Source organism: Rhizobium sp. 01L410 (genome assembly GCF_056400165.1).
Genome location: NZ_JBFTST010000007.1, coordinates 109,166 through 219,769, shown reverse-complemented (window position 1 = coordinate 219,769; position 110,604 = coordinate 109,166). Strand labels below are relative to the sequence as shown.

At 61.7% G+C, this 110,604-nt stretch carries 108 protein-coding genes, 2 pseudogenes and 1 other annotated feature (1 of these 111 running past the window's edge); of the genes and pseudogenes, 48 read left to right on the top strand and 62 right to left on the bottom strand.

Translation table 11 applies throughout. The features are described from left to right. Positions 1–50 precede the first annotated feature (50 nt). On the top strand, positions 51–1,232 hold the full coding sequence (locus AC1DV9_RS17345) for an MFS transporter (protein ID WP_477949342.1): 1,182 nt from the start codon (positions 51–53) through the stop codon (positions 1,230–1,232). Positions 1,233–1,354: 122 nt separating this feature from the next. Continuing rightward, on the top strand, positions 1,355–2,623 hold the full coding sequence (gene bacA, locus AC1DV9_RS17340; protein WP_477949341.1) for a bacteroid development protein BacA: 1,269 nt from the start codon (positions 1,355–1,357) through the stop codon (positions 2,621–2,623). Positions 2,624–2,837: 214 nt separating this feature from the next. Here the strand turns inward: bacA and AC1DV9_RS17335 are convergent, their stop codons facing one another. Continuing rightward, positions 2,838–3,833, bottom strand: a complete 996-nt coding sequence (locus AC1DV9_RS17335) for a polysaccharide deacetylase family protein (RefSeq protein ID WP_477949339.1) — start codon at positions 3,831–3,833, stop codon at positions 2,838–2,840. 125 nt (positions 3,834–3,958) lie between these two features. Here AC1DV9_RS17335 and AC1DV9_RS17330 point away from each other — a divergent pair, with 125 nt between their 5' ends. The 3 genes from AC1DV9_RS17330 (at position 3,959) to der (ending at position 6,770) form a co-directional block, all read left to right on the top strand. Beyond that, positions 3,959–4,555 (top strand): NnrU family protein, encoded by a 597-nt coding sequence (locus tag AC1DV9_RS17330; RefSeq protein ID WP_477949338.1) that lies wholly within the window; start codon positions 3,959–3,961, stop codon positions 4,553–4,555. A gap of 100 nt (positions 4,556–4,655) precedes the next feature. Beyond that, positions 4,656–5,339 (top strand): tetratricopeptide repeat protein, encoded by a 684-nt coding sequence (locus tag AC1DV9_RS17325; RefSeq protein ID WP_477949337.1) that lies wholly within the window; start codon positions 4,656–4,658, stop codon positions 5,337–5,339. Positions 5,340–5,354: 15 nt separating this feature from the next. After that, positions 5,355–6,770, top strand: a complete 1,416-nt coding sequence (der, locus tag AC1DV9_RS17320; protein WP_477949335.1) for a ribosome biogenesis GTPase Der — start codon at positions 5,355–5,357, stop codon at positions 6,768–6,770. A gap of 212 nt (positions 6,771–6,982) precedes the next feature. Here the strand turns inward: der and AC1DV9_RS17315 are convergent, their stop codons facing one another. Continuing rightward, entirely contained in the window at positions 6,983–8,140 is a 1,158-nt protein-coding gene (locus AC1DV9_RS17315) for a glycosyltransferase family 4 protein (RefSeq protein WP_477949334.1), read from the bottom strand. A 222-nt stretch (positions 8,141–8,362) separates the two neighbouring features. On the opposite strand from AC1DV9_RS17315, the gene AC1DV9_RS17310 reads away from it, so the two are divergent. Both AC1DV9_RS17310 and AC1DV9_RS17305 read left to right on the top strand, forming a co-directional pair. Further along, a complete protein-coding gene (locus AC1DV9_RS17310; RefSeq protein WP_477949332.1) occupies positions 8,363–9,253 on the top strand; it encodes a hypothetical protein in 891 nt (296 codons plus the stop codon). Between the two features lies 1 nt (position 9,254). Next, entirely contained in the window at positions 9,255–9,572 is a 318-nt protein-coding gene (locus AC1DV9_RS17305) for a hypothetical protein (RefSeq protein WP_477949330.1), read from the top strand. Between the two features lie 6 nt (positions 9,573–9,578). Here the strand turns inward: AC1DV9_RS17305 and AC1DV9_RS17300 are convergent, their stop codons facing one another. From AC1DV9_RS17300 to AC1DV9_RS17270, 7 genes are all read right to left on the bottom strand, one after another. Further along, positions 9,579–10,490, bottom strand: a complete 912-nt coding sequence (locus AC1DV9_RS17300; RefSeq protein ID WP_477949328.1) for a sugar kinase — start codon at positions 10,488–10,490, stop codon at positions 9,579–9,581. 126 nt (positions 10,491–10,616) lie between these two features. Next, entirely contained in the window at positions 10,617–10,964 is a 348-nt protein-coding gene (locus tag AC1DV9_RS17295; protein ID WP_112386173.1) for a hypothetical protein, read from the bottom strand. A 151-nt stretch (positions 10,965–11,115) separates the two neighbouring features. Continuing rightward, a complete protein-coding gene (locus AC1DV9_RS17290; RefSeq protein ID WP_477949326.1) occupies positions 11,116–12,099 on the bottom strand; it encodes an ABC transporter ATP-binding protein in 984 nt (327 codons plus the stop codon). Further along, the gene (locus tag AC1DV9_RS17285) at positions 12,092–13,084 is read right to left on the bottom strand and encodes an ABC transporter ATP-binding protein (RefSeq protein ID WP_477949324.1); all 993 of its coding nucleotides are present in this window, start codon (positions 13,082–13,084) and stop codon (positions 12,092–12,094) included. The genes AC1DV9_RS17290 and AC1DV9_RS17285 overlap by 8 nt, the downstream gene beginning before the upstream one ends. A 1-nt stretch (position 13,085) precedes the next feature. Then, positions 13,086–14,003, bottom strand: coding sequence for an ABC transporter permease (locus AC1DV9_RS17280; RefSeq protein WP_112537918.1), 918 nt, complete (start codon positions 14,001–14,003; stop codon positions 13,086–13,088). Then, positions 14,000–14,923, bottom strand: coding sequence for an ABC transporter permease subunit (locus AC1DV9_RS17275; RefSeq protein WP_112515669.1), 924 nt, complete (start codon positions 14,921–14,923; stop codon positions 14,000–14,002). Before AC1DV9_RS17275 ends, AC1DV9_RS17280 begins: the two co-directional genes overlap by 4 nt. 48 nt (positions 14,924–14,971) lie before the next feature. Then, positions 14,972–16,552 (bottom strand): peptide ABC transporter substrate-binding protein, encoded by a 1,581-nt coding sequence (locus AC1DV9_RS17270; protein WP_112515670.1) that lies wholly within the window; start codon positions 16,550–16,552, stop codon positions 14,972–14,974. Between the two features lie 267 nt (positions 16,553–16,819). Here AC1DV9_RS17270 and bglA point away from each other — a divergent pair, with 267 nt between their 5' ends. Continuing rightward, the gene (bglA, locus tag AC1DV9_RS17265) at positions 16,820–18,460 is read left to right on the top strand and encodes a beta-galactosidase BglA (RefSeq protein WP_477949321.1); all 1,641 of its coding nucleotides are present in this window, start codon (positions 16,820–16,822) and stop codon (positions 18,458–18,460) included. Here the strand turns inward: bglA and AC1DV9_RS17260 are convergent, their stop codons facing one another. The 4 genes from AC1DV9_RS17260 to AC1DV9_RS17245 all read right to left on the bottom strand — a co-directional run bounded on the left by AC1DV9_RS17260 (position 18,461) and on the right by AC1DV9_RS17245 (position 21,873). After that, the gene (locus AC1DV9_RS17260; protein ID WP_477949319.1) at positions 18,461–18,709 is read right to left on the bottom strand and encodes a DUF2442 domain-containing protein; all 249 of its coding nucleotides are present in this window, start codon (positions 18,707–18,709) and stop codon (positions 18,461–18,463) included. It lies immediately after the preceding gene. Continuing rightward, entirely contained in the window at positions 18,690–18,935 is a 246-nt protein-coding gene (locus tag AC1DV9_RS17255) for a DUF4160 domain-containing protein (protein ID WP_310294264.1), read from the bottom strand. Before AC1DV9_RS17255 ends, AC1DV9_RS17260 begins: the two co-directional genes overlap by 20 nt. 3 nt (positions 18,936–18,938) lie before the next feature. Further along, a complete protein-coding gene (ade, locus tag AC1DV9_RS17250; protein WP_477949318.1) occupies positions 18,939–20,636 on the bottom strand; it encodes an adenine deaminase in 1,698 nt (565 codons plus the stop codon). A 130-nt stretch (positions 20,637–20,766) separates the two neighbouring features. Then, a complete protein-coding gene (locus AC1DV9_RS17245) occupies positions 20,767–21,873 on the bottom strand; it encodes a branched-chain amino acid ABC transporter substrate-binding protein (RefSeq protein WP_477949316.1) in 1,107 nt (368 codons plus the stop codon). A 517-nt stretch (positions 21,874–22,390) separates the two neighbouring features. Here AC1DV9_RS17245 and AC1DV9_RS17240 point away from each other — a divergent pair. Beyond that, positions 22,391–23,341 carry an HD-GYP domain-containing protein gene (locus tag AC1DV9_RS17240; protein WP_477949315.1) on the top strand — a complete coding sequence of 317 codons (951 nt, stop codon included), beginning with the start codon at positions 22,391–22,393 and terminating at the stop codon, positions 23,339–23,341. A gap of 79 nt (positions 23,342–23,420) precedes the next feature. Here the strand turns inward: AC1DV9_RS17240 and aptA are convergent, their stop codons facing one another. From aptA to AC1DV9_RS17210, 6 genes are all read right to left on the bottom strand, one after another. Next, entirely contained in the window at positions 23,421–24,746 is a 1,326-nt protein-coding gene (aptA, locus tag AC1DV9_RS17235; protein WP_112386187.1) for an omega-aminotransferase AptA, read from the bottom strand. A gap of 317 nt (positions 24,747–25,063) precedes the next feature. Next, positions 25,064–25,381 carry an ArsR/SmtB family transcription factor gene (locus AC1DV9_RS17230; RefSeq protein ID WP_112386188.1) on the bottom strand — a complete coding sequence of 106 codons (318 nt, stop codon included), beginning with the start codon at positions 25,379–25,381 and terminating at the stop codon, positions 25,064–25,066. Positions 25,382–25,487: 106 nt separating this feature from the next. Further along, a complete protein-coding gene (locus AC1DV9_RS17225; protein WP_112515684.1) occupies positions 25,488–26,243 on the bottom strand; it encodes a HugZ family pyridoxamine 5'-phosphate oxidase in 756 nt (251 codons plus the stop codon). A gap of 32 nt (positions 26,244–26,275) precedes the next feature. Next, a complete protein-coding gene (choV, locus tag AC1DV9_RS17220) occupies positions 26,276–27,328 on the bottom strand; it encodes a choline ABC transporter ATP-binding protein (RefSeq protein WP_112386190.1) in 1,053 nt (350 codons plus the stop codon). Then, positions 27,325–28,170, bottom strand: coding sequence for a choline ABC transporter permease subunit (gene choW / locus AC1DV9_RS17215; RefSeq protein ID WP_112386191.1), 846 nt, complete (start codon positions 28,168–28,170; stop codon positions 27,325–27,327). The genes choV and choW overlap by 4 nt, the downstream gene beginning before the upstream one ends. A gap of 81 nt (positions 28,171–28,251) precedes the next feature. Next, positions 28,252–29,208, bottom strand: a complete 957-nt coding sequence (locus AC1DV9_RS17210) for a choline ABC transporter substrate-binding protein (protein ID WP_112515686.1) — start codon at positions 29,206–29,208, stop codon at positions 28,252–28,254. Positions 29,209–29,444: 236 nt separating this feature from the next. Between AC1DV9_RS17210 and AC1DV9_RS17205 the strand changes: the two genes are divergently transcribed. The 3 genes from AC1DV9_RS17205 (at position 29,445) to AC1DV9_RS17195 (ending at position 31,912) form a co-directional block, all read left to right on the top strand. Further along, the gene (locus tag AC1DV9_RS17205) at positions 29,445–30,047 is read left to right on the top strand and encodes a thymidine kinase (RefSeq protein ID WP_112515688.1); all 603 of its coding nucleotides are present in this window, start codon (positions 29,445–29,447) and stop codon (positions 30,045–30,047) included. 65 nt (positions 30,048–30,112) lie between these two features. Then, positions 30,113–31,186 carry a hypothetical protein gene (locus tag AC1DV9_RS17200; RefSeq protein WP_477949313.1) on the top strand — a complete coding sequence of 358 codons (1,074 nt, stop codon included), beginning with the start codon at positions 30,113–30,115 and terminating at the stop codon, positions 31,184–31,186. Between the two features lie 96 nt (positions 31,187–31,282). Next, positions 31,283–31,912, top strand: coding sequence for a GNAT family N-acetyltransferase (locus AC1DV9_RS17195; protein ID WP_477949311.1), 630 nt, complete (start codon positions 31,283–31,285; stop codon positions 31,910–31,912). Positions 31,913–31,915: 3 nt separating this feature from the next. Here AC1DV9_RS17195 and AC1DV9_RS17190 read toward each other — a convergent pair whose 3' ends face one another. Then, on the bottom strand, positions 31,916–33,322 hold the full coding sequence (locus AC1DV9_RS17190; protein ID WP_477949309.1) for a DUF5939 domain-containing protein: 1,407 nt from the start codon (positions 33,320–33,322) through the stop codon (positions 31,916–31,918). Between the two features lie 207 nt (positions 33,323–33,529). On the opposite strand from AC1DV9_RS17190, the gene AC1DV9_RS17185 reads away from it, so the two are divergent. Continuing rightward, complete coding sequence (locus AC1DV9_RS17185; RefSeq protein ID WP_477949308.1) at positions 33,530–34,675, top strand: DUF2333 family protein; 1,146 nt, start codon at positions 33,530–33,532, stop codon at positions 34,673–34,675. Positions 34,676–34,685: 10 nt separating this feature from the next. Here AC1DV9_RS17185 and AC1DV9_RS17180 read toward each other — a convergent pair whose 3' ends face one another. Then, entirely contained in the window at positions 34,686–35,129 is a 444-nt protein-coding gene (locus AC1DV9_RS17180) for a PAS domain-containing protein (RefSeq protein WP_112386336.1), read from the bottom strand. 43 nt (positions 35,130–35,172) lie between these two features. Beyond that, positions 35,173–35,898 carry a helix-turn-helix transcriptional regulator gene (locus tag AC1DV9_RS17175; RefSeq protein WP_477949307.1) on the bottom strand — a complete coding sequence of 242 codons (726 nt, stop codon included), beginning with the start codon at positions 35,896–35,898 and terminating at the stop codon, positions 35,173–35,175. A gap of 382 nt (positions 35,899–36,280) precedes the next feature. Between AC1DV9_RS17175 and AC1DV9_RS17170 the strand changes: the two are divergent. After that, positions 36,281–37,234, top strand: a pseudogene (locus AC1DV9_RS17170) (COG3904 family protein); the annotation flags it as partial. An 8-nt stretch (positions 37,235–37,242) separates the two neighbouring features. On the opposite strand, the gene AC1DV9_RS17165 reads toward AC1DV9_RS17170, so the two are convergent. Continuing rightward, positions 37,243–37,776 carry a TIGR00645 family protein gene (locus AC1DV9_RS17165; RefSeq protein WP_112444202.1) on the bottom strand — a complete coding sequence of 178 codons (534 nt, stop codon included), beginning with the start codon at positions 37,774–37,776 and terminating at the stop codon, positions 37,243–37,245. Between the two features lie 157 nt (positions 37,777–37,933). Here AC1DV9_RS17165 and AC1DV9_RS17160 point away from each other — a divergent pair, with 157 nt between their 5' ends. Next, on the top strand, positions 37,934–39,655 hold the full coding sequence (locus AC1DV9_RS17160; RefSeq protein WP_477949517.1) for a formate--tetrahydrofolate ligase: 1,722 nt from the start codon (positions 37,934–37,936) through the stop codon (positions 39,653–39,655). Here AC1DV9_RS17160 and AC1DV9_RS17155 read toward each other — a convergent pair. From AC1DV9_RS17155 to AC1DV9_RS17145, 3 genes are all read right to left on the bottom strand, one after another. Continuing rightward, positions 39,591–39,830 (bottom strand): type II toxin-antitoxin system RelE/ParE family toxin, encoded by a 240-nt coding sequence (locus AC1DV9_RS17155; protein ID WP_477949515.1) that lies wholly within the window; start codon positions 39,828–39,830, stop codon positions 39,591–39,593. The two genes, AC1DV9_RS17160 and AC1DV9_RS17155, sit on opposite strands and share 65 nt — an antisense overlap. 112 nt (positions 39,831–39,942) lie before the next feature. Beyond that, positions 39,943–40,188 (bottom strand): CopG family ribbon-helix-helix protein, encoded by a 246-nt coding sequence (locus AC1DV9_RS17150; RefSeq protein WP_477949305.1) that lies wholly within the window; start codon positions 40,186–40,188, stop codon positions 39,943–39,945. A gap of 94 nt (positions 40,189–40,282) precedes the next feature. Next, complete coding sequence (locus tag AC1DV9_RS17145; protein WP_442207805.1) at positions 40,283–41,215, bottom strand: extensin-like domain-containing protein; 933 nt, start codon at positions 41,213–41,215, stop codon at positions 40,283–40,285. Between the two features lie 275 nt (positions 41,216–41,490). Between AC1DV9_RS17145 and AC1DV9_RS17140 the strand changes: the two genes are divergently transcribed. The 8 genes from AC1DV9_RS17140 (at position 41,491) to AC1DV9_RS17105 (ending at position 51,249) form a co-directional block, all read left to right on the top strand. Continuing rightward, complete coding sequence (locus AC1DV9_RS17140) at positions 41,491–43,602, top strand: TonB-dependent receptor domain-containing protein (RefSeq protein ID WP_477949303.1); 2,112 nt, start codon at positions 41,491–41,493, stop codon at positions 43,600–43,602. Between the two features lie 256 nt (positions 43,603–43,858). Then, entirely contained in the window at positions 43,859–46,048 is a 2,190-nt protein-coding gene (locus tag AC1DV9_RS17135; protein ID WP_477949301.1) for an anthranilate synthase, read from the top strand. Positions 46,049–46,117: 69 nt separating this feature from the next. Continuing rightward, positions 46,118–46,825, top strand: coding sequence for a TIGR02117 family protein (locus AC1DV9_RS17130; protein ID WP_477949299.1), 708 nt, complete (start codon positions 46,118–46,120; stop codon positions 46,823–46,825). Between the two features lie 51 nt (positions 46,826–46,876). Continuing rightward, positions 46,877–47,116, top strand: a complete 240-nt coding sequence (locus AC1DV9_RS17125; protein WP_112386207.1) for a hypothetical protein — start codon at positions 46,877–46,879, stop codon at positions 47,114–47,116. A 9-nt stretch (positions 47,117–47,125) separates the two neighbouring features. After that, positions 47,126–47,821: a DUF2161 domain-containing phosphodiesterase gene (locus AC1DV9_RS17120; protein WP_477949298.1), complete on the top strand. Its 696-nt coding sequence runs from the start codon at positions 47,126–47,128 to the stop codon at positions 47,819–47,821. 142 nt (positions 47,822–47,963) lie between these two features. Continuing rightward, complete coding sequence (locus tag AC1DV9_RS17115; RefSeq protein ID WP_112515704.1) at positions 47,964–48,422, top strand: (2Fe-2S)-binding protein; 459 nt, start codon at positions 47,964–47,966, stop codon at positions 48,420–48,422. Positions 48,423–48,425: 3 nt separating this feature from the next. Then, on the top strand, positions 48,426–50,585 hold the full coding sequence (locus AC1DV9_RS17110; RefSeq protein WP_477949296.1) for a xanthine dehydrogenase family protein molybdopterin-binding subunit: 2,160 nt from the start codon (positions 48,426–48,428) through the stop codon (positions 50,583–50,585). A gap of 10 nt (positions 50,586–50,595) precedes the next feature. Continuing rightward, positions 50,596–51,249, top strand: coding sequence for an Isoquinoline 1-oxidoreductase subunit (locus tag AC1DV9_RS17105; RefSeq protein WP_477949294.1), 654 nt, complete (start codon positions 50,596–50,598; stop codon positions 51,247–51,249). 20 nt (positions 51,250–51,269) lie between these two features. Here AC1DV9_RS17105 and AC1DV9_RS17100 read toward each other — a convergent pair whose 3' ends face one another. Beyond that, positions 51,270–51,950, bottom strand: coding sequence for a GNAT family N-acetyltransferase (locus tag AC1DV9_RS17100; RefSeq protein WP_477949292.1), 681 nt, complete (start codon positions 51,948–51,950; stop codon positions 51,270–51,272). Continuing rightward, positions 51,947–52,438 (bottom strand): MarR family winged helix-turn-helix transcriptional regulator, encoded by a 492-nt coding sequence (locus AC1DV9_RS17095; RefSeq protein WP_477949291.1) that lies wholly within the window; start codon positions 52,436–52,438, stop codon positions 51,947–51,949. The genes AC1DV9_RS17100 and AC1DV9_RS17095 overlap by 4 nt, the downstream gene beginning before the upstream one ends. Before the next feature lie 202 nt (positions 52,439–52,640). Here AC1DV9_RS17095 and emfA point away from each other — a divergent pair, with 202 nt between their 5' ends. From emfA to AC1DV9_RS17070, 5 genes and pseudogenes are all read left to right on the top strand, one after another. Continuing rightward, positions 52,641–53,555 carry a CDF family cation efflux transporter EmfA gene (emfA, locus tag AC1DV9_RS17090; protein ID WP_112386338.1) on the top strand — a complete coding sequence of 305 codons (915 nt, stop codon included), beginning with the start codon at positions 52,641–52,643 and terminating at the stop codon, positions 53,553–53,555. Between the two features lie 397 nt (positions 53,556–53,952). After that, positions 53,953–55,572 (top strand): annotated as a pseudogene (locus AC1DV9_RS17085) (autotransporter outer membrane beta-barrel domain-containing protein); the annotation flags it as partial. 143 nt (positions 55,573–55,715) lie between these two features. Then, positions 55,716–56,819, top strand: coding sequence for an autotransporter family protein (locus tag AC1DV9_RS17080; protein WP_477949289.1), 1,104 nt, complete (start codon positions 55,716–55,718; stop codon positions 56,817–56,819). A gap of 146 nt (positions 56,820–56,965) precedes the next feature. Beyond that, a complete protein-coding gene (gene queF, locus AC1DV9_RS17075; protein ID WP_477949287.1) occupies positions 56,966–57,430 on the top strand; it encodes a preQ(1) synthase in 465 nt (154 codons plus the stop codon). Between the two features lie 206 nt (positions 57,431–57,636). Then, entirely contained in the window at positions 57,637–58,209 is a 573-nt protein-coding gene (locus tag AC1DV9_RS17070) for a cytochrome b (protein ID WP_477949285.1), read from the top strand. Between the two features lie 44 nt (positions 58,210–58,253). Here AC1DV9_RS17070 and AC1DV9_RS17065 read toward each other — a convergent pair whose 3' ends face one another. Beyond that, positions 58,254–59,036: a DUF2076 domain-containing protein gene (locus AC1DV9_RS17065; protein ID WP_477949283.1), complete on the bottom strand. Its 783-nt coding sequence runs from the start codon at positions 59,034–59,036 to the stop codon at positions 58,254–58,256. Positions 59,037–59,135: 99 nt separating this feature from the next. Next, entirely contained in the window at positions 59,136–59,855 is a 720-nt protein-coding gene (locus AC1DV9_RS17060; RefSeq protein ID WP_477949281.1) for a hypothetical protein, read from the bottom strand. A gap of 160 nt (positions 59,856–60,015) precedes the next feature. Between AC1DV9_RS17060 and AC1DV9_RS17055 the strand changes: the two genes are divergently transcribed. Then, positions 60,016–60,600 (top strand): ATP-dependent Clp protease proteolytic subunit, encoded by a 585-nt coding sequence (locus AC1DV9_RS17055; RefSeq protein ID WP_112386219.1) that lies wholly within the window; start codon positions 60,016–60,018, stop codon positions 60,598–60,600. A gap of 45 nt (positions 60,601–60,645) precedes the next feature. Here AC1DV9_RS17055 and AC1DV9_RS17050 read toward each other — a convergent pair whose 3' ends face one another. Then, entirely contained in the window at positions 60,646–60,882 is a 237-nt protein-coding gene (locus AC1DV9_RS17050; protein WP_112386220.1) for a hypothetical protein, read from the bottom strand. Between the two features lie 187 nt (positions 60,883–61,069). On the opposite strand from AC1DV9_RS17050, the gene AC1DV9_RS17045 reads away from it, so the two are divergent. Further along, positions 61,070–62,254: a benzoate/H(+) symporter BenE family transporter gene (locus AC1DV9_RS17045; protein WP_477949280.1), complete on the top strand. Its 1,185-nt coding sequence runs from the start codon at positions 61,070–61,072 to the stop codon at positions 62,252–62,254. Between the two features lie 324 nt (positions 62,255–62,578). After that, positions 62,579–64,312, top strand: a complete 1,734-nt coding sequence (gene leuA / locus AC1DV9_RS17040) for a 2-isopropylmalate synthase (protein WP_477949278.1) — start codon at positions 62,579–62,581, stop codon at positions 64,310–64,312. A gap of 69 nt (positions 64,313–64,381) precedes the next feature. On the opposite strand, the gene AC1DV9_RS17035 is transcribed toward leuA, so the two are convergent. The 4 genes from AC1DV9_RS17035 to AC1DV9_RS17020 form a co-directional block, all read right to left on the bottom strand. Then, positions 64,382–65,227, bottom strand: coding sequence for an anti-sigma factor family protein (locus tag AC1DV9_RS17035; protein WP_477949276.1), 846 nt, complete (start codon positions 65,225–65,227; stop codon positions 64,382–64,384). Between the two features lie 3 nt (positions 65,228–65,230). Then, entirely contained in the window at positions 65,231–65,740 is a 510-nt protein-coding gene (locus AC1DV9_RS17030; protein ID WP_112386225.1) for an RNA polymerase sigma factor, read from the bottom strand. A gap of 165 nt (positions 65,741–65,905) precedes the next feature. Continuing rightward, complete coding sequence (locus AC1DV9_RS17025) at positions 65,906–66,466, bottom strand: tetratricopeptide repeat protein (RefSeq protein WP_477949274.1); 561 nt, start codon at positions 66,464–66,466, stop codon at positions 65,906–65,908. Between the two features lie 133 nt (positions 66,467–66,599). After that, positions 66,600–67,508 carry a metallophosphoesterase family protein gene (locus AC1DV9_RS17020; RefSeq protein WP_112386226.1) on the bottom strand — a complete coding sequence of 303 codons (909 nt, stop codon included), beginning with the start codon at positions 67,506–67,508 and terminating at the stop codon, positions 66,600–66,602. A gap of 71 nt (positions 67,509–67,579) precedes the next feature. Here AC1DV9_RS17020 and AC1DV9_RS17015 point away from each other — a divergent pair, with 71 nt between their 5' ends. Next, positions 67,580–68,059, top strand: coding sequence for an NUDIX domain-containing protein (locus AC1DV9_RS17015; protein WP_477949272.1), 480 nt, complete (start codon positions 67,580–67,582; stop codon positions 68,057–68,059). Between the two features lie 3 nt (positions 68,060–68,062). On the opposite strand, the gene AC1DV9_RS17010 is transcribed toward AC1DV9_RS17015, so the two are convergent. Next, the gene (locus tag AC1DV9_RS17010) at positions 68,063–69,049 is read right to left on the bottom strand and encodes a glutathione S-transferase family protein (RefSeq protein WP_477949270.1); all 987 of its coding nucleotides are present in this window, start codon (positions 69,047–69,049) and stop codon (positions 68,063–68,065) included. Between the two features lie 281 nt (positions 69,050–69,330). Between AC1DV9_RS17010 and AC1DV9_RS17005 the strand changes: the two genes are divergently transcribed. Next, on the top strand, positions 69,331–69,831 hold the full coding sequence (locus AC1DV9_RS17005) for a GNAT family N-acetyltransferase (protein ID WP_477949268.1): 501 nt from the start codon (positions 69,331–69,333) through the stop codon (positions 69,829–69,831). A gap of 67 nt (positions 69,832–69,898) precedes the next feature. Further along, positions 69,899–71,212, top strand: a complete 1,314-nt coding sequence (locus AC1DV9_RS17000) for an MFS transporter (RefSeq protein WP_477949267.1) — start codon at positions 69,899–69,901, stop codon at positions 71,210–71,212. On the opposite strand, the gene AC1DV9_RS16995 is transcribed toward AC1DV9_RS17000, so the two are convergent. The 5 genes from AC1DV9_RS16995 to AC1DV9_RS16975 form a co-directional block, all read right to left on the bottom strand. Next, complete coding sequence (locus AC1DV9_RS16995; protein ID WP_477949265.1) at positions 71,209–71,637, bottom strand: GNAT family N-acetyltransferase; 429 nt, start codon at positions 71,635–71,637, stop codon at positions 71,209–71,211. The two genes, AC1DV9_RS17000 and AC1DV9_RS16995, sit on opposite strands and share 4 nt — an antisense overlap. 68 nt (positions 71,638–71,705) lie before the next feature. Further along, complete coding sequence (locus AC1DV9_RS16990; RefSeq protein WP_477949263.1) at positions 71,706–73,775, bottom strand: hypothetical protein; 2,070 nt, start codon at positions 73,773–73,775, stop codon at positions 71,706–71,708. 1 nt (position 73,776) lies between these two features. Then, positions 73,777–76,590, bottom strand: coding sequence for a DUF4159 domain-containing protein (locus AC1DV9_RS16985; protein WP_477949261.1), 2,814 nt, complete (start codon positions 76,588–76,590; stop codon positions 73,777–73,779). Further along, positions 76,587–77,507: a DUF58 domain-containing protein gene (locus AC1DV9_RS16980; protein ID WP_477949260.1), complete on the bottom strand. Its 921-nt coding sequence runs from the start codon at positions 77,505–77,507 to the stop codon at positions 76,587–76,589. The genes AC1DV9_RS16985 and AC1DV9_RS16980 overlap by 4 nt, the downstream gene beginning before the upstream one ends. Before the next feature lie 19 nt (positions 77,508–77,526). Continuing rightward, on the bottom strand, positions 77,527–78,537 hold the full coding sequence (locus AC1DV9_RS16975) for an AAA family ATPase (RefSeq protein ID WP_477949258.1): 1,011 nt from the start codon (positions 78,535–78,537) through the stop codon (positions 77,527–77,529). Positions 78,538–78,694: 157 nt separating this feature from the next. On the opposite strand from AC1DV9_RS16975, the gene AC1DV9_RS16970 reads away from it, so the two are divergent. The 3 genes from AC1DV9_RS16970 to AC1DV9_RS16960 are packed head-to-tail and all read left to right on the top strand — an operon-like array spanning position 78,695 to position 81,215. Beyond that, on the top strand, positions 78,695–79,318 hold the full coding sequence (locus tag AC1DV9_RS16970; protein WP_477949256.1) for a DUF1285 domain-containing protein: 624 nt from the start codon (positions 78,695–78,697) through the stop codon (positions 79,316–79,318). Beyond that, a complete protein-coding gene (locus tag AC1DV9_RS16965) occupies positions 79,315–79,965 on the top strand; it encodes a CoA pyrophosphatase (RefSeq protein WP_477949254.1) in 651 nt (216 codons plus the stop codon). The genes AC1DV9_RS16970 and AC1DV9_RS16965 overlap by 4 nt, the downstream gene beginning before the upstream one ends. Continuing rightward, the gene (locus AC1DV9_RS16960) at positions 79,962–81,215 is read left to right on the top strand and encodes a CCA tRNA nucleotidyltransferase (protein ID WP_477949252.1); all 1,254 of its coding nucleotides are present in this window, start codon (positions 79,962–79,964) and stop codon (positions 81,213–81,215) included. Before AC1DV9_RS16965 ends, AC1DV9_RS16960 begins: the two co-directional genes overlap by 4 nt. On the opposite strand, the gene AC1DV9_RS16955 is transcribed toward AC1DV9_RS16960, so the two are convergent. From AC1DV9_RS16955 to hemF, 3 genes are all read right to left on the bottom strand, one after another. Next, positions 81,216–81,401 carry a DUF1059 domain-containing protein gene (locus AC1DV9_RS16955; protein WP_477949251.1) on the bottom strand — a complete coding sequence of 62 codons (186 nt, stop codon included), beginning with the start codon at positions 81,399–81,401 and terminating at the stop codon, positions 81,216–81,218. 114 nt (positions 81,402–81,515) lie between these two features. Then, positions 81,516–81,782, bottom strand: a complete 267-nt coding sequence (locus tag AC1DV9_RS16950; protein WP_112386240.1) for a hypothetical protein — start codon at positions 81,780–81,782, stop codon at positions 81,516–81,518. Between the two features lie 119 nt (positions 81,783–81,901). Next, a complete protein-coding gene (gene hemF / locus AC1DV9_RS16945) occupies positions 81,902–82,813 on the bottom strand; it encodes an oxygen-dependent coproporphyrinogen oxidase (RefSeq protein WP_477949250.1) in 912 nt (303 codons plus the stop codon). A 165-nt stretch (positions 82,814–82,978) separates the two neighbouring features. Here hemF and AC1DV9_RS16940 point away from each other — a divergent pair, with 165 nt between their 5' ends. Next, entirely contained in the window at positions 82,979–83,242 is a 264-nt protein-coding gene (locus AC1DV9_RS16940) for a hypothetical protein (RefSeq protein ID WP_112386242.1), read from the top strand. 9 nt (positions 83,243–83,251) lie between these two features. On the opposite strand, the gene AC1DV9_RS16935 is transcribed toward AC1DV9_RS16940, so the two are convergent. Both AC1DV9_RS16935 and AC1DV9_RS16930 read right to left on the bottom strand, forming a co-directional pair. Beyond that, positions 83,252–84,898: a Na/Pi cotransporter family protein gene (locus AC1DV9_RS16935; RefSeq protein ID WP_112386243.1), complete on the bottom strand. Its 1,647-nt coding sequence runs from the start codon at positions 84,896–84,898 to the stop codon at positions 83,252–83,254. Between the two features lie 265 nt (positions 84,899–85,163). Next, positions 85,164–85,814: a glutathione S-transferase family protein gene (locus AC1DV9_RS16930; protein WP_477949248.1), complete on the bottom strand. Its 651-nt coding sequence runs from the start codon at positions 85,812–85,814 to the stop codon at positions 85,164–85,166. 183 nt (positions 85,815–85,997) lie between these two features. Here AC1DV9_RS16930 and AC1DV9_RS16925 point away from each other — a divergent pair, with 183 nt between their 5' ends. Then, positions 85,998–86,978 (top strand): SDR family oxidoreductase, encoded by a 981-nt coding sequence (locus AC1DV9_RS16925; protein ID WP_477949246.1) that lies wholly within the window; start codon positions 85,998–86,000, stop codon positions 86,976–86,978. Positions 86,979–87,044: 66 nt separating this feature from the next. Here AC1DV9_RS16925 and AC1DV9_RS16920 read toward each other — a convergent pair whose 3' ends face one another. The 5 genes from AC1DV9_RS16920 to AC1DV9_RS16900 form a co-directional block, all read right to left on the bottom strand. Continuing rightward, the gene (locus AC1DV9_RS16920; protein WP_477949244.1) at positions 87,045–88,511 is read right to left on the bottom strand and encodes a SulP family inorganic anion transporter; all 1,467 of its coding nucleotides are present in this window, start codon (positions 88,509–88,511) and stop codon (positions 87,045–87,047) included. A gap of 70 nt (positions 88,512–88,581) precedes the next feature. After that, positions 88,582–88,637, bottom strand: a sequence feature (sul1 is cis-regulatory element that is thought to sense ions involved in sulfur or methionine metabolism; They are found in Alphaproteobacteria). A 74-nt stretch (positions 88,638–88,711) separates the two neighbouring features. After that, positions 88,712–90,655 carry an adenylate/guanylate cyclase domain-containing protein gene (locus AC1DV9_RS16915; protein WP_477949242.1) on the bottom strand — a complete coding sequence of 648 codons (1,944 nt, stop codon included), beginning with the start codon at positions 90,653–90,655 and terminating at the stop codon, positions 88,712–88,714. Positions 90,656–90,716: 61 nt separating this feature from the next. Further along, positions 90,717–91,253, bottom strand: coding sequence for an OmpA family protein (locus AC1DV9_RS16910; protein ID WP_477949240.1), 537 nt, complete (start codon positions 91,251–91,253; stop codon positions 90,717–90,719). Positions 91,254–91,265: 12 nt separating this feature from the next. Beyond that, entirely contained in the window at positions 91,266–91,940 is a 675-nt protein-coding gene (locus AC1DV9_RS16905) for a L,D-transpeptidase (protein WP_310294356.1), read from the bottom strand. A gap of 180 nt (positions 91,941–92,120) precedes the next feature. Beyond that, on the bottom strand, positions 92,121–92,582 hold the full coding sequence (locus AC1DV9_RS16900; RefSeq protein WP_112537871.1) for a tRNA (cytidine(34)-2'-O)-methyltransferase: 462 nt from the start codon (positions 92,580–92,582) through the stop codon (positions 92,121–92,123). Positions 92,583–92,956: 374 nt separating this feature from the next. Here AC1DV9_RS16900 and AC1DV9_RS16895 point away from each other — a divergent pair, with 374 nt between their 5' ends. Beyond that, entirely contained in the window at positions 92,957–94,813 is a 1,857-nt protein-coding gene (locus AC1DV9_RS16895) for an ABC transporter ATP-binding protein (protein ID WP_112386250.1), read from the top strand. 42 nt (positions 94,814–94,855) lie between these two features. Here AC1DV9_RS16895 and AC1DV9_RS16890 read toward each other — a convergent pair whose 3' ends face one another. The 3 genes from AC1DV9_RS16890 to AC1DV9_RS16880 are packed head-to-tail and all read right to left on the bottom strand — an operon-like array spanning position 94,856 to position 95,722. Then, the gene (locus AC1DV9_RS16890; protein WP_112386251.1) at positions 94,856–95,146 is read right to left on the bottom strand and encodes an addiction module antidote protein; all 291 of its coding nucleotides are present in this window, start codon (positions 95,144–95,146) and stop codon (positions 94,856–94,858) included. Further along, positions 95,139–95,444, bottom strand: coding sequence for a type II toxin-antitoxin system RelE/ParE family toxin (locus AC1DV9_RS16885; protein ID WP_477949238.1), 306 nt, complete (start codon positions 95,442–95,444; stop codon positions 95,139–95,141). Before AC1DV9_RS16885 ends, AC1DV9_RS16890 begins: the two co-directional genes overlap by 8 nt. 47 nt (positions 95,445–95,491) lie before the next feature. After that, positions 95,492–95,722: a CopG family transcriptional regulator gene (locus AC1DV9_RS16880; protein ID WP_477949236.1), complete on the bottom strand. Its 231-nt coding sequence runs from the start codon at positions 95,720–95,722 to the stop codon at positions 95,492–95,494. Positions 95,723–95,886: 164 nt separating this feature from the next. Between AC1DV9_RS16880 and AC1DV9_RS16875 the strand changes: the two genes are divergently transcribed. The 5 genes from AC1DV9_RS16875 to AC1DV9_RS16855 all read left to right on the top strand — a co-directional run bounded on the left by AC1DV9_RS16875 (position 95,887) and on the right by AC1DV9_RS16855 (position 101,454). Next, positions 95,887–97,788, top strand: coding sequence for an ABC transporter ATP-binding protein (locus AC1DV9_RS16875; RefSeq protein ID WP_477949234.1), 1,902 nt, complete (start codon positions 95,887–95,889; stop codon positions 97,786–97,788). Between the two features lie 240 nt (positions 97,789–98,028). Next, complete coding sequence (petA, locus tag AC1DV9_RS16870) at positions 98,029–98,607, top strand: ubiquinol-cytochrome c reductase iron-sulfur subunit (RefSeq protein WP_112515740.1); 579 nt, start codon at positions 98,029–98,031, stop codon at positions 98,605–98,607. 14 nt (positions 98,608–98,621) lie between these two features. After that, entirely contained in the window at positions 98,622–99,887 is a 1,266-nt protein-coding gene (locus AC1DV9_RS16865; RefSeq protein WP_112386256.1) for a cytochrome b, read from the top strand. A gap of 25 nt (positions 99,888–99,912) precedes the next feature. Continuing rightward, on the top strand, positions 99,913–100,794 hold the full coding sequence (locus AC1DV9_RS16860) for a cytochrome c1 (protein WP_477949232.1): 882 nt from the start codon (positions 99,913–99,915) through the stop codon (positions 100,792–100,794). Between the two features lie 117 nt (positions 100,795–100,911). Then, the gene (locus AC1DV9_RS16855) at positions 100,912–101,454 is read left to right on the top strand and encodes an adenine phosphoribosyltransferase (protein ID WP_112515742.1); all 543 of its coding nucleotides are present in this window, start codon (positions 100,912–100,914) and stop codon (positions 101,452–101,454) included. 13 nt (positions 101,455–101,467) lie between these two features. Here the strand turns inward: AC1DV9_RS16855 and AC1DV9_RS16850 are convergent, their stop codons facing one another. Then, the gene (locus AC1DV9_RS16850) at positions 101,468–101,935 is read right to left on the bottom strand and encodes a MaoC family dehydratase (protein WP_112515743.1); all 468 of its coding nucleotides are present in this window, start codon (positions 101,933–101,935) and stop codon (positions 101,468–101,470) included. Then, a complete protein-coding gene (locus AC1DV9_RS16845; protein ID WP_112515744.1) occupies positions 101,932–102,402 on the bottom strand; it encodes a MaoC family dehydratase in 471 nt (156 codons plus the stop codon). The genes AC1DV9_RS16850 and AC1DV9_RS16845 overlap by 4 nt, the downstream gene beginning before the upstream one ends. A 173-nt stretch (positions 102,403–102,575) precedes the next feature. Here AC1DV9_RS16845 and AC1DV9_RS16840 point away from each other — a divergent pair, with 173 nt between their 5' ends. Beyond that, positions 102,576–103,697 carry a hypothetical protein gene (locus tag AC1DV9_RS16840; protein ID WP_477949230.1) on the top strand — a complete coding sequence of 374 codons (1,122 nt, stop codon included), beginning with the start codon at positions 102,576–102,578 and terminating at the stop codon, positions 103,695–103,697. A 41-nt stretch (positions 103,698–103,738) separates the two neighbouring features. Here AC1DV9_RS16840 and ychF read toward each other — a convergent pair whose 3' ends face one another. Then, on the bottom strand, positions 103,739–104,842 hold the full coding sequence (gene ychF, locus AC1DV9_RS16835) for a redox-regulated ATPase YchF (protein ID WP_112386262.1): 1,104 nt from the start codon (positions 104,840–104,842) through the stop codon (positions 103,739–103,741). A gap of 183 nt (positions 104,843–105,025) precedes the next feature. Between ychF and clpS the strand changes: the two genes are divergently transcribed. Together clpS and AC1DV9_RS16825 are read left to right on the top strand one after the other, a co-directional pair. After that, positions 105,026–105,337 (top strand): ATP-dependent Clp protease adapter ClpS, encoded by a 312-nt coding sequence (gene clpS / locus AC1DV9_RS16830; protein WP_112515747.1) that lies wholly within the window; start codon positions 105,026–105,028, stop codon positions 105,335–105,337. A gap of 80 nt (positions 105,338–105,417) precedes the next feature. Next, positions 105,418–105,801, top strand: coding sequence for a hypothetical protein (locus AC1DV9_RS16825; protein WP_477949228.1), 384 nt, complete (start codon positions 105,418–105,420; stop codon positions 105,799–105,801). 2 nt (positions 105,802–105,803) lie between these two features. Here the strand turns inward: AC1DV9_RS16825 and AC1DV9_RS16820 are convergent, their stop codons facing one another. The 5 genes from AC1DV9_RS16820 to AC1DV9_RS16800 all read right to left on the bottom strand — a co-directional run. Next, positions 105,804–106,262 (bottom strand): GNAT family N-acetyltransferase, encoded by a 459-nt coding sequence (locus tag AC1DV9_RS16820; RefSeq protein WP_477949227.1) that lies wholly within the window; start codon positions 106,260–106,262, stop codon positions 105,804–105,806. Between the two features lie 4 nt (positions 106,263–106,266). Then, positions 106,267–106,986 (bottom strand): aminoacyl-tRNA hydrolase, encoded by a 720-nt coding sequence (pth, locus tag AC1DV9_RS16815; protein WP_477949225.1) that lies wholly within the window; start codon positions 106,984–106,986, stop codon positions 106,267–106,269. Positions 106,987–107,072: 86 nt separating this feature from the next. Continuing rightward, complete coding sequence (locus tag AC1DV9_RS16810) at positions 107,073–107,786, bottom strand: substrate-binding periplasmic protein (protein ID WP_477949223.1); 714 nt, start codon at positions 107,784–107,786, stop codon at positions 107,073–107,075. Positions 107,787–107,811: 25 nt separating this feature from the next. After that, positions 107,812–110,169, bottom strand: a complete 2,358-nt coding sequence (locus AC1DV9_RS16805; RefSeq protein ID WP_477949222.1) for an EAL domain-containing protein — start codon at positions 110,167–110,169, stop codon at positions 107,812–107,814. Positions 110,170–110,359: 190 nt separating this feature from the next. Then, positions 110,360–110,604, bottom strand: the end of a protein-coding gene (locus tag AC1DV9_RS16800) for a 50S ribosomal protein L25/general stress protein Ctc (RefSeq protein ID WP_112386270.1). It continues 370 nt past the right edge of the window; only the last 245 of its 615 coding nucleotides appear in the window; the start codon falls outside the window, past its right edge — the gene reads right to left on this strand; the stop codon is at positions 110,360–110,362.

Genomic DNA, 110,604 nt, shown 5'->3' with positions numbered 1-110,604 from the left:
GATCAGAATTACTTGTTTGCGGTGCAGCAGGGACGGCGCGATAAGCGGGCATGTTGGCACGCAATGACAATGAGCCCGTCAGTCTGTTCCGAACGGCGCTTGCCGGGATGATCGCCATGGCCGCGGCCATGGGCTTCGGGCGCTTCTCCTACACGCCGATCCTGCCGGGCATGATGAGCGGCGTTCCGCTCTCGGCATCGGATGCCGGTTTCATCGCCTCGGCGAATTTCGTCGGTTATCTCGCGGGTGCCATTCTTGCCGCCTATGGCTGGGCGGCGGGGCGGGAGCGCTTCGTGGCGCTGTCGGCTTTGGCACTCAGCACGCTGCTATTGGCAGCGATGGGCGTGACGACCTCGGTGCCGGTCTTTGCCGCAATCCGCTTCCTTGCCGGTCTCACCAGCGCCTTTGCGATGATATTCACCTCGTCGATCGTGCTCAGCCATGGGGCTGCAGCGGGGAACGACCATGTGCAATCGGCGCATTTTGGCGGGCCGGGGGCGGGGATTGCGCTCTCGTCAGTCATGGTGCTGCTGGTCGGTCTCTTCTATCCAGGCGCCGGTGCATGGCGGGCCGACTGGCTCGGCGGGGCGATCTTCTCTGCGGTCAGTCTTGCCGCCGTCTGGTATCTGCTGCCTGCCGGCCCGGCACGGTCGCAGCAGTCGGGGCCGGAGCCTGCCATCCGCTGGAACCGGCCGATGGCGCTGGTGACGCTGTCCTACGGCATCTTCGGCTTCGGCTATGTGATCACCGCCACCTTCCTCGTTGCTATCGCGCGCATGGATGCAGCCGGGCAGATGGTGGAGTTTCTCTGCTGGTTCATCGCGGGGCTGACATCGGCGGTCGCGCTGTTTGCCTGGAAGCCTTTCGTCAAGCCGCTTGGCCTCGGTGGCGTCTATGTGGCCGCGCTGGTGGTCGAGGCGGCGGGCGTTCTGGCCACCGTCATGCTGCCGCATTCGCTGGCGCCGCTGATCGGAGGCGGGTTGTTCGGCGCGACCTTTCTGGCCATCACCGCCTTCGGCCTGCAGATCGGCCGCAAGCTGTCGCCCGAAAGCCCGCGGCGGATCTTCGCGATGATGACGGCGGCTTTCGGGCTCGGCCAGATCGTCGGGCCGCTGGTCGCCGGCTGGGTGGCGCAGGGCACCGGCAGCTTCACGCTGCCGACCTATATGGCGGCGGCCGCGCTCATCGTCTGCGCGCTCCTGGTGCTGCCGGTCATCAAGAAACTGGGATAAGCCGTTACAAATACGTAAGAATGGCCCGCGGCCATTGCTGCCTTCTTCGAACTGCCTTAATTTCCCGCACAATCAGTGCTGTCAAAGCAAATGCCGACTCTGTTCAAGAAAGCCGCGCAAACGTGTTCGTCTCCTATTTCCCGAAGCCGAAACTGTTCTTCACATCCGCTATCATTTGGGCGCTGATCGGCGTTCTTCTCTGGTATTTCGGAGGCTCCGGCCTCGGTGCCGCGATCGGCCTGCCGCCACTGCCGCAAGGGCAGGAAGCAGTGATCGGCGTTTCCGTTTTTTGGTCGAAACCGTTCCTGTGGTTCTATATTTATTACGCGGTCTTCGTCGCCCTGTTCGCGGGCTTCTGGTTCACCTATAGCCCGCATCGCTGGCAGAATTGGTCGGTGCTCGGCTCGGCGCTGATCATCTTCAATACCTATTTCTCGGTGCAGGTGAACGTGGCGATCAATGCTTGGTACGGGCCGTTCTACGACATGATCCAGCGGGCGCTGGCGCGGCAGGAGCCAATTCCGAGCGCTGCCGATCTCTATTGGGGCATGACAGGTTTTGCGGGGATCGCCTTCGTCGCCATCACTATCGGTATGCTAAACCTGTTCTTCGTCAGCCACTGGATTTTCCGCTGGCGCACGGCAATGAACGAATTCTACATGTCCTACTGGCCGAAGCTGCGCCATATCGAAGGCGCATCGCAGCGTGTTCAAGAAGACACGATGCGCTTCTCCACGACGGTCGAAAGCCTTGGTGTCAACCTCGTCAGCTCCGTCATGACGCTGATCGCCTTCCTGCCGGTGCTGTTCAAATTCTCCAGCACGGTCACGGAGTTGCCGATCGTCGGCGAAGTCCCGCATGCGCTCGTCTGGGCGGCGATTTTCTGGGCACTGTTCGGGACGGTGTTTCTGGCGGCCGTCGGGGTCAAGCTGCCGGGCCTCGAGTTCCGTAACCAGCGCGTTGAAGCGGCTTATCGTAAGGAACTGGTTTATGGCGAGGACCATGACGACCGCGCGGATCCGATCACGGTGGCGCAGCTGTTCTCCAACGTCCGGCGCAACTATTTCCGCCTCTATTTCCACTACATGTATTTCAACGTCGCCCGCATCTTCTATCTGCAGGCAGACAATCTGTTCGGCACATTCGTGCTCGTGCCGTCGATTGCTGCGGGCAAACTCACTCTTGGCGTCATGGGTCAGATCCAGAACGTCTTCGGGCAGGTGGCCAGCTCGTTCCAGTATCTCGTCAATTCCTGGACGACGATCGTCGAGCTGCTGTCCATCTACAAGCGTCTTCGGACGTTCGAATCGGCGATTGATGGGGAGCCGTTGCCGGCGATCGATCAGCGGTATCTGGATCGTGAGGGTGGGGTTGTCCATCAGGACGGCTGAGCACCCGAGCTAACTTGCGGATAGCTTTGAGCGAGCAGCCCCCTCATCCGGCTGCCGCCACCTTCTCCCTGATGGGAGAAGGAACGAGCCTTAAGCGCTCGCTTCCTCTTTACGCAAGTTTTGTGGATGCCGCCGCCAGACTTCCCTTCTCCCCAGCGGGGAGAAGGTGCCCGAAGGCGGATGAGGGGGCCGCTTGCGCTGACGCCAGTAGACGTTACAGCCCCGAAGCGTCCTGCTCTTTCAACTTCCCGCGCGCCAGGATCATCGGGATCGCCTCGGAATAGCTGACACAGGCGACATCGCTCCAATGGCAGACGTCGCTGACCAGCCGGTCGAGCGCCCGCCAGTAGGCGCCGCCGTTCATTTCGACGAAATGGAAGCCGAGCTGCAGCGGGATGCGGTTGCCGGCATATTGCTTGTCGAAGGCTTCCTTGAAGGCGGCGTAGGAGCGGTCCTCGAAGGTCTTGCTGTCGGCGGCGTCTTCTTCGCCCTTGGAGTGGCGGACGAAGAGATTGTAGTCCATGCCGATGATCGGACGGTCCTTCGGACCCTCGGGGATCAGCGGCAGGCCGAAGCGGATGATGCCGTCTTCGACGACGGGCATGGCCGGTCCCTTGGTGACGAGGCTGGCGTCATAGGTGAAGCCCGCCTTCTTCTCCGCGGTGATCATGTCGCTGCCTGCCGTTGCCGAGAGGTAGGGGGCGCGAAAACCTTTTATGCCGTGATCGGCGAGATCCTGCCAGCCATCCGGCTCCTCGAGGCCGACACTCTTCCAGGCATTCTTCAGCGTCGCCTTGAAGGTCGCGTATTCATCCGACCAGTCGGCGCTGCTCCACTGGCGGCCGTCGAAATGGCCGCAGGCGTGGCTGGAAATGTCGTGTCCCTCCAGATGGGCGTGCCAGATGTTGCCGAGACGCTCGCGGATCTCGTCGTCGCTCTGGGCGAAGCCGACATTCGACTTTCCGCGTTTCTGATGAGGGGCTTGGTAGGCCTTCTTCGCATCCTGATTCATCAGGAAGGTGCAGGAGAGGAAATAGGTGAAATGCGCGCCGTTCTTGGCCGCCATCTCGCGGCTCTTCTGCCAGAGCGCGTTGTCGTGGGCGCCGTCGAAGGAGATGATGACGAGCTGCTTCGGCTGATCGGCAGCGATGGCTGCGGAGGGCAGGGCAACGGAAAGGGCGAGACAGGCAGAGGAAATGGAACGAAACATGGGCACCGCGACAATTTGTTTGCGGCTTTCCTGTTACAGAATTGCGGCGAAGCTGCGGTCGCGCTGGCATTTTCGCCGGTCAACCGGTATCCAGCATCAGCATCTTTCAATCAGGAATATCAGCCATGGCCTTGCTTGCCTTAAGCCTCGTTCTTTTCCTCGGTCTTCATCTGATCCGCGTCGTCGCACCCGGCTTCCGGCTGGCAATGATCGAGAAGCTCGGCAAGCCGGTGTGGATCGCCTTCCATTCGATCGCCAGCATTCTGACGCTTGTGTTCGTCGCCTATGCCTTCGTGACGGCGCGCAGCGAGCCGATCGGCATGCTCTACAATCCGCCTGCCGGCATGGCGCATCTGACGGTGACGCTGATGCTTCTCGCCGTCATCTGTTTTGTCGCCGGCTTTTTGCCGGCGGGTCATATCCGGGCGAAGACCAAGCATCCGGTCGTGCTTTCGGTGAAGATCTGGGCGCTCGCCCATCTGCTGTCGAACGGCGAGGCCTATTCCGTCCTGCTGTTTGCCGCGTTTCTCGCCTGGGGCGTCATCCTGCGCATCTCGCTGAAGCGCCGCTGGCGCCGCGGCGAGATCACCCTTCCGGTGTTCGTTTCGGGCAAATACGATCTCTACGCCGTCGTCATCGGTGTCATCGTCTGGGCATTGATGATCTGGCGCGTGCATGAATGGCTGATCGGCGTGGCGCCGCTGCCGATGCTGGCTTCCTGAGGAATCTCAGATATCCCCCTTACATCGGCCGCAAAATGGGGTAGAAGGCCCAACAATATGCGCAAACGCATAAACTGGGCTTTTCCTGCCGGAGACGAGAATGGCATTCAACGACGACAGCTTCATTCGTGAAGTCAATGAGGAACTGCGTTCCGACCAGATGAAGGGCGCATGGCGCCGCTTTGGCCGCTACCTGATCGCGCTCGCCGTCCTGATCGTTCTCGGCACCGTCGGCTTCAAGGTCTACCAGTATTGGGACGACAATGCCTCGTCCAGCACCGGCGACCAGTTCCTGGCGGCGATGAAGCTGGCCGACGAGAACAAGAACGACGAAGCGATCGCCGCTCTCGACAAGCTGGAGAAGGAAGGCCATGGCGCCTATCCGGTTCTGGCCCGCATGCGCGCCGCGACCGTCCTGTCCGCCAAGGGCGATAATGCCGGCGCCGTTGCTGCATTCCAGACGATCGGCAAGGATCAGTCGGTTCCGGAAGCCGTGCGCAGTGCCGCCAAGCTTCGCGCCGGCTGGTTGCTGATCGACACCGGCACTTACGATCAGGTCGTTGCCGAACTCGAGGACATGGCGATCCCGGCCAATGCCTTCCGCCACTCGGCCCGCGAAGCGCTCGGCATTGCCGCCTACAAGGCCGGCAACATGGCGCAGGCGCGTACCTGGTTCACGCAGATCACTGAAGATGCCGCGAGCCCGCGCAATGTTGCCAACCGGGCGCAGATGATGCTTGATAATATCACCGCATCCGGCAAAGCGCCCGCCGCACAGGGCTGAGCTTAAGGAAACCTGATGAGTTTTACGGTCGCCATCGTCGGTCGCCCGAATGTCGGTAAATCGACGCTTTTCAACCGCCTGGTTGGGAAGAAGCTGGCGCTTGTCGATGACACGCCGGGCGTTACCCGCGACCGCCGTCCCGGTGACGCGCGGCTGATGGGCCTGACCTTCACCATCATCGATACCGCCGGTCTAGAAGAGGCCGACGAAGAGAGCCTGCAGGGCCGCATGCGCATCCAGACGGAAGCGGCGATCGACGAGGCGGATCTTTCGCTCTTCGTCGTCGATGCCAAGTTCGGCCTGACGCCTGTTGACAAGGATCTCGCCGAGATGCTGCGCCGCCGCGGCAAGCCGGTGGTACTGGTTGCCAACAAGTCGGAAGCCAAGGGTTCCGATGGCGGGTTCTACGACGCCTATACGCTCGGCCTCGGCGAACCGACGCCGATTTCTGCCGAACACGGCCAGGGCATGCTCGATCTGCGCGACGCCATCGTCGAGGCGATCGGCAAGGACCGCGCCTATGCCAAGCAGGAAGACGACGCCGTCACCGACGTCGATGTCCGCGACGAATTCGAAGACGACGACTACGAGCCCGAATACGACGACACCAAGCCGTTGCGCGTGGCGATCATCGGCCGTCCGAATGCCGGCAAGTCGACGCTCATCAACCGCTTCCTCGGCGAAGACCGTCTGCTGACGGGTCCGGAAGCCGGCATTACCCGCGACAGCATTTCCGTCGAGTGGGACTGGCACGGCCGGACCATCAAGATGTTCGATACCGCCGGCATGCGCAAAAAGGCGCGCGTCACCGAGAAGCTTGAAAAGCTGTCGGTTGCGGATTCGCTGCGCTCGATCCGCTTTGCCGAAACGGTGGTGATCGTCTTCGATTCGACCATCCCGTTCGAAAAGCAGGACCTGCAGCTGGTGGATCTGGTGATCCGCGAAGGCCGCGCCGCCGTTCTCGCCTTCAACAAGTGGGACATGATCGAGGATCCGCAGGCCGTGCTTGCCGATCTCCGGGAAAAGACTGAGCGGCTGCTGCCGCAGGCGCGCGGTATCCGCGCCGTACCGATTTCGGGCCAGACCGGGCGCGGACTCGACAAGCTGATGCAGTCGATCATCGAGACCGACCGTGTCTGGAACAAGCGCATCTCGACATCCAAGCTCAATCGCTGGCTGGAGCAGCAGCAGGTGCAGCATCCGCCGCCCGCCGTCTCCGGCCGCCGCCTGAAGCTGAAATACATGACGCAGGTCAAGGCCCGCCCGCCGGCGTTCATGATCTCCTGCACGCGCGCCGATTCCCTGCCGGAATCCTATACGCGCTTCCTGATCAACAGCCTGCGCGTCGATTTCGATATGCCGAGCGTGCCGATCCGGATCCACTACCGCGAGAAGGAAAACCCCTACGAGGGGAAGAGGCGGCGGACTTAGGGTTAGCTAGCCTTTTAGCTTTGAGCGTGCGGCCCCCTCATCCGGCCGCCGCCACCTTCTCCCCGCTGGGGAGAAGGGATTCGCCGCGCCGTTCCGCTTGATGGTGCAGGAATTAATACGCTGATGTTTTCCCTTCTCCCCAGCGGGGAGAAGGTGCCCGTAGGGCGGATGAGGGGGCCACGGGCGCAAACCCTCAAATTATTCAACCCCATTCACTCCGCAGCGATCGCCGCCTTCCGCCTTGGCAGGGTCTTGGCATATTGCCAGGCGCGCTTCCATTTCGGGGCGATGACGCCGTTGGCGGCGCGGATGTTGTTGATGAACTGCTGCGTTGCCGCTTCCCAGGAATAGTTCAGCGCCAGCTCGCGGGCTTTTTCGCGGGACGCCGAAAGTGCGGCAAGGCAGGCGGCACGCAGGTCATCATCCAGCGCGCCAACTTCGCCGTCATCGCCGATGATATCGAGAGGGCCGGTGACCGGATAGGCGGCGACCGGGACGCCGGAGGCGAGCGCTTCCAGGATGGTGTTGCCGAAAGTGTCGGTCAGCGACGGGAAGACGAAGACGTCGGCCTGGGCGTAGATCGCGGCCAGTTCCTCGCCGAACTTGATGCCGGTAAAGAGGACATCGGGGTAGCGCTTGGCAAGCTCGGCGCGCGCCGGGCCATCGCCGACGACGACCTTCGAGCCGGGCAGGTCGAGATCGAGGAAAGCGGGCAGGTTCTTTTCGAGCGCGACGCGGCCAACGGTCATGAAGACGGGGCGCTGCAGGCCGAAGGGTTTTTCCTCGAGTTCGGCCGGGTGGAACTGCGAGGCGTCGATGCCGCGGGTCCAGGGCATCAGGTTGCGGATGCCTTTTTCTGCCAGTTCGCGGGCGAGGCTGGGGGTCGCCACCATGCAGCCGGCGCCCGAATTGTGGAACCAGCGCACGAAAGCGTAGAGCCAGCTCTTCGGCACCGGAAGGCGGGCCGAGACATATTCCGGAAAGCGGGTGTGATAGCTGGTGGAGAACGGCATGCGGTTCTTCAGGCACCAGCGCCGCGCCGTCAGCCCGAGCGGGCCTTCGGTGGCGATGTGAACGTAGGACGGCCGGTGCTTTTCGATCTCGCGGGCAACGCGGCCATAGCGGGCGACTGACAGGCGGATCTCAGGATAGGTCGGGCAGGGGAAGCTCGCGAAGCGCTCCGGCGTGACCATCGACACCTCGACGCCCATCTTCGCCAGCTCGCGATTGGTATTCTCGATCGAGCGCACGACGCCGTTGACCTGCGGGTGCCAGGCGTCGGTGACGATGACGAGGCGTTCGGGCACCGTGCCAGGCCCGGCATTGCCCCAGCTCTCGCCACTCAGGCTCTTCGAAGGATGTTGAAGCATATCCCGTATCCATCCAGGCCGCCGGTCAAGCCGGGCAAGCGCAACCCCAGGCGGGAGCCGGATATCGATTCCCGCAGCCTATTGTCGCTTCTGTCGATGATGGAAATATTACAAGCCGATAACAGAGCGGTGCATCGCATGTTTCGCAATCGTTGATTGTAGGTGGTTTGTTGCTTGCACGCGTATCCCTGCTATCTCTTGGATGGAGCAGGGGAACACTTCATGTTGAAACGACGACGGGCAGCCGCATTGCTTGCGGCGGCGGCACTTACCGGCTGCGCCAATATCGATGCCGGCGATATTCAGGCATTTGGAACGGCCACAACAGCCGTCGCCCAGGCGGCGAGAGATGCTCGCAGCATCGACAATACGCTGGCACGGGCTATCCGGACAGAAGAGCAGGCGACTGTTTTCGCTATGGGAGGCGGCGGCTACGAATTTCCGCCGGCCTATCGGGCAACGCTCGTAACAGGCGATGTCTGGGATGTCCGGATCGCCTATGCGGCCGCGCTCGCCGATTATGGGCAGGCACTCGCCCGGGCGGCCAGCGGCGTCGAAGGTCCCGGCGTGGCGGCTGCGGTGGACAATATGCAGAAGGTGATATCGACGGCGGCGCCTAAGGTGACGGCCGTGAAGAGTTTCGAGCCGGCTGCCGCCGCAATATCCGGTATCGTCCAGAAAGCTATTACCGAGGCTGCGTGGCGGCGTATCCAGACACAGATGCGGCGCGCGCACCCGACAATCGTCAAGGGGCAGGAGCTGCTGGCGGCAGATTTCGCGCTGGTCGCCGATAGAGTCCAGCAACACTACGGCGACTGGCTTCTGCGCAAGCGTAAGGCTCTCGACACGATCAGGCGGAATGGTAGCGCCAGCGAGAAGATTACGGCCTACAAGGCGTCACTGGACGAGCAGCAGGCGATGGCGAATGCGATCAGGCTGCTTGTGCCGTCCGGGAACGGCAAGCCAGGCTATGCAGGTGTCCTCGACAACATGGTGAGCGCTCACAAGCAATTGGCGGAAGGGAATGCCGATCCGGCGGCACTCGCCGATTTCGTGGCGGCGGCAGAACAGCTGGCCGTGTTTGCGCGATTGTTTGCTTCGACGGGAGGCTGAGATGACGACGAATAGCATAGCCTATGATCGTTTGCGGTCCGGCATCGCAGCCGCCAATCTCGGTTTCAGCGAAGCGCTGACCGCGGCCGATGCGAACCGGTTCCTCAAGCTCTATCATATCTACGACGACGAACTGGATGCGGTGGTGGCGGCGAGCCTCACGAAGTCGTCGGGGCAATATAAGGTGCTGACAAACGAGCTCAAAAGCGCCAAGGGCTCGCTTGAGGACATAGTCGATGATATTCAAAGACTGGTTCGGACAACCGAGGCCGCATTGAAGATCGCGACGACGTTCACGAAGATCATCGCACTGATCTAAGGGGCTTCAGAGCCCGAGCTTTTCCCTGGCAACCAGCGCTCCGTGTTCGCTGACGACGCGGGCTGCGACCTTGGCGGCGAAGCGGGCGCTTGTCTCGGCGTCTTTGGTCTCCAGGTATTTCGCCAGGAAGGAACCGTTGAAGCTGTCGCCGGCGCTGGTCGTGTCGACGACGGTCTCGACCTTTTCGGCCGGAACCATCGCACGCTTGCCTTCGAAATCCAGCGTGGCGCCATCGGCGCCGTTCTTGACGACGATGTTCTGGGCGCCAAGCGCGCGGTAGCGGTGGATGGTCGCCTCGATCGAATCGTCGCCGAAATGCGAGGCCTCGTCGTCGAAGCTTGGCATGACCAGCGTCGAGGCGCGGGCGCCCTCGCTGATGACCGTGTGCATCACGTCATAGCTCGACCAGAGCCGCGGGCGGATGTTCGGATCGAAGACCACCAGCTTGCCGGAGGCCTTGGCGCGGCGGGTTTCGGCCAGCAGCGTATCGGTATCCTCGCGCGGCAGGATGGCCAGCGTGATGCCGGAGAAATAGATGACGTCGGAGGCCTCCACCGCCTCGCGCAGGCGGTCGGGGTCGGCGGCCAGCTGCCTGGCGGCGGAGCTGTCGCGCCAGTAGCTGAACGAGCGCTCGCCGTTCCTGAGATTGATCATGTAGAGGCCGGGCGCCTTGCCCTTGATGCGGCGGATATGGCCGGTGCCGATGCCGTGGCTCTCGAAGAAGGCGGCCATCTCGTCGGACATGGCGTCGTCGCCGAGCGCGGTAAAGTAATCGACGGTCCAGGAGGAGGGCATGCAGGCGCGGGCATACCAGGCCGTGTTCAGCGTATCTCCGGCAAAGCCCTTTCGCAGCAGGCCTTCACCCGCCTGCGACAGCTCCACCATGCATTCACCGATCGAAAGAAAGCGTCCGCTCAAATCAGCCTCCCGGAATTCCTAAGCGTTTGCTGCTTACGCGCAGAGGCTTCAGGTGGCAAGCGCACAGGACGCGCAAACGGCCCGCTTTAGGCGGGCCGTCTGTTTTCGAAACGTGGTTTTTGAAGCTTAGCCGATTTCCGGGCAGCCGCGGCGATTGGCGAAAATGATCCGGTCAGGACCACCGCGCGTCCAGCCGCGAACGGTGACGCTGCGGTCGGTAACGCGGACGACTTCGGCGCGGCGCAGGCCCGCATCGCGGGCGGCCATCACGGCTTCGCGCGGGCTGCAGCCGCGGCGGAAATCGCGATCGCGGTCACCGTAGCGATCCCTGTCGCGGTCACGATCGTAAATGCGCACGCCATCGGGACCAATGCGGAACTGCACGTCCTGCGCCTGCGCAAAGCTTACGGGCAGCGCGACGCTGCCCAGGGTGAGTGCCAGAGCAAGACCGGCATTCGAGATCAATTTCAGCATTATTCTTTCCTCCATTCGGAGCCCTACCAAGACCCGGAACATGTATTTTACGAGAGGGGAAACTGCCCCGGAGCGTCATTTGTTCCGCTCCGGGGCAAGCGCTGGAGCTGTCCGCGTGTTGCGCGCGTCAGTCGCCAGGGCGGATCTGAGATCAGCGATCCATGTGATAGCAGGCCGCCGATTGCCCAGGGCGGACCTGCTCCGTCGGCGGCATTTCGGTGCGACAGATGTCCGTGGCCTTCCAGCAGCGGGGCGAGAACACGCAGCCCTTCGGCGGGTTCAGCGGCGAGGGCGGATCACCCTGCAGGCGGATGCGGGTGCGTTGCCGGGCAAGCTTCGGATCGGGGATCGGGGCTGCCGAGAAGAGGGCCTGCGTATAGGGGTGCGCCGGGTTTTCGAACACCGTCGCGCAATCGCCTGCCTCGACCACCTTGCCGAGATAGAGCACCAGCACGTCATCCGAAATCAGCCGCACGACCGAAAGGTCATGGCTGATGAAGATCAGCGTCAGGCCGAATTCCTTGCGCAGCTTTCTGAGCAGGGTGATGACCTGGCCCTGGATCGAGACGTCGAGAGCCGAGACCGGCTCGTCGCAGATGATCAGCTTCGGCTTGGTCACGACGGCACGGGCAATGCCGATTCGCTGCGCCTGGCCGCCCGAGAACTCATGCGGGTAGCGGTTGATCATTTCGGGTACGAGGCCGACGGCATTCATGATGTCGCGGACGCGCTCCAGCCGCTCTCCTCTCGACAGCTTCGGCTCGAAGACGGTCAGCGGTTCGGCGATGATGTCGCCGACCGTCATGCGCGGATCGAGCGAGGCGATCGGGTCCTGGAAGATGATCTGCATGTCGCGGCGTGCGGCCCGCATCTCCTCGTCGGAAAGATCGAGCAGGTTGCGGCCCTGCCAGAGGATGCGGCCTTTCTGCGAGGTCAGCAAGCGCAGGATGGAGCGGCCGAGCGTGGACTTGCCGCAGCCGGATTCGCCGACGATGCCGAGCGTGCGGCCTTCCTTGAGATCGAAGCTCACGTTGTTGACCGCTGTCAGCATGACCGGCGGCTTGAAGAAGCCCTTGGCGGGCAGTTCGAACTGGGTCGTCAGGTTCTCGACCCGGAGCAGGGAACGGTCAGCCATGGATTAGAAGCTCCTCGCGGCGCGGGAAGGGGTGGAAGCAGGCGGCACAGTGGCGCGGCGCCAGCGTTTCAAGCGATGGCGGGCGATCGATGCAATCGTCCTGGACCTGCGAACAGCGGGGCGAGAAATTGCAGCCCTTCGGCAGATGCTGCAGGTTCGGTGGCCGTCCGGGGATGACGACGAGTTCATCGACATCCTGATCCGGGCGAGGGATCGAGGCATGAAGTGCCGCCGTATAGGGATGCGCCGGATTGTCGAAGAGTTCGTCGACCGGCGCTTCCTCGACGATGCGGCCGGCATACATGACGGCGACGCGGTCGGCGAGGCCGGCGACGACGCCGAGATCGTGCGTGATCATGACGAGGGCCGTGTTCATCTCCGATGTCAGGTCGTTGAACAGATCGAGGATTTGCGCCTGGATGGTGACATCGAGCGCCGTCGTCGGTTCGTCGGCGATCAGGAGTTTCGGCTTGGTCAGGAGCGCCATGGCGATGACGATGCGCTGGCGCATGCCGCCGGAGAGCTCGTGCGGGTAAAGATTGAAGCGCCTGTCCGGGTCGGGAATGCCGACCCGCTTCAGCATGTCGAGGGCTTCGGCGGAGGCGGCACGAGCGGTGAAACCGCGATGAACCTCAAGCTGTTCCGTCAGTTGCCGGGAAATCCTGAGAGACGGATTCAGGGCGGTCATCGGGTCCTGGAAGACCATGGCCATTTCCTTGCCGCGCACCTGATCGAGCTCTTTCGGCTTCAGCGACAGCACGTCGCGTCCCTCAAGCAGTGCCTGACCCGATGTCCTGCCGTTCTTGGCAAGCAGGCCCATGACGCCGAGGAAAGTCTGGCTCTTGCCTGAGCCGGATTCGCCGACGATGGCGACACGCTCGCCGCGCTTGATCGACAGGTTCATGCTGGAGACGGCCTTTACCTGGCCGTCCGGGGTCTCGAAGGTGATCGAGTAGTCTTTGAGTTCCAGAAGGTTTTCGGTCATGTCAGCGATCCTTCGGGTCGAACGCGTCGCGCAGGCCGTCGCCGATGAACAGCAGGCTGAGCAGCAAGGCGACAAGGAAACCGGCCGGGAAGATCAGCAGCCAGGGCATGCTTTCCATGGCATCCGTGCCTTCGGCGATCAGCGTGCCGAGCGAGGTCAGCGGTTCCTGCACGCCGAAGCCGAGATAGGAGAGGAAGCTCTCGGTGGCGATGATCTCAGGCACGGTCAGTGCCGCGAAGATCACCACCGGACCGATCAGGTTCGGGATGATGTGCTTGATGATGATCTTGAGCGGCCGCTGGCCGGAAGCGCGTGCGGCCTCGATGAACTCGCGGTGCTTGATCGACAGCGTCTGGCCGCGAACGATGCGGGCCATGGTCAGCCATTCGAGCGCGCCGATCGCAGCAAAGAGCAGATAGACGTTGCGGCCGAAGATCACCATCAAGAGGATGACGAAGAGGATATAGGGGAAGGCGTACATGATGTCGACGAAACGCATCATGATCGAGTCCAGCCTGCCGCCGATATAGCCGGAGATGGCGCCATAGAGCACGCCGATGACGACCGAGACCAGCGTTGCGGTGAAGGCGACGGCGAGCGAGATGCGGGTGCCGTAGAGCACGCGGGCCAGCAGGTCGCGGCCGTTCGGGTCGGTGCCGAAATAGTGGCCGGTTTCGAAGGAGGGCGGGATGCGGAAGGCGGCCCAGTCCGGGTCCTCGTAGTTATAGGGGATGAACCACGGGCCGATGAAGGCGACGAGGATCAGGAGCACGAGGACGACGATCGAGACGACGGCGGCCTTGTTGCGCGACAGGCGCCGGAGCGCGTCCTTGGTGAGCGAGCGGCCTTCCGGCGCCAGGCCTTCGGCCTCCAGCAGCTCGGCTGCCAGCAGCTCGCGTTTGGCAGGATTGAGGATCATCGGTTTCTCACTTTCGGATCGAGCCACGCATAGGCGATATCGACGAGAAGGTTCAAAAAGACGATCAGCACCATGTAGAAGATGACCGTTCCGAGAACCATGCCGTAGTCGCGGTTCAGCGCTGCATTGATGAAATAGCGGCCGATGCCGGGCAGTCCGAAGACGCTTTCGACAACCAGCGAGCCGGTGAGAAGATAACTGGCCGCCGGGCCGAGATAGGAGACGACGGGCATCATGGCGGGCTTCAGCGCATGGCGCATGACCGTCAGGCGCGGACCGATACCCTTGGCCTTGGCGGTGCGGATATAGTTCTGGCCCATCACCTCGATCATCGAGCCGCGGGTGATGCGCGAGATGCGGCCGGCATGCGGCAGCGCCAGCACGACGACGGGCAGCACCAGATATTTCAGCGAGCCGTCACCCCAGCCGCCGACCGGAAGCCAGGCGAGATGGATGCCGAAGACCAGCTGCAGGATCGGCGCGATCAGGAAGTTCGGCAGCACGACGCCTACCAGGATCAGGGCGCCCAGAATGTAATCCGGCGTCTTGTTCTGATAGAGCGCCCCAAGACAGCCGACGAAGACGCCGATGATGATGGCGAGCAGGAAAGCGGCCGTGCCGATCGTGAAGGTATAGGGCAGGCCGATCATGATCTGCTGCGCAACGGTGAAGTCTTCGCTGGCAAATGACGGGCCGAGATCTCCTCTGAGCAGATCACCCACATAGATGAGGTACTGCTGGATGAGCGGCTTATCCAGATTGTAGTGGACAGCCAGGTTCTTCAGGATCACCGGCGGCAATGGCCTTTCGCCATCGAAGGGGCCGCCGGGGGCAAGGCGCAAAACGAAAAAGCAGGCTGTGACGGCGATCCACAGAACCGGGATCGTCGACAGCAATCGACGGAGTGCATATTTGATCATGATCGTGGACCGGCCCTTTTCGCGCGGGGCGGAAAGGGCCGTTTTCCTTTACTCTTTCATCGACAGCCAGCGGGTGCGGTGGATGTCCTGGACGTTGTCGACGAAGCCCTCGATCTTGGGCGAAACGACGTTCTTGGAGACGTAATAGTAGATCGGCAGCGCGGCGGAATCATCCAGCGCGATCTGCTCGGCCTTCTTGAACATTTCGGCACGCTTGGTCAGATCGGTCTGGGCGTTGCCGTCCTTGATCAGCTTGTCGTATTCCGGGTTCGACCAGCGGCCATAGTTCATCTGGACGCCCGTGACGAGCAGGTTCAGGAAGTTGTCGGGGTCGTTGTAGTCGGCGAGCCAGCCGGCACGGCCGATCTGCACTTCGCCGCGCTGCAGCTGGTCGTAATGCACCTTGGTTTCGGCATTGACGAGCTCGACATTGACGCCCAGCGGCTTCCACATCGAGGCGATCGCCACGGCGATGCGCTTGTGGTTGTCGTTGGTGTTGTACTTGAGCTCGGCCGTCAGCGGGTGATCAGGGCCGAAGCCTGCTTCCTTGAGCAGCTTCTTGGCTTCCTCGACCTTGTCCTTGTAGGGCAAGTCCTTCCAGGAGACGTAAGCCGGATCGCCGTAATTCGCCGTGCCCGGCGGGACCCAGGAATAGGCCGGCAGTTCGCCGGTGCCGAGGATCTGCGGGCCGATGACTTCGCGGTTGATCGCCATGGACAGGGCCTGGCGGACGCGCTTGTCGCTGAAGGGCGGCTTCTGCGAATTGATGACGTAATAGTAGAGACCGGAGAAGGGGGCGACATGCGCCTGGCCCGGCAGGTTCTTCTTCATCCACTCGTACTGGTCAGTCGGGAAGTCGGTGAGAATGTCGAATTCGCCGGCGCGGTAGCGCTTCAGCGCGGCTTCCTGGTCTTCGAGGACGAAGAACTTGGCGCCGTCGATCTTTACGTCCTTGGCGCCGTAATACTGGTCGTTCTTGACGGTGGTGACATGCGAACCCGGAACCCATTCAGTCGGCTTATAGGGACCGTTGGTGACGATGTTGCCGATCTTTACCCAGTCGGCGCCCTTGGCTTCCACCACATGCTTCGGCAGCGGATAGGCGGTGTAGTGCATCAAGGCGTTGATGAAATAAGGGGTCGGATTTTCAAGCGTGATCTCGAGCGTCTTGTCATCGACAGCCTTGACGCCGAGCTGGTTGAGATCGGCGATCTCGCCCTTGTTGATCTTTTCCGCGTTCTTGATGGTGAACTGCAGGTAGGCATAATCGGCGGCGTTCTTCGGGTCGACGAGGCGCTGGAAGGCGAAGACGAAGTCTCCGGCCGTTACCGGCTGGCCATCGGACCACTTGATGCCGTCGCGAAGCTTGAAGGTATAGACCTTGCCGTCATCGGACACTTTCCAGCTCTCGGCCTGGCCGGGAATCGGATTGTCCTTGGCGTCTTCCGTGACGAGACCTTCGAAAATGTCGCCGGCGATACGGTTTTCCCAGTCGCCTGACAGTTTTTGCGGGTCGAGCGACGTCGGGTCGCCGCCATTGTGGATGTTGATTGTGGCCGCGTGGGCCGAGAAAGCCAGCAATGTGCCAAACATTGCGGAAGCTAGAATTTTTTTCGTTATATGGTTCATGGTTGGGCCACCTTTCCAGGCTTTGTCGCCTGTTTTTAGTCATTTGTTCCCGGTTTTGACCTGTTACGTGCAGGTCAACGCGCACCTTATCGCAAAGGTTTGGCGTTGCAACCCCCCTTGCGAAGGGGTCGTCATGGGTGTGGACAAGCCTATATGCGGCGCGAATTTGCCTTTCCGCGTCCACCCCAAAAGAGGCTGTTAACGCAGTTGTTTTTTGTTTTCCGGGCTTTAGTCTGTGCGCGAACGAACCATTCGGAGAGTGCATTCATGGCGGTGAAGTCGGCGGACTGGTGGCGGGGCGCGGTGATCTATCAGGTCTATCCACGCTCTTTTCAGGATACGAACAGCGACGGTCTGGGCGACCTGAAGGGAATCACGCGCCGGTTGCCGTATATTGCCAGCCTCGGCGTTGATGCCATCTGGCTGTCGCCCTTCTTCAAGTCGCCGATGGCCGACATGGGCTACGACGTTTCCGATTATTGCGACGTCGATCCGATCTTCGGGACGCTCGATGATTTCGACGAGATGATGAAGGCCGCGCATGCGCATGGCATCAAGGTGATCATCGACCAGGTGATCTCCCACACCTCGGACCAGCATCCGTGGTTCGTCGAGAGCCGGGCGAGCCGCGGCAATCCGAAAGCAGACTGGTATGTCTGGGCCGATCCGAAGCGCGACGGCACGGCGCCGAACAACTGGCTGTCGATCTTCGGCGGGCCGGGCTGGGAATGGGACGGCGTGCGCCGCCAATATTACCAGCACAACTTCCTGACCTCGCAGCCCGACCTGAACTTTCACAACAAGGAAGTTCAGGACGCGGTGCTGAAGACCGTGAAATTCTGGCTCGACCGCGGTGTCGATGGCTTCCGCCTCGACACGGTGAACTATTATTTCTGCGACAAGCTGCTGCGCGATAACCCTCCGCACGAGCCCGACGAGAGCGATGCGGGGCTCGATGCCCCCGACAGCAATCCCTACGGCATGCAGAACCATCTCTACGACAAGACGCAGCCCGAGAATGTCGATTTCCTAAAGCGCTTCCGGGCGCTGCTCGACCAGTATGAGGACCGGACGACAGTCGGCGAGGTCGGCGACGGCGCGCGTTCGCTGAAGACGGTGGCGGCCTATGTCGATGGCGGCGACAAGCTGCATATGTGCTACACGTTCGACCTGCTCGGCCCCGATTTCACCGCTGCCCATATCCGCAAATGCGTCGATACGTTCCAGCGCATGGTGGCGAACGGATGGGTCTGCTGGGCCTTTTCCAATCACGACGTCAACCGCCATGTCAGCCGCTTCGCGAAGACCGAGGCGGAGCGGCCCGTGATCGCCAAGCTGGCGATTTCGGTGCTGGCGGCGCTGCGCGGATCGATCTGCCTCTATCAGGGCGAGGAACTCGGCCTGCCCGAAGCCGAACTCGCCTTCGAGGATCTTCGCGATCCCTACGGCATCCGCTTCTGGCCGGCCTTCAAGGGCCGCGACGGATGCCGTACGCCGATGCCCTGGGAAGCGGCCAAGGCGCATGCCGGTTTCACGGGCGCGGAAAAGAGCTGGCTGCCGGTGCCCTACGAGCAGGCGGCGCTATCGGTCGATACGCAGGAAGCGGACGCCGCTTCGGTGCTTTCGCATTACCGGGAGACGCTGGCATTCCGCAAACAGCATCCGGCGCTCATCGACGGCGACATGGAATTCATCGGTACCAACCAGGACCTGCTGGCGTTTACGCGGACGAAGGGCGGCGAGAAGCTGCTATTCGTCTTCAATCTGACACGCGAGGCGGCGGAGTTTAAATTGCCTGCGGGGATGAAGGTCGGTGGGGGGCTTGCTGTGCCGGGGCTGAAGGGCGAAGTGTCAGGCGGGGCGATCAGGCTTGCGCCACTGAGCGGTTATTGTGGAGAGTTGGGCTGATCACGCCGCGGAGGGGCGCTTGATTGTCTGGTCACCACGACCGGCAATCAGCCCCTCGATCGAAATGTCTTCGTCGAGTTCGTCCCAGTGGAGACCCATCGGACTGATCTCGACGGCGGCGCGCTGTTCGGTTGTTGCGGAAAGCAGGCGCGGAAACCAAGCGAGCGGTACACCGAGTGTGCGGCCATCATCGAGCACGACCCACATGGTGTTTTCATCGAAGCTGACTTCAGTTGCTGAAATGCTCATGCCACGCTCTTTCGATCGCCGATCGGTTCTTTGCGACTTCCCGAATGATATCAGCAAGCTCGCTGCGATTGAAGCCTCTGCTCGCGGCGATGCCGATGGCCGGTTCCAGCCAGATCTTCGCTTCGCCGCTGGGGCCGCGGATATGGATGTGGATGGGCTCGCGCGGATTGCCTTCGTTTGAATAGAAGAAGAACTTCAGGTTTCCGAATCTGAAAACGACAGGCATCGCTCACCCGATCAGCATGAACCGCTCGACATCCACCATCCCCATATCCGAAATCTTCAGGTGCGGGATCACCGGGAGCGGCAGGAAGGCGACCTGGAGGAAGGGCTCTTCGAGAGTCGTTCCAAGGGCGTAGGCCGCCTTTCTCAAGTGATGTAGCGTGTCGCGCACGCTCTCATAGGGTTCGAGGCTCATCAGGCCAGCGACGGGGAGCGGGATCTCGCCTGTCACCTTGCCGTCCTCGACGACGACGAAGCCGCCCTTGATGTCACCGAGGCGGTTGGCGGCGAGCGCCATGTCGTCCTCGTTGACGCCGACGACGCAGATATTGTGGCTGTCGTGGCCGACGGTGGAGGCGATCGCGCCTTTCTTCAGGCCGAAGCCCTGTACGAAGCCGTTGGCATGGTTGCCGTTCTTGCCGTGGCGCTCGATGACGGCGACCTTGATGATGTCGTTTGCGAGATCGAGATCGGTCTGGTTGCCCTTGACTGGCAGGCGGTAGCGGCGGTGTTCGGTGATGATCTTGCCGGGCATGACGCCGATGACAGGCGTTTCACCCTCGGCAACCGGCACGCCGAAATGCATCGCCTGGACCGGCCGCGCCTTGACACTGTCGAGGCCGACGGGGGCGACGGGTTTGCGGGTGGCGAAGAGTTCTGCGGTGACGCGGCGGCCGGCCGAGAAGACCATTTCGGCCTTGCAGCTTTCGAGGCTGTCGATGACCACGAGATCGGCGCGCCAGCCGGGGGCGACGAGACCCCGGTCCCTCAGACCGAAGGCGCGGGCGGCCGAGATCGAGGCGGCGCGATAGATCGCCAGCGGCTCGACGCCCGAGGCGATCGCCGTGCGGATCATGTAATCGAGATGGCCCTGCTCGGCGATATCGAGCGGATTGCGGTCATCGGTGCAGAGCGCCAGAAAAGGCGACAGGCGCTCGGTGATGATGGGCATCAGCGCGTGAAGGTCCTTCGACACCGATCCTTCGCGCACCAGAATGTGCATGCCCTTGCGGATCTTTTCGAGCGCTTCCTCGGCAGTGGTGCATTCGTGCTCGGTGCGGATGCCGGCCGAGAGGTAGCCGTTCAGATTGGTGCCGCGCAGCAGCGGCGCGTGGCCATCGATATGGCCGCCCTGGAAGGCTTCGAGCTTGGCGAGGCAGACCGGATCCTTTTGGATCACGCCCGGGAAATTCATGAACTCGGCAAGGCCGATGACCTTCGGATGATCGCGGAAGGGCAGGAGTTTCTCGATCGGCAGATCGGCGCCGGCCGTCTCCAGATGGGTTGCCGGAACGCAGGAGGAGAGCTGGACCCGGATGTCCATGATCGTTTCCTGCGCGGACTCGAGGAAGAAGCGGATACCTTCCTCGCCGATGACGTTGGCAATCTCGTGCGGATCGCAGATCACCGTGGTGACGCCGTAGGGCAGCACGCAGCGGTCGAATTCATGCGGGGTGACGAGCGAGGATTCGATATGCAGATGCGTGTCGATGAAGCCGGGGACGACGATCTTCCCTGATATATCGATCTCGGTGGCGCCCTGATAATCGGCGCAGGTGCCGACGATCCGGTCGCCGGAGATGGCGATGTCAGAGGCCACGAGTTCGCCGGTCACCAGATCGAAGAACCGCCCGCCCTTGAGGACGATATCGGCCGGTTCGCGGCCGGTTCCCTGGTCGATGTGGTGTTCGAGCTTGCTGGTCATGTGCGTCCCCAATTGCTTCGTGCCACCGTTATAGCCGAACTGTGTTGCACAATGCGATATGTGGCAGGCTGCGCTCCAAACGAAAACCGGGCGCACAAGGCGCCCGGCAGAAATGCGATGGCAGAGCGGCTTATTCGACCGGAACGGCCTTGCCAGCTTCCCACTTGTAGAGCTCGAAGCTCTTCGAGGAGAGGTCGCCGGTTTCGCCGTAGGTGAGCTTGCCGATGGCGGTCGGGATGGCGTCGCCGCCCTTGAGGGCTGCTGCGACGGCTTCCGCGTCTTCGGCGCTCTTGGCCTTCTCGATGCCGGCCTTGATGACTTCGACGGCAGCATAGGCGTTCAGCGTGAAGGCTTCGGCCGGGATCTTCTTGGCGGCGAGCGCTGCAGCAGCGGCCTTGGAATCCGGGCTCTTGGTGGCGTCGGAGGCGTTGGTGAAGATCGTGCCGGCAGCGGCTTCGGTACCGATGTTCCAGAATTCGTTGTTCGACAGGCCGTCACCGCCGATGATCGTCGCCTTGACCGAGAGGTCCGCGAGCTGGCGGGCGAGCAGGCCGCCTTCCGGGTGGTAGCCGCCGAAATAGACGACATCGACCTTTTCAGCCTTCAGGCGGGTGGTGAGTGCCGAGAAGTCCTTGTCGCCAGGCGTGACGGCGTCGTCGATGACTTCCTTGACGCCACCGGCGTTCAGGGTTGCCTTGAAGTTGTCGGTGAGACCCTTACCGTAAGCGCCCTTGTCGTTGATGATGGCGATACGCTTGTCCTTGAAATGCTTCAGGGCATATTCGGCAGCAACGCCAGCCTGCTGGTCGTCACGGCCGCAGGTGCGCAGGACGTTGGTCAGGCCGCGGTTCGTCAGATCAGGAGAGGTTGCCGTCGGGGTGACCATCAGCACGCCGTTTTCAGCGAGCACGTCGGATGCCGGGATGGCAACGCCCGAGGTGACCGGGCCAACGACGAACTTGATGCCTTCGCCGACCAGCTGGTTGGCGGCGGAAACGCCCTGCTTCGGTTCGCCGGCGTCGTCAGCGGTCTTCAGGATGACCTTCTCGCCGAGAATGCCGCCGTTCTTGTTGATCTCGTCGACAGCGGTCTGCGCGCCGTTCTTCACCTGATCGCCGTAAGCGGCAACCGGGCCGGTGAGGGGCGCGATGAGGCCGATGGTGATATCGGCATGGGCAAGCGGTGCAAAAGCCAGCGATGCGAGCATCGTCGCGCCAGTCAAAGTCTTCAGACTCATTTTCGTTCTCCTTGGGTGGGGCTTTCGCCCGCGTGACTGCCGCGACATCGGAGCCGGCGCGTACAACAACTCTTCTGAGTTGCGCCAAGACGGCGGTTCCGGTGCGGTCAATGCCCCCGGCCGGTCATCTTTGACTTCAGCGGGCGCATGGCGATTTTCTAGGAATTCTCATTTGATTTCGCAAGGAAATAACAAAATTACTGCCAAAATTGTTCTGGATTGCGCGAAACGACCGGCTCCGGCGTCATTTTCGTAAAATTCCGGAGTTTTTCAGAGGTCATTAGCCGGCATCTACCTTGGGCTAAGTGCTCAAAACGATTTAATCCACGAGTTGCAAATAACGCCGGAAAGATACCAAGAATAGTCAGTGAATCTTTGTGCGTGAGAATATTCGTAAAATAGAACCGATTAACATTTGCATGCTATGAAGGTTGTAGAGGGGTGGCCGGTCTGGAGTGTGTCTCAAGAATAAACTCGGCCCAGCAAGTCTAATCGTGCGTTGGGACTAAGCGACTGAATGCTAAAGCGCATTGAAGCCAGCCAGGTCAGGGCTGGGATGTTTATAGAGGCCGTCGAAGGGGCCTGGAACGACCCATTGCTCGGGCGTCACCGGTTTATCGTAAGGCGGGAATCCGATGCCCAACGGTTGCGCGGCAGCGGTGTCGCCGGGGTGGTCATCAACACAGCCAAGGGCGTCGATACGAACGGCCTGCGCTCCAATGTGCCTGCCTATGCGTCCGAGGATCCCCGTGCCGTCGAGCTACAGACCAAGGCTGCGCGCGAAACCATCCAGAAATCCGCCGAGCAGCTCGAAGATGTCTTCAGCAAGATTCAGGGCGGGGCGGGTGTCGCGATCGATGATATCGCGCCCGTCATTTCGGGACTGTCCACGTCGCTCGATGAAAACCCGGCGATTTTCCTCAGCGTCACGCGATTGAAGTCGAAGGACGAGACGACCTTCGTGCATTCGCTGTCGGTCAGCGCGCTGATGATCCATTTTTCCCGCTATCTGGATTTCGACGAGGAGACGGTTCGCGTCCTCGGTATTGCCGGTCTGCTGCACGATGTCGGCAAGGTGGAAATCCCGCACGAGATTCTCGCCAAGGAAGGCAAGCTCGACGACGAGGAAATGCAGCTGATCCGCAGCCATCCGGAACTTGGCCATGCGATCCTGAAGCGGCAGGCGGGCATGCCCGACATCGTTCTCGACGTCTGCCTCAACCACCATGAGCGGATCGACGGGCGGGGATATCCGAATATGGTGCCGGGCTCGAAGCTCAGCATCTATGCGAAGCTCGCAGCGATCTGCGACGTCTATGACGCGATCACCTCGATCCGGCCCTACAAGCAGCCCTGGTCACCAGCCGATGCGCTGAAATGGATGCTGAGCCGAGAAGGGCATTTCGACATCAAGCTGCTGAAGCGCTTTGCGCTCTGCCTGTCGGTCGCTTCGGCGCACAAGGCCTGAGATCAAGGCGTAAGATCAAGACGTAAAAATGCCCGCCGGAGATCAGTTCCGGCGGGCATTTCGTTTGGTCTCGTGACGATCAGATGTTGTTCTGAAGGATCTCGCGCAGCTTGCCGAACAGCTCGTCGATATGGTGCTTCTCAATGATCAGCGGCGGAGACAGCGCGATGATGTCGCCGGTCGTGCGGATCAGCAGGCCCTTCTCATAGGCCTTCAGGAAGGCGGTGAAGGCGCGCTTGGTCGGTTCGCCGGCGATCGGGTCGAGCTCGATGGCGCCGATCAGGCCGGTGTTCCTGATGTCGATGACATTCGGGCAATCCTTCAGCGAGTGCAGCGCGTCGGCCCAGTAGTCGGAAAGCTCCGCGGCGCGGGTCAGCAGGCCTTCTTCCTTATAGGTGTCGAGCGTGGCGAGTGCAGCGGCCGAAGCGATCGGGTTGCCCGAATAGGTGTAGCCGTGGAAGAACTCGATCATGTGCTCGGGGCCGCTCATGAAGGCGTCGTGGATCTCCGAGGTGACAAAGACCGCGCCCATCGGGATGACACCATTGGTCAGGCCCTTGGCGGTGGTGATCATGTCGGGCATGACGTCGTAATACTGGGCGGCGAAGGGAGCGCCGAGGCGGCCGAAACCGGTGATGACTTCGTCGAAGATCAGCAGGATGCCGTGCTTGGTGCAGATCTCGCGCAGCTTCTGCAGGTAGCCCTTCGGCGGGATCAGCACGCCGGTGGAGCCGGCGACCGGCTCGACGATGACGGCGGCGATGGTCGAGGCGTCGTGCAGGGTGACGATACGCTCGAGTTCGGTTGCGATATCACCGCCATGTTCAGGCTCGCCGCGTGTAAAGTTGTTCTTGCCGGGCTGGTGGGTGTGCGGCATGTGATCGACGCCGGTCAGAAGCGTGCCGAACATCTTGCGGTTGGAGACGATGCCGCCAACCGAGATGCCGCCGAAATTGACGCCGTGATAACCGCGCTCGCGGCCGATGAGGCGGAAGCGCGAGCCGTTGCCTTTTACCCGGTGATAGGCCAGCGCCACCTTGAGCGCGGTCTCGACCGATTCAGAGCCGGAGTTGGTGTATAGAACGTGGTTCATGCCTTCAGGGGCGATATCGACCAGGCGGTTCGCCAGTTCGAAGGCCTTGGGGTGGCCGAGCTGGAAGGCTGGGGCGTAATCGAGTTCGCCCGCCTGTTCGCGGATCGCCTCGGTGATCTTCGGGCGGCAGTGGCCGGCATTGACGCACCAGAGACCGGCGGTGCCATCGAGCACCTGACGGCCATCATGGGTGGTGTAATACATGTCCTTGGCGCCGACGAACATGCGCGGCTCCTTCTTGAACTGCCGGTTCGCCGTAAACGGCATCCAGAAGGCGCGAAGGTCGTTGGGGGTGTTGAGGCGATTGGACATGCTGTTCTCCTGGCCGCGAGGCCCGTTCCCCGGGCTTGAGCCCGTATTTTTACCGTCCGGTCAAACTATCAGCGCGGAATCGGGCGTCAAGAGACCGAAAGCGCACGAAACCAGAGTTTACCGCTCATTGCTATGCGCTTTGCCGCCGCATTGAAATACCGCCAGAACGGTATCCGGCCGAAACGAAAAAGACCGGCAAATCGAGCGATCTGCCGGTCAAGAAGTAGGGTTGACGTGCTGAAATACTGCGTCCGGTCCATTCCGGAATTATTCCATTGGCGGACCGGTTCTTGGCTGACGTGATGTCAGCGTTGACTTTAGGCCGCGGAACGGCTCCGGTTCTGAACAGCGTAAATGTCTTCGAGCGTTGCCAGGATTTTCATCACAGGCTCGGAATTGCTCGAATAATAGATGGTCTGCGCATCGCGGCGGGTCCGGACCAGCTTCTGGGCGCGAAGCTTGGAGAGATGCTGCGACAGGGCAGACTGGCTAAGGCCAACCTGCGTCGCGAGGACGCCGACGGGAACTTCACCCTTCACGAGGCTCACGAGGATGAGCAGGCGCTTGGGGTTTGCCATTGCTGACAGAAGCGCGGCCGCCACATTAGCGTGATCTGACAAGTCAGTATTTTCCATTATTCCAATCTTCCTAATGCGAATTTTTTCCGTATAGGCACAGGGCGTTAGACGGGGTTTGGCGGACGCCCGAAAAGTAGCAATTGGGCATGAAGATTGTATATACCTAAATTTCGGGTATCGAGTATGCTATTTTAGATATGTGTGGAATAATTTCCCCGGGTTTTGTGACGGGCTCTTCGAATTCACAACGTGACAAGTTATCGCCCGAAATCACGTCAAAACCAGCACTATCCAGACCACAAACCCTCAAAGTCCCGTCAATTGTCCCCTTGAAACGGGTTTCAAGCGCCCTAAGCACGTCTGGGTGGTTGTCTACTAAATCTCGCACTATGGCATCGGCTTCGGCCGCCACCGCATCGTTGGCGGGAGAGAGAATCGCAAGGTCCGAACCCTCCAGGAGATAGGCCCGGCCGAAGCCTCCGTTGAGGCTGGCGGACTGCGGCAGCAAGCGGAAAAACCGGAAATCCGGGAAGTCGATATAGAGCTTGGCCTTGGTATGCCGGTTCAGGAAACGGCCGCGGATGCGCTCGTGAAGCGGGCTGCCGCGCTCCACCGGTTCGGCGATGCATTGCGTCGTCAGGCGCGGATAGGCGAGCGGATCGCCCTTGCCGGGCTCGCCTGTTAGCAGCGAGGCGCGGGGATCAGCTTCCAGCGCCTTGGTATGGGTGGAGAGCGCCGAGACGAGGACGACGGGCGTGCCGTCTATGTCGGTGCCGAGAAGCACGCGGCTGGCAAACGGAAAGCCGGTCGCCGGATCGAGTACGGCGAGGCCGGCATAGCGGGCCGAACGGAGCAGGGTGCGGGCGAGCGTCCGGGCCTGCCCGTCCGTCTCCCGCAATACGGAAGCTTGATCTTTCATGTCCACTTTTCTGTCGGAAGTGGACGGAAGGATCAAGCCTGTTCTTTGCGCCGGTGGCGGGTGAGGCCGCTGACGATGTCCTGCGCCGAAATCGTGCCGACGATTGTTCCGTTGTCGACGACGCCGATGCTGCCAGGCTGGCGGGACAAGGCATCGAGGATATCGACGAGCGGCGTTGCGGGCTTGGCCGTCGCCGTGACGGTGGCGCCCACGGCAGACTGGCCGAGACCCGGCTGCATGACGTCCTGTGCCGTCAGCATGTTGATCGGGTTCATGTTCTGCACGAAATCCGCGACATACTGGTCGGCCGGGTTCTTGACGATTTCCTGCGGGGTGCCGCACTGGATGATGCGCCCGCCTTCCATGATGGCAATACGATTGCCGATGCGGAAGGCTTCGTCGAGATCGTGGCTGACGAAGAGGATGGTCTTCTTCAGGCGGCGCTGGAATTCCAGCAATTCGTCTTGCAGGCGGGTGCGGATCAGCGGGTCGAGGGCAGAGAACGGCTCGTCCATCAGCAGGATCGGCGCGCCCGTTGCGAAGGCGCGAGCGAGGCCGACGCGCTGCTGCATGCCGCCCGAGAGTTCGTTGACCTTGCGGTTTGCCCACTTTGTCAGGTTGACAAGTTCGAGCTGCTCATCAACGCGCTTCTTGCGCTCGGCGTCGGCCATGCCGGCGAGTTCCAGACCGAAGCCGACATTGTCGGCGACCGTGCGCCAGGGCAGCAGCGCGAACTGCTGGAAGACCATGGAGACCGTGTGCATGCGCAGATCGCGCAGCGCCTTGGCGCTGCATTTATAGGGATCGACGGGGCCGGTGGCTGTGGAGACCGTGACCGAGCCGCGCACGACGGGCGCCAGCCCGTTGACGGCACGCAGCAGGGTGGACTTGCCGGAGCCGGAGAGGCCCATGAGGACGAGGATTTCTCCTTCCTCGACGGTGATCGAGGCATCGGCGACGCCGAGCACGAGGCCGGTCGAAGCGCCGATCTCGTCGCGCGTCTTGCCTTGATCGACCATCGAGAGGGCGGCTTCCGGCTTGTCGCCGAAGATGATGCTGACATTGTCGAAACGAACGGAGGTCATACGCCGTCTCCTTCACCTGCAGTGCGGAACATGCGGTCGAGGATGATCGCCAGGATGACGATGCAGAGACCGGCTTCAAAGCCCTTGGCGACGTTGACTGTGTTCAGCGCGCGAACGACGGGGACGCCGAGACCGTCGGCGCCGACGAGGGCGGCGATGACCACCATCGACAGCGACAGCATGATGGTCTGGGTCAGACCGGCCATGATCTGCGGCGTGGCGAAGGGGAGTTCGACCTTGCGCAGCACCTGCATCGGTGTCGCGCCGAAGGACTCGGCGGCTTCGACGAGGGACGGCGGGGTCGAGATGATGCCGAGGCGCGTCAGGCGGATCGGGGCAGGAATGGCGAAGATCACAGTAGCGATCAAGCCCGGAACCATGCCGAGGCCGAAGAGGATGAGTGCCGGGATCAGATAGACGAAGGTCGGGATCGTCTGCATCAGATCGAGGATCGGGCGCAGCACCGAATAGACCCAGGCGCGCCGCGCTGCGGCGATGCCGAGCGGGATGCCGACCAGCATGGAGACGAAGGTGGAGGCGAGCACGAGCGCCAGCGTTTCCGTCGTCTCTTTCCAGTAACCCTGGTTGGTGATCAGCAGCAGCCCAAGACAGGTAAAGACCGCGACGACGACCGACCGGCGTATCCAGTAGGCAATGCCGGTGATGGCGGCGATGACGATCAATGGATGCGGCGCCTGCAACACGAACAGCATGCCGTCGATGACATGCGACAGGATGAAGGCCAGCTGGTTGAAGAACCAGTCGGCATTGGTCGTCAGCCAGTCAACGAACAACTTGGCCCAAGAGCCGATCGGAATTTTAGCGTCAGTGATCCAGTCCAAGGGGCGTGCCTATCCAAAAAAGATCAAGAATTCGGGATGAAATGGAGGCGGGACGGCAAAACCGCCCCGCGCACGTCATCGTCAGAGGCCAAGGCTCTTCTTGACGGCGGGCAGGCCATCGGCACTGCCATCGCGCGTCTTGACGCCTGCGAGCCACGGATCGAGCGCCGACGGGTTGGCCTTCAGCCATTCCGCAGCAGCCTTTTCCGGCTCTTCGCCGTCATTCATGATCTTGCCCATGATCTGGTTTTCCATCTCGAGCGAGAAGGTCATGTTCTTGATCAGGGTACCGGTGTTCGGGCATTCGCCGAAATAGCCGGCACGAACGTTGGTGAACACCTTGGCGCCGCCGAAATCAGGACCGAAGACGTCGTCGCCGCCGGTCAGGTAGGTCAGCTTGAAGTTGGTGTTCATCGGGTGCGGTTCCCAGCCGAGGAAGACGACCGGCTTGCCGGCCTTCTCGGCGCGAGCGACCTGCGCCAGCATGCCCTGTTCGGAGGATTCGACGACCTCAAGGCCCTTCATGCCGAAGGTGTTCTTGTCGATCATGTCGATGACCAGGCGATTGCCGTCGTTGCCGGGCTCGATGCCATAGATCTTGCCGTCCAGGTCATCCTTGTGGGCAGCGATGTCCTTGAAGTCCTTGATGCCGAGTTCGGCGCCCTTGGCGTTGGTCGCCAGCGTGTATTTCGCGCCAACGAGGTTCGGACCGTAGGATTCGACCGACTTGTCGTCGAGGAACGGACGGACGTCCTTCTCCTGCGTCGGCATCCAGTTGCCGAGGAACACGTCGATGTCCTTGTTCTTCAGCGACTGGTAGGTGACCGGTACCGAAAGCACGGTGGTCTTCGGCTCATAGCCGAGGCCCTTCAGCACGACGGTCGCGGTTGCGGTGGTTGCGGTGATGTCAGTCCAGCCGACGTCGGAAAAACGCACGGCGGTGCAGCTTTCAGGATCTGCTGCGAATGCGGCCGTGGCAATGGAAAGAGCTGCAACGGCAGTTGCGGTAAGCAGTTTGGATGCGCTTGTCGTTCTCATTTATAGACTCCCAGTCTTATCGTCCCCAAGCCAACCATCAATAGCTGACATTTACAAGCGACCACAGTGCGTTTGCGGCGGTTTGGCATACTCGATTGCGACGTCGCGCAATTTTCCGTGATGGCCTGAAAAGCAAGGATTCCGGCGGGATTCGGGCGTGGATTTCCTGTGGTTATCAGCTCTGCGCTCTTCTCATCGGCGATTCGAGCCGTCAAAAGCGAGGAACGGAGAAAAACATGGCGAAACTCTACTTCAATTACTCGACGATGAACGCCGGCAAGACGACGATGCTGCTGCAGGCCTCCTACAATTACCAAGAGCGCGGCATGCGCACGGTGATGCTGATCGCCGCCTTCGACGAGCGCACCGGAAAGGGCATCATCGGCTCGCGGATCGGCCTGGAAGCCAAGGCCATTCCCTTCGAGGCGGAGACCGATCTTCTGGCGCTGGTGACACGGCTTGCCGGTGAGGGAGAGCCGATCGCCTGCGTCTTCGTCGACGAGGCGCATTTCATGACGCGCGAGCATGTCTGGCAGCTCGCCCGCATCGTCGACCGGCTCGGTATCCCGATCATGGTCTATGGCTTGCGCACCGACTTCCAGGGCAAGCTGTTTCCGGCCTCCGAGGAGCTGCTCGCCATTTCTGACGAGATGCGCGAAGTGCGCACCATCTGCCACTGCGGCCGCAAGGCGACAATGGTGGTGCGGCTCGACGGCGAGGGGAAGGTGCTGCACGAGGGCGCGCAGATCGATGTCGGCGGCAACGAGAAATATGTTTCGCTCTGCCGCAGGCACTGGGACGACGAAATGAACGGCCCCTTCGTGGCCGAGGCCGTCTGAAAAGGCGGATTTTCATCCCGTCTCTGACCGGTTAGCTTGAGGCCAACGATTCCCAGGAGAAGCGGGTGCGCAAGGCTCCATCATTCGAAATTCTCATGGAAACGGCAAGCGCGCTGGCGGAAGAGCTGCGCGCCGAAGCTGGCGATTGCGCTGCCTTCATCGGCAGCTTCGCGCGCAACGAGGCGCAGTCCAGCGACGAGACGTTTCTGGACGAGAACCAGCGTTTCCAGGCCGCAGGCCAGAAGCGCGAGGCGCTGGATGCTGCGCTTGGCGAACTCGCCGGTGAACTCGACCGGTTGTCTGAAGACGTCTCCGCCGATCTCGACAGCTTCCGCGGACTGACGCTCCGCGAACGGATCACCGGGTGGTTCTCGCGCCAGCGGATGTGGAGATTGCACAGCCAGCGCGTCAGCGAGGCACCTGTCGTCGAGCGGCTGCTTGATCTTTTCGCCAAGAGTGATGCGCTTGCAGGCCTTGTAACCCAGCACCGCGGCTTTGCCGGCGAATGCCACAAGACGGCCGAAGGCGGTGTCGTCGATATTATCGAGCACCGCCGCCGCCTCGTCGATGCGATCGATATCGCGCGGATGCGGATGAAGGAGCTGAACGCCAAGGCGCTGACGACGCAGGGGCGCATCGGCGTCTATGGCGGCAGAACGGAGTGGGAGCGGCTCGAGGAAGAGCGCCGCGCGCTGAAAGGCGAGGCTGACCGGATTTCCAGCGAAGAGCAGGTGATGCGCGACGAGAGCCAGCGGCGCGAGCGCTTCATCACCATGTTCCAGACGTTTGTCGATGCGCTGAACAGCCAGATCGCGCTCTGCAACGTGCTGACCCGGAAGCTGATGGTCGATACGGAAGAGCGGCTGGTGCTCTACCGTGCCCAGGTCGATACCGACCGGCCGGGTGCCAAGGCGAAGATCAGCCAGACGATCTTTCCGAACATCGCAGCACCGATCTCGCTTTTCGAGCGGGGCATGCTCGTGCCGCAGGATATCGAGCAGCGCAAGAGCGCCGCAAGCATCGCCTTCGAGAAGAAGTTTTCCGCGTTTGTGCCTGTTATCAGCATGGAGCACGACAGGCCGCTGATCGACCTGACCAAGCGGCTGCCGCGTCTGAGATTGCGGTTCGGGCGCTCCTAGCCGGCATCAGCGCCGGACCTCCGGTCTTTGCAAGAACCGGCCAAGCCGCTATGCCTCGATCGGGGAATTCCGCGACACGCATGGTAGGGCCAAACGATGGAAACGATTGAAACGATAGGCAACTCCAATCCGGTCCTGCCGGAAGGCTATTCTCTTGTCCCAAAGGGCAAGCTTGCCAACGCTGTCACCTGCCTGGAAATGCGGGAGAAGCCGGAAGTCGTCGCAGCGGCCGAACGCTCAGACCTTTCCCTCGCGCGCATGACCGTCCCCGATCTCGATACCTACCGGCAGCTTTTCCGGGCGATCGGCGAGGAATGGATGTGGGTTTCACGGCTGGTGATCAGCGACGGCGAACTGGCCGCTATCCTCCGCGATCCCAGGGTGGAGATCTACGTGTTGTCATCGGGCGGCAAGCCTGCCGGGATGATCGAACTCGATTTCCGGGAGCCGGGCGCCTGCGAACTGGTGTTTTTCGGCGTCACCAAGGAGACGATCGGCACCGGCGCCGGGCGCTATCTGATGAACCATGCGCTTGCCATCGCCTGGGCGCATCCGATCGAAAGGCTGTGGCTCCATACCTGCCATTTCGACCATCCGAATGCGCTCTCGTTTTACCGGCGCTCGGGCTTTTCGCCCTATGCCCTATTGATCGAGGTCGCCGACGATCCGCGGGTGACCGGCATCTTGCCGCGGACCGCCGCGCCGCATGTTCCGATCCTGGAATAGCGGTCACGGCAGCGCGAAAATCTTCACCTCTCTGGAAATGCCGTGCAGCTCCTCCATGCGGGAGACTGAGGTGATGCCGCTGTCGCGCAGGATTTCACAGACCCGTTCGTTTCCGACAATTGCTTCAGTCGTCAGGATCACGTGAGGATCGGCAAGGTTCTGGACGCGAGAGGCGATGTTGACGGTCTGGCCGAAGTAATCCTGCCGGTCGTTGAGGCTGACGGCGAGGCAGGGGCCTTCGTGGATGCCGATCTTGAGCAGCAAATCTTCGCTGCCGCGTTCGGTATTCAGGCGGAGCATCGCTTCGCGCATTCGCAGGGCTGCTGTGACGGCGCGGTCGGGGCTCGGGAAGGTCGCCATCACGGCATCGCCGATGGTCTTGACGACCGCGCCTGCCTCGGTGGCAACGATTTCGTGCAGTACCCGGAAATGAGCGCGCACCAGATCGAAGGCGGCCAGATCGCCGACACGCTCGTAAAGTGCCGTCGAGCCTCTGAGGTCCGTGAACAGGAATGTCAGGCTGGTGATCCTCAGGCGCTGGTCGACGTCGAGCGTATCGGTCCGGTAGATATCCCTGAAACTCTGGTTGGTCAGCAGACGTTTGGCGGTCAGGAATGGCCGCCTGCGGCCGAGGATATCGTGCAGGTCGTCGCCGGCGATGCAGACATTCGGTAGCACGCGGCGGTCGGTGTGGTTTTCGAGCGTCAGCCGCAGCAGACCGGGGCGCAGGGTCTCGGTCTCGTTCGGCGTATGGCTGCGGCTGATGACCATCGACAGGTTCTGGCGCTCGCCTGTCGGCTCGCCCTGGACGTCGATGAACTGCGCCGAATGCGTCACGGCGTCGAAGATGATGATGAATTGCGGTGGCAGCTGCACCGAGACGAAGGCCTTTTCACCGGGATCCAGCTCAATCATTTCCAGGAGGATGCGGCCGAACCGCTCTCCGAGATCATCGGGAAGGTCGACGCCGGTGCTGAAGAACACCTGGCGGTAATATTCGAGCGCCGGCAGCCGGTCGGGCTCGTGGGCGGCGATCCGGCGCACGCGTGGGCTGACGGTGAACGTGACCTCGACCATCTCGTCGAGGGTAGGCTCGTAACCGGCGGCGCAGAGCGCGCAATGATAGCTGTCGCGATCGACAGCCTTCAGCGTCGTGCCGGTGTCGAGGACGCCGCCGCAGCCGGGGCAGAGCACGTTCCAGGTCATTTCGAAGGCGCCGATCCGGGCCGCATGCAGAAAGCCCGCGATCGTCTTCTCCTCGTCGAGATCATGCGCCTTGGCGAAGGCGAGCGCGTTGATGCGGTTGAGATCGCGATCCGAGCCGTTCCTGACCGCATTCTCGATGCAGTCGGCCGTCTGCTGGCCGGCCGCATGTCTCAGGGTGGCGAACAGCACGTCGACTTCGCTCATCACACAACCTCCCGGCAGGCGGGCCCACGGCGGACGACGCCAAGCGCGGCATTGTACCATGAGGATTTGCTTATAGAAATCCGAACGGCCGGAGCCGCCGCCCAGCCGGTAGCGCCTCAGGGGACGGCAAAAATCTCGTGCTCTTGTTGTGCTCGCTTCGGCAAGCACTTATGTGGATGAGGAAATTCTGCGCAAGGGGAGATGGCAATGCTCGACCGGATTACCGGTTTCTTCAGGTCTATCGGAAGCGCCATCGGCCGCTGGTTCGGCGTTCTGGCTGCCGGCATCCTCTGGCCGTTCATGGCCGCACATGGCTGGTATCAGCGGCGCAGCTGGATGATCCGTTTACCTGTCATCGCTGTCGTCGCGCTGTTTGCGGTGCTCTACGGCTATTTCTTCTGGCAAACGCAGGTCTGGTCGGGCTTCAATCCGAATTTCGTCGATCAGTACCGCTTCTCGGAGCGCAAGGTCGCTGCCGGGCAGGAAATTCCGGTTGCCGATGCCGGCACAGCTTCGGCGGCATCGCCGGCGCCTGCCAAGACCTGCCAGCGTTCTGCGATCGTCGACGTCACCGCCGATCTGATCGATTCCAACGTTAACCAGAATGCCTGGATCTCCTCCATGCTGCTCTATCGCATGGGCTTCTTCGGCATCGACTGGGATCACACGCCGTTCCTCGACAACAAGGCGTCCTTCCAGCGCGGCATCAACCAGGCGGTTCGCCGCACGTCGGCCGAACTCGTCGATACGCTGGGGCGCGTTCGCGGCACCTCGGGGATCAACGGCGACCTGCAGAGTGCCCGCGGCAATCTTCAATATGACGAGTACAGCTGGTATTTCGGCATGAACCCGTTCGGCCCGAAGACGCCGACGCCGAGCTACTATCGTTCGGCAATCGAGAGCCTGCGGAAGTTCAACACCGATCTTTCGAATTGCAATGCCGTGTTCGACGGCCGCGCCGACAACCTGCTGCAGTTTATCGATCGCATCGCCAACGATCTCGGCGGTACGTCCGACATTCTGGCGGAGCGTTCGGAGAACCACAATTTCGGCTGGTTCGACACCCGGGCGGACGACCGCTTCTGGTTCGCCTATGGCCAGCTGTATGGCTATTACGCGATCCTGACGGCAGCCCGATCCGACTTTTCGCAGGTGGTGGCCGAGCGCAATCTAGGGGCGCTGTTCAGCGGCACCACCAAGCAGTTCCAGGCGGCGCTGCGCATCCAGCCGGCGATCATTTCCAATGGACGCGAAGACGGCTGGATCATGCCGAGCCACCTTGCGACGATGGGCTTCTACATGCTGAGGGTGCGCTCGAATATCGTCGAGATGCGCGCCGTGCTCGGCCGCTGATGCGGCCGGCTCAGGCGCCGTTATCCTCGAAGCCGACGACGCGGAGCTGTTCGACGAATTCGTAGGTAATGCCGACGATCTCGTTGTTGCGGAATTTTCCGACGGAGCGGACCGTCTTGTAGCCGCCAAGCCCGTTATCGACGCGATAGGAAAAGTGGAAGCCCGTCTTGTGCAGGCTCGCCTGCTCGAAGGTTTCGGTGATCAGAACCCGGTCCTCGGGATGAATACGCGAGAGCAGCTCGACCAGATTGGCAGGGCCAGAGGTGAAGGTCATGCGGAAAATCGCGAAGACATCTTCGCTGGCGAAGAAATGTCCCGATTCCACTTCGATGCGCCAGAATCCGAAATTTCGGTAAGCTGCAACCATCTGGACGATCTCGAGATCAGAGATGCCGATATGGTCGCGCGTCTGCTTTTCTTTGCCGTTGGCGGGCTGTTCAAATCGAAGAGGCACGTTCCCTCCCATGAGGTTTGCGCACTGATTCTCTTCTGATTTCTCAGCTGATCAGCTTCAAGCGTATGGCCTTAGCTACCAACTGCGTTCTGTTCACGCAAGCGAGTTTTTTGATCGCATTGGTCATGTAGGCGTTCACGGTATGGTCGGAGAGCGCCAGGATTTGGCCGATCTCGACCGAGGTCTTGCCCTGCGCCGTCCAGCGCACGACCTCAAGCTCGCGGGCCGACAGGGCATTGTAGGCGCTGTCCTCGTTGCGGCGCACGGTGTTGTAGGCGTCCAGCGCATGCAGCATTATCATCGCCAGCTCGTTGACCTCGTTCTGGGCGAAGGGCGCACGCTCGCCACCGAACCAAAAGACCAGCCGGTTTCCATCGAGTGCGTTGATCGGGAAGGTGATGCCCGTCGGCATGGCGTAATGCATCATGAGGTTACGCAGCTCGGCCGGAAAGTTGAGCCCTTGCAGGGTTTCCGCCAGATTCCATTGCTGCGGAACGGCTGATTCACGAAGCTTTGCCGTGAAGGGACAGCTGCGCAGCATATGCGCCCGGTCGAATTCGCGGATATAGGAGGCGGGCAGCGAGCTTTCGATGATCAGCGACTTCAACAGCAGGTCTTCGGCGGACGGTGTGTGCAGGAGCGTCGTCTGCGACAGGCCGAATGCGCCGGCCACCCTGTGCAGTGCGTGAACGAACAATACACGCGTGCGGGCAGCAGCCAGCTCTCCTGTCAGCAGCGATTGCCGTTCAGAGGTAGTCATGTATGACATTATGCGCCCCGATCACTCGAATGTTACCGCTAACACATACGTAAAACTCCACGGGATGCTAGCCACAATTCGCATCGGCCATGCTGATTAATTTATAGTGTTAAAAATTAATCACACATACGCACCCATTGGTTGCATAATGTATTATGCAGGTAGTGATCGCGGCTATTTTACTTCTTCCATTACTACGAAGCTGTGGATTTCTCCCGTGCCGGGAGGAGAAGAATCACCTCAGAAGTTGGTCGACGGTAGACTTAAATTCCTAAAAGGCTGCCTTTGAAGCGATGAATACGGTTTCACTTTAGCATAACGTGCGGCCGCGGCGCTTGCTGCTTCGGGTCGCTATTGCTAGCGTCAGGCGATCCAAACGGGACGACCGCTCGTGCGCTGTGCCACCATTCTCGCCGTCAAATATTTCGTCATTCTTTCGCTGATTTTCTGTTTCCGATTGCCTTCTCTCTCCGGTTCCGATGCGTGGGCTGCCAAACCCAAGCGGAACCAGCCTCCTTCCATGAGTTTCATTCTCGTCCGCAGCGCCGATTGCCTGGCGGATTGCGCCGAGTGGGTATCGGCAGAAGGCCGGATCACGCGCGACACACCGCTGCGGCTGAAGAAAATTCTGAAGCAGCTGAACGGGCGCAAGCTGCCGATCGTCTTTCGGTCGGAAGGCGGGGAGGTGGATGCCGCCTATGCGATGGGCCGGATGATCCGCAACAATGGTCTGGAAACGGCAGTCGGCGGCACGCGGCTCAAGGATTGTCCAATTGCCGACATGCGCTGCAAGGCGGCGATCGCCAAGGACGGCACGGCTGTCGGCCTCACGTATTCCGGCGGCGCCTATTGTCTTTCGGCCTGTCCGATCGCACTTGCCGGTGGGACGTCGCGGGTTGCGTCGCAATGGGCCTATATCGGCGTCCATCAGATCACCACGATCTATGATAAAATCCGGGTGTCCTACCGCATCGAATACCGGATGGTGAACGGCCGGAAACACGAGGTTTCCCGCACCGAGATCGGCCGCAGGAGCGAGGGCGAGACGAAATCGACCAAGCTCGGGAAGAAGGCCGCGGCTGCACTTTCCGCCTATCTGAAGGAAATGGGCGTCAGCCAGGATATCATCGCACTGATGATGAGCGCGGCGCCGCAGACGCTGCGGCTTCTGCCGACATCGGAGGCTTTGAAGCTGGGGCTGATCACCGACATGCTTGCCTCGAACGAGAGCCCGGGAATCCGGCTCTGCCAGGCGGACGATCCGGCCGGCGCCCGCTGCCACCGCCACGGGGAACCGCAGCCGGCGACTGGAACGCCCGCGGAATCACAACCGGCACCGGCTGCTCCCGGCGGTTAGTCCTTGTCCTTGAGATCGTTCTTCTTGGTCGAGCTCATCAGCTTTTCCAGGAAGCCGAGCATGAGCGCGGAGACGACGAAGGCGATGTGGATCAGCGTCAGCCACATGATCTTGCCGTCTTCATACTGATCGACATTGAGAAACACCTGCAATAGGTGGATCGACGAGATTGCCACGATCGACGAAGCGACCTTGATCTTCAGGCTGCCGGAATCGAGCTTGCCGAGGAAGGACACTTCGTGCTCCTTTTCGCCGTCCGCCTCGTCGAAGCGGCTGACGAAATTCTCGTAGCCCGAGATCATCACCATGACGATCAAGCTGGCGACCAGGGCTGCATCGATGAGACCGAGCATGGCGAGGATCATCTCGTCTTCGCCAAGTGTGAAGACGGCGCTTGCGACCTTCAGGAATTTGTAGCCGAAGGAGATCGCATAGACGGCAAGGGCCGCGACGAGACCGAGATAGAACACGACGAGCAGCCAGCGGCTCGACAGGATGATGCGCTCCACGAGCAGCTCAAGTGATTTCATCTTTAGGTGCCCCCGCACGCTGAAACGATAGAGGGGGCATAGCCCATCCATGCAAGTTGCAGCAAGCCTTGACGGCGGATTTCATCCCGGCCGATGGCGCGGTTTGTCGTGGAACGGCGTGAAAAGCGGCATGCGGGGTCTTGTTTCCGACGCGGCGATGGCGGCATGGTCGGACAATAACACAAACTCCGAGGACTACCCCGTGGCTATCAAATCCGACATCGAAATCGCCCGCGCGGCCAAGAAGAAGCCGATCTTCGAGATCGGCGCCAAGCTTGGCATTCCGGAGCAGGATCTGGTGCCCTATGGCCACGACAAGGCGAAGATCAGCGCCAGTTTCATCGCTGCTCAGGCGGACAAGAAGGACGGCAAGCTGATCCTCGTCACGGCGATCAACCCGACCCCGGCGGGCGAGGGGAAGACGACGACTACGGTCGGCCTCGGCGACGGGCTGAACCGCATCGGCAAGAAGGCAATTGTCTGCATCCGCGAGGCCTCGCTCGGCCCCTGCTTCGGCGTCAAGGGCGGGGCTGCCGGTGGCGGTTATGCGCAAGTTGTGCCGATGGAAGACATCAATCTGCACTTCACCGGCGATTTCCACGCGATCACCTCGGCGCATAATCTGCTGGCGGCGATGATCGACAATCATATCTACTGGGGCAACGAGCTCGATATCGACATTCGCCGCATCACCTGGCGGCGGGTGATGGATATGAACGACCGGGCGCTGCGCTCAATGGTGAGTTCGCTCGGCGGCGTTGCCAACGGCTTTCCGCGCGAGGGCGGCTTCGACATCACCGTTGCCTCCGAGGTCATGGCGATCCTCTGCCTGGCTTCCGATCTGAAGGACCTGGAAAAGCGCCTTGGCAACATCATCGTCGCCTACCGGCGCGACAAGACGCCCGTCTATGCCCGTGACCTGAAGGCGGATGGCGCGATGGCCGTCCTGTTGAAGGACGCAATGCAGCCGAACCTGGTGCAGACGCTGGAAAACAATCCGGCCTTCGTGCATGGCGGCCCCTTCGCCAATATCGCCCATGGCTGCAACTCGGTGACGGCGACGAAGACAGCGCTGAAGCTTGGCGACTATGTCGTCACTGAAGCAGGCTTCGGCGCCGATCTGGGTGCTGAGAAGTTCTTTGACATCAAATGCCGCAAGGCCGGGCTGAAGCCTGATGCTGCGGTTATCGTCGCTACCGTCCGGGCGCTAAAGATGAATGGTGGCGTGAAGAAGGAAGACCTCGGCGCAGAGAATGTCGCCGCCCTCGTCAAGGGCTGCGCCAATCTCGGCCGGCATGTGTCGAACGTCCGCAAGTTCGGCGTGCCTGTCGTGGTTGCCATTAACCATTTCGTCTCGGATACTGATGCCGAAATCGCCGCTGTGAAGGAATATGTGGCGCGTCTCGGCGGCGAAGCCATCCTCTGCCGCCACTGGGCCGAGGGGTCCGCCGGGATCGAGGAGCTTGCCCACAAAGTCGTCGAACTTGCCGATTCCGGTCAGGCAAAGTTCCAGCCGCTTTATGGCGACGACCTGCCATTGCTGGAAAAGATCGAGATCGTCGCCTCGAAGATCTACCACGCCGGCGAAGTGACCGCCGACAAAGCGGTGCGAGATCAGCTCATCGCCTGGGAAGAGCAGGGCTACGGCAAGCTTCCGGTCTGCATGGCGAAGACGCAATATTCCTTCTCGACCGACCCCAATCTGCGCGGCGCGCCGGAAGGCCATATCGTGCCGGTGCGCGAAGTGCGCCTCTCGGCCGGCGCCGGCTTCGTCGTCGTCATCACCGGTGAGATCATGACCATGCCGGGTCTGCCTAGGTCGCCATCGGCGGAGCGGATATTCCTGAACGAGCAGGGGTATATTGAGGGGTTATTCTGAGGCTAGAGCTTGTCGGGCCAGCGCTGGGAGTGTGCAGGATGGTCAGGATTTCCAAGTTCGTTTCCGTCACCCGGTACGCGATGATGTAGGGGATGTCGCTCAGCGCCATCTCTCTGGTTCCAGAAACGCGCCCTTCGCGACCGAGGAGAGGGCGGGTTTGAAGCGTTTCAGCTATTGAGGACAGCCGGTGGACGACCCGGCCGCGGCGGCCGGATTATGCTTCGCGATATAGGTGCCAATCTGGTCGAGGCGGGCGAGCGCCCGGCGGGTCCAAAGCAGCTTGCGCTTCATCGTTTGGTGGGCGGCGCCGTATATTTGGAAAGGACGGCGTCGACCTCGTCGGCGCTTGCGAAGTCACCTTTGTCTGCGTCTCTGACGGCTGCTTCTATCTCGGAGATCTGCCATTCCTCGCGCTCGACGAACTCTTCGATAGCGAGAGTAGCGACTTCTTCCGGCGACAGTTTTCGGCGCTCGGCGAGGCGGTCGAGGCGGGATATCGTGGATTGATCGACTTGAAAGCTGAGTAGCGTCATCGGAGCTCTTTTGTGCGTTCCTGTGATGGAAGTTTAATGCGCCGATATTTCGATTCAAGCTGGAATCGCAAGTCATTGATCTACTGGGGTTTCGCTAGTGGCAATACCGGTATCCGCCCTTGCGCTCGAGAACATCGAGATGGAAATGCGTCTCGTGCGCCGCGTCGCTTTCCGGATCGAGCACGGTTGAGAAATAGAGACAGCCGGAAGCGCTGACCGTGCGCTGGAAGGCGCCGGTCAGCGTTGAATCCTCGCGGCGCGGTTTGACGGCGATGTCCTCGCCCTTCTCGAAGCTGAAGCTTGCGACATCGATGGCGTTGCCGCGGGCGTGTTCGGAGATCTTGCCGGTTTCGGCGCTGTTGCGCAGGCGGCAGATATAGGCCGAGGCCTGATTGATCGTGGTGATCTTGCCCTGATCCTTGGCGGCAACGGCGGCGGCCGGGATGACGCTTTCCTTCATCCAGTGAGCGAGCGCCCGCGCCGTCGGGCAGCGCAGCGTCGCTTCGGGTTTCACCTTGATGCCGGGGAGCGCTTCCGACAGCACGATCGGCTTGTCGATGCCGCAGCCGTTGCCGTCATCGATCCGGGGGATCTCCTTGAAGACGACGCCGAGGCTCTGCAGCTCCTTGATGCAATCGGCATGGTCGGTATCGCTCTCCGGCTCGATCGTCAGGTGCTGATCTTCCAGCGTCTCGGCTTTCGGCGTTTCGGGCCTGGCATCCTCCGGTTTCTGATCGGTGGGTTGCGACGCATCGGGTTTGGCCGTTTCCGGGGCGGTCTCTTCCGGTTTGCCTGACGTGGCAGGCGCCGGCTTGCCGTCATCGGATTTCGGCTGTTCGGGCTTTGCCTCTTCGGGTTTGGGCTGGGGAACGGGTGCTGTCTGCACCGGCGGAGTCTGGTCTTGCGGCGCTGCCGGTTCGGCTGCTTCAGGCTTCTGTTCCGGTACCGGCCCGTTACGGGGCAGGGTGGCGCCCGAGAGCATGAAGACGGTGAGGCTCATGGCGGCAATTGCGGAAGCGATTTTCACATGCCCATCCCACGTTGCTGTTAGCGGCAGGAGGGACAACGCAAACGGGCTGTTTTCGTTGCAATTTCGCAACGTTTGTGTGGATCGTTAAAACATGATGATTATTATCAAGATAACCGCCGATGATATATTGACATAAATAGTCATGTTTTTTATGCGGCAAAAAGAAGGCGGTTTTTGGGGCCGCCTCAATCTGAAAACGCCTAGCCAGCCCCTCGATCGCGCCCGCGAACCGACCAGCCAGCCCGGTACTTCATCATATAGAGGGTTGGTTTATGGTTGTCCGCAATTCGCGTTCGCTGCTGCTTGCTTGCACGGCGCTTGCTCTAATTTCTCATTCGTCGATCAGCCTTGCGCAGAGCGCGACCCCGGCCGGGCAGCAGTCGGATGATAAGCAGACGAAGGACGGAGAAACGTTCCTTTCTCCCATCATCGTCAAGGGCGATCGCAAGGCAGCGAATGACCCTTACGACAAGGCCGGTCCTTCCAGCACTGTGACAGCGGACCAGATCGACCTGCAATCGGGGCAGGAAACGGACGATCTGTTGCGTGGCGTTCCAGGCACGTCGACTGCCAACAATCCGCAGAATCCTGGCGTTGCCGTCAACATCCGCGGCTTTGAAGGTTCTGGCCGTGTCAACATGATGATCGACGGCGTTCGGCAGAACTTCCGCTTCACCGGCCATGAGGCGCAGGGCCTCACCTACGTCGATCCGGCGTTCCTGGCTGGCATCGATATCACGCGCGGGGCGGTCAACGGCGTTGGCGGCGGTGCGCTTGCCGGTTCCGTCAATTTCCAGACCTACAATGTCGACGATCTTATTCAGGGCGACAAGAGCTATGGCGGCATCGTTTCGGCGACCACCGGCGATAACGGCATGGGCTGGTCTGAATCCGCAGTCGGTGCCTACCGGTTCAATGATGTGTTTGCCGTCGTCGGCGGCATCAGCAAAAGCGATCCCAAGAATTTCGACAACGGCGATGGCGTCGAGGTTCCGTTTACCGAAGAGGATCTGATCTCGGGCCTGCTCAAGGCGGAAATCACGCCGAACGCCGAAAACACCATCCGCATTGGCGGGTTGACCTATGACAACGACTTCTTTGCCAACTCCTACTACCAGAATCTGAAGAACAAGACCTTCAGCGCGACCTACGAATACAAGCCCGGCGACAACGATCTCATCGATTTCAAGACCGGTTTCTATTACAATCGTCTGAAGATGACGTATGATACAAACGCGACTGGTGGAGGAACTGCGGCCGGACGCGAGATCACCGATACCGGTATCGGTTTCGACGTCTCGAACACCTCGAAATTCGATCTCGGCGATGTCTCGGTCTCATCGAACTATGGCGTGGAATATTTCCATGACACTTATGATGTCATGAACAGCACGGCGCAGCCGCAGGGTGGAGTGAACGGCGACGGCAAGAATGGCACGCTCGGTGTTTTCAACAGCACGACGTTTACGTACGGCATCACGGATTTGACGCTCGGTCTGCGTTACGACCATTTCGATCTCAGCGGCTCCGGGGCCGTTACCGCAGGCAATCCTGCTGGGCTGCCTGCAGGACCGTACTCGGTCGATCGCTCCGATGGCCGGCTTGATCCGAGTGTGACGCTGGCAGTCAACGCCACCGATTGGCTCCAGCCCTATGTGACCTATGCCGAAACGATGCGTTCGCCGACGATCAACGAGACATTTGTTGGCGGTACGCATCCTGGCGGCCGGATGTCCTTCTTCCCAAATCCGTTCCTAGAGCCGGAAGTCTCGAAAGGCTGGGAAATCGGGGCAAACATCAAGGTCGATGGTCTCTTTGATTCCGGTGACAGCTTCCGGTTCAAAGCGAACTACTTCTATGATCGTGTCGATAATTACATAACGGCCGCGTTTACGCCGACGGGCGGTGTATTTTTCACCAACAATCCCGGTACTTCGACGGTTCAGGGTATCGAAATTCAGGCTGGCTACGATGCCGGTTTCGTCTTCGGCGATCTGTCCTACACCCACACGGACACCGACCTGCCATCGCAGATCAACGGTTTTGGCGTCCAGTCCTACCTGCCTGACGACATCTTCACGGCGACGCTTGGCGCACGCTTCCTCGAAGATCAGCGCCTCACGGTCGGTACGCGCTTCTATGCTGCGAGCCGTGCGAACATCGGTGATGTCAACGTCGCAGCGGGCGCCAGCCCCTACAAGCCGGGTTACGGCCTTGTCGACCTGTTCGCCAACTACAAGTTCGAGCAGGGCTTCGAAGTCACCGCCAGCGTCACCAATGTCTTCGACAAGGCTTATACGCCAGCGTCGAGCACAATCGCAGGCAGCACGATCGATACCGGCCGCGGCCGTACGTTCATGCTGACGGCAAAAGCCAAGTTCTGATCGACGGATTCAACGACAAGGGCGGCCTTCGGGCCGCCCTTTTCATTCCATATTCGCCTCTTGCGCTCTCCCTCATCTCACGCTAACAATTTCGCCCATGAACACGTCGAAGAACATTGCAGTTTGGTGGTGGGCTCGCTGAGGCGGCCTCGACCAATCGTGTCTTCAGACGACGAGTGAGCCGCCCGAAACTTTCGAGGCGGCTTTTTTGTTTTCTGGCCGCCTTGCGTCCGGGCACCGATAACGGAGTGGAACTATGGTTACGATCCTTCGGGACGATGGTGCGGAAATCTACGAGACCAAGGGTGGCATCACCGTCACCCGGCAACGGCGGCCCATTCCCTATGCGGATGCCGTGGTGTCCTATGTCGACAAGCTCGATGAGCGCCGCGGCGCGGTGTTTTCGTCGAACTACGAATATCCGGGCCGCTACACGCGCTGGGATACGGCCGTCGTCGATCCGCCGCTCGGCATTTCCTCCTTCGGCCGCGATGTCTGGATCGAAGCCTATAACGAGCGCGGCGAAGTGCTGCTCGGCTTCGTGACCGAACGCCTGAAGGCCGTGCGCGAGCTGGAGCTCGGTGCATCCACCGCCCGCCGGCTCGATCTCAAGGTGAAGCTGCCCGACCGGGTGTTTACCGAGGAAGAGCGCTCGAAGATGCCGACGGTGTTTACGGTGCTGCGCGCCGTCACCGATCTCTTCTATTCGCAGGCCGATGCCAGCCTCGGGCTTTACGGCGCCTTTGGCTACGATCTGGCCTTCCAGTTCGATGCGATCGACCTGAAGCTGAAGCGCGCCGACGACCAGCGCGACATGGTTCTCTATCTGCCGGACGAGATCCTCGTCGTCGATAACTACTCGGCCAAGGCCTGGGTCGATCGCTACGACTTCGCCAAGGGCGGCCTGACGACCGAGGGCAAGGCCGGCGATATCGCACCGGAGCCTTTCGTGCGCACCGATGCCATTCCGCCGAAGAGCGATCATCGCCCTGGCGAATATGCCGAGCTGGTCACCAAGGCGAAGGAAAGCTTCCGCCGCGGTGATCTGTTCGAGGTCGTTCCCGGCCAGAAATTCATGGAGCGCTGCGAGAGCAAGCCATCCGATATTTCCAAGCGGTTGAAGGCGATCAATCCGTCGCCCTATTCCTTCTTCATCAATCTCGGAAACCAGGAATATCTCGTCGGCGCGTCGCCCGAAATGTTCGTGCGCGTTTCCGGCCGCCGCATCGAGACCTGCCCGATCTCGGGTACCATCAAGCGCGGCGAGGACCCGATCGCCGACAGCGAGCAGATCCTGAAGCTGCTGAACTCCAAGAAGGACGAATCCGAGCTGACGATGTGCTCGGATGTCGACCGCAACGACAAGAGCCGCGTCTGCGAGCCGGGTTCGGTCAAGGTCATCGGCCGCCGCCAGATCGAGATGTATTCGCGTCTGATCCACACGGTCGATCACATCGAGGGCCGCCTGCGCGACGACATGGATGCCTTCGACGGCTTCCTCAGCCACGCCTGGGCGGTCACGGTGACAGGTGCGCCAAAACTCTGGGCAATGCGCTTCATCGAAAGCCACGAGAAGAGCCCGCGCGCCTGGTACGGCGGTGCGATCGGCATGGTCGGCTTCAATGGCGACATGAACACGGGGCTGACGCTGCGCACCGTGCGCATCAAGGAAGGGATCGCCGAAGTCAGGGCAGGGGCCACCTTGCTCAACGATTCCATCCCCGAGGAAGAAGAAGCCGAAACCGAACTGAAGGCCTCCGCCATGCTTTCCGCCATTCGCGATGCCAAGGCCGGCAATTCCGGCAAGGTCAGCCGCGACGTCGCTGCCGTCGGCAAGGGCGTCAATATCCTGTTGATCGACCACGAAGACAGCTTCGTCCACACGCTGGCGAACTATTTCCGCCAGACGGGCGCGACGGTCTCGACCGTGCGCACGCCGGTGCCGGACGAAATCTTCGACCGGCTGGATCCGGATCTCGTCGTGCTCTCGCCGGGACCGGGCAATCCGAAGGATTTCGATTGCAAGGCGACGATCAAGAAGGCGCGCGCCCGAAACCTGCCGATCTTCGGCGTCTGCCTCGGCCTGCAGGCGCTCGCCGAGGCCTACGGCGGCGAGCTTCGCCATCTGGCGCTGCCGATGCACGGCAAGCCTTCACGCATCCGCGTGCTGGAGCCTGGCCTGGTGTTTTCGGGCCTCGGCAAGGAAGTCACCGTCGGCCGTTACCATTCGATCTTCGCCGATCCCTCGACCCTGCCGCGTGAATTCATGATCACGGCGGAAAGCGAGGACGGCACGATCATGGGCATCGAGCACACCAAGGAGCCGATCGCCGCGGTGCAGTTCCACCCGGAATCAATCATGACGCTCGGCGGCGATGCCGGGATGCGGATGATCGAGAATGTCGTGGCGCATCTGGCGCGGAAGGCGAAGACCAAGGCTGCCTGAGCCAAGGATACCGATCGGCCGCCGCCATCCGGTGGCCGATCATTTCCCATCTCTCCTGCGGAAGATCGCATGCTCGTGAAGCTGCTCAAGGGATTGGCGATCATTATCGTGCTGGCCGCCATTGCCGTCGTTGCCGGAATGGTGATTCCAAGGCCCTGGCGTGCGCCGCCGCCCGAAACGACGAGTGCCACCGACCGTATTCTCGTTCTCAGCAATCCCATTCACACAGATTTCGCGATTCCTGCCACGCACGATATTCTCAAGCGTTTCAGCTTTCTCGCCGATGCCGGTCTCGATCTCGGCAATCCCGATGTGCGCTACATCATCTTCGGCTGGGGAGGGCGCGCTTTCTATACTGAAACGCCGACCTGGGCCGACCTGAAGCCGATGCCGGTGTTCAAGAGCCTGACGCTGGATAGTGCCGTCATGCATGTGCAACTGGCGGGAGATATTCCGCTTGATCATCCCGATGTGACGCCGATCGACGTGTCCGCCGCAGGTTTCGCGCGGCTGTCGGACTATATCGCGTCGAGTTTCACCGTTGGCGATGAAAAGCCTGTGCCGCTGGGTTTTTCCTATGGTCAGGGCGACGCCTTCTTCGAGGGGCAGGGCCGTTTCAACGCGCTTGTCGGCTGCAATACGTGGACCGCTGCCGGCTTGCGCGAAGCCGGGATTGCGACCGGCCTGTGGACGCCGCTGCCGTGGCTGCTGCGTATTTCGCTCCGGCTTCACAACCCTCCCGGGGCCTTTCGCCCAGGAGAGGAAGTAACTGGTTGACTTCCCATTCCAAATCAGAACATTTCAGGAACGATGAATAAGGATATCGTCGTGGCCAATGCTGAGAAGTTTATCGTCCTCCCGTACCGCAAGAACCGGGGCAACCTGGTGCCGGGCGAGATGCGGCAAGCATCGAATGCCATGAGTGCAGAAAAGATCGCGACCTCGATGGCCGCGCGGTTTATCGGCGTTGCCGCCTATGCGGTGATGGTCGATGACGAGACCGGCGATATGTCGTCGCCGCGGCTGCTCATTCGGCATGGCGAGATCGCCGATCTCAATCCGGCATAACGCTTCCCGATGGAAACTTCGCTCTATCTGCCGGTCAAAGCCTTTCTGGAGGCGGCGGGTTATGCCGTCAAAGGCGAGATCGGCGGATGCGATCTCGTGGGCCTCAGCGAAGGCGATCCAAGCGTGGTCGTCGTTTGTGAGCTCAAGCTCAGCTTCAACCTCGAACTTATCCTGCAGGCGGTCGATCGGGCGGCGATGAGCGACGAAGTCTGGATCGCGGCGCGGGTTTCGGCCAAGGGGCGCGGGCGCGAGGCGGACAAGCGCTATCGCGATCTCTGCCGCAGGCTGGGGATCGGCATGCTCGGCGTTTCCGATACCGGAGAGGTCGGCGTCATCGTCTCGTCCATCTCGCCGATGCCGCGGACCAATCCGAAACGGCGGTCGCGGCTGGTCAGGGAACATCACCGCCGCCGCGGCGATCCTGTTCTCGGCGGTAGCACCCGTGTGCCGCAGATGACCGCCTATCGCCAGCAGGCGCTGATCTGCGCCGCTGCCCTGCAGCAGGGGCTGGTCAGGCCGCGGGACATGAAGGCGCAGGCACCGGATGCTGGGAAAATCCTGCTTGGCAATGTCTATGGCTGGTTCGAAAAGCAGGGGAAGGGCGTCTATGCCTTGACGCCTGCGGGCGCCGAGGCGCTGTTGCGCTGGCCGCAGACGATCGTCTTTGGCACCGATGGTGGCGAGGCGTCCGTAGAGGTCTCCTGATTTCAGGCGTTTGGAGCGCCACGCTTTTATCAATTCTTGCCATGGCCGAGGTTGATCGTCGCCCTAGCTTAGGTCGGGTGCAAAAGACTGCGACGCTCGCTGGGGCCGCAATGGGTCCAGCCAAATTTCCCGAGGCTCGACCATGGTTACTTTCACGCTCAATGGACAGACGAAGACGTTCGACGGCGATCCGGATACGCCGCTTCTGTGGGTCATCCGCGATTTCGAGAAGCTGACCGGCACCAAATATGGCTGTGGTGTCGCCCAATGCGGCGCCTGCACCGTGCATATGGACGGCTTCACCCGCCGCTCCTGCATCACTCCGATCTCCACCGTCGATGGATCCGAGATTTTCACGATCGAAGGTGTCGAAGGCAAGGAAGCCGATGCGGTGAAGGCTGCCTGGGTCAAGATCGACGTGCCGCAATGCGGGTACTGTCAATCCGGCCAGATCATGTCGGCCGTGGTGCTGCTGCAGAACATCCCGCAACCGACCGACGAGGATATCGACGGGGCGATGGCCGGGAATATCTGTCGATGCGCCACCTACCACCGGATCCGCGCGGCCATTCACAATGCCGCCGCGTCGATGGAGGGTTGAGCGATGACCATTCAGGAGATTGCAACGACACGCCGCGGCTTTCTGGCCGCAACAGGCGGCCTGGTGATCGGCTTTGCGCTGCTGCCGAAGACTTCGGCCTTTGCCGCAGAAAAGGGTGTGCAGGCGGGCGGCGCGGACGCGCTGGTGACGCTGAACACCTTCGTCAGGATCGGCACTGACGATACGGTGACGATCCTTTCCAAGCATATCGAATTCGGGCAGGGGCCGTTCACCGGTCTTGCGACGCTGGTCGCCGAAGAGCTCGATGCCGACTGGGGGCAGATGCGCGCGGTGCATTCGCCGGCCGATGACAAGGTTTATGCGAACCTCGCTTTCGGCCTGCAGGGGACCGGCGGATCGTCGTCGATCGCCAATTCCTATGAGCAGTTCCGTCAGGCGGGGGCAACGGCGCGCGCCATGCTGGTCGCCGCGGCGGCTGATGAGTGGAAGGTTCCGGCCAGTGAGATCACCGTCGAGAAAGGTCGGGTCAAACATGCGGCCTCCGGCAAGGACAGCGGCTTCGGAGCGCTGGCCACCAAGGCTGCCGGTATCAAGCCGCCGGCCGACGTGAAGCTCAAGGATCCCTCCAAGTTCACGCTGATCGGCCAGGAACTGCCGAAGCTCGACACGGTGTCGAAGACCAATGGCCAGGCGATCTATACGCTGGACATCATTCCTGACGATCTGCTGGTCGCCGTCGTCGCGCATCCGAACCATTTCGGCGCGGCGGTGAAATCCTTCGACGACAGCGAGACGCGTAAGGTCAAGGGCGTCGTCGATGTCAAGCAGCTGCCGCAGGGCGTTGCCGTCTATGCCGACAACACGTTTGCGGCGTTGAAGGGCCGGTCGGTGCTGAAAGTCGATTGGGATCTGTCGCAGGCAGAGACACGGTCGAGCGGGCAGCTTTCTGCCGACTATGCGAAGGCGCTGGCGGAAAAAGGCATCACCGCATCCGAAAAGGGCGATGTCGACAAGGCCTTCAGCGATACCTCGCTGAAGACGCTGGAGGCGCAGATCATCTTCCCGTTCCTGGCGCATGCGCCGATGGAGCCGCTCGACGCGGTGTTCATCAAGGCGGCGGACGGCAGCCTCGATGTCTACAACGGGGCGCAGTTCCCCGGCATGGACAAGGCGACGGCGGCCAAGATCACCGGCATCGATCCGGCGAAGGTGCGGCTGAACACGCAGATCACCGGCGGAAGTTTCGGGCGAAAGGCACAGTTCGGTTCGCCCTATATGCAGGAGGCGGCGTCGGTCTTCGCCGCGACCGACCAGTCGCGGCCGGTCAAGCATATGTGGACGCGCGAGGACGATATTCGCGGCGGCTATTACCGGCCGATGTATCTCCACAAGATGCGTGGCGCGATCAATGCCGATGGCCGGATCGTCGCCTGGGATCAGGCGATCGTCGGCCAGTCGATCATGGGCAAGGCCGATCTCGACAGCACTTCGGTCGAGGGCGCGTCCGACCTGCCATACGACGTGCCGAACCTCAGGGTCATCTCGCATAATGTGAAGCTGGCGATCCCGCCGCTCTGGTGGCGTTCGGTCGGCCATACGCATACCGGTTTCGCTGTCGAGACCTTCCTCGACGAGCTGTTCCAGATGGCCGGAAAGGATCCGGTGCAGGGAAGGCTCGAGCAGCTGACGGAGGATCCGCGCTATGCCGGCGTTCTCAAGAAGGCGGCGGAGATGGCCGACTGGGGCGGCAAGGTCCCCGAGGGACGGCAGCGCGGCGTTGCCGTGGTCAAGAGCTTCAACACCTATGTCGGCCAGGTGGTCGAGGTTTCGGCCGGTGCCGATGGGGCGCCGAGGGTCCACAAGGTCTGGTGCGCCGTCGATTGCGGCGTGGCGATCAATCCGAATGTCATCAAGGCGCAGATGGAGGGTGGCATTGGCTATGGGCTTGGTGCGGTGCTGTTCGATGCGGTGACGCTCGGCGAGGGCGGGGCGATCATGCAGTCGAACTTCCACGATTACCGGTCTATCCGCATCAACGAGATGCCGGATGTGGAGGTCGCCGTCATCAAATCCGGCGAACCGCCCACCGGGGTGGGAGAGCCGGGCGTGCCGCCGGTCGGACCGGCGACGGCCAATGCCTGGCGGCGGCTCACCGGTGCGCCGGTGCGCAGCCTGCCGATCGTTGCCGTGGCGACGAGCTGAGGAGGCGGAGATGACAAGCAGATTGGTACTCGCCTGCATGGCAGGCGGTCTCTCGTTCCTTGCGGCCTTGCCCGTATCGTTCATGGCATTGGCCGAGACGGCGCCTGAAACCGACAAGACGACCCTTAAGCCGGTCGCCTCCTTCGCATCGATTGCCGATCAGAAGGCGCGGTCGGTGGCGCTCTTCGAAGAGGCGGGCAAGGTGATCGAGCATCCGCGATGTCTGAACTGCCATCCGGCGGGCGACAGGCCGCTGCAGACGATGGCGATGCATCCGCACCAGCCGCCGGTGACGCGCGGCGATGGCGGTATGGGCGTGCCGGGCATGATGTGCAACACCTGCCACGGGCCTGACAATGCGGCGATCGTCGGCCAGTCGCCGACGCTGAAGAGCATCCCCGGCAATCCCGCCTGGCATCTGGCGCCGATCGAAATGGCCTGGGTGGGCAAGTCGCTCGGCGAGATCTGCCAGCAGCTGAAGGATCCGAAGCGCAATGGCGGGCGCGATCTGTCGAAGATCGTTGAGCACATGGCGCATGACAGCCTGGTGGGCTGGGGCTGGAACCCGGGCGACGGGCGCGAGCCGGCGCCCGGCACGCAGGCGGAGTTCGGCGATCTGATCAAGGCCTGGGTCGATACGGGCGCAGCCTGCCCGGCAGGCTGAGGGGAGTATTTAGGCGCCGGTCAGTCCCGGCGCCTGACGATTTTCAGATTGAGTTCCCAGCGCTGTTCGAAGCCCAGCGTCTTGTAAAGCGCGATCGCCCCGGTGTTGAACGCGTTGACATGCAGATACGCAGTTGCGCCGGATGCCGCGATATGGCCTGCGACATAGCGGAAGAGCAGCTTGCCGAGACCCTTTCCCTGGAAATCCGGATGGGTGCAGAGGCCGCTCAGTTCCGTAAAGCCGGTCTGCTTCAGCCGCTGACCGCCCATGGCGATCAGCTTGCCGCTGTTCTTGATCCCCCAGAAGGTGCCGAGTTTCTGGGCGCCGAGGGTGAAGGGACCGGGTTTGGTCAGCTGCGCTAACGCCAGCATCTCTTCGGCGTCGGCCTCGGTCAGGGGAGCGATACGAGGATCGGAAAGCGGATCATGCGGCGTCCTGGCGATCATCTGGATCAGCGTTGCTTCGCCGACGATATCGAGGCCATCCGGAACGGTAGTCAATCCGGGCTCCACAAGCGCCATCGTCTCACCGGGCCGGGGGAGTGCAGCCAACGCTTCCAGGCTTTCCTGTGTGTCGTCGGCCGCCGCCGCGAAGGGCACGATGCCGGGCGGGTAGCGCCGGGCCAGCGGGCCGCCTTCGGCGATGCCTGCATGCGCCGTCTGCAGCGCGTTCCAGATCGGGCGGTCGAGGATATGTGTCATGGTTTCTTCTCCTTCGGCGGCGCGCGGCGGATGAGCGATGCAGCGGCCAGGCCGTCTTCGATTATCGCAAGCTGATCGAGAAGCGGGCCGTCGAGGCGGCCGCAGAGATCGGTGACGGCGGCGGCGATGCGAGGCCAGACTTCGGCGCGCGAGACATCGACGAGCTGCTTGCCTTTTTCCGTCAGCGACACGAGCCTGCGGCGCTGATCGTCCGGTGCCGGTTGCATATCGACCAGTCCGAGCTCCAATAGCTGGCCGACGGTGCGCGTGGCGCCGGGCTGGGTGATGCCGACCGACTGGGCAAGCTCGCCGATCGTCAGCGGTCCAGCGCCGTCGATCGCTGCCAGGAACGGATATTGGCCAGCCTGGATGCCGAGGCCCGCCTCGTCGATGAACTGTTGCGTGTCGGCCTGCAGGCGCTCGCCGATGCGGCGCATGCGGCTGCCGAGCGTCAACAGGCCCGATGTCCGCACGATGTCTTCAACCATGCTGTGCTCCATTATGTATGCCGAGTTATATAACGCGTTATGTAATATCCGTCAACGTGGATTTATGAGCTTGCCCTTTGACAAATCGTCCGTCTTCGACCATATGAGCCGCATTAGCCGCCTGCGCGATTTTCGCGTGGGCGGTTTTGCGTTTGAATGGGCCAAATGCTGCAATTCATTCGCATCCGCAGAGGGATACGAGATGACGGAACAAGGCAATATGACAGTCCGGCGGCTGGCATTCTGGGGCATCCCGATGTCGCTCGGCGTGATGGGGCTGAAGCTCGCCGCCTGGTGGGTGACGGGGTCGGTGGCGCTGCTCTCCGACGGCCTGGAATCCTTCGTCAATGTCGTGGCGGCCTTCATCGCCTTCTTCGTGATCCGCTATGCGCAGAAGCCTGCCGACCACGACCATCCGTTCGGCCACCACAAGGCCGAATATCTCTCAGCGGTCACCGAGGGCGTGCTAATCGTCGTCGCGGCCATCCTGATCGTCAAGGAAGCCGTCGGGTTTCTCAGCGATCCCAAGATGCTGGAAGCGCCGGTGCTCGGTCTTGCGATCAACTTCGCGGCCGGTGTCATCAATTTCGTCTGGGCAAGGCTGCTGATCCGGGTTGGAACGCAGCATCGCTCGGCGGCGCTGACGGCGGATGGTCAGCATATCATGTCGGATGTCGTGACCTCAGTCGGCGTGCTCGTCGGCCTGCTTCTGGCGCTCGCCACCGGCTATCCGATCTTCGACCCGGTGCTCGCCATCCTGGTCGCCGTCAACATTCTCTATCAGGGCTACAAGGTCATCTCCCACTCGATCGGCGGGCTGATGGACCATGCGGCGGAACCGGAAGAAGAGGAGGCGATCAAACAGGCGATCGCTACGCATGCGGTGGGGTCTCTCGGCGTCCATGATCTGAAGACGCGCCGGGCAGGGGCGGTGACCTTCGTGGACTTTCATATGGTCGTTCCGGCTGCCATGTCGGTGCGCCAGGCGCATGATATCTGCGACCGCCTTGAAGATGCCATCCGCGCGGTGCATCCGGGCGCCAGCATTGCCATTCACGTCGAGCCGGAAGGCGAAAAAGCCCATGGGCTGCGCGTCAAAGTCATAAAGGAAGCCTGACGGCGCGCCGATATGGCCGTCTGCCCGTTAAGGTCTCCGGGCGGAGACATCGTCAAGGCGCCCCTGCGCATGCGGTAATGTGAAAATCCGCATGCGCGCGGCAACGTTGTCGCGGCGCTGCGTTGCGGATGGCGGCGGCATCTTCGAGTTGCAATACAACTGGTGTCCGCTTTGTATTTCCGGGAACTGCATATCAATCAAATTTGCTATGCATCATAAAGTTGCTTCGCTGCGCCGCGCAGTACTACAATTTTGTCCAGTAATAATCTCTGTTGCGCGGCAATATCGGTTTAATAATTCCAGTCTAATCGATCCCTAGATCGCCGAAGTCAAAGTCTTGGCCCGGCATTTTGAATTGCAAACTTATTATTCTGTTTTAGCAATATCTAGGATTTCCATGACCGGACCTTACAAGCGTGCCATTTCACGCGGCGTTGACCCTGCGCGCCAACCGATATCCGCAATCTTGCTTTCAAGTGTCAGCTTTTCAGCCATCGTTCTGTCCTGCCTATCGCCCACTCCTGCGTGCGCGGCCGACTATGTGGTGACCAACGAGACGGAGCTTCGCAACGCGATCACGTCGGCAAATGCCAGCGGCGATCCCAGTTCGACGATCGTCATGGCCAACAGCTTCTCGATATCGGCCGGCATCCTGCCGGAGCCGACCAGTCCGATTTCGATCGATACGCAGGGCTTCACGCTGACCGGGCTCTATGACGCCTCGACCGTCGGTACACGCGCCAATCTGACGATTCAGGAAAGCGGATCTGGTGGTATCGGCGTCACGTTCTCGGGAACGCTGACCGGTGGCAATGCCGGTGCGGCGGATACGACTGCGGGGCAGGTGGCGGTGTGGACGACACGTACCGCATTTACCAACAATGGGACGATCACCGGTGGCGCAGGCGGCGGCGCCGGTGGTTCCGGCGGTGTGGGAACTCGCATTTTTGCCAGTTCGAGCTTGGTCAATAACGGCACGATTGCCGGTGGTTCCAGCGCCTCCGGTGCGGGTGGAGCGGCCGTCGATTTCGGCGGCATCGGCGCCGCTGGCACGCTTGTCAACAATGGGACGATTCGGGGCGGCGACGGCGGCCTTACCGGTGGCCTGGGCGGTGTCGGTCTGATTGTCCGCGCTGGCAGCGGCGCGGTCACAAACAGCGGAACGATCGAAGGTGGCGCCGGGGGAGTGGCTATCCTGTCGAACACCGGGGCTAGCGATATCGACATCACCAATAGCGGAACCATCCGGGCCGGTGCAGGACAGAGCGACGCGATCACGCGCACCGTTGCGGCGACCACGGGTACCATGACGCTTGAATTGCAGGCAGGATCGGTGATCGAGGGTAATGTCGTGGCAGGGGCTGGGGTTGCCACCGATACGCTACGCCTCGGCGGTACGGGCAGCGACAGTTTCGATGTTTCGGCGATTGGCCCGCAGTACCAGAATTTCGATATCTTTCAGAAGACCGGCACGGGCACCTGGTTCCTGACCGGCACAGGGAGCGAGGTGACCGACTGGGATATCCAGGCGGGCACATTGGCGATCGGCAATGGCGGCACCAGCGGCAGTGTCACCGGCGATATCACCAACAACGGCACGCTCGCCTTTGACCGTTCGGACAGTTTCACCTTCGCCAATCTCGTCACCGGCAGCGGTATGATCCGCCAGATCGGCAGCGGCACGACTTTCCTGACGGGAAACAACGCAGCCTTTGCCGGCACCACCTCGGTCGAGGCTGGAACGTTGTCGGTCAACGGCATTCTCGGCGGCACGCTCGACATATTCTCCGGCGGGCGGCTGCAGGGCATTGGGCAAGTTGGCAATACGGTCAATGCCGGCACGATCGCGCCCGGCAATTCGATTGGCACGCTGACGATTTCAAGCGACTATGCCGGCAGCGGCGGCGTGCTCGAAATCGAGAGTGTGCTCGGCGACGATACCTCATCGACCGACCGTCTCGTGGTGACCGGCAATACGTCGGGCAATACCAATGTCCGTGTCGTCAATCTCGGCGGCGCAGGCGGGCAGACGGTCGAGGGCATCAAGATCGTCGATGCCGGCGGCATCTCGGCGGCGCAGGCGGGCAGACGGTCGAGGGCATCAAGATCGTCGATGCCGGCGGCATCTCGGCGGGGACGTTCTCGCTCATCGGCGACTATGTGCTGGACGGACAGCAGGCCGTCGTCGGCGGCGCCTATGCCTACCGGCTCTATCAGAACGGCATCACTACGCCGGGCGATGGCGACTGGTATCTGCGCTCGGCCGGTTTGCAACCCGGTATTCCGGTCTATCAGGCCTATCCACTGCTGATGCTGCTCGGGCTCAATCAGGCCGCCACGCTTCAGCAGCGCATCGGCGACCGGATGCTGTCGAGCGATTTCCAGACGGTTTCCGATGGATCTGCAGGCGGAGCCGCGGATGAGATCGAAGGCGTGTGGCTGCGCACCGAGGGTCTGCATGGCCGCCTCACGGCCAATGATGGCACCGTCGATACGAGCCATGATTACGACATCTGGCGAATGCAGGGCGGGTTGGACGGCGCGCTTTGTGACGGCAGTAGTGGCAGGCTGATCGGCGGGCTGACGGCGCAGTTCGGCACGATGTCGAGCGACCTGCGCTCCAGCATCAGCAATGGCCATATCGATACGTCGGGCTTCGGACTTGGCAGCACCCTGACGTGGTACGGCGATCAGGGCTTCTATGCCGATGCCCAGAGCCAGCTCAATTTCTACGACAGCAACCTGAGCTCCGATCTCGTCGCTTCACCGCTGAAGAGCGGCAGTGGCGCCGTCGGCTACATTCTCAGCATCGAGACCGGCCAGCGTCTTGATATCGCAGGCTCCTGGTCGGTTACACCGAAGGCGCAGCTGACCTATTCATCCGTGGATTTCGGCAGATTCTACGACAAGTTCGGCGCCGAGGTGTCGCTTGACCGCGGCGCCAGCCTGAACGGCCGGGTGGGGATGGCGGTGGATCGGGAAGCGAGCTGGCAAGCCGACGACGGGACCGCGACACGGCTCAAGCTCTATGGCGCGGCCAATCTCTATTACGAGTTTCTGGATGGTGTCTCGGTGAACGTGGCCGGCAGCCATTTCGCCAGCCGTGGCGATGACCTTTCGGCGGGGCTTGGTCTTGGCGGTTCCTATAGCTGGGGCGGCGAACGCTATTCGGTCTATGGCGAGATGGCCGCGAAATCCTCGCTGTCCGGCGCCGGTGACAATTTCTCCCTGGGCGGCTCGCTCGGCGTTCGCGTCAAGTGGTAGGCCAAGCCGGCTGACAGACGCCGCCGCTTTTTGTCCGCTTGGAAGATCGGCGCAAAAGGACTATTTGCGGTCCCACATGAGCAATCCATGTGGTGCGCGACGATCGGCGCCCGTGGACGGACGATCGATTTGGAAGGAACATGGAAATGGCGATGACGGATGTCAGCGGGCTTTCGCAGCTCGGTTCGCAGGTTGAATCACCAACGAGCCCGGAAGCGGCCGTTCTCGAAAAGGTGCCGAACGGCAGCCAGGGCGCCGACTATGTCGTGCGCTTCACGGCGCCTGAGTTCACCTCGCTTTGCCCGATGACCGGACAGCCGGATTTCGCCCATATCGTCATCGATTACATCCCCAACGAATGGCTGGTGGAATCGAAGTCGCTGAAGCTTTTCCTGCATTCCTTCCGCAATCACGGTGCGTTTCACGAGGATTGCTCGGTCTACATCGCCAAGCGGATCGTTGAGCTGCTCGATCCGAAATGGCTGCGCATCGGCGCCTACTGGTATCCGCGCGGCGGCATCCCGATCGATGTCTTCTGGCAGACCGGCAAGCCGCCGGAGCATGTCTGGCTGCCGGATCAGGGCGTCGCGACCTATCGCGGCCGGGGCTGACCTGCGCGCGCACGAAAATGTGATCGCTGGGCAAAGCCTGCCGCAGCGATCCGCATCGGCGTTTAGTCGATATTTATAATCATCTTTTGGCGGCCGCGGATTTCGCGGCCGCCTTTTTGCGTTAAGTGGCTTGGATTGCAGCAGAGTTTCCTGCCCGCTATGTGCGGAGGGCATCCTGTCACGCACTTCATTCAAGAGATAAAATCATGGCCATTGATCAAGCCGCCGCTGCCCCGCGCGCGGCCGCCGACACGTCCCGCTACGACAAAATGACGATTGCCCTGCACTGGCTGACCGCAATCCTCGTGATTGCGCTCTTTGCTGCCGCCTATGTCTGGAACTCGCTTCCAAAGGGTACGCCGCTTCGCAAGGAGCTGCAGGCCATTCATATTTCGCTCGGACTGCTTTTCACCGTCGTGTTCATCGTCCGCCTCGTCTGGCGCAGCTCCGGCGGCAAACGGCTTGCGGCCGCCGAGGCCGGCATCAACGCCCTGTTGTCCAAGGGCATGCACTGGCTTCTCTACTGTCTGCTGATCGCGCAGATGCTCCTCGGCTTCCTGCTGCGCTGGGCGCAGGGCGAGCCTTTCGAGTTTTTCGGGCTGTTCTCGGTGCCGAGCCTGTTTGCGCAGGACAAGCCTCTCGCCCATACCTACGAGATGCTGCACAACGATGCTGCCTGGATCATCATCGTGCTGGCCGCAGGCCACGCGCTTGCAGCGCTCGGCCACCACTATCTGCTGCGCGACGGTGTTCTCAAGCGGATGATGCCGCACGGCTAATCATCGAGGTGGCATACGGCGCCCTGCGCCGTACGCCACCCATATCAGACGTCCGACGTGTCGCCGCTATCCTGTGAATCGTCAAAGCTATCGTCATCGTCGGACGGATCGTAGTCGGCCTGCTGGATATTGCTGTTGTCGTCGTTGCCGGCCGAATTGTCGGCTGCCTGCTTGCTGTCGTCGCCGCCGTAGTAATTGTTGATGACGGTCTCTTCCGTGGGTGCCGGCGTGTTGCCGAACGGGCTGGAGCCGAAGGGCGAACCCCAGCCGAGCGACGACATGTGATTGCCGAAGACGCCGCTCAGCGAATTGGCGAGCAGCATGCCGCCCGCAACGCCGGCTGCCGTGCCGAGCGCGCCGCGCAGGAAGCTGCCGCCGGCCGAAGGCGCGTCTGGCTGCGGGTTCCAGGGGGCGGACGGCTGCTGCTGCCGCGGCTGCATCGGGCGGACATTGTCGTCGTAGCCGCGGTCCTGATAGCTCTGGCGCGGGGCATTGCCCCAGGGGCCGGAGGGCTGGGCCGCCTGTTGTGTCTGGCCGCTGCCGAAGATCGAGCTCAGGAAGCCGCCGCCTTGCTCGGCCTGACGGTGTTCGCTCTCGCCGGCTTCCAGCTGGCGGACGCGCTCTTCGAGCTCCTTGATGTGGTTGGCGGCTGCTTCCAGCCCCTTTTCCTGTACGATGACGGCCTGTGCCAGATAATAGGTCGTGTAGGGCTGTTCGCGCACGCCCTGATCGATCAGCGCCTCGGCGTCGCGATCGCGCGGCGTTGCGGATGCGGTGCGTACCCTGTCGAAAAGGCCGGTCAGCAATTGGCGTTCTTCCGGTGACATGGCTCTCTCCTGTGTTACGTGCGGGATAAGCCCGCCTACGAATGACGTAGGAACGGATTCAGGCTTTTCAAAGCCTTGGCAACTTACATTTCGGTAAGCTCAGTCGCGTACCCAGACGCGCAGCGGGCCGAGCGCCGTGAAGCCGAGCGCCAGGGCGTTTTCCAGGTCGTCGCCTCTCTCGTAGCCGACGATGGGCTCGCCGGGAAAAAGCCGCCGCGCCTCCTTGATCAACCCGGACCGGATCAGCTGGTCCTTGCCCTTGATGGCAAAGACATTCGAATGGCCGATCACCTCGGCCTGGTGATTGAGAATGGCGCCGCCCTGCAGCTCCTTGCCGGAATAGGCAGCGAGGAAGGCGATCTCGGCCCTGTGCAGCAGCGGCTCGGCGAAAATGGGCGTGGCCTGCGGTTCGCCGCCCGCCCAGGCTTTCTCCCAGCCGGCGAGTTGCCCGGCGGTTTCGACGCGCTCCCATGTCAGGCCGGAGCCGTCGTCATTGAGATCGTCATCGGCGTCCAGACCGATCCATTCGGCCTTGAACAGCACGCCGAAACCCTGCGGCGCGAGATCGAGGGCGCAGTAGCTGTCCTTGATGCCCCAGCCGCCCGGCCGCGAGCGGGCGAGGACGGCGATTGCCTCCTCCTGTTCGGCGGCACTTTCCGCGCCGGTAAGCGTGATGGCATCGGGATAGAAGGGAGGGGCGCCCTGACGGTGCAGCCAGAGTGTGCGGGTAAACTCGCCGCGCTGGCCGTGCGCGGCGCAGACGGCGTCGCACCAGAGCGCGTTGTTTCTGACGGCCCGATGAAGCAAAGGCGATGTCATCTTTTCCTCCCGCCTGGGGATAGCAGCATAATGCTGGCAGTTCTCGGGTTTGTCATAAGAATATCTTCACCCGTTCCGTGGCTTGTCTTTTTCCCGCATTGTTTTACGCATTGAGTCACACTATGTCCGGGAAACCCGAATGAAGCCGAGAGAGGTTCGAATGAACGACGAAGAACAAGAGGACAAGACCAAGGAACTGTCTTTGGGGAAGGACGCAGAGGCTAACCTCTTCAAATCGCGTTCGATCTTCATCTACGGCCCGATCACCATGGAGCTCGGCCAGAAGGTTTGCTCGCAGCTCGTGGCGCTTGCCGCAGCCAGCGACGAAGACATCCGCATCTACGTGAGCTCGCCTGGCGGCCACGTCGAGTCGGGCGATTCGATCCATGACATGATCAAGTTCATCAAGCCGAAGGTCTGGATGATCGGTACCGGCTGGGTCGCTTCTGCCGGTGCGCTGATCTATGTCGCCGTTCCCAAGGAACAGCGTCTTTGCCTTCCGAACACCCGCTTCCTGCTGCACCAACCCTCCGGCGGCACGCGCGGCATGGCGTCGGACATCGAGATCCAGGCACGCGAGATCATCAAGATGAACGAGCGCCTGAACAAGATCTTCTCGGTGGCTACCGGCCAGCCGGTCGACAAGATCGCCAGGGACACGGATCGCGACTACTGGCTCTCGGCCGAAGAGGCCAAGGATTACGGCCTGGTGTCGCGCGTCATCACCTCGCAGAGCGAGATCTGATACAATCCGGGGCGTTCGCGCCCCGTTTTTCTTTCCGCCTGCCGGTCAGCCCGGCGCCGGCTTCCAGCGCTCTTCGATGATCTCCTGCGCCAGTTCGAAGACGCCATCTTCATCTTCGCCCGCATTGTCGCCAAGCAGCGCGATCGCCGCGTCATAGACGGCGTTTTCCTCGTCGTCCGACAGAAGATTCTTTTCGTTCAGTGTTTTGATGAGCGATGCGAGAATTGCCGCTGAAGAAAGGCCAACCGCTGCTCTGCTGAGGTCATCGGGATCGTCCGACATTCATTCACCTGGATTTTTGGTTCTCCACCGCAACTAAATTAGGCTTTTTTGCTCGCATAGCAAGCATTTGCCAGTTGTGTGTTCGACCTGACGTGTTTTGTCGTACTGCTTGAAGTCCCGGCGGCCTTGCATGCCTGGCGCACCTCGTGCTCCATGCCACGACCTCAGTCATCCCCCGAGTCCCGCCATGCTCAAAGACTTCTCCGTTCAAAGCCTGTTCATGGGCGTTCTCGCGGCCTTCGCGGGCTTTGCCAGTTCGTTTGCTGTTGTGCTGCACGGGCTGCAGGCGGTCGGCGCCACCGAGGCGCAGGCGGCGTCGGGCCTGATGGCATTGTCTCTGGGGCTCGGGATCTGCGCCATCGTCTTGAGCTTCACGACGCGGCTGCCGGTCAGCATGGCCTGGTCGACGCCGGGGGCGGCGCTGCTTGCCAGCACCGGGATCGTCGAGGGCGGGTTCAATGCGGCCGTCGGCGCCTTCATCGTCTGTGCGCTGCTGATCGTGATTGCCGGTCTCTTCAAGCCGCTGGGTCGGGCAGTGGCGGCCATTCCCGCGCCGCTTGCCAATGCGATGCTGGCGGGCGTGCTGATCGGGCTCTGCTTTGCGCCGGTGAAGGCCGTGGCGTTCAATCCGCTGCTCGGATTGCCGATCGTTCTCACCTGGATGGTTGTCGGCGCCTTCAAGCGGCTCTGGGCGGTTCCGGCAGCGCTTGCGGCCTTCGGGCTGGTGGTAGTCTTCGGCGTCGATGTTCCCGACGGGGCAGGGGTGGCGGTCGGGCGGGCGCTGCTGCCGACTGTCGCGTTTGTCGCCCCGGTTTTCAATCTGCCGGCCTTCATCTCGATCGCCCTGCCGCTGTTCATCGTCACTATGGCCTCGCAGAATATTCCCGGCATCGCGGTCATGAAGGTCAACGGCTACGAGCCGAAGCCCGGGCCGCTGTTTGCGATCTCCGGCGTCTTTTCACTGCTGGCTGCGCCCTTCGGTGGCCATGCGGTCAATCTGGCTGCGATCACCGCCGCGATGTGTGCCGGTCCCGATGCGCATCCGGATCCGGCCCGCCGCTACTGGGCAGTGCTGGTCTGTGGCATCTGCTACCTGATCCTCGGGCCGCTTGCCGGTGCCGTGACGACTGCGGTAGCGCTTGCGCCGCCGGTGCTGATCCAGGCGGTCGCCGGTCTTGCGCTGGTCGGTGCCTTCTCGAGCTCCGCCATGGCGGCGTTCCAGGCGCCCGAATCGCGCGAGGCCGCAGCGATCACGTTTCTGGTCACCGCGTCAGGCGTTTCCTTTGCGGGCATCTCCGGTGCTTTCTGGGGATTGCTGGCGGGCGGATTGATGCTAACGCTGCAGCATCTGGTGAAAAAGGCAAAAGCATAGGTGGGGGGTTGCCAGTTTTTTAGCGCACGGCTATAAGCCCGAGCATGAAGACCACAGGCGCAAAGATTTCTGGCACGATTGCACGCGGGCGTATCGCCCTGCGCGACAACGCGCATGCCCTGACCTCGCTTCTTCTCCTCGGCCTTACGCGCGGTTGCCGGGCCCGTTGAGGAGCGCCCGGCGGCCGAAAAGCCTGCCGGCATAAGAGCTCCTCTCACGAACGTTCAAGAACAGGCCACACAAGACCCCTACAGGTCCGCATCGAAGACGGCTCATCCCCGAACGGGCGCCGGCTTATGCGTGAAGCGAGAAGAGACGACGACAATGGACGCCAACAGCAATTCCTCCAAAACCAGCACCTCCCCGAAGGCCGGTATGCCCGAAGCCGGGCTGAAATACCGCGCCTATCCGACGATCAACGTTCCTGACCGCACCTGGCCGTCGAAGACCATCACCAAGGCGCCGATCTGGTGTTCGGTGGATCTGCGCGACGGCAACCAGTCGCTGGTCAACCCGATGGGCCACGACCGCAAGGCCCGGATGTTCCAGCTATTGCTCGACATGGGTTTCAAGGAAATCGAGATCGGCTTCCCCTCGGCTTCGCAGACCGATTTCGACTTCGCCCGCTGGTGCGTGGAAGAGGGTGGTGTGCCTGACGACGTTTCCCTGCAGGTCTTGGTGCAGTGCCGTCCCGAACTGATCACCCGCACCTTCGAATCGCTGCAGGGTGCCCACAAACCGATCATCCATTTCTACAATTCGACCTCCGAGCTGCAGCGCCGCGTGGTGTTTGCCAAGGATGTCAACGGCATCAAGCAGATCGCCGTCGATGCGGCGAAGATGATCACCGACATGGCGGAAAAGGCCGGTGGAGGCTACCGCTTCCAGTATTCGCCGGAGAGCTTTACCGGCACCGAGCTGGAAGTGGCGCTGGAAATTTGCAACGCGGTTATCGCCGAAGTGAAGCCGACCGCCGACAACAAGCTGATCATCAACCTGCCGTCGACCGTCGAGATGGCGACGCCGAACATCTATGCCGACCAGATCGAGTGGATGTGCCGGCAGATCGACAACCGCGAAAATATCATCATCTCCTTGCATCCGCATAACGACCGCGGCACCGGCATCGCCGCGACCGAACTCGGCCTGATGGCGGGTGCTGATCGTGTCGAAGGCACGCTGTTCGGCAATGGCGAGCGCACCGGCAATGTCGATGTCGTCACGCTGGCGCTGAACATGTACACGCAGGGGATCGATCCGGAACTGGATTGCTCCGATATTGAGCGGATCAAGGCCGTCTACGAATATTCCAACGAGATGGTCATTCCGGAGCGCCACCCCTATGTCGGCGAACTGGTCTATACCGCCTTCTCCGGCTCGCATCAGGATGCGATCAACAAGGGCATGAAGGCGATCAAGGTCGCCAATCATCCGGTCTGGGAAGTGCCGTATCTGCCGATCGACCCGCAGGATGTCGGCCGTTCCTACGAGGCGATCATCCGCATCAACTCGCAGTCGGGCAAGGGCGGCATCGCCTATATCCTGCAGCAGGATTACGGGCTCAACCTGCCGCGCAACCTGCAGGTCGAATACCGCGAGGAAATCCAGCGGATCACCGATGAAGAAGGCAAGGAAGTGCCGTCGAAGCGGATCTACGAGCACTTCATCGACCGCTACGTGACGCAGCCGAAGGGCCGCATCAAGTTCGTCGATCACCACACCTTCGCCGATCCCGAGCGCAAGGGCGTGCGTGTGGTTGCCGCCGAGATCACCGACAACGGCGTGACCAAGAAGATCGAAGGCCGCGGCAACGGCCCGATCGACGGCTTCATCAACGCGCTCTCGGACTATCTCGGCGTCGAGATGTCGGTGCAGGATTATTCCGAGCACTCACTCCAGCACGGCTCGAACGCCTCGGCGATCTCCTATGTCGAGACCGCCTATCCGGGTGGAAAGCTGTTCGGCGCCGGCATCAGCACCAATATCGTCGGGGCTTCGCTGGAGGCGATCGTCTCGGCCGCCAACCGCGTGCTCGACGTCAAGGCCGGCAAGAACTGAGATATCGACAATGAAAAGGTGCAGCGGAGCGATCCGCTGCACCTTTTTGATTCCGTTTTGCTCTTGAGCTTAAATCTCTGCCGCGACTTCCATGGCGATCTGGCTGAGCGAGGCTTCGGCGGACGGGCCGACGAGGGCGTAGGACGTACCGGCATTGTGCCAGGTCACCAGGCCGACTTCGTCCTTGATGGTTTCCTTGAAGTCCTCGGTATCGGCAGGCTGGCTATCCTTGCGGAAATAGATCGAGATCAGGTCGCCGTCGGCGCTCGAATAGACCAGCTGTCCGGCCGGGCGGCCATCGCCAAGCACGACACGGGCACCCTGAAACGTCCAGCCCTCACCGGTCAGGTCAGGCACGCGGAAGGCGACGCCGACGGTCGAGGTCAGCCAGCTTGAGATTTCTTCTGCCTGCGAGGCAGGCACTTCCACCAGATGGCGGGGTTGGCGGATGATCATCCGCTGATAGCCGGCCACATCGTTCAGCCAGTCCTTGGTACGCGGGCTGTCGTCGGTGACGTGCTGGTCGTCGCCCGGCGTTGGATCGCCTGGACCGATGCCGACGAGATAGCCGATGCCGCATCCGGCAGCGAAGAGAATGAGTGCGGCGGCGAGCGCCTTCGGCCCGGAAGGCGACAGCTTCAGCGACGGGCGCGTGGTGCGCGGCGCGACAGGCGCCTTTGGCGGCTGCACGCTCTTGATCGAACGCACCAGCGCCAGAGGAACGGGCTCCTTCAGCACATCCTCAAGCCTGCGGCGGCCAAAATCGGCGCCGTGCCTCAGCTTGTCGTAGAGCCTGCGCGCGCCTTCGTCGCTGGCGATGCGCTCTTCCAGCTCATGCTTCTGCTCCGGCGTCGTTTCGCCGTCGAGAAGGGCGGTCAGCTGTGCATCGAGCGGCAGTTTCTTGAAATCCGGCAAAGTTCAGTACCTGTGGTGAAAGTCGTCGGCGAGGCTGGCGAAATGCAGTCTCGCGGCGGCAAGCTGCGCAGAAACGCCGATTGCCGGAATGCCCATGATCTCGGCCGTCTGCTCGTAGCTGTGGCCTTCGACCACGGTCAGCAGGAAGATGCTGGCGAGGTTCTCGGGCATTTCGGCAAGCATCCGGTGGACGAGATCGGTATCGGTGACAGTGGTGCGCTCGCGGGCGGCCTCGCGGATATCGGTGACGTTGCCTTTCGGCGCGGCAGGGCGGGGGCGGCGCTTGCGGCCTTCGTCATTCCAGAGATGCCGCGCCAGCGTATAGACCCAGCTTTCCAGCCGTCCTTCGCCGTTCCATTGCTGGCTCTTGGCGACGGCGCGCTGACAGACGCTCTGCACCAGTTCATCGGCTGCCGCGACATCACCCGTCAGGGTCATCGCAAAACGGCGCAACCGCGGCAGCAAGCCGACTAGGTCGCGTCGGATGTCGATGGTCGTTACGGGCTGACGCATAGTCTCATTTCATGAACATGTCCGGCGCGAAGCGCCGGTGCGGGTAAACGATTTTATATCGCGAATGTGACCTTTATGAAACAAGTTTGACGTGCTTCGCAACAAGAAGAGAGGCTAAGCGGCGATTTCCCAAAGGTTTTCCGCCGCTCATCACACGCTCGTGTTTCAATAGGTCCTGTAACCGTTCAGGCTCTGCAGCAGCGCGCGGTAGGCCCAGGTGTTCTCGCCACCGCGATCGCGGATTTCAACGAGCTGAACCTTGGCGCCCTGAACGTCTCCTTGTTCCACCAAAGCCTGGCCCATGTATGACCGGGCGAGGATATAATTCTCATCGGCCTGCAGCGCCTTGCGATAGTAGGACATGCCAAGTTCGAAGCGGCCGGCCTTGCGGTTGGCATAGCCGAGATAGTTGAGGATGCGCGGATCGTTCTGGTTCCTGGCGAGGTTCAGAATGTTGATCGCATTCTCATACTGGCCGGCATAGGCGAATTCACGGGCGAACTTGTAAAGGTCGTCGTCGTTGAAGCTCTGCTTCTTGGCATCGACGCATTCCTTCTTTTCCTTGTCCCAGACCTTGCCATCGGCGCATTTGGTCGTCGTCTCGGTCTTCGGCGGCGGGCTCGTCTCGTCGTTCTCATCCCCGACTGCAAAGGCCGGTGCGGCAAGCCCCGCGGCAAGGCCGAAGGCGAGGGTGAGGCGGCAGATACGGTTGGCGGCGATGCGCATGAGAGGCTCCCTGATCGGCGTCGATGGTGCGATTGTACGCCTCGATCTGGAAATACCAAGGGCAGGATTACCGCGCGGGAAAAATCCTCGCAAAGTGATTCAAGCTGCGGCGAAACTGATTCCGCTTTTGCTGCTAAAGCTTGAAAATATCGACGCTTTCGGGCGAAACGCCATCGCCCTGATCGTTGAGGCTGAAGCGTTCGCCCTTCAGTTCCCAGGCGCCGGGCGAGCCATCGATCGAGAAGAGATTATAGGCGGCGCGCGGCTTCATGCCGCCCGGGCCCTGAGAGGCGGATGCGATGCCGACGACGGGGACCGGGCCTGTCTGTCCCTTCAGCCAGTAGAGCGTATTGAGATGGGTGTGGCCGTGCAGCACGAGCTCGGCGCCGCCTGATGTGACGACGGCGGCGAAGCGGCGGATGCCGATCATCCGCTTGTGGAACGAGGTGGCGCCGCGGATCGGCGGATGGTGGATCATCACCACGCGGAAGAGCCCGGCTTCGCCTGCGGCGCGCAGCATGTTGACCGCCTCTCGGGCCTGGCGCTGGCCGAAGAAACCGCTGGCGGCAAAGGGGGGCGTTGCGACAGCCGTCGAGCAGCCGATGATCGCGACTTTGCCGCGGACCCTCAGATAGGGGAAGATATGCTTGTCTTCCTGCCATTCGGCAGGCGCCAGGTCGCCGCGCACATAATCGTACCAGGCACGCATCGACTTTTCGTAGGCACCCGGCACATAGGCATCGTGATTGCCCGGAACGATCGACGTTTCCTCGGGATCGCCAAGATCGCGCAGCCAGCCGGCGGCGGAGCGGATTTCCAGCCCGCTCGCCAGATTGACGAGATCGCCGGTGACCGCCAGATGGTCTGCCTTATGAGCGCGGATATCTTCCAGAAGCAGATCCAGCGTTCCGCCGAAAAGATGCTTGCGCCGGTTACGGTGCCAGTTCACAAAGCCGGTGATGCGCTTCGAGAAGAGCTCGCGGAATGAAAGACGTGGAAGTGGGCCGAGGTGAATGTCTGAGATATGCGCGAGCTTGAACATGCTACGACACATAGACCAGGATATTTACAATTCAAACACATCTGCTTGAACGAAATAGTGAAAACGGAACGATGGCGAGCAACGAGATCAGGTCCTGGCAGTCGAAGATCCTGATGAGGGTCGTCCACGTTTACTTCGCCATGACGCGCGGGATGACGATGGGCGTGCGCGCGGCCTGTTTCGATCCGTCGGGCAGGGTGTTCCTCGTTCGCCACAGCTATGTGCCGGGCTGGCATATGCCGGGCGGCGGCATCGAGCGGCGGGAGACGTCGCATGAGGCGCTGGTCAAGGAATTGCGGGAAGAGGGGAACCTTCGGATCATCGGCGAGCCGAAGCTCTTTCAGGTCTATCTCAACATGTCGGCCAGCCGGCGCGACCATGTCGTCTTCTACCGTGCCGATGTCGAGCAGACTGCGCCACGCCAGCCCGATATGGAAATCGTCGAGAGCGGTTTCTTCGCGCTCGATGCGCTGCCAGAGGGAACCACCGAGGCGACGAAGCGCCGCCTCAGGGAATTGAGCGGCGCAGAGCCGGCCGCTCAATATTGGTAGGGGTCAGGCGGCCGCAAGGTTGGCGCGGCTATGCGGCCGGTCGAGATCGAGATCCGGGCCGACAGGGACGATGCCGGTCGGGTTGATCGTCTTGTGGCTGCGGTAATAATGCTCCTTGATGTGGCGCATGTTCACCGTCTCCTTGACGCCTGATGTCTGGTAGAGGTCACGGAGATAGGCTGACAGGTTCGGGTAGTCGTCGATACGACGGATATTGCACTTGAAATGGCCGACATAGACGGGGTCGAAGCGCACCAGCGTGGTGAACAGCCGCCAGTCTGCCTCCGTCAGGGTATCGCCGAACAGGTAACGTCCCTTGCCGAGGCGGGCTTCCAGCACATCCAGCGTTTCGAACAGCTTGACGACGCTCTGGCCATAGGCTTCCTGCGTGGTCGCGAAACCGGCCTTGTAGACGCCGTTGTTAACGGTGTCGTAGATCAGCGCGTTCAGCTCATCGATCCCGGCGGCGAGAGTGGCGGGATAGAGGTCGAGCGTCGAGCCGGTGATGCCGTCGAAGGCGCTGTTGAACATCCGGATGATTTCAGCGGACTCGTTGTTGACGATCGTGCCTGTCTTCTTGTCCCAGAGAACGGGAACGGTGACGCGGCCCGAATATTTCGTGTCGGCCTTCACATAGATTTCCCAGAGCGCCTTGGCGCCGAACAGATGGTCGCCGGTGGCGCCTTCGCTGATCTGGAATTCCCAGCCGTTTTCCACCATCAGCGGATCGACGACGGAGACGGAGATGATGTCTTCCAGCTTCTTCAGCTTGCGGAAAATCAGCGTGCGGTGCGCCCAGGGACAGGCGAGCGAGACATAGAGATGATAGCGGTCGCGCTCCGCCTTGAAGCCGCCGGTGCCGGAAGGGCCGGCTGCGCCATCGGCAGTCACCCAGTTGCGAAACTGCGATGCGGCCCGTTTGAAATGGCCCTTGGTTTCCTTCGTATCGTACCAGACGTCATGCCAGACGCCTTCCACCAGCATGCCCATTGTGTGTTTCCTTCGAATTGGTCTCGTTGAGGCAAAGATATCGCAGACGGCCGGTCTTTGCAGCGGGCAAAGATTGAACAGTGCGTCACAGGCCATTTTGCGCTGCCTGCATTTTGCGTTGGACGGCGGATTTTTTTCCTGCTATCGGCCTTTTCACGATTTTTCTGCGGAACCCGATTTGATGCACGCAATCAGAAGCCTGCGACGACGCTGAAGCTCCCGAACGCCTGAGGGCGTGCTCGAGAACCCCAGCTTTCTGTCTATCCGGTTTCTGTCTCATCATGCACAAGCACGATCTGGTCTACCTCACTGAGGATGCGTCTCACGACGCCGCAATCGAACTCATCAACGAAGAAGCATTTGGTCCCGGCCGGCACACCCGTGCGGCAGCGCGTATCCGCGAGCAGGGGCCGCATGATCTGTCGCTCTCTTTCATCTGCGCCGACGACGGCGAGACCATCGCTTCCGTGCGGATGACGCCGGTGACGGCCGGTGGCGTGAAGGGGCATCTGCTGGGGCCGCTCGCGGTGCGCCCATCGCACAAGAGCCGGGGCATCGGGCGCGAACTGGTGCGGATCGCGGTGGAGGCCGCAAAACGCAAGGGTTCGGAGGCGATCATCCTTGTTGGCGATCCCCCCTATTATTGCCAGCTCGGCTTTGAAAGGGTGGCGCATAACGCGCTCAGCTTCCCGGGGCCAGTCGATCCGGCGCGCGTTCTCGTCGTGCCGGTCAGCGATGACGCCCATCAGCGGCTGAAGGGCTCAATTAGCTGGCGTAAATAGAGCTTATGCTTTATCAAGCCCCTGATTTTGCTTGGGACTCACCAGGCGCTTTTCAGCTGGGGGCGGCATGAGCGGACTATCGATGGACGAAGCGCTGGAGCGTGCCGGAACCGGCGCTTTCCAGCGGCGGCTGATGGGGATCTTCGGGCTCGTCTGGACAGCGGATGCGATGCAGGTGCTGGCCGTCGGCTTTACCGCTGCCTCGATCGCCGCGACCTTCGAGATCACCGTGGCGCAGGCACTGCAGACCGGGACGGTATTCTTCCTGGGCATGCTGATTGGTGCCGTCGTTTTCGGGCGGCTGGCCGATCGCTTGGGGCGGCGCTACGTACTGATCCTCACCGTCGCCTGCGATGCGATCTTCGGGCTGCTGTCGATCTTTGCGCCTGATTTTACCAGCCTGCTGATCCTGCGCCTGCTGACCGGCATGGCCGTTGGCGGCACGCTGCCGGTCGATTACGCGATGATGGCCGAATTCCTGCCGTCGAAGAACCGTGGCCGCTGGCTGGTGATGCTCGAAGGCTTCTGGGCGATCGGGACGCTGATCGTGGCGCTCGCGGCCTGGGCGGCAAGTGTCGCGGGCGTGGCCGATGCCTGGCGCTATATCTTTGCCGTCACAGCAGTACCGGCGATCCTTGGCGTCGCGCTGCGCTTCTTCGTGCCGGAATCGCCGCATTACCTGCTGCGGTCGGGCCGGGCTTCCGACGCCAAGGCGATCGTCAACCGGATGCTCGAAGCCCATGGGAAGCCACAGCTTGCCGCCGGCGACGAGATCGTGGCCGCGCCGCATGCCGCCTCGGAAGGGCTGTTTTCGCCCGATCTTCGCCGCCGCAGCCTGATGGTCCTAGCGATCTGGTTCCTGGTCTCGGTTTCCTACTACGGCGTCTTCACCTGGATGCCGGCAAAGCTGGCGGGCGAGGGCTTCGGCTTCGTGCGTGGCTACGGGTTCCTGGTTTTTGTCGCGCTGGCACAAATCCCGGGCTATGCGCTTGCGGCCTACGGCGTGGAAGCGTGGGGACGGCGCCCGACGCTGATCGGTTTCTGCCTGCTGTCAGCTGCCGGGTGCCTGCTGTTCGTCCTGTCGCCCGATGATCTCCTGATCGGCGCATCGCTGCTGATCATGAGCTTCGCGCTGCTCGGCACCTGGGGTGCGCTTTACGCCTATACGCCCGAACTCTATCCGACCGCATCGCGCGCCACCGGCATGGGTGCTGCGGGCGCCATGGCCCGCCTCGGCGGTCTCGTCGCGCCTTCGGTGATGACCTTCGTGGTGACGATGGGGCTTGGCGTGGCGATCGGGCTGTTTGCCGGATTGCTGGTGATTGCCGCTCTGGCGGCGCTGGCGATCGACGCGGAAACGCGCCAGGCCTCGCTTGCTTAAGCCTCGAAACGCTTCTTCAGCCAGGTGAAGGTGTGGCCGCCGGCGAATTCGCCGAGGGCGCCGATCGTCTCGTAGCCGTAGTGCCGGTAGACCTTGAGGGCATCCGGGCTCATCGTATCGATAAAGGCGCCGATGCAGCCGCGGCGCTTCGCTTCATCTTCTGCCATCTGCAGCAGCGTTCCCGCCATGCCTTTGCCGCGCAGGTCCTCGGGAACGAAGAGCATCTCGATATAGAGCCAGTCGCGGGCGGTGTAGCCGACGAGCCCGCCGGATATCTCGCCGTCATCGCCGCGCAGGCGGATCGCCAGCTTTTCGCGGCCGCTCTCGCCGAAGCGAGCGATATTGTAGGCGATCAGCGGATCGGCGATCTTCTTGCGGTCCTTCTTGGAAAGAACCTTGGTGACCTTCAGCTTCTGCGGGGCCATGGCTGCACTCTTCGGCGGCGATTGCTATCGCCTGCCGATATCAGAGTCTCGCCTTCGCACAAAGCCGCTCAGCGCCCTTCGCGCCACCACATGGCGCCGAAGGCCAGCAGCAGAACGCCGACACCGGCAAAACCGGCAAACAGCGGCAGCGTGTTGATGCCCTTGAGCACGGTCTCGCTGGTGAGCTTGATCTGCATCCGCTCGCTGTCGGCGACACGGATCTGGCCGCGCACCGGCAGAACCGGCGGCACTTCGATGGCGCCAGTTGCGTCCGAGACACGGGCAACGAGGCCGCGGGTCTTGTCGGTGATCGGCTTCAGCGCCTCGGTCGTCGATACCATCGCCTTGAATTCCGGCGCATCGACGGCGCCGACATGGACGAGGGTCGTCAGGTCGCCGTTGCGGATCTCGAAGAGGCCGATCTCGTCCATCTTCTTCTCGGCCTTGTAGAGGCCCGGTTCGGATTGGGCGAGCGGCAGGTTCTCGGTCTTGCCGGATGGGTAGCGGACGGTTGCCTCGCCGGGATCGCCGCCGATCGTCTGGCGGGTGATCTCAAGCGTGCGGCCCTGGGCGCGGGCGGTCAGCGCCTCTTCCTCGAGTGCCGGTTCCTTCATCAGCCAGTGGGCGATGCGGCGATAGAGCGAGACGTGCGGGCCACCGCCCTCGAAGCCGCGGGCCCAGAGCCATCCCTGATCGGAGAGCAGCATGGCGACGCGGCCCTGGCCGGCGCGGTTCAGGACCAGCAGTGGATTGTTGTCGGCACCGACCATGACGGTCTGGCCTTGCGGCTGCTCGACGCCGACGGAGCGGAACCAGCGACCCCAATGCGGCGGCTCGTCGGCGGAACCGTCGAGGCCGCGGGTGACCGGGTGCTTGCGCCCCTCGTCCGAGAGGCGTGGATAGAAGGCTTTCTCGATCATCTGGCCCGTCGGTGCCGCAGGCAGAACCGATTGCAGCGGCGTCAGCGCGATCGAATCCTGGCCGGCATGTTCGGGGCCGGCGGCGATCAGCAGCGCACCGCCGTTTTCGACGTACTGGGCGATGTAATCGTAATAGAGGATCGGCAGCACGCCGCGATGCTGGTAGCGATCGAAGATGATCAGGTCGAAATCCTTGATCTTGTCGACGAACAGCTCGCGGGTCGGGAAGGCGATCAGCGACAGCTCGTTGATCGGCGTGCCGTCCTGCTTTTCCGGCGGACGCAGGATGGTGAAATGCACCAGATCGACCGAGGCGTCGGACTTCAACAGATTGCGCCAGGCGCGTTCGCCGGCATGCGGCTCGCCTGAGACCAGCAGCACACGCAGGTTTTCGCGAATGCCATCGATGACGTGGACGGCGCGGTTGTTTGCTTCCGTCACTTCGCCGGGCAGGGCGGCGACGGAAAATTCCAGCACGTTGCTGCCGCCGCGCGGAACGCGGAATGAGAACGGCGTATCCTGACCCGGCGTTGCCTGCAACGTAGCGATCTCGTCGCCGTTCAGCTTGACGGTGACGGTCGCGGTGCCGCCCGGGCTCGGGCCATCGTCGAAGACGCGCAGGACAAGCTGCTGTTCTTCGTTGACGATGCCGAAGCGCGGCGCCTTGATCACCTCGATGCGGCGGTCGAATTCGTCGGGCTTGCCGGTGATCAGGCCGTGGATCGGTGCGTCGAAACCGAGCGCCTGATTGACACCGGGAACATCGTGAACCTCGCCGTCGGTCAGCATGATCGCGCCGCCGATGCGGGCGGGCGGAACGTCGGCGACGGCGGCTGAGAGGGCGTTGAACAGCCGCGTAGAGGGCGCGTCCGAATCTTCTGGCTCCGTCGCCTCGACATAGCGCGGCTCGATATCGGGGAAGCGCGACAGGCGGTCCTTCAGCTGCGCCAGTGCATCGTCGGTCATCTTGATGCGTTCGGGCGTCTGCTGGCTCTGGCTGCGATCGACGATCACAGGGACAACCGTCGACAGCGGTTCGCGGTCTTCCTGCATCAGCAGGGGGTTGGCGAGGGCGGCAAGAAGGGCGATGGCTGCGACCGTGCGGATCCATGCGCCGCGCACACCGCGCAGAATGGCAAGCGCGGCAACGGCGGCGACGATCACAGCGAGGACGGCCAGGATCGGCCAGGGAATGAAGGGCGCGAAATTGAGCGTCATGTCACTGCCCCAGACGTTCGAGGAGGGCAGGGACGTGGACCTGGTCGGTCTTGTAGTTGCCGGTCAGCATATACATCATGATGTTGACGCCGGCGCGGTAGGCATATTCGCGCTGCGCCTCATCCGGCGGCACGGTCGGCAGCAGCGGCGTTCCGTTTTCATCGACCGCCCAGGCACCGGCAAAGTCGTTGCCGGTGATCAGGATCGGCGAGACGCCGTCGGCGGAGGCGGCGGACTTGGGATCGCTGGCGCGATTGTCCTGGCGCGCCTCGATCCAGAGCGGGCTGCCGGCATAGCGGCCGGGAAAGCTCGACAGCAGATAGAAGGACTTGGTCAGCACGTGGTCCGAGGGCACCGGTTCGAGCGGCGGAATGTCGAGATTGGCAAGGATCTGCTGCAGCCGCTCGCCATTGGCGCTCTGCGCGCCACCGGAATTGTCGAGGGCGCTGAACTGGTCGCGGGTATCGAAGAGCACCGTGCCGCCGGCGCGCATGTAGGCGTCGATGCGGTTGATCGCTGCCGTCGAGGGCATCGGGGCGGAGGCGGAAACGGGCCAGTAGATGATCGGGTAGAAGGAAAGCTCGTCCTTGGTCAGGTCGAGGCCAACGGGCGGTGCCGGCTCCAAGGTCGTGCGGTAGGTCAGGAATTCCGTCAGCCCTTCGAGGCCGCGCTCGGAGATGTTGTCGACGTCCTGTTCGCCGGTCACCACGTAGGCGAGATGGGTGTTGTCGAGCCGCTGCAGGATCAGGTCGTCACCGGGTTTGGAATCGTCGGCGCGCAGATCATGCGGCTGCAGGAAGAGGCCGGCGGCAATCGCCACGGCGATCAGCGCGGCGCTGCGGGCGGCCGGGCGAAGGCGCGAGAAGGCGCCGCTCATGAACATCACGATCAGGCTGTCGGCGAGCAGCAGCAGGAAGGCGATCAGGAAGAGGGCAGGCTTGGCGGACCACGTTTCGCCGCCGATCAATCCGGCGCGGATGACGGTGACGCCTGCGGTGTCCAGCGGCTTCAGTTCGGCATTATCAGGCAATACATTCAATGCGGTAAAGCCATCTTCTGAACCATAGAGTCCGGGCGGATTGTCGAAGCTCGAGACCGGTGCGGCCTTGGCGTTCGGGAGCAGCGGACGGGCGGTTCCGGTTTCGGTGGTCAGCACGCCCTTGGCGTCGAGCAGCCGGAAGGGCGGCAGTGCTTCGGCGGTGGATGCCGCACCGGCCTCGGAGGTCACGCCGCCGGAGCGGGAAAGCTGGACGATGCGGCGGAGCATTTCCACGAAGTTGCCGGAGATCGGCAGGTTCGACCATGTGGCCTCGGCGCTGACATGGAACAGCACGATGCGGCCGGCACTGATCGGCTTGGTGGTGACGAGCGGCGTGCCATCGGCAAGGCTGGCCCAAGTGCGTTCGGCAAGGTCGGGCGTCGGTTCGGCGAGCACCTGCCGCTTGATCGTCACGTCGGTCGGTCTGGCCATGCCGGCGAAGGGGCCGAAATTCGGGAAGTCGGCGAGTGGCTGCGGTTCGGCCCAGGAGAGAGCGCCGCCGAGCGCACGCTCGCCCTGGCGCAGCGTCACCGGCACCAGTGGATCGTCGGCAGGGGCTGCGGCAAGGCGCGGACCGGCGAAGCGGATCAGCGTGCCGCCATTGGCGATCCAGCGCTGCAGCGGGTCGTAGGTTTCCTGCGGCAGACGGCCGATATCGGCCATGATGATCACCGACGGGTTCTGCGCAAGAAGATCCGGGATCGAGGTGGCGAGATCGGGCGAATTGGGTTCGATCAGATCGGCATAGGGCTGCAGGGCGCGCTGGATGTAATAGAGCGGCGAGAGCAGCGGCTGGAATTCGTCGCCCGCTTCGCCCGAGAGCAGCACGACGCGGCGGCGCTTGAAGCCGTCGTCGAGCAGGTGGACGGAACCGGCCGTCGCGTGGGCGTCGATGCTGACGCGGGCGAAATCGTTGCGCATTTCGAAGGGTGCGGCGATCGACCCTGTCGCCACCGACTGGCCGGGCTGGAAGGTGACGGAACCGGCGGCGATCGCGCGGCCCTGTGCGTCCTGCGCCGTCAACGGCAATTGCGAGGCGGTTGCCGTGTCGAGGCGGGTGGCGGTGACGGTCATCGCATCGGCGGCATTGGCAGCACCGGTGATGGCGATGGTCTGCGCCCTGTCGCCTTCGACAAGCCGCAGCTCGGCCGGCTGCAGGTTGGCGAGGTCGCGGACAACCGTTTCGTTGTCCCTGGAGGCGGCACCGTCGGACAGGAAGGCGAGCGTGCCGGGCTTCGTACCGTTCAGGGCGGCGCGCAGCGCCTCGAAGGCGCGTTGGCGGTCGGGGACGAGTGGCTTGGGTTCGGCGGCGCGCAGCTTGTCGCGGGCGACAGCCGCGGTGCCGGGAACGGCATCGTTGCTCGGGTCGGCGGTGAAGGCGATGGCGACGGGGCTGCCTGCGGATTCCGCGTCGTCGATCAGCGCTTCCGCCGTCTGCACGCGACGCTCCCAATCCGGTGCGGTTGCCCAGCCGTTATCGACGAAGAGCACGAGCGGGCCGCCGGCGGCCAGCGAATTGGTGCGCGGATTGAAGACCGGATCGGCGATCGCCAGGATCACGGCGGCGGCGAGCAGCATGCGCAGCAGCGTCAGCCACCAGGGGCTCTGTGCCGGTGTCTCCTCGCGCTTCAGAACGGTCGCGAGGATTTTCAGCGGCGGAAAGACTTCGGTCTTTGGGCGCGGCGGCGTGAGACGCAGCAGCCACCAGATGACGGGGAGGGCGATGAGAGCGCCGAGGATGGCGGGGTAGGCAAAAGCGAAGGGAAGGGCGTTCACAGCTGCCCTCCATGCGTTGCCTTGGCCGGCATGCCGGAGAGATACATGTGGATCGCCACCAGCGCCTCGGATGCCAGATGGTCGGTCCGGTGGGTCACGAAGGTCCAGCCGAGATGACGCAGCGACTGGCCGAGACTGTCGCGCCGGGCGAGATAGGCGCGGGTATAGGCATCGCGGATATTCTCGGCGCGGCCGGAGACGAGCTTGGAGCCGGTTTCCGGATCGGTGAATTCGGTGCGGCCGCTATAGGGGAAGATTTCCTCGGCCGGATCGGCCACTTCGACGACATGGCCGCGCAGGCCGCGGCGGGCAAGCGGCGTCAGCCGCGCCATGACGGCATCGGCATCGTCAAGGAAATCGCCGATCAGCACCAGATCGCTCCAGCCGCGGATCATCGCCAATTCGGGCAGCCCGCCGGTGAGCTGAGAATGCATCAGCGCGGTCGCCAGGCGCTCGGCGGCATTGCGTGCCGAAACCGGCTCCATGACGCCGGGGCAGCCGATGCGTTCGCCTGAGCGCGCCAGGATTTCGGCAAGCGCCAGCATGATGACAAGCGCGCGGCTTTCCTTGGACACGCTGCCGAGCGTCGATTTGTACATCATCGACGGCGACATGTCGGCAAAGAGCCAGATCGTGTGGGCAGCTTCCCATTCGCGTTCGCGGATATAGGTGTGGTCATCGCGTGCGGAGCGGCGCCAGTCGATGCGCGACAGGCTCTCGCCTTCGGTATAGGGGCGGAACTGCCAGAAATTCTCGCCGATGCCGCGCTTGCGGCGGCCATGCCAGCCGGCGATCACCGTGTTGGCGATGCGCTTGGCTTCGACCAGACAATCGGGCACCAGCGAGGCGCGCTGCCTTGCTCGTGCAAGCGCATCGCTGCCCGGTGTCGGATTGACGATCTGTCCGATAGACGCCACGCGTTCTCTATCCTTGTTCTTATCCCCGGGCCTGCTTGACGAGGCCGGCAATCACATCGCGGACGGACATGCCTTCGGCGCGGGCGGCGAAGGTCAGCGCCATGCGATGTTCGAGCACGGGTTCGGCCAGAGCATAGACGTCATCGAGCGAAGGCGCGAGGCGGCCTTCGTAGAGGGCGCGTGCGCGGGCGCAGAGCATCATCGCCTGGCCGGCGCGCGGGCCGGGACCCCAGGCGACATGCTTGTCGGTCGCCGCATTGCCCTGGCCGGGACGGGCCGAGCGCACGAGGGCGAGGATGGCATCGACCACCTTGTCGCTGACCGGCATCTGGCGGATCAGGCTCTGGATCTGCGTCAGCCTGCCGGCATCGAGCACCGCCTGCGGCTTGGTTTCGCTGAGGCCGGTGGTTTCGAGCAGGATCTGCCGCTCGGCAGCAAGCTCCGGATAGTTGACGTCGACCTGCATCAGGAAGCGGTCGAGCTGGGCTTCGGGCAGCGGATAGGTGCCTTCCTGCTCCAGCGGGTTCTGGGTGGCGAGAACGTGAAACGGCGCCGGCAGGTCGTAGCGCTGGCCGGCAACGGTGATGTGATATTCCTGCATGGCCTGCAGCAGCGCCGACTGGGTGCGCGGCGAAGCGCGGTTGATTTCGTCGGCCATCAGCAGCTGGGCAAAGACCGGTCCCTTGACGAAGCGGAAGGAGCGGCGGCCGCTCTCGTCCTGGTCCATGACTTCGGAGCCGAGAATATCCGAGGGCATCAGGTCGGGCGTGAACTGGATGCGGTTGGCGCCGAGGCCGAGCACTTCGCCGAGCGTGGTGACGAGCTTGGTCTTGGCAAGGCCGGGAACACCGACCAGCAGCGCGTGCCCACCCGAAAGCACGGCGAGAAGCGTGTTCTCGACGACGCTTTCCTGACCGAAGATCACCTTCGAAACTTCTTCACGGACAACGGCGATATCGGCAAGCGCCTTTTCGGCGGCGGCAATGATCGCCTTTTCATCGAGGCTGTCTTCGGTCTTCATCATACCCATCAGGCATCTCCAACGGCTAAATCATTCGTCGCGAATCGGCGGACTTACACCTCTGCCTCATACCCGATAGAGTTATGAAGATGTTGCGGGCTGACAAGTTCGTTTCGAATGACTATCTCGTGACTTCCCCTCGTTAAGTGCAAACCGGGACAGAAGAATGGCAGGCGAAGAGATCAGGGCGAGCGAAGACGCAGCGGGGCTGGCCGCGCTGATTTCGCGCGCCGCCGGCGAAACCGGTGGCAAAACGCGCGGTCTGCCGCCCGTAGACAAGTGGAATCCGCCCTTTTGCTGCGATATCGACATGGAAATCCGCGCCGACGGCACATGGTTCTACATGGGCACGCCGATCGGCCGGGCGCCGCTTGTCCGCCTTTTTTCGACGGTCCTACGCAAGGATGAGGACGGCAAGACCTATCTTGTGACTCCTGTGGAAAAGGTCGGCATCCGCGTCGTCGATGCGCCGTTTCTCGCCGTCGAGATGAGTGTGACGGGACGTGGGGACACGCAGGTGCTGACGTTTCGCACCAATACCGGCGATGTCGTCGAGGCCGGAGACGAGCATGCGCTGCGTTTCGTCATCCATGGCGACAACAGCGAGCTGAAACCCTATCTGCATGTGCGCGGCAGGCTGGAGGCGCTGGTTGCGCGTCCTGTGATGTACGAGCTGGTCGAGCTTGGCGAAGTGATCGCGGTCGAGGGGCGTCAGATGTTCTGCCTGCGATCCGGCGGGCGCATCTTTCCCGTCATGCCTGCGGATGAACTGGATGCGCTGTCCCGATGAGCGAACCGATTGCATCCCGCTACCCGCTGTATTCGGCCGATGAATTCCGCCGCCGGGCGCTCAACCAGAAGGGCGGGCCGATCGATCTCGCTTGGCGCGACCACGGCGATCACCTGATCAACCAGGATCTTCTGCCCTATGTCGAGACCATAAAGCTGCGCGATGCGGCGGTGCTGGTGCCTGTTATCGACGATGGCGACGATGCGCGGGTGATCCTGACCAAGCGCACCGAGACGCTGCGCAAGCATTCCGGACAGATCGCCTTTCCGGGCGGTTCGATGGATCCGACCGACGACTCGCTCGAGATGGCGGCGATCCGCGAGGCTGGCGAGGAGATCGGCCTTGCCGATATGTTCATCGAGCCGGTCAGCCGCTTGCCGGATTATCTGGCGGCGACCGGCTTCCGCATCACCCCGGTTCTTGCCGTCATCAAGCCCGGCTTCACGCTGACGCCGAGCCCGGATGAGGTGGAAAGCGTGTTCGAGGTGCCGCTGTCATTCCTGATGAACCCTGATAATCACGCGCTCGACAGCCGCCCCTGGAACGGAGTGCAGCGCCAGTTTTACCGCATGCCCTATGAGCAATGGATGATCTGGGGCATTACCGCCGGCATCATCCGCACGATTTACGAAAGAATGTATGCATGACAAGTGTGGCTCACGAAGCCTGGTTCCAGGATCCGCGCCTGACGCGCGTCTTTTCGCTGCTGAATGCCGATGGCGGCGAGGGCCGCGTCGTCGGCGGCGCGGTGCGCAACAGCCTGATGGGGCTCGATGTGAGCGACATCGATATGGCCACGACGCTGACGCCGGAGGCCGTGATCGAGCGGGCGAAGGCCGCGGGTATCAAGGCGGTGCCGACAGGGATCGCGCATGGCACGGTGACGCTGGTTCTCGACGGCAAGCTCTTCGAGGTAACGACGCTGCGCACCGACGTCGAAACCGATGGACGGCACGCCAAGGTCGCCTTCAGCACCGATTGGCAGGTTGACGCGGAGCGGCGCGACCTGACGATCAATGCGCTCTATGCCAATGCGGCGGGTGAGGTGATCGATCTCGTCGGCGGTCTTGCGGATATCGAGACGCGCAACATCCGCTTCATCGGCGATGCGGCGACGCGGATCTCCGAGGATTACCTGCGGGTCCTGCGTTTCTTCCGCTTCTTTGCCTACTACGGCTCCGGCAGGCCGGATGCGGCCGGGCTGAAGGCTTCCGCCGCGGCGCGCTCGAAGCTCGCAACGCTTTCGGCCGAGCGTGTCTGGTCAGAGCTTCGCAAGCTGCTGTCGGCCAAGGATCCCGGCCGCGCGCTGCTCTGGATGCGGACGGCCGCTGCGCTGAACGAGATCCTGCCCGAGACGGAAAAGTGGGGCATCGACGCCATTCCGGGGCTGGTGGCGACTGAGCAGGCGCTCGGCTGGGCGCCGGATCCGCTGCTGAGACTGGCCTCGATCGTCCCGCCCGATGTTCCCCGCCTGGTGGCGATGTCGGCGCGGCTGAAGCTTGCCAATGCCGAAGCTGCCTGGCTGAAAACCTGGGCGCTTGCGGTTCCCGTGAACGACGAGATTTCGTCTGCTGCCTTTGACCGGCTGCTTTACCGCAATGCGCCCGAAGGCATCATCGCACGGCTGAAGCTGGCGCTTGCGGTGGCGCGGAGCAAGGCGGAAGGCGACATGAAGGAGATGAGCCGGGCGGCGCGTCTCGGCAAGCTGCTCGATCAGGCGGAGCGCTGGCAGAAGCCAAAATTTCCGCTGAGCGGCGGCGATGTCATGGCGTCCGGCATACCGTCGGGTCCGCGCGTCGGCCAGCTGTTGCAGACGATCGAGGAGCAATGGGTCGATGAGAACTTCGTTGCCGACCGGGCGGCGCTGCTCGCCCGGCTCAACGATCTCGCGAAATGATCAGGCCGCGTTCGCTTCGTTGCGGATGCGGGCCTTGATATTGTCGACCATGTTTTCGCGGATGGTGGTTTCGCCGTGGGCGGTCTTCATATGCTCGACCACGCGGCGGACGACTTCGGCGTCGTCATTGGCACGGGTATGCCAGTCGCAGCCTGGAACGAGCGTACCACATTCGAAAAGTCGCATTGTATCCTCCTTGATCCGGAACGTGACAGGATCGCGCACATTCACGCGTAGCTTGAATGTGCAAAGAGGGGAGAAGGTTCCGGCCGATCGCGGCGATCGGCCGGATTGATAGGCTTATTCCGGCATCGCCCAGAAACGGTAGCAGTCCGAAGACTGGTAGGGCGTGTTGGAATTGGCGCTTTCGCGGCCCTGTCCCTGCAGCTCTTCGGGCGATTTTCCGCCGGCGAGCTGAAGCTTGACCTGCTCGATGAAGCAGGAAAGGGGCAAATCCGAGCCGCTTTTCGCCCGCATGTCTTCTGCGAGACGGCTCAGAAATTCCGGGGCATCGATTACGCGGGATGATTGCTGCGCATCCGCGGATGAACCGCTTTGTATCGTCATGGACAATCCTCCTCCGATTGTTATGCACATACAAATTGATTTAGAACGCGTTCACCCTTCTTGAAGGGCATTCAACATGTTTTTACCCGTACGTTATCGTACAGTCTGATCTGCAGCGCCTACGGCCATTTCACCGTTGGCGGCATGGACGAGAGAATCGACTCGATATTGCCACCCGTCTTCAACCCGAAGATGGTACCGCGATCGTAGAGGAGATTAAACTCCACATAGCGGCCGCGACGAATCAATTGTTCCTCACGATCCTGTTCCGTCCACTGTTTGTTGAAATTGGCGCGAACAATCTGTGGATAAACTGCGGCAAAGGCCCGGCCAACGTCCTGCGTGAAGGCGAAATCGGCGTCCCAGCCGCCGGCCTCGGGGCTCGAATGCAGCCAGTCGTAGAAAATGCCGCCGGTGCCGCGCGGTTCGTTGCGGTGCTTCAGGAAGAAATATTCGTCGCACCACTTCTTGTAGGCATCGTAATCGGCAACCGCGTGCTGGCGACAGGCGAACTCCAGCGCCTTGTGGAAGAGCTGGGTATCTTCGTCTTCCTGGCTGCGGCGCCGGTCGAGAACCGGCGTCAGGTCGGCACCGCCACCGAACCAGCGGGTCGAGGTCACGACCATGCGGGTGTTCATGTGGACGGCGGGCACGTTCGGATTGACGGGGTGGGCGATCAGCGAGATGCCGGAGGCCCAGAAGCGCGGGTCCTCATTGGCGCCGGGGATCTGGGCACGGAAATCGGGGGCGAATTCGCCATAGACGGTCGAGGTGTGAACGCCGACCTTTTCGAAGACGCGGCCATGCATCATCGACATGCGTCCGCCGCCGCCCGCGCCATTGTCACGCGACCAGTCCTTGCCGATAAACCGGCCGGGCTCGCGGTCGGACATTGGTCCGGCGAGTTCGTCTTCCAGCGCCTCGAAGGTGGAACAGATCGTGTCGCGCAGCTGGCGGAACCATGTCTGGGCCGCAAGCTTCTTGTCTTCGATGTCGGCGGGAAGGCCTGCCGGCAATACTGGTCTTTCCATACTAACCCCCATAGGCCGCAGCCGGAGCCGCGACCCGTCATTCCTGATTGCGACGCCTCCTATCAGCTAGGAACGCCAGTCGCCAGCGGGCGGAAGGCCGCAGCCAAGATTCGACTCGCAAATTAGCGGGTTCGATACTACCTTTTTCCGGCAGAGGTAGGTTTCATGAATAAAATTCCGGGACCTCCGTCATTCGACGGCTTGAAACGAAGGATCGAGCGGCATCGTGCCGAGGGGACGCCCCGAACGGGGGCGGACCGCTTCGTGCGCGAAACATACCGGCTTGCGCTGCTCGATGCGCGGGCCAAGGCCCGCGAATGGTTTGCCGAATATCCGAAGGCAGCCTACTGGACCGAGGTCGAGAGCTGGCGGCAGCTGGACAATGATCAGATAGAATTCACGATGCGCCGCCTGCCATCGGCAGATTGACTGCGATCCCTATTCCGCAGCGTCCTTGAGGCGGCTTTCGATCAGCAGGCCATGCTCGTCCATGATCGGGTGGGCGACCGAGACGATATGGGCGTTGATGCGCTTCAAGTCGCGCAGCATGTCGAGATGCAGCGAGCTGGTCTGCAGGCTGTCGGCGCGGCCGTCGCGCAGGCGTTCCAGGTGGCGCTCGGAGGACTGCTTCTCCATCCTGCGGACCTCGACCTTCACTTCCATCATCTGCTTGGCGAGTTTGAAATCGCGGGTGACGAAGATCGTCTGGGCGATGCGAAGATTGTCGATCGTCAGGTGGAAGAGCTTCTTCAGCTCCTCATAGCCGTCCTCAGAGAATTTCAGGCCGAGCGAAGCCTTCTTGGTGACCTGCGGCAGCAGACCCTTCTCGATGATATCGCCGATATGTTCGAGATTGATCGCATAGTCGATGATGACGATCGAGCGTCGTCCGTTTTCCTCGCTGAGGCCTTCTCGGCCGAGCTTGGAGAGATAGATCTTCACTTCCTGCTGCAGGCTGTCGACCCGCTTTTCGAGCGAGGGAATTTCCTTGAGCTTGGCAAGATCGTCCTTCTCGAAGGCATCGGAGGCGCGCATCAGCATGCGCTCGATGAGATCGCCGACGCCCAGCGTTTCGCGCGTGGCACTGGCGAGAGCCACGACCGGGGTCGAGAGTTCGCCCTGATCCAGATATTTCGGGGCGTTGTCGGGCTGCGCTTCTTCCGGCACCAGACGCAGCATCAGCTTCGACAGCAGGCGCGAGAAGGGCCAGGCGACGGCGGCAAGCATCAGGTTGAAGCCGAGATGGGCATCGACGGGCAGCTTTGCAGGTGCCAGCGGCAGAAGTTCCAGCAGTTCCGCCCCGTAACCGGCGAGAGGTAGGGCGATGAGACAGCCGATGGCGCGCACGATCAGATTGCCCAATGTCACCCGTTTGGCCGAAGCCGGGCCGGAGAGCGATGCGACAACCGGCGGAATGGCGCCGCCGAGATTGGCGCCGAGCACCAGGATGATCACCAGATCCGCAGAGAGGATGCCTGTTGATGCCAGCGACAGGATCAGCACGACGGCGGCCAGACTGGACGAGGAGATGAATGCAATGCCTGCCGAGAAGGCGAGCGCCACCGGCCATGCATTGTCGAGCAGGCCGACGAAGGCCGCGAGTGCCGGCGACTGGCGCATCGGCTCTGTGGCGCTGCTCAGCAGATGGAGCGACAGGAGCATCAGGCCGATCCCGATCAGCGCCGTGCCGCCGCCCTGGCGGGAGGTGGAGCCACTGCGATAAAGCACGATGCCGGCGAGGATGACGAGCGGCGACAGCCATTCGATGCCCGTTGCGACGATCCAGGCGGTGACGGCGGTGCCGACATTGGCGCCGAGCAGCACGATCTGCGCCATGCGCGGCTTGACCAGCTCACGCTCGACGAAGGAGGCGACCATCAGCGCCGTTGCCGTCGAGCTTTGCAATGCGACGGTGGCGACGAAACCGGAGAAAAAGGAGCGCAGACCGCTGCGCGTGCCGGTCGCAAGCCCTGTCCGGAGCTTGGCGCCGAAGGCCCGCGACACGCCATCTTTGACCTGCGCCAGGCCGAATAGCAGCAAGGCTACGGCACCGAACAGGTTTATCATGACGATCGTGGATTCCATTATCAGCAGTCTTCTTCTTGGTTGGCGTTTGCAATGCTGTGCATATTAGAATCACGTCATTGCCAATTCGTTGAAATTGCTGCGCAGTGACGGATTTTTGTTTGCCCGGCTAACAATAATAGGCCGATTTGGCAGCAACACAACGCCGTTTGCGACATATTGCAGGGATGTGCCGTCATCTACGGCGGAGCCGCTGGAAATCAATGGCATCCGGCAGCGGATGCTACCGGATGCCGCAGATGATTTCGGCTTCGGAGAGCCTTGGTCAGCTCTGCGAGGAGGCCAGAAAAACCGCCAGCTGGGCGTCGAATGCGCGCTTGTAGGCTGGCCGTGCCTCGCCGCGTGCGACATAGGCCGCTAGGTTCGGGAATTCATCGAGCAGATTGGAGCTTTTCAGTCGCTGAAGCACCGAGATCATCTGCAGGTCACCGGCGCTGAAATCGCCGTCCAGCCAGTCAGCAGTGCCGAGGCGTCGTGACAGTTCGGCCAGCCGCTTGCGGATGCGGCCGGTGAGGAGGGGGAGGCGTTGTTCGTGCCAGCTCTCGTTGCGCTCCAGAAAGCCTGTCGCCTCCCGTTCGACAATCGGCGGCTCTATGGTGCTGACGGCGGCAAACAGCCAGGCGATGGCGCGTGCCCGGCCGTTCTGATCCGCGGGCAGCAGACCGGGGAATTGTTCGGCGATATGGAGGATGATGGCGCCGGACTCGAAGATCGCCAGGTCGCCGTCCTCGTAGGTCGGGATCTGCCCGAAAGGCTGGAGCGCCAGATGGGCGGGCTGCTTCATCGCCTCGAAGGACACGAGACGGACCTCATAGGGTTGCCCGACCTCTTCGAGTGCCCAGCGGACGCGCATGTCGCGGGCCATTCCGCGGCCGCGATCGGGCGAGCATTCAAAGGCTGTGATGGTGATCGTCATCTTTTCCTCCAGAGCATGTCTGTCTTGAAGACGTCCGGACAGCCAGGGTTCCGACATCGGCTTGTATCTTGGCACCGCTTTCCGGCCGCGGCGCGCCCCTAGGATTTGCGGGAGACGATCAGGCCCATTCGCGCTATGAAAAGCAACCACAGATCCTGCCCATCACATACCGAGGTCTCTTCCATGGCTTTGAACGTGCTTTTCATCGGCGGTACCGGCCAGATCTCCTATCCCTGCGTCGAGCGCGCGGTTGCTCAGGGATACCAGGTCAGCGTCTTCAACCGCGGGCTGAGAGGCGATCCGCTGCCTGCCGGCGTGACCTCGATCACCGGCGAACTCGGATCGGCAGCCTACGCCGATCTCGCCAAGGCCAACTACGACGTCGTCTGCCAGTTCATCGCCTTCACGCCGGATCAGATCGCCCGCGATATCGAGATATTTTCCGGCCATTGCGGCCAGTACATCTTCATCTCGTCGGCCTCGGTCTATGAAAAGCCGGCGCGTCATTATGTGATCACCGAAAACACGCCTGCCATCAATCCCTATTGGCCCTACAGCCAGGCGAAGATCGCCTGCGAGGAACTGCTGAAGAAATCCGGCAACCTCGCCTGGACGATCGTCCGCCCCAGCCATACCGTCCGCACCGGCCTGCCGATCATGATGGGCGAGAGCGATATCATGGCGCGGCGCATGCTGGATGGCGAGCCGACGATCGTCGCCGGCGATGGCCATACGCCCTGGACGCTGACGCGTTCCGTCGATTTCGCCGTTCCCTTTGCCGGACTGTTCGGCAAGCAGGCGGCGCTTGGTGAGATCTTCCACATCACTTCCGACCGCGCCCATATCTGGAACGACATTCAGAAAGCGATCGCGCGGCTGCTCGGCGTCGAGGCCAAGATCGTCCATGTCCCGACCGACACGCTGATCAAGTACAATCCGGACTGGGTCGGTCCGCTGGTCGGCGACAAGGTCTGGACCGCCATCTTCGACAATTCGAAGGTCAAGCGCGTGGCGGGTGATTTCAGCTGTGCCGAGAACCTCGACGACATCCTGGCGGAACCGATCCTGCATCTGAAGCAGCGTCTGGCGAAGAACCGCCCGCCGAAGGGCGAGTTCGATGCGCTGATCGACCGGATCTGCGCGGCGCAGAGCGCGTTGGGGTAGGGCTTCCCTTGAGCAAACGATCGATGACGACGATCTGCCGTCATCGTTCCCGTTGCCGAGGTGCGGTCAGATTTCTTCAAGCTTCGTTGAGCCATCCAGGCTTTTGATCAGAGTCGCACTGGCATCATTCAATCCCAAGACACGGGATGCGATGCCATGGGTATTGAAACGGTCTACGACCCGATCGAGTGCGGCGACTGCCGTGATGTCCCAGAAATGCGCCTGTGAAACGTCGATCGTCACGTCCATGCCCTTGGACTGCTCGATGTCGAATGCGTCGATGAAGACGTCGGCCGAGGCAAAAAATACCTGCCCCGACACCAGATATCTGACCTGACCGGCATCTGCGTCGATCTCCGTTTTCACTTGCAGGAGACGGGCCACCTTGAACATGAAGAACACGCCGCTCAGCAGGACGCCGACGGTGACACCCAGAGCCAGGTTGGCGCTGAACACCGTGGCGAGAACGGTCACGAGCATGACGGCGCTCGACATTTTCGGGTGAACGACCATCGTCTTCAACGACGACCAGTCGAAGGTGTCGATAGACACCATGACCATGATGGCAACGAGTGCGGCGACCGGAACCTGAGAGACCCAAGGCTTCAGCAGCACCATCAGCACGAGCAGCAACGCGCCGGCGAAGAGAGTGGAGAGCCGGCCGCGGCCGCCGTATTTCACATTGCTCACCGTCTGGCCGATCATGCCGCATCCGGCGATTCCGCCGAACAAGCTGGAGGCCATATTGGCGATGCCGAGGCCGGTGCATTCCCTGTTCTTCGAACTCGGCGTTCCGGTCAGATCGTCAACGACGCTCGCCGTCATCATCGATTCCAGCAGTCCGACCATGGCAATGGCCAGCGCCGGTCCGGCGATGATCGTCAGCGTTTCGCGCGTGATCGGGACGGCGGGCCAGCCGAAGATCGGGAGGGAATCGGGAAGTTTGCCGAGGTCGGCAATCCTCATGACCGGAAGGTTGAATGAGATCGCAGCGACCGTCAGGATGAGAATGCAAATCAACGGAGACGGGATGGCGGTGGTCATTCGCGGCGCAAGGTAGATGATCACCAGACCCGCGGCCAGCATGCCATAGGCAAGCCAGTCTCCGTGGATGATGTGCGGCAGCTGAGCGGCGAAGATCAGGATTGCCAGCGCATTGACGAAGCCCGTTCGCACGGATTTCGAGACATAGCGCATCAGGACGCCGAGGCGCAGAATGCCGAAGGCGATCTGAAACAGCCCCGCCAGCAATCCGGCTGCGAAGAGGTAATGAAGTCCGTGAGCATGGACCAGCGGTGCCGCGACGAGGGCGACGGACCCTGCAGCAGCCGATATCATCGCCGGACGGCCGCCCGTGAAGGCAATGACGATGCCGATGACAAAGGACGCGAACAGGCCGACCTGAGGATCGACGCCGGCGACGAAGGAGAAAGCGATGACCTCCGGGATCAAAGCGAATGTCGCGACGGCTCCAGCGAGCATTTCGCGCCTGGGATTGGCGGACCAATCCCTGCGGACGGAAGAAAATTGCATGTGATGAGTTCTCGCAAAGCATGACGAGCGCGCTCTTTCGAGCGGCCGGTTGATTGGCATGCAGGTTTTGCGTGGTCTGGCGGATCGGCGGCCAGAAGAGCCACCCGGAGTTTCACCGGGTCCGTGGTGAGTGAATTCGTATTATCGCAATTCGTCCGCAAAGCAATACGCCGCCGCTCTGGCGCGAAGCGGCTGCTATATCATCCGGCGACTTTCCGTTCGTCGATGTTCTCCTCGCTGCTTACCCCCGCAAGCTCCCATATATCCACCTTCTCGGCGCGCCCCTTGACCTGCACCAGACCGAGCGGGTGCATTTCGAACTGCCCGGCAACGGCATCGCGTGTTGCGGCACTCACCAGGATCGAGGTGTTGAACTGCTTGTTTAGCCCCTCCAGCCGCGAGGCGACGTTGATCGTGTCGCCCATGGCCGTGTATTGCTGCCGCGAGATGGCGCCGAAGCTGCCGACGACGGCGGGGCCGGTGTGCAGGCCGAAGCGGGTGAAGAGTTCCGGCAGGCTGTTTCCGGCATTGGTTTCGTTCATCGCATCGATCGCCGCCTTCATCGCGAGCGCGCAGCGGCAGCCGTTCTCGGCATGTCTCAAATCTTCGACGGGGGCATTCCACATGACGAAGGTGGAGTCGCCGAGATACTGGACGACGGTGCCGCCATGGCGCTCGGCGATGGTGTTCAAGAGCTCGAAATAGGCCGAGAGTATATCGACGACGTCCTCGGGCGAGTGCTGCTCGGATATGGTGGTGAAGTCACGGATATCGGTGAAGAGGACGGTGACCTCCTGCCGTCTCGCCTTGACCATCGTGCGGTCTTCGGAACCGACGATCCGCCGGACCACTTCGCGCGGCACATAGAGCGCAAACTGGCGGATGGCGTGGCGGCTTGCGGCCAGCGCCGTCGCCAGCGTGTTGATCTCCGAGATCCAGGAATGCGAGGCCGCCTTCTCGCCGACATCGAGATCGCCGATCCGCCGGGCCTCGTCGGCAAGCCTGTTCAGCGAGCGGCTGACGATGCGCGACAGGATCACCGATGCCGCGACACCGGCGATCAGGAACCCCGCGGCGATCAGGAGATTGTGGATCAGCAGCCGGTTGGCCTGTGCCACCAGATCCTCCAGCGGCACGACGATGGCGACGACATCCCCCTTGAACAGGCCGGAGACGCTGACCGGGGCGATCTGCAGCAGGTGTCTTTCGCCGTCGAGCTCGATGCGTGCCAAGCCGCCATTGGCAAAGGCCGGGTCGTGGCGCAGCCGCGCCACGGTTTCGAGGCTGCTGTCGAAACTGTTGGCGGTGGTATCGGCTGGGCCCGTGCTTTTCGACCAGATGTCGAGCAGCCTCTGCATGATGGCCGGATCGGAATGGGCAACCAGATCGTCTGCATCATCGATGATGTAAGCGCGTGCACGCGGCGCGATACCCTGCGCATCGAGCAGGCGGCCGACGGTTTGCAGGTGGATATTGATGCCGACGACGACCTTGACGTTGTCGCGCATCGGCGCGGCGACGGTCAGTGTCGGGACCTGAAGCGTTCCGGCGACATAGGGACCGATCGAGATCGCCTGTCCGTCGCGAACGGCGGATTGATACCATGGGCGCTGGCGCGGATCGAAGGAAGCGTAGTCGATGTTCTTCTCGCCGAGCGGTCTTGCCTGACTGTCGAGAAAACGGAGCGTCGATATGACATCAGCGCTTTGCCGCTCGGCGATGGTTCGGATCGCGAAGGCGGTACCATCGGGCGCCGCAAGGGTTTGGCGCACATCGCGCCTGCTGGTGTTGATGACCTGCACGTAGGACCCGTCGGGATAGCCGGTGTAGATGCTGGTGGCATTCGGAATGTTGCGCAGGGCTTCGAGCAGGAATTCCTGCTTTGCCTGCAGATCCTGCGGCGGCGGGGAGGCGAGCTGCGGCAAGGTCGAGGCGAGGGCGACCGCCTCGGTGCCGCCCTGCAGCGTGTTGCGGTAGCCCTCGATCAGCCGCAGGCTCATTTCGCGCATCTGCTGCACGCCGGCGCTGACAGCCGCCTCGCGGCCATGGCTGAAGGCCAGCCAGATGATTGGCGTCGAGGTACAGAGCAGCGATGCGACGACGAGGACGCCGAGATGCAGCCTTAGGGGTTTGGACCAGCGCACGGGATTTTCCTCGACATCAGGAGAGGCGGCGGCGCTTGGAGAAAGCGCGCCGCCAATCCGATCAGACGGCGTCCGGTTCCTTGCGCAGATTGGTCACGACGCGGCGGTTCTGCACCTTGCAGGAGCGATCCGTGCAGTCGCGAACCTCGCGGTCCTTGCCGTAGCCCTTGGCCCACATCCGCTTGGCATCGACACCCTTCGAAACGAGGTAGGCCATGGCGGCATCGGCGCGCTTCTGCGACAGCGTCTGCATCTTGGATTCGGAGCCGGAATCATCGGCAAAACCCTGCAGCTTGATCAGCCATGCCGGGTTGCGGCTCAGCCAGGCGGCCTGGCTGTCCAGCGTTGCCATGGCAACGGAATCGAGCGTGGCGGAATCCTGGATGAAATAGATACGGCGGCCGACATTGAGGATGAAATCCTCCTCGCTGCCCGCCGCGACCGTCTCGAAGCCGGGAGCGGGGTCATTGGTCTTGCCTGTCATCGGCGTTGGCGCGGGTTCCTCCACCGACGCAATATTGCTCGTGGTGCAGGAGGCAAGGGCCATCAGCATGGCTGTGGCGGCGAGACGGCCGGCAAATCCGGTCTTGAAAGGCATCTGGTGATTTCCTCATTCGACCGGGGTTGTCTGGCTGACCTGGGCTGCAGGCTCTGCCTGATCGGCAATATGCGGCAGGACCTGGACGGCGGTGCCGATCGGGCAGCGCTGATAGAGGTCGATCGCATCCTCGTTGAACATGCGGATGCAGCCGCTCGAGGCGTCCTTGCCGATGCTCCAGGGCTCCAGCGTGCCATGGAAACGGTAACCGGTATCGACGCCATCACGCAGCAGATACATGGCGCGTGGCCCGAGCGGGTTCTTCGGCGAGCCGCCGGCCACAAATTCCGGCAGTTCCGGATGGCGCTTGCGCATCTCCGGCGGCGGCGTCCAGCGTGGCCAGAGCGCCTTGCGGTCGATCGTGGCGCGTCCGAACCACTTGAAACCCTCGCGGCCGACGCCGACGCCGTAGCGGATCGCCGTCTTGTTTTCCATGATCAGGTAGAGGAAGTGGTGCCGGGTATCGACAACAACGGTGCCGATCGGCTCGGTGCTGAAATACTTGACGACCTGGCGCTGCCAGCGCCTGTCGATCTTGGCGAAGTTGGTGCTTTGATAGGTTATGCCGTTATCGACGGCGGTTCCGGCAAAATACGAGGCGGCGGCGGCAAATGCCGGGCGCTGAACCGCGCCCGCTGCAAGTAATGCCATGCCCCCATGCAAAACAGTCCTGCGGGTCCACTCCATCGGCAAGATCCCCCTCAAAGCCAAGCAGCGAAACCGCAGTAAATCAGGTTTTCTATTTGCTACAACAGAAAATTCTCCAGCATGGGTGGCTCACGTTACGGCTTTCGGGAAACTGGTTCCTTCGCCGTTACTCGGCGATGGCAATCTCGCCCCAATATTTCGCCGAAGCGGCCCGGCGCTTCAGCTCCAAACCGTCTGCCGCATCGCTTCTCCCGTTATCATCGCGGCAGAGACGGCGACGTTGATCGAGCGCTGTCCCTCGACCATCGGGATGAGGAGCCGCCCATCGGCCTTGTCATGGACGTGGTCGGGCACGCCGGCGCTTTCGCGGCCGAAGAGCAGGATGTCATCAGGCCGGAAGGCGAAGCTGGTGTAGGGGCTGGAGGCCTTGGTCGATGCGAGGATAAGGCGGCGCCTTGTGGTTGCGCGCCATTCCTCGAAGCGGTCGAAATTGACATGGCGGGTGAGGGCGGCCGATGAGATGTAGTCCATGCCGGAGCGCTTCAGATTGCGGTCCGATATGTCGAAGCCGGCTGGCTCTATGATATCGACGGCAAAACCCAGACAGGCGGCCAGTCTCAGGATCGTGCCGGTGTTGCCGGGAATGTCCGGCTGGTAGAGCGCCAGTCTGAGGTCGGTCATCGTTATCTCCGGGAAGGGTGTGCCAGCCCTAGAACATGTGTGTTTTGAACGCAACAGGACGCGTTTTGACCCTGAAATGTTCAATTTCTGCCGATTTTCAGCTGGAAATTTGGCGATTTTCGCGTTATCGGTGCACATCTTCAAACGCCAGCAGGGAGGCCGACATGAATATTTTGCTGCTCACGCGCCTTCCGGCCGTCATGCGACCGCTGGTGATGGCGCGTTCCTGACGCGCAAAAGCTTTCTCAAAATCCCCCATTGATCCATTGCGCGGCTGTTGTGGCCTCGCCCCTTGAACGTCCGGTTCCCATATGTGCTCAAGCGCGGATTTGCGCGGGCCGGGAGACGGAACGGTACGGTTCCGGAGCATTTTCATGTTTGGCTGGTTCGAACAGCGGTTGAATCCCTTCCCCAGCGAGGAGCCTGTGGCGCCTCCCACGGGGCTTTTCGCCTTTTGCTGGCACTATACGAAGCCGGCGGCACCCTGGCTGGCGATCATGGCGGTCCTCACCGCGCTGATCGCTGTCGGCGAAGTGGCGCTTTTCCAGTTCCTCGGCGATATCGTCGACTGGCTCGGCAACGCCGACAAGGCGACCTTCATGCAAAACGAGTGGCAAAGGCTCGCCTGGATGGGCGCGCTGATCCTGATCGGCCTGCCGCTGGCGGCGGGCATCGACTCGTTGATCATGCATCAGGTGCTGCTCGGCAACTATCCAATGATCGCCCGCTGGCAGATGCACCGCTTCCTGCTGCGTCACAGCATGACCTTCTTCGCCAACGAGTTCGCCGGACGCGTTGCCACCAAGGTGATGCAGACGTCGCTGGCCGTGCGCGAAACGGTGATGAAGATCCTCGACGTCTTCGTCTATGTCGTCACCTATTTCATCTCGATGATCGTGGTGATCGCTGCGGCAGACTGGCGGCTGATGATCCCGATCCTCGTCTGGCTCGGCGTCTATGTCGGCATCGTCTCCTATTTCGTGCCGCGGCTGCGCCGGATCGCCAAGCAGCAGGCCGATGCGCGCTCGATGATGACGGGGCGTGTGGTTGACAGCTATACGAACATCGCGACTGTTAAGCTGTTTTCGCATGCCGGGCGGGAGGAGAGCTACGCCAAGGAAGGCATGGACGAATTCCTGCAGACGGTGCATGCGCAGATGCGCCGCGTGACGCTGTTCCACATGTCGGTCTACATGAACAACTGCATCGCGCTGTTCGTGATTTCGGGCCTGTCGATCTGGTTCTGGCTGAACGGCGAGATCTCGGTCGGCGCCATTGCCATCGCCATTGGCCTGGCGATGCGTGTCAACGGCATGTCGCAGTGGATCATGTGGGAAGTGTCGGCGCTCTTCGAGAATATCGGTACCGTCTATGACGGCATGGATATGATGACGAAGAACCACGACATCACCGATCTGCCGGGTGCGCCGGTGCTGCAGGCCAAGCGTGGGGCGATCCACTACGAGCGGATCGGCTTCCACTACGGCAAGGGCAAGGGCGTCATCGAGAACCTGTCGCTCGACATCAAGGCCGGCGAGAAGGTCGGTCTGGTGGGCCGCTCGGGCGCCGGCAAGACGACGCTGATGAACCTGCTGCTGCGGTTCTACGACCTGGAAGCAGGGCGTATCACCATCGACGGCCAGGATATCACTGCCGTGTCGCAGGAAAGCCTGCGGGCGCTGATCGGTGTCGTGACGCAGGATACGTCGCTGCTGCACCGCTCGATCCGCGACAACATCGCCTACGGCCGTCCGGATGCGACGGACGCGGAGGTGATCGAGGCGGCGAAGCGGGCGAATGCCTGGGAGTTCATCGAAGGGCTTTCCGACATGCACGGCCGCAAGGGGCTGGATGCTCAGGTCGGCGAGCGCGGCGTGAAACTGTCGGGCGGCCAGCGCCAGCGTATCGCGATCGCCCGCGTCTTCCTGAAGGACGCGCCGATCCTGGTGCTCGACGAGGCAACCTCGGCTCTCGATTCCGAAGTGGAAGCGGCGATCCAGGAAAACCTCTTCGCGCTGATGCAGGGCAAGACGGTCATCGCCATCGCCCACCGCCTGTCGACGCTGACCGAGATGGACCGGCTGATCGTGCTCGACAAGGGCAAGATCATCGAGTCCGGCTCGCACAGCGAACTGGTCGGAGAGGGCGGCATTTATGCCGACCTCTGGACCCGCCAGTCCGGCGGCTTCCTGGCGGATCACGAGGAAGAAGCCGACGCCGCGGCGGAGTGAAAATGAGAAAGCCCTTCCGGCGGAAGCCGGGAGGGCTTTTGCTTAGGCGGTATGGCGTTTTGCGGTGAGTTCCAAGCCCAGCGATTGCATCACCGCCAGGACCGTCTTCAGCGTCGGGTTCCCATCTTCGGCGAAGGAACGGTAGAGTGCTTCGCGTGCCAAACCCGTCTCCTTGGCGATTTCGCTCATCCCGCGCGACCTTGCGACGATGCCGAGCGCATGGGCGATATAGCCCGCGTCTCTGCTTTCAAACGCGTCCTTCATGAATTCGTCGATCGCCTCGTCCGAGGTCAGCGCATCCGCCGGATCGTAATCGTGTAATTTCTCAGCCATCGTTCTCGTCCAGTTCGCGCGCAAGCCTCTTGGCAAGCGCTATGTCGCGGCTCTGCGAACTCTTGTCTCCTCCACAGAGAAGAATGATCAGCCCTTTGCCGCGCCAGGTGATATAGAGCCGGTAGCCCGGCCCGTAATGAATGCGCAACTCGCTGACGCCGTCGCCAACCGGCTCTACATCGCCCGTGAGGCCATAGCTCAACCGCGTCAATCTGGCAGCGATAGCCGCACGAGCGCGCTTGTCCCTCAGCTTTTGCTCCCATTTTCGATAGATATCGGTTTGCGAAAGTCTGATCATCGGTTTGTGATTTATAAATCACAAAACTGAATTTTCAAGTGCGACGCCTAAAGGCTATCCGCCCAGTCGCGGATGCGGTGGGTCTCGACGATGAACATGGTGTTGGCGCTGGCAAGCGTGCGCAGGTCGAGCAGGCGGCGTTCCTCTTCGCGCTCCAGCCATAGGGCGACGGCCTCGCTGACGATCGCGTCGTGCTCGATCCCGAGATGTTCGGCGGCGGCCATCAGCCTTTCCGCAATTGGAAGCGGAATATGCACTCTCAGCATTTTCGTTTCCATGCCTGGATGTCTCCGTTGAGCGTCGATTGTACTCCGAGATTGTGGCTAGGTCAGCGGCATTCAACACGCCTCACGCCGATATTATCGAATATTACCAAAATATAAGGTTGTGTCAGCCGCCGTTACTCTTTGCCGGTCCGGGGTTTTTGCCTATATCGGCAATCATGTTGCTGCGCCCCATTCTCAACCTGTTCGAAACCTGGATCGACCCCTTCCGTCAGCGGGATAATATCCAGCCGCCGCGTTCGACGCTGGGTTTCATCTGGTTCTACATCGGCCAGGCACGATGGCCCTTCATTGCGATGCTCGTGCTCGGCGGAATGTCGGCGGCGATCGAGGCGGCGCTCTTCTGGTTCGTCGGCCGTCTCGTCGATATCCTGAGCACCATCAAGCCCGGAGACGGCTGGAGCAAACTGCTTGGCGATCACGGCGCTGAGCTCTTCGGCATGCTGGCGCTGATCGGCATCGTGCGCTTCGTCGTCGCCTTCCTGATCGCGCTGGTCGATCAGCAGGTGATCACGCCGGGCTTCTACAATCTGGCCCGCTGGCAGTCTTATCTGCATGTGTCGCGTCAGTCGCTGCAGTTCTTCCAGAGCGATTTTTCCGGCCGTATCGTTTCCAAGGTCTGGTCGGCGGGGCAGGCGGTCGGCGATCTCGTGACGTCGCTGATGGAGAGCGTCTGGTTCGTCGGCATCTATGCGGCGGCGACGCTGGTGCTCGTTGCGAGGCTCGATTTCTCGCTCGCGGCCGTGGTGTTTTTCTGGATCGTCGCCTTTGGCGTGCTGGCGCGCTATTTCGTGCCGCGCATCCGCTTCCACTCCCGCGAAACGGCCGAGGCGGCGTCGATGCTGAATGGCCGCATGGTCGATTCCTACAGCAATATCCAGACGCTGAAGCTGTTTGCACGCGACGAGGAAAGCGACCGCTACATGCGGCAGGGCTTCGATATCTATCAGGAAACGGTGCTGCGCTTCACGCGCTTCATCACCGGCGTGCGTGCCTCCATGGCGCTGCTGTCGGGCCTGATGATCGTGACCATGGCGGGGCTCAGCGTCGATCTGTGGCTGCGCGGACTGGTCAGCTCCGGCGCTGTCGCCTTTTCGCTGGCACTGGTGCTGCGCCTGAACTTCCTGCTGGGCCGGTTGATGACGCAGTTCAACGGCATCATGCGCAATCTCGGCACGATCCAGAACTCCGCCGAACTGATCTCGCAGCCGCTCGGGCTTGTCGACCGGCCGGACGCGCGCGAACTCGTCATCCGCCAACCGAGCATCCGCTTCGAAAATGTCTCGTTCCACTACGGCAAGAGCAAGGGTGTGATCGACAACTTCTCGCTGACAGTCGCACCCGGCGAAAAGGTCGGTATCGTCGGGCGTTCAGGTGCCGGAAAATCGACGCTCGTGAACCTGCTGCTCAGGATGTACGACGTCGAGGGCGGCCGCATTCTCGTCGATGGCCAGGACATTGCCGCCGTGCGCCAGGAGACGCTGCGCATGCAGATCGGCGTTGTCAGCCAGGATACGTCGCTGCTGCACCGCTCGGTGCGCGACAACATTCTCTTCGGCCGCCCGGATGCGGGCGAGGGCAAGCTGGTCGAAGCCGCCCAGAGGGCCGAAGCCATGAGTTTCATCGACAGGCTGCAGGACCAGAACGGCCGCAAGGGCTTCGACGCCCATGTCGGCGAGCGCGGCGTCAAGCTTTCCGGCGGCCAGCGTCAGCGTATCGCGATTGCCCGTGTCATGCTGAAGGATGCGCCGATCCTGGTGCTCGACGAAGCCACCTCGGCGCTGGACTCCGAAGTCGAGGAGGCGATCCAGTCGAACCTCAACCGCATCATGGACGGCAAGACGGTGCTGGCGATCGCTCACCGGCTCTCGACCATCGCCGCGCTTGACCGGCTGATCGTCGTCGATCAGGGGCGAATCATCGAGGAAGGCACGCATGAGGCGCTGATTGCCAAGGGCGGGCTTTATGCCGAACTCTGGGCCCGGCAGTCCGGCGGGTTCCTCGCCGCCGATGACGGCACCGGCGAGGGTACGGGCGGACGTGAGGCCAAGGTGGTCTAGAGCAGAGGCTCCAGCGCCCTCCAATCCCGCGAAGCCTACGGATTGACTTGAAAATTTCATCTGAAATTTCCCGCGACATTGTGCCGTCAGCCCCTTGTCAAGGGTAGACATAATTTGCGATCAAGCATAGAACGCGCCGGATTGGTGGGGAGTCTGTGGCCGAATTGTGTCTTCAACAGATTCGTCGCTGAGAGGGGCAGGGCGGAATTCCGCGAAAATTGCGCAGAGGATGGTTTAGCCGTGAGCGAACACGATACGACAAGCGGGGCTTCATCAGAGCCCACTCGCCGTGATTTCCTATATCTCACCACTGGTATGGCGGGTGCTGTCGGCGCCGTTGCGGTTGCATGGCCGTTCGTCGATCAGATGCGTCCGGACGCATCGACGCTGGCACTGGCTTCGATCGAAGTCGATGTCACGAGCCTGACGCCCGGCATGTCGCTGACCGTCAAGTGGCGCGGCAAGCCGATCTTCATCCGCAATCGTACGCCGGAAGAGATCAAGGCTGCTGCGGATACGCCGCTGGCCGACCTCAAGGACCCGGTTGCGCGCAATGCCAACCTTGCTCCCGATGCCCAGGCGACCGACCTCGATCGCTCCGCCGGCAAGGACAAGGAAAACTGGATCGTCATGGTTGGTACCTGTACCCACCTCGGTTGCGTACCGCTCGGCCAGGCCGGCGAATACAACGGTTGGTTCTGTCCCTGCCATGGTTCTGTCTACGATACGGCCGGCCGTATCCGTAAAGGCCCTGCGCCGCAGAACCTGGCTATTCCGACCTTTTCGTTCGTGTCCGACACTAAGATCAAGATCGGTTGAGGGGAGACTGATACATGAGTGGCCATTCCAGCTACGAGCCATCAACCGGCTTGGAAAAATGGATCGATGCGCGCCTTCCGCTGCCGCGTATGATCTATGACAGCTTCGTTGCATACCCGGTTCCGCGTAACCTGAACTATGCCTATACCTTCGGTGCCATGCTTTCGGTCATGCTGATCGTTCAGATCCTGACCGGCATCGTGCTTGCCATGCACTACGCCGCCGACACGTCGATCGCCTTCAACTCGGTTGAAAAGATCATGCGTGACGTCAATCACGGCTGGCTGCTGCGCTACATGCACGCCAACGGCGCATCGTTCTTCTTCGTTGCGGTTTACCTGCACATCGCGCGCGGCCTCTACTACGGTTCGTACAAGGCGCCGCGCGAAATCCTCTGGATCCTCGGCGTCGTCATCTACCTCCTGATGATGGCAACCGGCTTCATGGGCTACGTTCTGCCCTGGGGTCAGATGTCCTTCTGGGGCGCGACCGTTATCACCGGCTTCTTCTCGGCCTTCCCGCTGGTCGGCGAATGGATCCAGCAGTTCCTGCTTGGCGGCTTTGCCGTTGATCAGCCGACGCTGAACCGCTTCTTCTCGCTGCACTACCTGCTGCCCTTCATGATCGCAGGCGTTGTTATCCTGCACATCTGGGCACTGCACGTGACCGGCCAGACGAACCCGACAGGCGTCGAAGTCAAGACGAAGACGGACACCGTCCGCTTCACGCCTTACGCGACCCTCAAGGATGCGCTCGGTGTTTCGATCTTCCTGCTGGTTTACGCCTATTTCGTCTTCTACCTGCCGAACTTCCTCGGCCACGCCGACAACTACATCCCGGCTGACCCGTTGAAGACGCCTGCTCACATCGTTCCGGAATGGTACTTCCTGCCGTTCTACGCGATGCTGCGCTCGATCACCTTCAATGTCGGCCCGATCGACTCGAAGCTCGGCGGCGTTCTGGTGATGTTCGGCGCGATCATCGTGCTGTTCTTCCTGCCCTGGCTCGATACCTCGAAGGTCCGTTCGGCCGTCTACCGTCCGTGGTACAAGCTGTTCTACTGGCTGTTCGTGATCAACGCGATCATCCTCGGCTGGCTTGGTTCCCAGCCGGCTGAAGGTCTCTTCACCACCATCTCGCAGATTTGCACGCTCCTCTACTTCGCCTTCTTCCTGGTGGCGATGCCGGTGCTGGGTCTTGTCGAGACACCGCTGCGCGTTCCGAACTCGATCACCGAAGCGGTGCTCGAGAAGAAGAACAAGTCTGCGGCCAAGGCATAACCGAGCGGCGGAAGGAATTAAAAACATGAAAAAGCTTGTTACAAGCATTCTGTCGCTCGCAATTGCAGCCGCCTTCGCCGGTGCTGCTCTTGCCGAAGACGCGGCGCCTGCGGCTGGCGCAGCGCCTGCTCATCACGAGGAAGCGACGCCTCATTATCCCCTGAAGGAGCCGACCGAGGAAAAGTGGAGCTTCGCTGGTCCCTTCGGTCACTATGACAAGGGTCAGCTGCAGCGCGGTCTGAAGGTGTATACCGAAGTCTGTTCCGCCTGCCACTCGATGAACCTCGTCCCGTTCCGCATGCTGAGCAACCTCGGTTACTCGGATGCGCAGGTGAAGGCATTCGCGGCCAACTACGAAGTGCAGGACGGCCCTGACGCCAGCGGTGAGATGTTCACCCGCAAGGCTGTTCCGTCCGACCATTTCCCGTCGCCATATCCGAACCCTGAAACGGCTGCGGCCTCCAATAATGGCGCAGCTCCGCCGGATATGTCGCTGCTCGCCAAGGCACGCGAAGTCGAGCGCGGTTTCCCGCAGTTCGTCTTCGACATCTTCACGCAGTACCAGGAAAGCGGCCCGGATTACATCCACTCGCTGCTGACGGGCTACCAGGATCCGCCGGCTGGCTTCCAGGTTCCGGCTGGTGCGCACTATAACCCGTATTTCCACGCAGCCGCTGCTTTCGCTATGCCGAAGCCGCTCTCCGACGACCAGGTCACCTATGACGATGGTTCGCCGCAGACCGTGGATCAGTATTCGCGCGACGTTTCGGCCTTCCTGATGTGGGCTGCCGAGCCGCATCTCGAAGAGCGCAAGCGCACCGGTTTCATGGTGATGATCTTCCTGCTGATCTTCTCGGGCCTCATCTATCTGACGAAGCGCTCGGTCTATGCCAGCAAGGACCACTAAGCGGTTCTCTTTCGAATAAGCAAAAGGCGGCCTCCGGGCCGCCTTTTTTGTTGGTTCCGGGAATGGCAATTGATAGGGTGCAGCCTCTTTGTGCCCTCGCAGACAGACGGACTTTCCATGAACAACATTGCCTCGGAGCTTGCCGCCAGCATCCGCTCCATCGCTGATTATCCGAAGCCCGGCATAATCTTTCGCGACATCACCACGCTGCTCGGCAACCCGCGCGCCTTCCGCCGCGCTGTCGACGAGCTGGTGCAACCCTATGCCGGTCTGAAGGTCGACAAGATCGCCGGCATGGAAGCCCGCGGTTTCATTCTCGGCGGCGCCGTGGCCCACCAGCTGTCCGCCGGCTTCGTGCCGATCCGCAAGAAGGGCAAGCTGCCGCATGAGACCGTCCGGATCGCCTACAGCCTGGAATATGGCGTCGATGAAATGGAGATGCATCGCGATGCGGTGCAGCCGGGCGAGAAGGTGATCCTCGTCGATGACCTGATCGCGACCGGGGGCACGGCTGTCGGCGCGACGAAGCTGTTGCGTCAGATCGGCGCTGAAGTCGTCGGCGCCTGCTTCGTGATCGACCTGCCGGATCTTGGCGGCCGCAAGAAGCTCGAAGAGCTCGGCGTCGACGTTCACACGCTGGTGGAGTTTGCCGGGCACTGACGCCCGGCTTGTCCTATTCGAATTCGAGGACGCTGCTTTCGAAGCGGATCACCGGGATGCCCTCCTGATTGATGCCTTCGTTGAGGATCTTGTTCAGGTGCCAGCCCGGGCGCGATGCCAGCGGGCGGCTGGACAGGAAGGTCACCGAATAGGCGACCGTCTCGTCAACGAAGACCGGCTTCAGCCATTGCAGATTTTCGAAACCGGGCGAGGGGCCGAGCTTCGGGGCGGCGAGCCCATCCTGCGCCAGGCGGACGCTCTGCGCCATCCAGTAATCCAGGAAGGTTCGCATCCAGGCGGCGCAATTGTGCCAACCGGAAGCGCAGAGATCGCCGAACAGCGTGTCCTTGGCGGCCTCGCGGTCAACATGGAAGCGTTGGGGATCGAAGCGGGTGGCAAAATGGACGATGCGCTCCTCGGTGAAGGTGTAGCTGCCGATCTCGACCTTCTGGCCGATGGCATAGAGCTCGGTCATCCTCATGCGCTTTTCCCCGCCGCGTCACGCGTGCTGAACATGATCCAGTTTTCCGCATAGCAGACGAGCTCACCGCGCTGGTTCTCGATCTCGTGCTTGAAACGCGCAATACCGATGCCGGGCCGCGAGCGCATCAGGCGGGATTCGAGCACGATCGAGCGTCCGGAGAGCATATCGCCAGATAGCACCGGCTTCTTCCACTCCATGATGTCGATGCCGGGCGCGCCCTGTGAATAGGAGTTCAAGAGATAGCCCTCGGCCATCATCCGCATGAACAAAGCCGACGTATGCCAGCCGGAAGCGGCGAGGCCGCCGAGGATGCTCGCCTTGCCGCCCGCTTCAGATGTGTGCATCGGCTGTGGATCGAATTCGGTGGCGAATTCGATGATCTCTTCTGATGTGACAGGGATCGGGCCAAGCGGAAAGCTGCGGCCCGGCGCGAAATCTTCATAGCTCAGTTTCTGGTTGTTCATTGCAGGCCTCGTCAGTCCCTGCCTTCGCAGATGGCATGTGAGGTGTCGGGAGTGCAAGTCTTTTCAGACATGGAGACGGGACCGTCAGGCACGGGATCGCCACGCTTTTCGCCTATTGATTGCGAAATGATCCTGTGATCTTCATGGGCTGTATTCAACGATGCGGGATGTTCATGAGCAATCTGGAGACGGCGCTGCAGGGCGCAGCCGAAGACGGCATCATCACCGAAACCCAGGCGCAGACGTTGTTTTCCTATCTCGGCCAAAGACTTGCAGCGGCCGAGCCGACCGCGGGGGGAGAGCAACTGCTGGCGAAACGCCGAGGAGATGCCGCCAACCCGCTGGAAGATAGCGAGGCGCCCAGGTTCGTTCGCGGTTTTCATGACATTCTGATCACGATCGGCATCATCGTTGCGCTTCTCGGCTTCGGCGGGGTGGGTTCCGTCTATGCAACCCTGCCTGCGATAATCATTTTTGCCGAAATATTTGTTCGCCGCCAGAGGCTAGCGCTTCCAGCCGTCGCGCTTACCGTCGCGACGGTGCTCTGGATAGGAGCTTCAGTCATGCTATTGACCACGGAACCCTCTCTCGGACTGGAGCAGAGATACATCCACCCGTACCCGTCTTTGGGCGCGTTGCTGTTGCTCGTGCCTTTTCCGCCGCTACTGGCGCTGTTTCATTGGCGCTATCGCGTACCAATAGCCCTCGCGGCGCTTTTGATTTCGCTCTTCCTCGTGTTCCTCGCAGGAGTTTTGGCTTTCATGGCGCCTGCGGCCGGGTGGCACGATGCAACAGGCTCCATACGATATCAGACCGTCAGCATCTTCTTCGTCTGCGTGATTTTCATGTTCGCCGTTGCCATGTCGTTCGATCTCAGGGATCGCGAGCGGGTGACGCGCAGTTCTGACGTCGCTTTCTGGATGCATCTCGCGACGGCGCCGGCGCTTCTCTATGGAACGATGTTGTTGTGCTTCCTGCTGCTCGGCGTGACCGCCAATGACGTCGATAACTACACCGGACCGGCTGTCGTGGTTGCTATCGTCCTTGGCATGATGGCGATTGGGCTGATCATCGACCGTCGCGCGTTTGTCACGTCCGGCCTGCTTTCATTGGGTGTCGCGCTCAGCGCAATTCTGCAGCACAGCAATATGCGGATGGACGGCTTGCTGTCCGCAGAGCTCGTCACTATCGGAATTTTCGTGCTGCTGATCGGTATGAGCTGGCTGCCGTTGCGCCGCGCCATCGTCGATAGGCTGCCGCTCGGCCTGCAGGCAAAATTGCCGGCGTTGCGATAACGCCGGCATGAGCTGCCCGCCAGAGCGGCAGTTCGCTTTGATCAGGTGTTGAAGCGGAAGTGGATGACGTCGCCGTCGGCGACAACGTATTCCTTGCCTTCGTCGCGGCCCTTGCCAGCTTCCTTGGCGCCGACTTCACCCTTGAAGTTGATGTAGTCGTCATAGCCGATGGTGAAGGCGCGGATGAAGCCGCGTTCGAAATCGGTGTGGATGACACCGGCGGCGGCAGGCGCCTTGGTGCCGCGCACGATCGTCCAGGCGCGCGTTTCCTTCGGACCGACCGTGAAATAGGTGATCAGGTCGAGCAGGTGGTAGCCGGCGCGGATGAGGCGGTCGAGACCGGCTTCTTCCAGGCCGAGCGCGGAGAGGAATTCCTTCGATTCCTCGTCGGGCAGCTGCGCGACTTCGGATTCGATCGCCGCAGAGATAACGACGCATTCCGCACCCTGCTGCTTTGCCATTTCGGCGACGGCCTTGGTGTGCTCGTTGCCGGTGGAGGCATCAGCCTCGGCGACGTTGCAGACGTAAAGGACCGGATGCGAGGTCAGGAGATTGAGGCCCTTGAGGATCTCGATTTCCTCAGGTGCCAGCGTTTTCAGGAGAAGGCGGGCCGGCTTGCCTTCGTTGAGCAGCTTGATGACGGCTTCCATGACCGGCAGCTGGGCCAGCGAATCCTTGTCCTTGCTGGCGGCGCGCTTGCGGGTTTGCTCGACGCGGCGCTCCAGGCTCTCGAGGTCGGCGAGCATCAGCTCGGTCTCGATAGTGTCGGCATCGCCGACCGGATTGATGCGGCCCTCGACATGGGTGATGTCGTCATCTTCGAAACAGCGCAGCACGTGGACTACGGCATCGACTTCGCGGATGTTGGCCAAGAACTTGTTGCCGAGCCCTTCACCCTTCGACGCGCCGCGCACCAGGCCGGCGATATCGACGAAGGAGATGCGCGTCGGAATGATTTCCTTGGAGCCGGCAATCGCTGCCAGCTTCTGCATGCGCGCGTCGGGAACGGCGACTTCGCCGGTGTTCGGCTCGATCGTGCAGAACGGATAGTTTGCCGCCTGCGCCGCTGCCGTCTTGGTGAGCGCGTTGAAAAGGGTCGACTTGCCGACATTCGGCAGACCGACGATACCGCATTTGAAGCCCATGGCTGAAACCTGCTGTTTTCTTGAATTCCTTGGCCGTGCGTATGGGATAAAGGAGCCATTCGGTCAAGCTTTTCGCGCTGGTCTGCACTTGTGTTGCCGGTGTTTCCCTTGAACGGGCGCGCAACGATGCAATATAAGAAGGGAGCCTAAGGCTTTCCCATCTCCATCGACGGTGGACTTCCCATGAGTGACAACGACGTTGTCTTGAAGCCAAAAACCAAGACGAAGCTGAAGCTCGACAAGCCGAAGCTTTACAAGGTCATTCTGTTCAACGACGATTATACGCCGCGCGAATTCGTGACCATGGTGCTGAAGGCCGTGTTCCGGATGAGTGAGGAGGCGGGCTATCGCGTCATGCTGACGGCGCACAAGCTCGGGTCGAGCGTTGTGGTCGTCTGCACCAAGGACATTGCCGAGACCAAGGTCAAGGAAGCGATGGACTATGCCAAGGAAGCGGGATTCCCGCTGATGCTGACGGCCGAGCCCGAGGAATAGCTTGGCGATCTCTTAACCAGCCTCCTTAATCGAATGTCCGAGGTTTTTCGGTAGCATGGCGGAAACGGCGGAGGCTCGAGATGCCTGCGGAAGCGGCGACCTGGCATTATTTCGTGGCGGCGGCGATCTTTGCGCTGCTCGGTGCCATCGGCCATGTCTGCCGGGCGGTGTTCAACGTTTTGCCCGACCGTATCACTGACCGGCCGCTGCTCGATCTGCCGCTCTCCAGCGGCTACAATCTTCCCGACCTGCTGTTCGGCACCGAATATGACGACAACGGCTATTACCGGCTGGACAGTCTCAAGAACTTCCGCATCTCGGTGATGCTCAGTACTGCCGGCGGGTTGCTGGTCATGCTGTTTTCGCCGGGTGCCTCAGGCGCTATGGCGTGGATGATCGACAGCGGGCTTTCGGCGCTGTGGAACCTCTTTCTCTACCGGCTGCACGAGACCGGGCTGTTCTGAGGTCAGCGCCCTGCCGGCCGCCGCACCTGGTAGCCGGTCTTGTCTTGCGCGAAGCCGCAGCCCTCGTAGAAGCGCAGCGTTGCCGGATCCTTCGAGCCGGTCAAAAGCATCACCTTGTAGCATCCGGCGTCCCAGGCTGCGTCGATCGCGTGGGCGATCAGTGCCGCGCCAAAGCCATGCTTGCGATGGCTTGCACCGGTGACGACGTTCTCTATCAGCGCATAGGATGAGCCGTTGCGGGTGAGATTGGGGATGACGACGAGTGTCACGGTGGCGGCGGCCACCTTTCCGGCAAAGCCGATGAAGATGCGCATGCCCGGCTGCGCCAGGATCGCGTTCATGCGCTCGGTAGCAATGGCCGTATCGATCGGCGGATCGGCCGGATTGAGCTCGGCATAGAGGCCAAGCAGGGCAGGGAGATCGCTGGCCTCGGCTGCGCGGATCGCGAGCGGCGTGCTCATCCGGTCAATCGCCTTTGTTACCCAGCAGCTTCTTCAGCATCTCGGCCATCGGGCCGCTGACCGGCAGGATTTTCGGCTGGTTGTGGTTGCGGGCCTGATGGATGTGGGATTTGGCCACCGGCTTCTTCTCCACCTTCGCCTTTTCGTCGTCGGCCTTGCCGCCGGTGGCAAGCGCCAGCTTGTTCATCAGCTGCGAATCCTCGTTGCGAACCAGCATGCCGGCATTGTCGGCCAGCGCGTCCAGCAGCGGCTCCAGCCAGCTTTGGTCTACCTTGGCGAAATCGCCGAGGACGTGATGCTGGACCATTTCCTTGACGCCGGGATGACCGATGCCGAGGCGCAGCCGTCGGTATTCGCGGTCGCAATGGGCGTCGAGCGACTTGATGCCGTTGTGGCCGCCATGGCCGCCGCCGGTCTTCAGCCGCGCCTTGCCGGGCGCCAGATCCAGCTCGTCATAGATGGCGACGAGATCGGACGGCTGCAGCTTGTAGAAGCGCATGGCTTCGCCGACGGATTCGCCCGACAGGTTCATGTAGGTCTGCGGCTTGATCAGCAGCACCTTCTCGCCGTCGAGTTCGCCTTCCGATATCTCGGCCTTGAACTTCTTCGACCAGGGCAAAAAGCTGTGGCGGCGGTGAATGGCGTCGATGGCCATGAAACCGATATTGTGGCGGTTGCCGGCATATTTTCTGCCGGGATTGCCGAGACCCGCGATGATCAGCATGGGCCAATCCATTCCTTGAAAATCCGATGCCCGTTTCACCACCGCGAAACGGGCATGAAGTCAAGCGCAAAGGCTGGAGCAGCCTGTCATTGCAGCAGGTTGAGGCCGTATTTCAGGAAGATCTGCTTCTGCGTGCCATCGGCAATCAGCTTGTCGAGCGAGGCCTGCATCTTGTGCAGCAGATCGTCCGGAAAGTCCTTCTGGCAGGCAATGCCCATCGGCTGGCTGGAGAGCACCGTCACCATCTCCAGCGGCTGATCCTGCTTCAGCTTGTCGAAATAGAGCTCCGAGATCGGCATCATGTCGATGCGGCCGCCCAGCAGCTTGCGCATCGTCGCATTGAAGTCGCTGGCGACATCGAGCTTGGGGAAGCCTTTTTCCTTCAGCGTCGTCTCGGTGTAGTCCTCGCGCCAGGTGCCGACCAGGTACTTCTTGGCTTCTTCCAGATTGTCGGCGGTGACAGCGGAGTCCTTGGCCTTGATCAGGATGTTGCGGTCGATGAGCAGCGGCTCCACCCATTTGAACAGGGGATCGCGAAGACCGTTATGGGCTGTGGCGAAGACGCAGGTCATCGGCGTGCTTTGCGCCAGCGTGTAGGCGCGGGCCCAGGGCATCATCTCGATCGTATAATCGACGCCGATATCCGCCATCACCTTCTCGACCTGCTCGACGGTGGCGCCCTTGATGACCTTGCCGTCGCGGTAGTTGAAGGGTGCGTAGTCTTCAGTCGTGAAGGACACCGTTTGCGCGGAGGCTGCGGCAGGCAGGATGAGGAAGGCGAGAAGCAGCAGCTTTTTCATCGCATAACTCCTGATGTTCGTTGGTCTATGACGCACGCGCCACGAAGGGGATGACGCCGCTCAGCTTCTCGATCAGCTGCGCTGCGGTCTGCGGCCGGTGGAAGAGATAGCCCTGTCCATAATCCAGCCCCATCTGCTGCAGCGTCCGGCATTCCTCTTCGGTCTCGATGCCCTCGGCAATGACTGTGCAGTTCATCTTGTGCGACAGCGTGGTGATCGCCTCGATCAGCATCCGGCTTTTCATGCCGACATCGTCGTTGCCTTCGTTGATGGCGCGGGTGAAGGACTGATCGATCTTGATGATATCAACCGGGAAGCGGTTGAGATAGCTCAGAGACGAGTAGCCGGTGCCGAAATCATCCAGCGCGATACGGCAGCCGAAGCGGCGCAGCTCGGTGACGATCATGCGGATCTGCGGGTTGTCGTGCATCAGCACGGCCTCGGTGATCTCGACGACGATGCGTTCGGGACGGATGCCATGGCGGCCGAGCAGACCGGCCAGACGCGAGGGCAGGGCGGGCTCGAACTGCAGCGGCGAGAAATTGATCGCCAGGTAGGTGTCCTGCATGCCGGTAATCCGGGAGATGCGGGAGAGATTGGAAATCGCCTTCTCCATGATGACGTTGCCGATGCGGACGATCTTGGCCGTCTCTTCGGCGACGTTGATAATCTCGGCCGGAGGCATCAGGCCCTTTTGCGGGTGGTTGAGGCGCATCAGCGCTTCAAAGCCTGCGATGTTGCCGTGGGTCAGGCCGACGATCGGCTGCAGGTAGGCTTCGAACCAGTCCTCGGCGAGGCCTGCCTCGATGCAGCTTTCGATCTCGGCGCGGCTGCGTGCGGTATCGAGCATCGCGTTGTCGAACAGGCGGGCGCCGTTCTTGCCGTCGCGCTTCTTGGCATACATCGCCATGTCGGATTTCTGCAGCAGTTCCGCCGCATTGGCCGCATGGCGCGGATAGATGGCGACGCCGACGGAGGCGCTCAGATGCAAGTCGGGGCCGAAAGGCGTGTCGAAGATCGTGGCGATCTGATCGCACATCGCCCGCGCCCGCTTCTCGGCGTCGGCGGCCGGCAGCAGGATGGCGAATTCGTCGCCGCCAAGGCGGGCGGCTTCGTCGGATGGGGCGAGATGGGTCTTGAAGCGGGCAACGAGCTCACGCAGCGCCCGGTCGCCTTCGGCATGGCCCATATTGTCGTTGATCCACTTGAAACGGTCGAGGTCGACGAACAGGCAGGCAAGCTCCTGGCCCGCGGCATCCGCTTCGGCGATCTTGCGGTCGAGCACGGCTTCAAAGCCTTGGCGGTTCAAGAGGCCGGTCAGGTGATCGGTGATTGCCTGGCGGTGGTTGCGGTCTTCGGAGGCCTTGAGTTCGGTCACGTCGGTCATGACCGACAGTGACAGCTTGTCGGTGCCGCCGGTCGCGGCGTTGGATTCCAAGATCAGCACGTCGATGACGCGGCCGTCGGCGCATCTGAACTTGACCGTGACGTCGAGCGCGCCTTCCTCGGCAGTGTTCCTGCGCGACAGGAAGATGTCGCGGGTATCCGGCATGACGAGATCGGCGAACTTGCGGCCGACGGCGTCAGTGCGGCTGTAGCCGGTGGCGACCAGCCAGTAATCGCTGACGGCTGTGATGCGGTCTTCCTCGTCGAGCGAGAAGAGCATGGCGGGCGTCAGGTCGTAAATGTCGGTGGCGCGGCGATGGGCGAGCTTCAGCTCCTTTTCCTCGCGCTCCAGCTTGGTCTGCATGTCGTTGAAGCTGCTGGCAAGGCGGCCCATCTCGTCACCGGACTGCCAGTCGACGTGATGGCGCGAGCCGAGCTGGCTGGTGGCCTCGATGGCGGCGATCAGGCGCATCAGCGGGTGGATGACGAAGATGCGGTTGCCGATCAGCGCGCTGCCGAAAACGGCGAGAACGGCGAAGATGAAGATCGAGATGAAGACCACTTCCTCATGCTTCAGGCCGGAGAAGAGGCCGAGCTTCGGATAGTAGACGGAGATGCTGCCGAGGTTCTTCGGACCGTCGACATTGTTGTAGATGATGGCACGCGAGACCTGCTCCAGCTCGCCGCTGAACGACTTCGGAATGGTGCTCTGGGTGATATCAAGCTGGCCGGACTGGTCGCGGACCTCGACCTTGACGATAGCGCCCTGGGAAACGATCGTCGCGGAAATCTGCGTGACGCTGTCTTCGTCGAGATCCCAGAGCGGTTTGGCGAGCGCCTGGGAATTGGCAACCAGAAGCACGGAGATGTGGTCGCGGATTTCCTTGTCGGCGCGTTCTGAAGAGAGGAAGAGAAAAAGCACAAAAAGCGGCGCGACAAAAACAAGTAGCGCACCGCAGACAATCGCAAAAAATCTATTTTCAACGGAATTATTCATTGTTCCGTTTTCTCCCCGGCCGCTTCTTCTTCGGCCGTCTTCTAATATACGGCGATATGGCAATAACTTTGGGGAGAATGCTTCCATGAATGTGTTAAAGCTTGCTGAAACGGTTGTAGCCAGCAAATGAAAAGGCCCGCTTTCCGGGAAGGAAGCGGGCCTTATGCTTTACAAATTGATAGGAAGCTTATCAGGCTTCAGCGCCGCCTTCGGCTTCAGACGTGTCTTCTTCGACGCCAGCTGCCGGAGCAACGATGGTGGCGATCGTGAAGTCGCGGTCGATAACCGTGGTGACACCCTTCGGAAGGGTAACTTCCGAGATGTGGATGCTGTCGCCGATCTTCTTGCCGCTCAGGTCGACATTGAAGAATTCCGGGATGGCATTGGCCGGGCAGTGAACTTCAACTTCGTGACGAACGATGTTGAGAACGCCAC

Excerpts from the sequence above, each read along its gene's own strand:
- AC1DV9_RS17345 (WP_477949342.1), top strand. The coding sequence starts at position 51 with ATGTTGGCACGCAATGACAATGAGCCCGTCAGTCTGTTCCGAACGGCG.
- AC1DV9_RS17335 (WP_477949339.1), bottom strand. The coding sequence starts at position 3,833 with ATGTTTCGTTCCATTTCCTCTGCCTGTCTCGCCCTTTCCGTTGCCCTG.
- AC1DV9_RS17330 (WP_477949338.1), top strand. The coding sequence starts at position 3,959 with ATGGCCTTGCTTGCCTTAAGCCTCGTTCTTTTCCTCGGTCTTCATCTG.
- AC1DV9_RS17325 (WP_477949337.1), top strand. The coding sequence starts at position 4,656 with ATGGCATTCAACGACGACAGCTTCATTCGTGAAGTCAATGAGGAACTG.
- der (WP_477949335.1), top strand. The coding sequence starts at position 5,355 with ATGAGTTTTACGGTCGCCATCGTCGGTCGCCCGAATGTCGGTAAATCG.
- AC1DV9_RS17315 (WP_477949334.1), bottom strand. The coding sequence starts at position 8,140 with ATGCTTCAACATCCTTCGAAGAGCCTGAGTGGCGAGAGCTGGGGCAAT.
- AC1DV9_RS17310 (WP_477949332.1), top strand. The coding sequence starts at position 8,363 with ATGTTGAAACGACGACGGGCAGCCGCATTGCTTGCGGCGGCGGCACTT.
- AC1DV9_RS17305 (WP_477949330.1), top strand. The coding sequence starts at position 9,255 with ATGACGACGAATAGCATAGCCTATGATCGTTTGCGGTCCGGCATCGCA.
- AC1DV9_RS17295 (WP_112386173.1), bottom strand. The coding sequence starts at position 10,964 with ATGCTGAAATTGATCTCGAATGCCGGTCTTGCTCTGGCACTCACCCTG.
- AC1DV9_RS17290 (WP_477949326.1), bottom strand. The coding sequence starts at position 12,099 with ATGGCTGACCGTTCCCTGCTCCGGGTCGAGAACCTGACGACCCAGTTC.
- AC1DV9_RS17285 (WP_477949324.1), bottom strand. The coding sequence starts at position 13,084 with ATGACCGAAAACCTTCTGGAACTCAAAGACTACTCGATCACCTTCGAG.
- AC1DV9_RS17280 (WP_112537918.1), bottom strand. The coding sequence starts at position 14,003 with ATGATCCTCAATCCTGCCAAACGCGAGCTGCTGGCAGCCGAGCTGCTG.
- AC1DV9_RS17275 (WP_112515669.1), bottom strand. The coding sequence starts at position 14,923 with ATGATCAAATATGCACTCCGTCGATTGCTGTCGACGATCCCGGTTCTG.
- AC1DV9_RS17270 (WP_112515670.1), bottom strand. The coding sequence starts at position 16,552 with ATGAACCATATAACGAAAAAAATTCTAGCTTCCGCAATGTTTGGCACA.
- bglA (WP_477949321.1), top strand. The coding sequence starts at position 16,820 with ATGGCGGTGAAGTCGGCGGACTGGTGGCGGGGCGCGGTGATCTATCAG.
- AC1DV9_RS17260 (WP_477949319.1), bottom strand. The coding sequence starts at position 18,709 with ATGAGCATTTCAGCAACTGAAGTCAGCTTCGATGAAAACACCATGTGG.
- AC1DV9_RS17255 (WP_310294264.1), bottom strand. The coding sequence starts at position 18,935 with ATGCCTGTCGTTTTCAGATTCGGAAACCTGAAGTTCTTCTTCTATTCA.
- ade (WP_477949318.1), bottom strand. The coding sequence starts at position 20,636 with ATGACCAGCAAGCTCGAACACCACATCGACCAGGGAACCGGCCGCGAA.
- AC1DV9_RS17245 (WP_477949316.1), bottom strand. The coding sequence starts at position 21,873 with ATGAGTCTGAAGACTTTGACTGGCGCGACGATGCTCGCATCGCTGGCT.
- AC1DV9_RS17240 (WP_477949315.1), top strand. The coding sequence starts at position 22,391 with ATGCTAAAGCGCATTGAAGCCAGCCAGGTCAGGGCTGGGATGTTTATA.
- aptA (WP_112386187.1), bottom strand. The coding sequence starts at position 24,746 with ATGTCCAATCGCCTCAACACCCCCAACGACCTTCGCGCCTTCTGGATG.
- AC1DV9_RS17230 (WP_112386188.1), bottom strand. The coding sequence starts at position 25,381 with ATGGAAAATACTGACTTGTCAGATCACGCTAATGTGGCGGCCGCGCTT.
- AC1DV9_RS17225 (WP_112515684.1), bottom strand. The coding sequence starts at position 26,243 with ATGAAAGATCAAGCTTCCGTATTGCGGGAGACGGACGGGCAGGCCCGG.
- choV (WP_112386190.1), bottom strand. The coding sequence starts at position 27,328 with ATGACCTCCGTTCGTTTCGACAATGTCAGCATCATCTTCGGCGACAAG.
- AC1DV9_RS17210 (WP_112515686.1), bottom strand. The coding sequence starts at position 29,208 with ATGAGAACGACAAGCGCATCCAAACTGCTTACCGCAACTGCCGTTGCA.
- AC1DV9_RS17205 (WP_112515688.1), top strand. The coding sequence starts at position 29,445 with ATGGCGAAACTCTACTTCAATTACTCGACGATGAACGCCGGCAAGACG.
- AC1DV9_RS17195 (WP_477949311.1), top strand. The coding sequence starts at position 31,283 with ATGGAAACGATTGAAACGATAGGCAACTCCAATCCGGTCCTGCCGGAA.
- AC1DV9_RS17190 (WP_477949309.1), bottom strand. The coding sequence starts at position 33,322 with ATGAGCGAAGTCGACGTGCTGTTCGCCACCCTGAGACATGCGGCCGGC.
- AC1DV9_RS17185 (WP_477949308.1), top strand. The coding sequence starts at position 33,530 with ATGCTCGACCGGATTACCGGTTTCTTCAGGTCTATCGGAAGCGCCATC.
- AC1DV9_RS17175 (WP_477949307.1), bottom strand. The coding sequence starts at position 35,898 with ATGTCATACATGACTACCTCTGAACGGCAATCGCTGCTGACAGGAGAG.
- AC1DV9_RS17165 (WP_112444202.1), bottom strand. The coding sequence starts at position 37,776 with ATGAAATCACTTGAGCTGCTCGTGGAGCGCATCATCCTGTCGAGCCGC.
- AC1DV9_RS17160 (WP_477949517.1), top strand. The coding sequence starts at position 37,934 with ATGGCGGCATGGTCGGACAATAACACAAACTCCGAGGACTACCCCGTG.
- AC1DV9_RS17150 (WP_477949305.1), bottom strand. The coding sequence starts at position 40,188 with ATGACGCTACTCAGCTTTCAAGTCGATCAATCCACGATATCCCGCCTC.
- AC1DV9_RS17140 (WP_477949303.1), top strand. The coding sequence starts at position 41,491 with ATGGTTGTCCGCAATTCGCGTTCGCTGCTGCTTGCTTGCACGGCGCTT.
- AC1DV9_RS17135 (WP_477949301.1), top strand. The coding sequence starts at position 43,859 with ATGGTTACGATCCTTCGGGACGATGGTGCGGAAATCTACGAGACCAAG.
- AC1DV9_RS17130 (WP_477949299.1), top strand. The coding sequence starts at position 46,118 with ATGCTCGTGAAGCTGCTCAAGGGATTGGCGATCATTATCGTGCTGGCC.
- AC1DV9_RS17120 (WP_477949298.1), top strand. The coding sequence starts at position 47,126 with ATGGAAACTTCGCTCTATCTGCCGGTCAAAGCCTTTCTGGAGGCGGCG.
- AC1DV9_RS17115 (WP_112515704.1), top strand. The coding sequence starts at position 47,964 with ATGGTTACTTTCACGCTCAATGGACAGACGAAGACGTTCGACGGCGAT.
- AC1DV9_RS17110 (WP_477949296.1), top strand. The coding sequence starts at position 48,426 with ATGACCATTCAGGAGATTGCAACGACACGCCGCGGCTTTCTGGCCGCA.
- AC1DV9_RS17105 (WP_477949294.1), top strand. The coding sequence starts at position 50,596 with ATGACAAGCAGATTGGTACTCGCCTGCATGGCAGGCGGTCTCTCGTTC.
- AC1DV9_RS17100 (WP_477949292.1), bottom strand. The coding sequence starts at position 51,950 with ATGACACATATCCTCGACCGCCCGATCTGGAACGCGCTGCAGACGGCG.
- AC1DV9_RS17095 (WP_477949291.1), bottom strand. The coding sequence starts at position 52,438 with ATGGTTGAAGACATCGTGCGGACATCGGGCCTGTTGACGCTCGGCAGC.
- emfA (WP_112386338.1), top strand. The coding sequence starts at position 52,641 with ATGACGGAACAAGGCAATATGACAGTCCGGCGGCTGGCATTCTGGGGC.
- queF (WP_477949287.1), top strand. The coding sequence starts at position 56,966 with ATGGCGATGACGGATGTCAGCGGGCTTTCGCAGCTCGGTTCGCAGGTT.
- AC1DV9_RS17070 (WP_477949285.1), top strand. The coding sequence starts at position 57,637 with ATGGCCATTGATCAAGCCGCCGCTGCCCCGCGCGCGGCCGCCGACACG.
- AC1DV9_RS17065 (WP_477949283.1), bottom strand. The coding sequence starts at position 59,036 with ATGTCACCGGAAGAACGCCAATTGCTGACCGGCCTTTTCGACAGGGTA.
- AC1DV9_RS17060 (WP_477949281.1), bottom strand. The coding sequence starts at position 59,855 with ATGACATCGCCTTTGCTTCATCGGGCCGTCAGAAACAACGCGCTCTGG.
- AC1DV9_RS17055 (WP_112386219.1), top strand. The coding sequence starts at position 60,016 with ATGAACGACGAAGAACAAGAGGACAAGACCAAGGAACTGTCTTTGGGG.
- AC1DV9_RS17050 (WP_112386220.1), bottom strand. The coding sequence starts at position 60,882 with ATGTCGGACGATCCCGATGACCTCAGCAGAGCAGCGGTTGGCCTTTCT.
- AC1DV9_RS17045 (WP_477949280.1), top strand. The coding sequence starts at position 61,070 with ATGCTCAAAGACTTCTCCGTTCAAAGCCTGTTCATGGGCGTTCTCGCG.
- leuA (WP_477949278.1), top strand. The coding sequence starts at position 62,579 with ATGGACGCCAACAGCAATTCCTCCAAAACCAGCACCTCCCCGAAGGCC.
- AC1DV9_RS17030 (WP_112386225.1), bottom strand. The coding sequence starts at position 65,740 with ATGCGTCAGCCCGTAACGACCATCGACATCCGACGCGACCTAGTCGGC.
- AC1DV9_RS17025 (WP_477949274.1), bottom strand. The coding sequence starts at position 66,466 with ATGCGCATCGCCGCCAACCGTATCTGCCGCCTCACCCTCGCCTTCGGC.
- AC1DV9_RS17020 (WP_112386226.1), bottom strand. The coding sequence starts at position 67,508 with ATGTTCAAGCTCGCGCATATCTCAGACATTCACCTCGGCCCACTTCCA.
- AC1DV9_RS17015 (WP_477949272.1), top strand. The coding sequence starts at position 67,580 with ATGGCGAGCAACGAGATCAGGTCCTGGCAGTCGAAGATCCTGATGAGG.
- AC1DV9_RS17010 (WP_477949270.1), bottom strand. The coding sequence starts at position 69,049 with ATGGGCATGCTGGTGGAAGGCGTCTGGCATGACGTCTGGTACGATACG.
- AC1DV9_RS17005 (WP_477949268.1), top strand. The coding sequence starts at position 69,331 with ATGCACAAGCACGATCTGGTCTACCTCACTGAGGATGCGTCTCACGAC.
- AC1DV9_RS17000 (WP_477949267.1), top strand. The coding sequence starts at position 69,899 with ATGAGCGGACTATCGATGGACGAAGCGCTGGAGCGTGCCGGAACCGGC.
- AC1DV9_RS16995 (WP_477949265.1), bottom strand. The coding sequence starts at position 71,637 with ATGGCCCCGCAGAAGCTGAAGGTCACCAAGGTTCTTTCCAAGAAGGAC.
- AC1DV9_RS16990 (WP_477949263.1), bottom strand. The coding sequence starts at position 73,775 with ATGACGCTCAATTTCGCGCCCTTCATTCCCTGGCCGATCCTGGCCGTC.
- AC1DV9_RS16975 (WP_477949258.1), bottom strand. The coding sequence starts at position 78,537 with ATGGGTATGATGAAGACCGAAGACAGCCTCGATGAAAAGGCGATCATT.
- AC1DV9_RS16970 (WP_477949256.1), top strand. The coding sequence starts at position 78,695 with ATGGCAGGCGAAGAGATCAGGGCGAGCGAAGACGCAGCGGGGCTGGCC.
- AC1DV9_RS16965 (WP_477949254.1), top strand. The coding sequence starts at position 79,315 with ATGAGCGAACCGATTGCATCCCGCTACCCGCTGTATTCGGCCGATGAA.
- AC1DV9_RS16960 (WP_477949252.1), top strand. The coding sequence starts at position 79,962 with ATGACAAGTGTGGCTCACGAAGCCTGGTTCCAGGATCCGCGCCTGACG.
- AC1DV9_RS16955 (WP_477949251.1), bottom strand. The coding sequence starts at position 81,401 with ATGCGACTTTTCGAATGTGGTACGCTCGTTCCAGGCTGCGACTGGCAT.
- AC1DV9_RS16950 (WP_112386240.1), bottom strand. The coding sequence starts at position 81,782 with ATGACGATACAAAGCGGTTCATCCGCGGATGCGCAGCAATCATCCCGC.
- hemF (WP_477949250.1), bottom strand. The coding sequence starts at position 82,813 with ATGGAAAGACCAGTATTGCCGGCAGGCCTTCCCGCCGACATCGAAGAC.
- AC1DV9_RS16940 (WP_112386242.1), top strand. The coding sequence starts at position 82,979 with ATGAATAAAATTCCGGGACCTCCGTCATTCGACGGCTTGAAACGAAGG.
- AC1DV9_RS16935 (WP_112386243.1), bottom strand. The coding sequence starts at position 84,898 with ATGGAATCCACGATCGTCATGATAAACCTGTTCGGTGCCGTAGCCTTG.
- AC1DV9_RS16930 (WP_477949248.1), bottom strand. The coding sequence starts at position 85,814 with ATGACGATCACCATCACAGCCTTTGAATGCTCGCCCGATCGCGGCCGC.
- AC1DV9_RS16925 (WP_477949246.1), top strand. The coding sequence starts at position 85,998 with ATGGCTTTGAACGTGCTTTTCATCGGCGGTACCGGCCAGATCTCCTAT.
- AC1DV9_RS16920 (WP_477949244.1), bottom strand. The coding sequence starts at position 88,511 with ATGCAATTTTCTTCCGTCCGCAGGGATTGGTCCGCCAATCCCAGGCGC.
- AC1DV9_RS16910 (WP_477949240.1), bottom strand. The coding sequence starts at position 91,253 with ATGCCTTTCAAGACCGGATTTGCCGGCCGTCTCGCCGCCACAGCCATG.
- AC1DV9_RS16905 (WP_310294356.1), bottom strand. The coding sequence starts at position 91,940 with ATGGAGTGGACCCGCAGGACTGTTTTGCATGGGGGCATGGCATTACTT.
- AC1DV9_RS16900 (WP_112537871.1), bottom strand. The coding sequence starts at position 92,582 with ATGACCGACCTCAGACTGGCGCTCTACCAGCCGGACATTCCCGGCAAC.
- AC1DV9_RS16895 (WP_112386250.1), top strand. The coding sequence starts at position 92,957 with ATGTTTGGCTGGTTCGAACAGCGGTTGAATCCCTTCCCCAGCGAGGAG.
- AC1DV9_RS16890 (WP_112386251.1), bottom strand. The coding sequence starts at position 95,146 with ATGGCTGAGAAATTACACGATTACGATCCGGCGGATGCGCTGACCTCG.
- AC1DV9_RS16885 (WP_477949238.1), bottom strand. The coding sequence starts at position 95,444 with ATGATCAGACTTTCGCAAACCGATATCTATCGAAAATGGGAGCAAAAG.
- AC1DV9_RS16880 (WP_477949236.1), bottom strand. The coding sequence starts at position 95,722 with ATGGAAACGAAAATGCTGAGAGTGCATATTCCGCTTCCAATTGCGGAA.
- AC1DV9_RS16875 (WP_477949234.1), top strand. The coding sequence starts at position 95,887 with ATGTTGCTGCGCCCCATTCTCAACCTGTTCGAAACCTGGATCGACCCC.
- AC1DV9_RS16865 (WP_112386256.1), top strand. The coding sequence starts at position 98,622 with ATGAGTGGCCATTCCAGCTACGAGCCATCAACCGGCTTGGAAAAATGG.
- AC1DV9_RS16860 (WP_477949232.1), top strand. The coding sequence starts at position 99,913 with ATGAAAAAGCTTGTTACAAGCATTCTGTCGCTCGCAATTGCAGCCGCC.
- AC1DV9_RS16855 (WP_112515742.1), top strand. The coding sequence starts at position 100,912 with ATGAACAACATTGCCTCGGAGCTTGCCGCCAGCATCCGCTCCATCGCT.
- AC1DV9_RS16850 (WP_112515743.1), bottom strand. The coding sequence starts at position 101,935 with ATGAGGATGACCGAGCTCTATGCCATCGGCCAGAAGGTCGAGATCGGC.
- AC1DV9_RS16845 (WP_112515744.1), bottom strand. The coding sequence starts at position 102,402 with ATGAACAACCAGAAACTGAGCTATGAAGATTTCGCGCCGGGCCGCAGC.
- AC1DV9_RS16840 (WP_477949230.1), top strand. The coding sequence starts at position 102,576 with ATGAGCAATCTGGAGACGGCGCTGCAGGGCGCAGCCGAAGACGGCATC.
- ychF (WP_112386262.1), bottom strand. The coding sequence starts at position 104,842 with ATGGGCTTCAAATGCGGTATCGTCGGTCTGCCGAATGTCGGCAAGTCG.
- clpS (WP_112515747.1), top strand. The coding sequence starts at position 105,026 with ATGAGTGACAACGACGTTGTCTTGAAGCCAAAAACCAAGACGAAGCTG.
- AC1DV9_RS16825 (WP_477949228.1), top strand. The coding sequence starts at position 105,418 with ATGCCTGCGGAAGCGGCGACCTGGCATTATTTCGTGGCGGCGGCGATC.
- AC1DV9_RS16820 (WP_477949227.1), bottom strand. The coding sequence starts at position 106,262 with ATGAGCACGCCGCTCGCGATCCGCGCAGCCGAGGCCAGCGATCTCCCT.
- pth (WP_477949225.1), bottom strand. The coding sequence starts at position 106,986 with ATGCTGATCATCGCGGGTCTCGGCAATCCCGGCAGAAAATATGCCGGC.
- AC1DV9_RS16810 (WP_477949223.1), bottom strand. The coding sequence starts at position 107,786 with ATGAAAAAGCTGCTGCTTCTCGCCTTCCTCATCCTGCCTGCCGCAGCC.
- AC1DV9_RS16805 (WP_477949222.1), bottom strand. The coding sequence starts at position 110,169 with ATGAATAATTCCGTTGAAAATAGATTTTTTGCGATTGTCTGCGGTGCG.